Raw genomic sequence first — 111,520 nt, 5'->3', positions numbered from 1 at the left:
GGTCGACGTCGCGGATTTCGAAGTCCATGCCCTTTTCGAACAACACCAGCCGGCAGCGCTGGGAGAACGGGCAAGTAGTGCCGGAATACAGAACCATCATGTTTGCGTTTCCTCAAAAAACTTAAAGGGCCAGCGAGCGGGAAAACCGTCCTGCAGGTCTTCCCTTGCGCCGGCCCCACACCAGTTACGGCGTGACTATTTGATATCTTTCCAGTACGCGGCGTTCAGTCGCCAGGCGAAAAAGCTCAGAACGCCGAGGAACAGCAGGACCCACACGCCAAGCTGGCGACGGGTCTTCTGCGTCGGTTCGGACATCCATGACAGGTACGACACGAGGTCGGCCACAGCAGAATCATAATCTACCGGCGACATCGTCCCCGGCGTGACCTGCTGGTATCCCATGAATTTCTTGACCCTTTCCTTCGTGTGTTCGTCGATTTTGTCTTCGAACTTCGCCGTTCTTTGCCCCTGAAGCTGCCACAGCACGTGAGGCATGCTCACGTTCTCGTACACGATATTGTTCCAGCCGGTCGGCCGTGTGTCATCGCGGTAGAAGCTGCGCAAATACGTATACAGCCAGTCGCGGTTTCTTGCCCGCGCTTCCACCGACAGATCCGGCGGCAGCGCGCCGAACCACGCTTTCGCGTCGTCGGGTCGCATCGCAACCGTCATCGTGTTACCGACTTTATCTGTCGTGAACAGCAGGTTTTTTTCAATTTCCTTCTGCGAAATACCGATATCCTGCAATCGGCTGTACCGCATCAGGTTCGCACTATGGCAATTCAGGCAGTAGTTTACAAACAATTTGGCGCCGTGCTGCAACGAAGCAATATTGTCCGCGTTGTCGGGCGCACGGTCGAGCGGGAATTCGCCTTCCGCACGAACGGACGCTGCGGATAGCGCCAGCACGGTTGCACCGAGCAGCGCGAGCGTCGAAAGCAGTTTTCTCATTTCCGTTTTCTCCTGGCTCGCGGTTAGTGGGGTTTGAACCGCACTCGTTCGGGCGGCTGCTTGAAATGCCCAAGCGGCGTCCAGAACGGCATGCCGAGGAAAAACGCGAAATAGATCAGCGCGCAGATCTGTGCGATCAGCGTCGAGGCTGCCGACGGTGGCTTGGTTCCGAGGAACGCCAGCGTCAGGAAGGCCAAGACGAAGATCCCGTAAAACACCTTGTGGAAAAACGGCCGGTAGCGGATCGATTTCACCGGCGACCGGTCGAGCCACGGCAGGAAGAACAGCGACACCACCGCGCTGCCCATCACCACGACGCCCCAGAACTTGGACTCCGTGAACGCCATCGCGAGGATCACCAGAATCGCGAGCACGGGCAGGCCGAGCTTCCACTTGCCGCGCGCGCGGATCAGCGCGAACAGCCCGAGCAGACCGATCACGATCATCAGCACGATCTTGAACGGGTCGGTGGTGGCGCGCAGCATCGCGTAGAACGCGGTGAAGTACCAGACAGGCGCGATTTCCGGCGGCGTTTGCAGCGGATTGGCCGGGACGAAGTTGTTCGATTCGAGGAAATAGCCGCCCATTTCCGGCGCGAAGAAGATGATCGCCGCGAACACCATCAGGAAGATGCACACGCCCATGAAGTCGTGCACCGAGTAGTACGGGTGGAACGGAATGCCATCCAGCGGAATGCCGTTCGCGTCTTTCTTCGCCTTGATCTCGATGCCGTCCGGGTTGTTCGATCCCACTTCATGCAGCGCGACGATGTGCACGAACACCAGCCCGAGCAGCACCAGCGGAATCGCGATCACGTGAAACGCGAAGAAGCGGTTCAGCGTGACGTCGGACACGACGTAATCGCCGCGAATCCAAAGCGACAGGTCCGGACCGATGAACGGAATCGCCGAAAACAGGTTCACGATCACCTGCGCGCCCCAGTACGACATCTGGCCCCACGGCAGCAGGTAGCCGAAGAACGCCTCGGCCATCAGGCACAGGAAAATCGCACAGCCGAAGATCCACACCAGTTCGCGCGGCTTGCGATACGAGCCGTACAGCAGCCCGCGGAACATATGCAGATACACGACGACGAAGAACATCGACGCGCCCGTGGAGTGCATGTAGCGGATCAGCCAGCCCCACGGCACCTCGCGCATGATGTACTCGACCGATGCGAACGCGAGCATCGAATCGGGCTTGTAGTCCATCGTCAGGAAGATGCCGGTGACGATCTGGTTGACCAGTACCAGCAGCGCCAGCGAGCCGAAGAAGTACCAGAAGTTGAAGTTCTTCGGCGCGTAGTACTCGGAGACGTGAGCTTTCCAGGTCGCCGTCATCGGAAAGCGGCGATCGATCCAGCCCGTGAGTCCCGTTGTTTCTACCTCTTTTTCGGTCGTCGCCATTACGCTTCTCCTTTCTCGTCCTTGCCGATCACGAGCGTGTTGCCGGTGATCATGTAAGGCGGGATGTCGAGGTTTTGCGGCGCAGGTTTGTTCTTGAAGACACGGCCGGCCATGTCATAGGTCGAGCCGTGGCAGGGACAGAGAAAGCCACCCGGCCAGTCATCGGGAAGATTGGGCTGCGCGCCTTCCTGGAAGCGTGGAGTCGGCGTGCAGCCCAGATGGGTGCACACCGCGACGGCAACGAAAAGATTCTTGTGGTCGGCGCGCGAGCGGAACTCGTTCTTGGTGTAGTCCGGCTCGGGCATCGAAAACGGGTTCTTGCTTTCGGGATCGGCGACTTCCTTGTCGGCCTTCTGGACGTCGGCCAACTGCTTGTCAGTGCGATTGATGATCCAGACAGGCTTGCCACGCCATGCGACCGTCATCATGTCGCCTGGCTTGAGGTTGGAGATATCGACTTCGACGGGGGCTCCCGCCGCTTTGGCTTTTTCGGATGGTGCAAATGAACTAACAAAGGGTACGACAGTGGCGACTCCTCCGATGCCACCTGCTACGGTCGTCGCAATCAGCCAGCTACGGCGGCCGCCATCGACGCGTTCATCTTCCTTGTCTCGCATCACACGCCCCACTTCTGAGTTGGATTTTTCCTTCACGTCGGGTCTACCGCCGCTAGTTTGCTCGAATGGAGTCGGCATTTACAAGGGCCGATTGCCAAAAACCGTGCGAAGTCATTGATAAATCAGGGTTTCCCCGCACGGATCGCAAACATTTTTACGGCTTTTATTAAGCATTTCCTCCGTTTTTCAATCCTTTTCTTCGCCTAATCCGGCCGGCATTCAAACTGGATTATGAATATCGATAAAAAGGTGCTCCAGCTCGAACTGCTCGGACAGATGCGCGCCCAGCGCCTGCACGCCGTAACGCTCGGTTGCGTGATGACCGGCCGAGATGAACGCTACACCGCTTTCCGCCGCCGTGTGCACGATCGGCTCCGAGATTTCCCCCGTCAGATAGACGTCCGCCCCGGCGTCGATCGCTGCGTCGAAATAGCCCTGCGCCGCGCCCGTGCACCACGCGACGCGGCGCAAATTCTTGTCGGGGTCGCCGAACACGAGCGGCGTGCGGCCGAGGGTCTGCTCAACCTCCGCGGTGAAGTGCGCGAGCGTGATCGGCATCGGCAGCGTGCTCATCCAGCCAATGTCGTTTTCGCCGAAACGGCCGTCAGCGATCAGACCGAACTTCGCGCCGAGCTGCGCGTTGTTGCCGTACACAGGATGATCGTCGAGTGGCAGATGAAAAGCGAACAGATTCAGGTCATTTGCGAGCAGCGCCTTGAGCCGCTGATATTTGCGGCCGGTGATCTGCGGCGCCTCGTTGCGCCAGAAGTAGCCGTGATGGACCAGCACGGCGTCCGCGCCCCACTCCAGCGCGGCTTCCAGAAAGGCCAGCGACGCCGTCACGCCCGTCGCGATTTTCTCGACCTTGCGCCGCCCTTCGACCTGCAGACCATTGGGGCAATAGTCCTTGAACCGCGAAGTTTCAAGGAGATTGTTCAAGTACAATTCGAGTTCGATCCGATCCATATCACCCTCTAATTTTCAGATGCTCAGACGCTTTTGGCTGTTCTTCGCCCAGGCGGTGACCGTGCTGCTGGCGCTGATGTTCATCATTGCGACCCTCAAACCGCAGTGGCTGCAGCGTCAAGGGCAGTTCGGCAAGCAACTGGCCGAGCCGATCGTCGCGCTCCGAGAGGTGGCACCCGGAATCGGTAGCGGCAGCAATGCCCAGAATTCCTACGCGGACGCGGCGCAAAAGGCGATGCCCGCCGTCGTCAACGTGTTTTCCAGCAAGGACGGCTCGCTTCCGCCCGACCCGCGCGCGAAAGATCCGCTGTTCCGCTACTTCTTCGGCGACAAGAACAAAAAGCAGCAAGAGCAACCCGCGGCCAATCTCGGCTCGGGCGTTATCGTGAGTTCGGAAGGTTACATTCTAACGAACCAGCACGTCGTGGACGGCGCCGATCAGATCGAAATCGCGCTCGCCGACGGACGCACCACGAACGCGAAGGTGATCGGCGTCGATCCCGAGACCGATCTCGCCGTGCTGAAGGTCAACATGACGAATCTGCCGACCATCACGCTCGGCCGCATGGACCAGACGCGCGTCGGCGATGTGGTGCTCGCGATCGGCAATCCGTTCGGCGTCGGGCAGACGGTGACGATGGGTATCGTCAGCGCGCTTGGCCGCAATCACCTCGGCATCAACACGTTCGAAAACTTCATCCAGACCGACGCGCCGATTAATCCCGGCAACTCGGGCGGCGCGCTCGTCGACGTGAACGGTAACCTGCTTGGCATCAACACAGCGATCTACTCGCGCTCGGGCGGATCGCTCGGTATCGGTTTCGCGATTCCTGTTTCGACGGCGCGCAGCGTGCTCGAGAGCATCATCACGACGGGCACCGTGACGCGCGGCTGGATCGGCGTCGAGCCGCAGGACGTGACGCCGGAGATCGCGGAATCGTTCGGGCTGGATCAGAAGTCAGGCGCGATCGTCGCGGGCGTGCTCAAGGGCGGCCCCGCCGACAAGGCGGGGATCAAGCCCGGCGACATTCTGGTGTCGGTCAACGGCCAGGACATCACCGATACCACGCGCCTTCTGAACGTGATCGCGCAGATCAAGCCCGGCACCGACGCGAAGGTGCATCTGGTGCGCAAGAACAAGGAAATGGATCTGAACGTGATGATCGGCAAGCGCCCGCCGCCGCCGAAACAGCCTTCAGACGAAGGCGATGACGACGATGGCGGTTGAGCGATCGGTCAGTCGGCCGGTCGGTTAGCGAAGTCAAACAAAAAGGGCAGTCTCCAACGGAGCACTGCCCTTTTTTGCTTTCTTGACGCGTCTCGGCGTTCGTTCAGCTTGCCGCCCCGCCCTCGTTTTCAGCCCTGGCGACCGGCTTGCTGACGAAGAGCCGCGCCGCGATGATCCCCGCTTCGTACAGCACGATCAGCGGGATCGCGAGAATCAGCTGCGAGAACACGTCCGGCGGTGTCACGACGGCCGAAATGACGAACGCGCCGACAATCACGTACGGCCGGATCTCCTTGAGCTTCTTGATCGTCAGTATGTTCATGCGTACGAGCAACACGACGACGATCGGTACTTCGAACGTCACGCCAAAGGCGAGGAACATCGTCAGCACGAAACTCAGGTAATTGTCGATATCCGTGGTCATCTCCGCGCCGAGCGGCGCGTTGTAATGCGCCATCACGCGGAAAATAGTCGGAAACACGACGAAATACGCGAACGCCATGCCGCACAGAAACAGCGTATAGCTGCTTCCGACGAGCGGACCGACCAGCTTCTTCTCGTGCTGATAGAGCCCGGGCGCAACGAACGCCCAGATCTGGTACAGCACGATCGGCAGGGCGATCACGAAGGCGACGAGCATCGTCACTTTCATCGGCACGAAGAACGAGCCGGTGACGTCGGTGACGATCATCTTGCCGTCCTTCGGCAGATTGTTCATCAGCGGACGCGCGAGCAGCCGGAAGATGTCGGGCGCCCAGTAGACGAGCCCGACGAACACGACAATCACCGAAATGCCCGCGCGGATGATGCGGTCGCGCAGTTCGACGAGATGCGAGATGAAGGTCTCTTCAGTGCCTTCGTTCTGATTTTGGGGGTCGCTCACGCCGGCCCTCGGTAGGAGATTGATGCGCGGGACATCGGACGATCAGAAAAAACGTGTCGGCCGACGCATGCTGACAGGCGTATGCCGTGCGACGCGCGCGGCGCCCGACTGTACGCGCGTGCGCCGCAACGTCGCGCGCTTGTACCAGTTCGGCGTGGCCGTCTGCTTCACGCGCCAGTTCTTGCGTTTGGACGCGGCAGCGTCGGTGCTGCGCCAGGACGTGCCGTCCGTTGTCGCGGCGGAACCGTCGGTCGCGGTCATCAGGCTGTCCGTCTCGCCGCCCGCAATGCTCGGCGACACCGACGTGCCCTGCGTCCACGCTTCGTTCAGTTCCGTTTCGTGCTTGCGCACGTTGTCGTGAATCGTGCTTTCGACGTTATGCGCCGCGGATTCGAACTCGGTCTTCATGCGACGCAATTCGTCGAGCTCGATCTCACGCGTGACTTCGGCCTTCACGTCGTTGACATAGCGCTGCGCGCGGCCGAACAGCGCGCCCGCCGTGCGAGCCACGCGCGGCAGGCGCTCAGGGCCGAGCACGACCAGCGCGACCACGCCGATCAACGCCATCTTGGTTAAACCGAGGTCCAGCATGGATAGGGCTTCCCGTCAGTGCGCGCGTGTCAGCGCAAGCTTCGGCTGGCGCCGGATTAGCGGGAATCGCCGGAATGCGGCGCCTTTTCCTTCGCGTCGACATCAACGGTGTTCGTGCGCGAGAGCTGGTCGCGCTGCTGCCCTTCAGGCGTTTCGCCGTCCTTCATGCCTTCCTTGAAGCCCTTCACCGCGCCGCCCAGATCAGTGCCGATATTGCGCAGCTTCTTCGTGCCGAACACCAGTGCGACGATCAGCAGAACGATCAGCCAATGCCAAATACTCAACGAACCCATAAGAATCTCCTTAACCCCCACCGTCGTGCCTGGCGACGGCAACTATGCGCCTTGCGGCCTGAATCGAAGCACGCTTCACGAACGCACCCCGTCTGCAAAACTACCGCCGACGCCGCTTTATTGCGTCAGCGCCCTCGGTCCCATTATGAACATGTCTGCGAGTCGCTGTCGTTACATCCCTACATAAAGTCACGACGTCGCGATGCCGGGCCCGCCATTGTGCGTAGTCAAAAAGCGGATGCGGCGAATCTTTGCCGATCGGCTCCGTACCGAACGTGCGCCAACGCGCCTGTTTCGCTGCGCGTTTGACCCGCCGTCAGCCCATCCTCAACCACGGGCGCGGTCCCGCCAGCAGATGCGCGTGCAGGTGATAAACCTCCTGCCCACCGCCAGGTCCCGTATTGATGACCGTGCGGAAACCCGTCTGCCCACCCTTGTACGCAACGCCCAGCTGGTCGGCGAGACGTGCAACCAATATCAACATTTTACCAAGCAGGGCCGAATCGCTCTCGGTACAGTTCGACAGCGTCTCGATGTGCTTGCGAGGTATCACGAGCACATGCGTTTCGGCCGCCGGACGGATGTCGCGGAACGCGACGAACTCGTCGTCTTCGTGGACTTTCGTCGACGGGATTTCGCCTGCGGCGATCTTGCAGAAAAGGCAGTTCGGATCGTGGCTCATGGTCTTGGTGGACGGCGAACGCGGCGCGCGCCAGATGCGCTGCTCAGAACCAGCCGCGCGGATTCGTCAGCGGCTTGTTGTCGTACAGATACAGCCAGCCTTTGATGATACGGTACAACGTCCAAATCGCAACAGCCCACAGGATAGGCACGCCGATCAGCACGATGAACAGCGCAACGCCGATCAGATGCCCGATCAGCCCCATCCAGAACGTGCGGATCTGCCACTCGAAATGCGCTTCGTATGGCGTGCCGATAGTCTCTGGCCGCTTGATGTAGTTGATGATGATCGCGATCAGCACCGAGATGCCGCCCGTCAGCCAGTACACGGCGTAGAGCGCGTAGATGATGTGCGTCAGCGTGCGCAGGCTGCGCTGCCGGTCGATTTCGACTGCGCTCTGATACGACGGTGGCGGATAACCGCCGTGCGACTGTTCCATGCTTGCGTCCTCCTGGAGGGTGCGAATGGATACTGTTGCTGTGCCGGTGCTACGTGTCTCGTCGCTTTGTTTCGCCGCGCGCATGCTTGCGCGCGCGGCTATGTCCTGCTCGGGCTCAGTCGCCGTTCTGCTCGCGATCGCGGCTCTTGCGCAATGCCTTTTCCTCGATGCCCGACAAGCCTTCGCGACGCTCGAGTTCGGCGAGCACGTCGGCGGGATTCAGGTCGAAGTGCGACAGCATCACGAGGCAATGAAACCATAGATCGGCTACTTCACCGACGAGCGCCTTGCGCTCCGCGCCGAGGCGCACGTCCTTCGCGGCCAGCACGACTTCCGTGGCTTCCTCACCGATCTTCTTCAGCACCGCGTCGTCGCCCTTGTGGAACAGGCGCGACACATACGAAGCGTCGGGATCGCCGCCCTTGCGGCTGTCGATGACGGCAGCGAGACGCCGAAGCGTATCGTTCGTCGATTGCGTGTTTTGCGTCATTTGTAGATGTGTTCGGGGTCTTTCAGCACGGGATCGACGGCAACCCAGTTACCGGCATCGACCGAGCCTTCGAATTTCTGGAAAAAGCACGAATGCCGGCCCGTGTGGCAGGCGATGCCCGACACCTGCTCGACCTTCAGCAGCACGACGTCTTCGTCGCAATCGAGCCGCACCTCATGCACACGCTGCACGTGGCCCGATTCTTCGCCCTTGAACCACAGGCGCTGGCGCGAGCGGGAAAAATAGACGGCGCGGCCCGTTTCGATCGTCTTCGACAGCGCTTCGCGGTTCATCCACGCGAACATCAGCACGTCGTTGGTCGATGCTTCCTGCGCGATCACGGGCACGAGGCCGTTCGCGTCCCACTTCACCTTGTCGAGCCAGCCGACTTCAGACGGATTCACGTTACAACCTCACCGAAATGCCCTGATCGGCCATGAAGCGCTTGCACTCGCCGACCGTGTGCTCGCCATAGTGGAAGATGCTCGCGGCCAGCACGGCGTCCGCGCGGCCATCCTTGATGCCGTCGGCCAGATGCTGCAACGAACCGACGCCGCCCGACGCGATCACGGGAATGGACACCGCGTCCGACACGGCGCGCGTCAGCGCAATGTCGAAGCCGCTTTTCGTGCCGTCGCGGTCCATGCTGGTCAGCAGGATCTCGCCCGCGCCCAGTTCGGCCATCTTGCGCGCCCATTGGACGGCATCGAGGCCCGTATTCTTGCGGCCGCCATGCGTGAAGACTTCCCAGCGCGGCGTTTCGCCATCGGCCGACACGCGCTTCGCGTCGATCGCGACGACGATGCACTGCGAGCCGTATTTATCGGTCGAATCGCGTACGAGCTGCGGATTCGCCACCGCCGACGAATTCATGCTGACCTTGTCCGCGCCCGCGTTCAGCAGACGCCGCACGTCTTCGACGGCGCGCACGCCGCCGCCGACGGTCAGCGGAATGAACACCTGCGAAGCCACCGCTTCGATGATCGGTAGAATCAGGTCGCGCTGGTCTGACGTGGCGGTGATATCGAGGAACGTGAGTTCGTCCGCGCCCTGCTCGTCGTAGCGGCGCGCGATTTCGACGGGGTCTCCCGCGTCGCGCAACTCGACGAAGTTGACGCCCTTGACCACGCGGCCAGCCGTGACGTCCAGACAGGGAATGATGCGTTTAGCTAAAGCCATGATCTTGCTCTGTTCTTGCCAGTACCGCTGGTGATGCCGCTCGCCGTGCTTCAAAGCGCGGGGAACGGCGCAAGGCCGGCATGCCGGACGCTCTGCGTGCCTGTGAACGATGCCTCAGGCGCGCACGATGCGCAGACGACCCGGCGCTCAGGCGTCGTCCGATTCGCGCAAGCGGTCCGCGTGCGTCTGCGCCGCGGCAAAGTCCAGGTCGCCCGAATAGATCGCGCGGCCGCAGATCACGCCTTCGATGCCTTCGGCTTCCACTTCGCACAGCGCGTCGATATCGCCCATGTTCGACAGGCCGCCGCTCGCGATCACGGGAATCTTCACCGCGCGCGCGAGGCGCACCGTCGCTTCGATATTGATGCCCTGAAGCATGCCGTCGCGGCCGATGTCCGTGTAGATGATCGACTCGCAGCCGTAGTCCTCGAACTTGCGCGCGAGGTCCACCACTTCGTGGCCCGTCAGCTTGCTCCAGCCGTCGGTGGCGACCTTGCCGTCTTTCGCATCGAGGCCGACGATGATATGCCCGCCGAACGCCGTGCACGCTTCGAGCAGGAAGCCAGGGTTCTTCACGGCCGCCGTGCCGATGATCACGTACTCGAGGCCGTCGTCCAGATAGCGTTCGATCGTGTTCAGGTCGCGGATGCCGCCGCCCAGTTGCACGGGAATCTCGCCGCCGACTTCTTCGATGATCGCGCGAATCGCGTCTTCGTTCTTCGGCTTGCCGGCGAATGCGCCGTTCAGGTCGACGAGGTGCAGGCGCCGCGCGCCGCGGTCGACCCAATGTCGGGCCATCACCGCCGGTTCCTCGTGGAAAATCGTCGCCTGGTCCATATCGCCCTGTTTGAGGCGTACACACTGACCGTCTTTCAGGTCGATGGCGGGGATCAGCAGCATAGCAATCGGGTGTTGTCAGGGAGAAAAGTTGAAGATCGGCTGGCGGGAAATCAGGCTGCCGCCCGCGCCAGGCCGTTCCGCTAGTTTAGTACATGTCTTTCGGCGACCTTGCCAACGGTCGTCCGATGCGTGTGCATCGGAGCGAGGCAGCGAGAGCGGACGGAGAACATGGACGGTTAAAGATGCTGACGGCAGGGATCAGGGATTCCAGTCCACGAAGTTGCGATACACGCGCAAGCCCGCGTCGGCGCTCTTTTCCGGGTGGAATTGGGTCGCAAAAATGTTATCCCGCGCCACTGCCGAGGTAAAGGGCACGCCGTACACGGTTTCGCCCGACGTATGCGCGGCGATTTCCGGCACGACGTAATAGCTGTGCACAAAGTAGAAGAACGCGTTGTCGGCGACGCCGTCCCACAACGGGTGCGGCTGCGTCTGACGGACACGGTTCCAGCCCATCTGCGGCACCTTGAAGCGCGAGCCGTCGTCCTGCAGCTGGCCTTCCAGATCGAAGCGCACCACCTTCCCAGGCAACAGGCCCAGGCCCTTCGTATCGCCTTCCGCGCTCCAGTCGAACAGCATCTGCTCGCCGACGCACACGCCCATCAGCGGCTTGCTGCGCGACGCTTCGACGACGGCTTCCTGCAAGCCGGATTCACCGAGCGAGCGCATGCAGTCGGGCATCGCGCCCTGGCCCGGCAGCACCACGCGGTCCGCCGCGCGGATCGCTTCGGGCTTGTCGACGATCGCCACGTCCGCTTCCGGCGCGGCTTTCTTCAACGCCTGGGCGACCGAGCGCAGGTTGCCCATTCCGTAATCCACAATCGCAATCGAAGTTTTCATTTCAAGTTAGGCAGCAACGCCTTCAATCCGTTGACGATGAACTCCACCGCCAGCGCCGACAACATCAAACCCATCAACCGCGTGCCGATGTTGATTCCCGTCCGACCGACCCAGCGGGCAATCGGTTCAGCAAGACTCAGCGATCCGAAACAGAGCGCCGCAATCACAGCGCCGATGCCAATCAGAGTAATCCGCTCGTACCAATGAGGATAGCTGGCCGAATAGACTAGGACAGTACTGATAGAGCCCGGCCCCGTCAGCAGCGGAATCGCCAGCGGCACGACGGCGATGTTGTCCTTCATCTCCGCCTCGTGACGCTCTTCCGGCGTCGAGCGCGCATTGCCGACCTGCGCGTTCAGCATGCTGATCGACATCAGCAGCATGATGATGCCGCCGCCCACTTCGAGCGCGCCGATCGAAATGCCGAAGAAGCGGATGATCTGCTGCCCGAGCAACGTGCTCACCGTAATCACGCAGAACACCGAAATCGACGTGACACGGATCGTGCGGCGCTGTTCAGCGGGCGACAGCTGCGACGTCAGGCTCAGAAAGAACGGTATCGCGCCGACCGGGTTGATCAACGCCAGCAGCGAAATAAACGACTTGATGGTGTCCATCTCCAGCCGGCCGCGCGCCGCGCAACCGGTCCTTTGGGTGGCTTGGGTGGCTATTGCTCGCTCAGAGGCTGCCCTTGGTCGACGGAATCTGCCCCGCCGCGCGCTCGTCCAGTTCGACGGCCATGCGCAACGCGCGGCCGAACGCCTTGAACACCGTTTCCATCTGATGATGCGCGTTCAGGCCGCGCAGGTTGTCGATATGCAGCGTAACGCCGGCATGATTGACGAAGCCGCGGAAAAATTCGATGGAGAGATCGACGTCGAACGTGCCGATACGCGCACGCGTGAACGGTACGTGGAATTCGAGGCCCGGCCGGCCGGAAAAATCGATCACCACGCGCGACAGCGCTTCATCGAGCGGCACGTACGAATGACCGTAGCGGCGAATGCCCTTCTTGTCGCCGACGGCCTTCGCAACAGCCTGGCCCAGCGTGATGCCGACGTCTTCGACGGTATGGTGGTCGTCGATATGCGTATCGCCATGCGACTCGATGTCCAGATCGATCAGCCCGTGGCGGGCAATCTGGTCGAGCATGTGATCGAGGAACGGCACGCCCGTGGCCAGCTTCTGCTGACCGGTGCCGTCCAGGTTGATCTTCACACGGATCTGCGTTTCGCTGGTGTTGCGAACGACTTCCGCAAGGCGCATGGCAATTCCTCGAATCTGACTTTGAAAAAAGTGGGGTTGTGAACGTGCTGACTTCAGTTCAGCACGAGTTTCAGCGCGGCGAGCATTTGAGCGTTTTCTTCCGGCGAACCGACCGTCAAACGCACGCAATTCGCGAGCAATGGATGCATTTTACTCACGTTTTTGATCAAAACCCGCGAAGTAAGAAGGGTTTCGAACGTCGCCGATGCATCGGGCACGCGCACCAGCAGGAAATTGCCCGCGCTCGGGAACACTTCGGCACCCGGCAGCGCGGCGACCAATTGAGCCAGCTTCGTGCGTTCGTCGCGCAGTTGCGCGGCCTGCGCGTCGAGCACGTCGATATGATCGAGCAGGAAATCGGCCGTCGCCTGCGTCAGTACGTTGACGTTGTACGGCGGACGCACCTTGTCGAATTCGTTGATCCATTCCGTGCGGCCCGCCATGTAGCCGAGGCGAATGCCCGCGAGTCCCAGCTTCGACACAGTACGCATCACGACGACATTGTCGAAGTCTCCCGCACGCGGCATCCAGCTTTCTTGCGCGAACGGTTGATACGCTTCGTCGATCACGACGAGGCTTCCGCTCGCCGCGGCGACGATGCGCTCCATGTCGGCCGTATCGAACAGCGTGCCCGTCGGGTTGTTCGGATACGCGAGGTAGATCACGGCAGGCCGGTGTTCAGCGATGGCGGCGAGCATCGCCTCCACGTCGAGCGTGAAGTCGGCGTTCAGCGGCACGCCGACGAACTCCATGCCCGCGAGCTTTGCTGACATCGCGTACATCACGAAGCCCGGCACGGGAGCCAGCACCTTTGCGCCCGGCGTCGCGCACGCCACGGAGATGATGCTGATCAGTTCGTCCGAGCCGTTGCCGAGCAGCACCTCGCAGTTCGCCGGCACGCTCATCACGCGCTTGAGCTTCTCGATAAGCGCCTGCGGACGCGGCGCCGGATAGCGGTTCAGCGCGACGGCCGCCAGATGCTCGCCGAGTTGCGCGGCCAGCGCTTCCGGCAGCGGAAACGGATTCTCCATTGCATCGAGCTTCACGAGGCCCGTCGCATCGGCAACGGGGTAGCTCGTCATCGCGAGCACGTCGCGGCGGATGATGTCTTGAGGTGTCGTCATGGCGTGGGGCGCGCCCGCCTTCTGGCAGGCGACAGCGCAATAGGGGCGGCTCGCGGCCGCCCCGGGTTGAGTTCTCTGTCTTCGTGAAAACGGAGCCGTCTCAAATTCAGCGCGTGTGTTGCCCGCGTGAAAAGCCGGCTCGCCGCAAAAGGTCAGCCTGTGTTCTTCATCCGATACTCGGCGCTGCGTGCATGCGCCTGCAGGCCTTCGCCATACGCAAGCTCAGCGGCAATTTCACCGAGCGTCTGCGCACCGTCCGCGCTCACTTCGATCAGGCTGGAGCGCTTGAAGAAATCATAGACGCCGAGCGGCGACGAGAAACGTGCGGTACGAGACGTAGGCAGCACGTGATTTGGCCCCGCGCAGTAGTCGCCGAGGCTTTCGCTTGTGTAGCGGCCGAGGAAGATCGCGCCCGCATGGCGAATCTGCTGCGCCCACTGCTGTGGCTCCAGCGCGGAAATTTCGAGGTGTTCCGGCGCGATGTCGTTGGCGATCGCGCACGCCTGCTCCATGTCGCGCACCTTGATCAGCGCGCCGCGCCCTTCGAGCGACGCCTGGATCACGTCGCGGCGCGGCATCGTCGGCAATAGTTCGTTGATGGCGTCTTCGACGCGCGCGATGAAACCTTCGTCCGGGCACAGCAAAATAGATTGCGCGAGTTCGTCGTGCTCGGCCTGCGAGAACAGGTCCATCGCGACCCAGCGCGGATCGGTCGTGCCGTCGCATAGCACAAGAATTTCCGACGGACCGGCGATCATGTCGATGCCGACCGTGCCGAACACGCGGCGCTTCGCCGACGCGACATACGCATTGCCGGGGCCGCAGATCTTGTCGACGGCGGGAATGGTCTGCGTGCCGTACGCGAGCGCGCCGACCGCCTGCGCGCCGCCAATCGTGAACACACGATCGACCCCGCCCAGCAGCGCCGCCGCGAGCACGAGCGGGTTCTTCACGCCGTCGGGCGTCGGCACGACCATGACGATTTCGCGCACGCCGGCCACGCGCGCCGGAATCGCGTTCATCAGCACCGACGACGGATATGCCGCCTTACCGCCCGGCACGTAGATACCCGCACGGTCGAGCGGCGTCACCTTCTGACCAAGTACGGTGCCGTCGGCTTCCGTGTACTGCCAGCTATGGCTGCCGCATTCGATCTTCTGCTTCTCGTGATAGCCGCGCACGCGCGCCGCCGCGGCTTCGAGCGCCGCGCGGCGCTTCGGCACCAGGCCTTCGAGCGCCGCTTCCAGCTCCGACATCGGCAGTTCGAGCGCGCCGACATCCTTCGCGTTCAGACGGTCGAAACGGTTCGTATAGTCGAGCACGGCGGCATCGCCACGCGCCTTCACGTCGGCCAGAATCTGCGCGACCGAGCGTTCGATCGCTTCGTCTTCGCTCGCTTCGAACGCGAGCACCGCATGCAGCGACTTCTGGAAATTCTCAGTGCTGGAATCGAGTTTGCGAATCTTGATAGACATGCTGGTATCCGTTTCGGTAAGGCGCGCGAGTCAGACCCGGCTGTGACCTTTGCGTCAGGCCGTTGCGCCGGTGCGTTGCGACGCGCGCTCGAACGCGTTGAGAATGGGCGCCAGCGCCGCGCGCTTCAGCTTCAGCGCCGCCTGGTTCACAACGAGGCGCGACGAGATCTGCATGATCTCTTCGACCTCGACAAGATTGTTGGCGCGCAGCGTGCCGCCCGAGCTGACCAGGTCGACGATCGCGTCGGCCAGGCCCACCAGCGGCGCGAGTTCCATCGATCCATACAGCTTGATCAGATCGACATGCACGCCCTTGGCGGCGAAGTGCTCGCGCGCCACTTCCACATACTTCGTGGCGACGCGCAGACGCGCGCCCTGGCGCACCGCATTCGCGTAGTCGAAACCGGCGGCGACTGCCACCGACATCCGGCAGCGCGCGATATCCAGATCGATCGGCTGATACAAACCGCCGCCGCCGTGCTCGATCAGCACGTCCTTGCCCGCGACGCCGAAATCGGCAGCGCCGTACTCGACGTACGTCGGCACGTCGGTGGCGCGCACGATGATGACGCGCAGGTTCGGATCGGTGGTCGGCAGAATCAGCTTGCGCGACGTTTCCGGGTCTTCCGTCACTTCGATGCCCGCTGCCGCGAGCAACGGCAGCGTTTCATCGAAGATGCGGCCTTTCGACAACGCGAGCGTCAGCGGCTTACCGACCGCCGGCGACGTCGACGTTTGCGGCAATTCGCTCATGCCTGATTACCCTTGATGCGGCGCACCTTCGCGCCGACTGCGGTGAGTTTCGATTCCATCCGGTCGTAGCCGCGATCCAGGTGATAGATGCGGTCGATCAGCGTTTCGCCATCCGCGCACAGGCCCGCGATCACGAGACTCGCCGACGCGCGCAGGTCGGTTGCCATCACCTTCGCGCCCGACAGCTTCTCGACGCCGTTGACGAGCGCCGTCTTGCCGTCGATCGTGATGTTCGCGCCGAGACGGTTCAGTTCCTGCACGTGCATGAAGCGGTTTTCGAAGATCGTTTCGACCACTTGCGACGTGCCTTCAGCCAGCGTGTTGAGCGCCATGAACTGCGCCTGCATGTCGGTCGGGAATGCCGGGTATTCGGACGTGCGGAACGACACGGCCTTCGGACGCTGGTTCATGCGCACGCGCATCCAGTCGTCGCCTTCTTCGATCGTCACGCCTGCTTCGCGCAGCTTGTCCGTCACGGCTTCGAGAATCTGCGGACGCACATGGCGCAACGTGACGTCGCCGCCCGCCGCCGCGACCGCGCACAGGAACGTGCCCGCTTCGATACGATCCGGCACGACCGTGTGCTTGGCGCCGTGCAGCTTGTCGACGCCTTGAATCACGAGACGGTCAGTACCGATGCCGTCGATCTTCGCGCCCATCGCGACCAGCAGATTCGCCAGATCGCCGACTTCCGGCTCGCGCGCGGCGTTTTCGATGACCGTCTCGCCTTCCGCGAGCACGGCCGCCATCAGCAGGTTTTCCGTGCCCGTGACGGTGATCATGTCGGTGATGATGCGCGCGCCCTTCAGACGCTTCGCGCGCGCTTCGATGAAGCCGTGCTCGATGTTGATCTCGGCGCCCATCGCCTGCAGGCCCTTGATGTGCTGATCGACGGGACGTGCGCCGATCGCGCAGCCGCCGGGCAGCGACACCTTCGCTTCGCCGAAGCGCGCGACGAGCGGGCCGAGCACCAGAATCGACGCGCGCATCGTCTTCACGAGTTCGTACGGCGCGACCAGATTGTCGACCTTCGACGCGTCGAGCATCACGCGGCCGTCGCTGCTTTCCGTGCGCACGCCCATCTGGCCGAGCAGCTTGAGCGTCGTGCGCACGTCCTGCAGATCGGGCACGTTGTCGAGATGAACGGGCTCCGCGCTCAACAAGCCTGCGCAAAGGATCGGCAGCGCCGCGTTCTTCGCACCCGAAACAACGATCTCACCAGCGAGCTTCTGCCCGCCTTCAATCACGAGTTTGTCCATGCCTGTTTGTTCCTGATCTGCCCGTCCGCCTGCGGGCGTCTTGTTGTGGGCGGTTGCTGCGGCGCCGTTTGCGGCGTCGCGATTCTCTTGTGTAAGTCGCACTAATGTTCCAGCTAATTTGCAGCTACGTCTAAAGCTTATTGTGCAGCTTGTTTTTCCGCTCTTGCAGCCAGGTTATTGAGCGCCGTCCTCCGACAGACAGCAGGTTTTTCCGCGCAATGTCTATACGCGAGTCAGGCGCTTTGCCATTCGGTGGGCGTCAGCGTTTTCATGCTGAGCGCGTGGATCTCTTCGCGCATCCGGTCGCCGAGCGCCGCATACACGAGTTGATGCCGTTGAATCAGACGCTTGCCTTCGAAATTCGGCGACACGATGGTCGCGAAGAAATGTTGGCCGTCGCCTTCCACTTCGAGATGCTCGCAAGGAAGGCCCGCCGCGATGTAATTCTTGACCTGTTCGGGAGTGGGTAGCATGAGTGCTCCTGTTAATGGTCCAGTCAGTGACGCAGCTTGAAGCCGGACGCGAGCATGCGCATCGCCAGCACGGCCAGCACGACGAAGAAACCGCTGACGATCGCCAGGCTCCACATCGGATTGATATCCGACATACCGAAGAAGCCATAACGAAAGCCGTCGATCATGTAGAAAAATGGATTCAGCCGCGAGATTTCGCGCCACACGGGCGGCAGCGTATGCGTCGAGTAGAACACGCCCGACAGAAACGTGAGCGGCATGATCAGAAAATTCTGGAACGCGGCGAGCTGGTCGAACTTCTCGGCCCAGATGCCCGCGATCAAACCGAGCGTGCCGAGAATCGCCGAACCGAGCACCGCGAACGCGATGATATAAAGCGGCGCGCTGAAGCTCATCGGGATGAACCAGACCGTGACGATGAACACGCCCAGCCCGACGCTCAACCCGCGCACGACGGCCGCGAGCACATACGCGCCATACATCTCCCAGTGCGACAGCGGCGGCAGCAGCACGAACACGAGATTGCCCGTGATCTTCGACTGAATCAGCGACGACGAACTGTTCGCGAACGCATTCTGCAGCACGCTCATCATCACGAGGCCCGGTACGAGGAAGCTCGTGTACAGCACGCCCGGATAGACCTGCACGTGATCGCGCAGCGCGTGGCCGAAGATCGTCAGGTACAGCAATGCGGTGATAACCGGTGCGAGCACTGTCTGGAACGCGACCTTCCAGAAGCGCAGCAATTCCTTGTAGAACAGAGTACGGAAACCGTTCATGCCAACCCCTCGACCACTTCCGGCCCGTTCATCACCTGCATGAACACGTCTTCGAGGTCGGCCTTGCGGACCTCGATTTCATCGAACGTGCAACCGGCCGTGCGGCATTGCGCGAGGATGCGTTCCACGTCGTCGTAGCTCGACAGACGCAGCAGATGCTGACGTCCGTTGACATTGGTAGGATCGACTTCGAGCACCCGCAATTCGGCGGGCAGCACGCCTTGCGCGAAACGGATGAACAGTTGCGTGCCCGCGAAACGTTCGAGCAGCGTGCTGGTGCGCTCCAATGCGACGACTTCACCGCGCCGTAGCATCGCAATGCGGTCGCACAGCGATTCGGCTTCTTCCAGATAGTGCGTGGTTAGCACGATCGTGTGCCCTTCGCGATTCAGGCGCGAGATGAATTTCCACAGCGTCTGGCGCAATTCGACGTCGACGCCCGCCGTCGGCTCGTCGAGCACGATCACGGGCGGCCGGTGGACGAGCGCCTGCGCGACCAGCACGCGACGCTTCATCCCGCCCGACAGCGCACGCATGTTCGCGTCCGCTTTTTCGGTGAGATCGAGATTGGCCATCACTTCGTCGATCCAGTCGTCGTTCTTGCGCAGGCCGAAGTAGCCCGACTGGATGCGCAGCGTCTCGCGCACGGTGAAGAACGGATCGAACACGAGTTCCTGCGGCACGACGCCGAGCGCGCGGCGCGCGAGACGGAAGTCGTCGACGACGTGGTGGCCGTGAACCGTGATGCTGCCTTCATCGGCGCGGGCGAGGCCGGCGAGGATGCTGATGAGCGTCGTCTTGCCGGCGCCGTTCGGACCGAGCAGCCCGAAGAATTCGCCTTGTTCGACGGTGAAGCTGACGCCTTTGAGCGCTTGCAGATCCTTGTAGCGCTTCCTGACGTTACGAATTTCAATCGCTGACATGACTGTGCGCCGTCAAAGTGGACAGCGCCTGATAGATCGCCCGGCAAGGGCGCGAATGCATGGGGGAACGAAATTGGGGCCGGGTGCAATAGACCGCTTGCGCTGCTGCTGCAACCTCTACGGCCGTTTCCGCGATGCGGGATGGAATGGCCAGGCGCCAAAAAACGTTTGATTATAGGGCAAAAGTCGAACCGCCCGACTTGCCTTGGGAGAACGTGAGCCAGCGCAAAGGGTGAAACGCGGCGCGAAGCTCACTGACGCGTGAGCGTCAATGTCGTACGGTGATGAGGGTATCGACGCCGTAGGCTTGCGCGAGACTGGACAGCCCCGCAGGGAGGTTGACGACGACGAGCGGCGTGCCGCGCGCGCTCGCCGCGCGTTGCCATGCGAGCAGCACGGCCAGCGCCGACGAATCGAATTGCGTGAGTGCCGCACAGTCGACCGCCGTCGCGCCGCTGCCGATGCGCGCGAGACCCGCCGCGAGCGCGGCATTCGCGCTCGCGTGGGTCAGGGTGCTGCCAGTTTCGAACGCGTTGACGGGCGTGCTCACCGGCGCGCTGACAAAGTTGTTCACGACTGTTTGCCGTTTGCGAGTTGCTGGTTGCGTGCCGTCAGGAACTGGATCAGACCGTCGACACCGCTCTTCTGGATCTGCTCGTTGAACTGCTGCTGGTACGCCTGGATCAGCCATGCGCCGAGCACGTTCAGGTCATACACGCGCCAGCCTTGCGGCGTCTTGTACAGACGGTAGTCTAGTTCGACGGGCGAGCCGTTGTTCATCACGACCGAGCGGACCACCACGTCGGTGTCTTCCGGGCTCGCGCGGAACGGCTTGTACTGGATTTCCTGGTCCTTCACCTGAGCCAGCGCGCCAGAATACGTACGGATCAGCAGCGTCTTGAACTGCTCGACGACTGCGTTCTGCTGCTCCGGCGTCGCCGTGCGCCAGTTGCGGCCCATCGCGAGTTGCGTCGTGCGGCGGAAGTCCGTGTACGGAAGAATCTTCTCGTTCACGAGCTTCGTGACGGCACCGATGTTACCGCTCTGGATCGTCTTGTCGGCGCGCACGGCGTCGATCACCTGCTGCGTGACGGTCTTGACCAACACGTCAGGATTGCTGCTATCGACGGCTTGCGCCGACGCCGCGCCACTGAATGCAAAGAGAGCTGCAATAAACGGGATAAAGAAGAAGAATTTTTTCATTTCCAGTCCTGCAAAAAAAATAAGCTTGGTTTGGAGGCGACGATATCACGCGAGTTCAGCCGCCATCCACGCCCAAACTGCGAGAAACGTATCCGAGTGTTACGACAGACGGATACGCCGCTCGCATTTGTTATGCCTCAGCGCAGCTTCAGCGACGGGTAGCCGAAGTGCGCCGGCGGCACGATCTGGCCACCGGGGACGGTCGGCGGCGCATCGGTGCCCGACGCCGGCTGAGCGGCACCCGCTGCATCGTTCGAAGACGCACCCGAAGCCGCCTCCGGCGCCGAAGCCGGCGTGGGTGCGGGCGCAGTTGCCGCGCCGCCGTCGACGTCCTCGTATTTCGGCAGCGGTGCTTCGCTGCCGTAGTCCGGCAGCCCCGCCGACGCATTGCCGCCCGTCAGCAGATAGCGGCGGCGCTGCAGATACGCGTTACGCACGAACGAGTATTTGTCGAGCGCAGCGCCTTCGAGCACGTCGCTTGCGTTCAGCAGGTTCGCGCGCGTGTTGACCACGTTCAGACCGTAGAGCGCCCAGCTCACGCTGTCCGGCTGCACGTACGTGAGCGGATTGATGAAGTAGTTGCCCACCATGCCCACGCCGTCGCGCACCGTGCTCGGCCCGAACAGCGGCAGCACCAGATACGGACCAGGCGGCACGCCATAGTGACCGAGCGTCAGGCCGAGGTCGTTGTCGTGCTTCGGCAGCTTCGCGAGCGTCGCGACGTCGAACAGGCCGCCGACACCGAAGATCGTGTTGATCACGATACGCATGATGTCCGATACGCCATCGGCGATCTTCAGCTGCAGCAGGTTGTTCGCCGCGATGTACACGTCGCCGATGTTCGAGAAGAAGTTGGTGACGCTGTCACGCACCGGTTGCGGCGTGACAAACACGTAGCCCTTCGCGACCGGCTTCAACGCGTACTTGTCGAGCGTGTCGTTGAACGTGAAGACCGTACGGTTGAAGCCCTCGATCGGATCTTCCTTCGTCGGATTCTGAACGGTTGCGCAACCCGCCAGCACTGCCACCGCCAGCGTGATCCCCGCGACACGTAAGCGTGTCGTGTTCATTGTTATTCTCCTTATTGGCCGGATGCACCCGAAGCGGCTGCAGCCGAAGCTGCAGGAGCCGGGTCTGCCAGCGCAGGCGCCGCAGCAGATGCACCGGGTTTGGCAGCGCCCGAATCCGCTGCCTTGCTATACAGGAACTGCCCGATCAGATTCTCCAGGACGATAGCCGATTGGGTCATCGTGATCGTGTCGCCGGCTTTCAGCATTTCGCTGTCGCCACCCGGCTCAAGACCGATGTACTGCTCACCCAACAGGCCCGACGTCAGAATCTTCGCGGACGTGTCTTTCGGAAACTGATATTGCTTGTCGAGATCGAGCGTCACGAGCGCCTGATACGAATTGCTGTCGAAGCCGATCGATTCGACGCGGCCCACCGTCACGCCCGCGCTCTTCACGGGCGCGCGGACCTTGAGGCCACCGATATTGTCGAACTTCAGCTTGACCGGGTACGTCGCCTGAAACGACAGCGAGCTCATGTTGCCCGCCTTCAGCGCGAGGAACAGCAACGCGATGAAGCCGAGCACCACGAACAGACCTACCCAGAAATCGAGAGCAGTTTTTTTCATCGTCATCCCAAAGAGAATCTATGCCGCTGCGGCGCAAGCGCTGCGCGGCGCACCGCGCGAAGGTTGGCTCGCCACCGCCTAGCTGAACATCAGCGCGGTCAGCAGGAAATCGAGACCGAGCACGGCCAGCGACGCGTAGACGACTGTCTTGGTCGTCGCGCGCGACACGCCTTCCGGCGTGGGCTTCGCTTCGTAGCCCTGGTAGAGCGCGATGAACGTCACCGCGAAGCCGAACACGATGCTCTTGATCACACCGTTGCCGACGTCGCGATACGCATCGACACCGCCCTGCATCTGCGACCAGAACGCGCCGGCGTCGACGCCGATCATCAGCACGCCCACCACGTAGCCGCCGAGCACGCCCACCGCGCTGAAAATCGCCGCGAGAATCGGCATCGAGATGATGCCCGCCCACAGGCGCGGCGCGACGACCACTTTCAGAGGATCGACGGCCATCATTTCCATCGCCGTCAGTTGCTCGCCCGCCTTCATCAGGCCGATTTCGGCCGTGAGCGACGTGCCCGCGCGCCCGGCGAACAGCAGCGCCGTCACCACAGGCCCGAGTTCGCGCACCAGCGACAGCGCGACCAGCAGGCCGAGCGCCTGTTCGGAGCCGTAGCGGTTGAGCGTGTAGTAACCCTGCAACCCGAGCACGAAGCCGACGAACAGCCCCGACACTGCGATGATCACCAGCGAATAGTTACCGACGAAGTGGATCTGCTTCGTGACAAGACGCGGACGGCGCAGCAGCGGAAAGAATTCGAGCACGAGACGCACGAACATGCGCGTCGCATAACCCGTCTGCCCGAGCCCGCAGATGACGGAACGGCCGATGAAGCTGATCATGCGCGGCCTCCGCCGATGCCAAAATCCGCCGCGAGCGGCGTGCTGCTCGGATAGTGAAATTTGAACGGACCGTCGGGCGTGCCGTCGATGAACTGGCGCACCGTCGGGTCCGTCGATGCGCGCAGTTCCGCCGGCGTGCCTTCGGCGAGGACGCCGCCATTGGCGAGGAAGTAGACGTAATCGGCGATCGCGAACGACTCAGGCACGTCGTGCGTGACGAGGATCGACGTTGCGCCGAGCGCCGTGTTGAGCGCACGAATCAGGTTGGCCGTGATGCCGAGCGAAATAGGGTCGAGACCGGCGAACGGCTCGTCGTACATCATCAGTTCGGGATCGAGCGCGATGGCGCGGGCGAGCGCCACGCGGCGGGCCATGCCGCCCGAAATCTCCGACGGCGCGAGGTCGCGTGCGCCGCGCAACCCGACCGCGTTGAGCTTCATCAACACGAGGTCGCGGATCAGTTCTTCGGGGAGATCGGTGTGCTCGCGCAGGGCGAAGGCGACGTTTTCGAACACCGACATGTCGGTGAAAAGCGCGCCGAACTGGAACAGCATGCCCATCTTGCGACGCAGCTCGTACAGGTCTTCACGCGTCTGCGTGCCGATGTCCTGCCCGTGGAACAGCACCTGGCCGCGCTGCGAGCGCACGAGGCCGCCGATCAGCCGCAGCACGGTCGTCTTGCCGCACCCCGAGCCGCCCATGACCGCGACCACCTGGCCGCGTTTGAAGCGCAGATTCAGGTTCGACAGGACGAGCCGCTCGCCGTAGCCGAAGTCGACGTCGCGCAGTTCAAGGAGGGTCTCGGAAGAGGAAGGCACGTAACTGACAGTCCTTTTACACGGAAGGCCGAATTATAGGGCCTTCGTGCAAACCCTGCCTTGACGACGCTAAGGATTTAACTTTTCTAAACTTTTTGTTGCAAAAACGCCTTTTGTAACGCCACAGCGGCTGACGCGGGATCGTTTGCTTCCGTGATCGCGCGCACGACGGCCGCGCTTTTCACACCCGTAGCGAGCACTTGCGGCAGCACATCGCCGCTAATCCCGCCGATTGCGACGAGCGGCACGACGCCTTCCAGCAATTTCACGTAGCGCGCGAGCCTTGCCAGACCTTGCGGCGCGGTCGGCATCACTTTCGTCGTGGTCGGGAACACGGCGCCAAGCGCAATGTAGCTCGGACGGAAGTGCAGCGCCGTCAGCATTTCGTAGTAACCGTGCGTCGACAGGCCGAGGCGCACGCCTGCCTTCGACAAAGCGTGCAGATCCGCCGTATGCACGTCTTCCTGGCCGAGGTGGACGCCGTAAGCGCCCGCGTCGATGGCCGCCTGCCAGTGATCGTTGATGAAAACGCACGCGTCATGCTCGCGGCCCGCGGCGACCGAGCGCGCGATTTCCCGCTTCAGCTCGTCCGGCTCCGCCGCCTTGCGACGCAGCTGCAACGTCTTCACGCCGAAGCCGGCTACGCGCTTGACCCATTCCGCCGTCGGCAGCACGGCATAGATGCCAAGTGCATCCGGACATGCGGCAAAAGCTTGCGCAGGCGCGTCCGGCAAACCGGCGACGCGCGGGAAGCGCGAGATGTCACACGGCCACGCATCGTCGGATTTCGTCTCGTCGCCGTCGCGCCACGCGAGCGCGAGCACCAGCGCATCGTGCGGATCGAACCCGCAATCGAGAAACGCGGCAAGCGCGGCAATCCAGTCTTCCGCGAGATGGCCTTCCAGCTGATGACGCACGCCGCCCAGATGCAGCACCGCGCTGCCCGCCGCCGCCTCGATCACGCCCGCGCCCTGCGTCTGCCAGCGCGCGATCTGCTCGACATGCTGCTCGCTGCTTTGCTTCAGGTCGGTGAAGACGATCAGATCGCCGCCATTCGCGTCGTCAGGCGCTGTCAGGCAGATGCGCCAGTTGACGTGCGTCGGCGGCCAGTCGCCGAGGCGCGCGCGGATGCGTTCGGCCGCTTCCGTGAGTTCGTCGGCGGGTGGCCAGAACAGGTCGCGGCCCGCGAGTTTCAGAGTCTCCGTCATGCAGCAGCGCTCCCATCCTGATGCCAGAACGGCATGCCGACGACGGGCGTGCTCGCATGGGCAGTTTCACGTTCGGCCATCGGGCCGGCCAGATAAGCCTCGCGGCCGGCTTCGACGCCCATTGCAAAGGCGCGTGCCATCGTCTCCGGGTGCGTGGCCTGCGAGACGGCCGTGTTCAGCAGCACGCCGTCGAAGCCCCACTCCATCACCTGGCACGCATGCGACGGCACGCCGAGGCCCGCGTCGACGATCAGCGGCACATCGGGCAAACGCTCGCGCAGCACGCGCAAGCCGTACGGATTCACGACGCCCTTGCCCGTGCCGATGGGCGCGCCCCACGGCATCAGCGCTTCGCAGCCAGCGTCGAGCAGACGCCTGCCGATCACGAGGTCTTCCGTGCAATACGGCAGCACCTTGAAGCCGTCCTTCACCAGTTGCGCAGCCGCTTCGATCAGCCCGACCGGGTCAGGCTGCAGCGTGTAGTCATCGCCGATCAGTTCGAGCTTGATCCAGTCGGTGTCGAAGACTTCGCGCGCCATGTGCGCCGTCGTGACCGCCTCGCTCACCGTCTGGCAGCCGGCCGTGTTCGGCAGGAGCGGCACGCCGTGACGCTTGAGCAGATCGAAGAAGCCAGCTTCCGCGCCGCCCTCGCTCATCTGCCGGCGCAGCGCGACCGTCACCATGCCCGGCTTCGACGCCGCGATCGAATCCGACAGCGACTGCAGCGACGGATAGCGCGACGTGCCCAGCAGCACGCGGCTCTGGAAAGTTTCGCCGTAAAGCGTGAGCGCGTCGGCGGGTGCGTTCGCGTGTGAGTTCATGTGTGATTCCTTGTCAGTGGCTTGCGTCGCGTGGGCTGGCTTTAGCTATAACTTCGGCCTCAGCCGCCCGCGACGGGATGCACGACGTCGAGCTTGTCGCCCGCATGCAACGCGCGCGCCGCATGCTGCCCACGCGCGACGAAATTGCCGTTCAGCGCGACGGCGAACGGCGGCCGCGCGCCGTACGCGCTGAGCGCGTCGGCGACAGTCGCGCCTTCGGGCAGCGACAGCGGCTTCTGGTTGATCTGGATGTCCATGTCTATGAGTTCAAACATTGAGAGTGACAGCGGGCTCGCGGTCGAGCCGGAACAGCTCGCTCCAGCGCGCGTTGCGCTGCCAGTCGGCGAAACCGTCGGAATCGGCGACGCGGCCATCGAGCAGCGCCGACGCGAGCCGCACCGCTTCGCCCGCGACTTCCGGCACGATCATGTAGCCGTGCCGGTACAGCCCGTTCACGCGCAGCGTGCTCGCGCCGTCCCACAGCAGCACGGGACGGTGGTCGGGCAGCGTCGGCCGGCATTGCGAGTTCAGTTCGAGAATGCGCGCCTCGCCGAAACCGGGGTGCACCGAAAACGCCGCGCTCAGTAATTCGAGCGCCGAGCGCACGCTGACGGGCGACATATCCTCGCCCTCCACTTCCGTCGCGCCGATCACGTATAGATCGTCCTGCTTCGGCGCGATATAGAGTGGATAGCGCGGATGCAACAGGCGCACCGGACGTGTCAGATCGATGCCGGGCGCGTGCACGCGCGCGACCTCGCCGCGAATGCCGCGCAGCGTCGGCATCACGGGCTTCGCGCCCAGCCCGCGGCAATCGATCGTGATCTTCGCGGGCGGCAACGCGCTGTCGCTGACGGACGTATTCCAGTGCGTCTCGACGCCGCGTTGTGCCAGCCCCGCAGCCAGCGCCGACAGCACCTGGCGGTTATCGAGCTGGCCTTCGTGCGGCAGCAGCCAGCCTTGCGTGAAGCGGCCGGCGAGCGCGGGCTCGGCCGCGCCGACCTGCGCGCCTGCTAGCGCGACGAGTCCGCCGTCGAGCAGTTCAGCGGGCGCGTTGGCGCGCAGCCGACGCTCGAAGAGCGGCGCCTCGGCGCGATCGCTGTGATGCCAGACGATCAGCGAGCCGTTGCGCTGGAAAAACACCGGCTCGGGCAATTGCGCGAGCAAGGTCGGCCACGTTTCCAGCGACGCCGCGCCCAGCCGCGTAATCAGCAGTTCGGCGCTGGCGGCCTCGGCCAGCGGCGCGAGCATCGCGGCGGCGACCCACGCGGCCGCCTGCGTGCCGGCCGCGTCACCGCGCTCATAAAGCGCAACGCGATGCCCCTCGCCCGCGAGTTGCCAGGCGACGAGACGCCCGCACAGCCCGCCGCCGATCACGGCGAAATCCGGTTGAGCAGAAGTCCTCATCGTGTGGCTCCGAAGCAAGCCTCGCGCGTCCCAAACCGCGCGCCCACGACAAAACGACGGGCGAAACCCGCAGCAATAAAGCGAATAGGTGAAGAATGAGCGGTCATCTAATCCTTTCCGTACGGCAAAGTGCGCACGTACCCAAGGACGAAACCGGCGGGCAAGGCCAGCCGGGTATGGGCGCTCACAAAAAACGGGAACGCCGCCCCGGCGGAAGGAGAACTTCCAGGAAATACTTCCCGAAAACTTCCCGCGCCGGTATTACCCGGATCGGGTGCGAAGGGTTTCTCTCAGCCTCGCTGCAGCGACTGCCAGCGCACGAAGCACCCCTGTTTCGTCCGGACCATTAGACCATAAAAGCTGCGCGCGCCGCAAACCCGGGCAGACCTCAATCGGCCGCGGCTGATTTTGGCGAGGTTCCCTGTTGCTCTGGCACAATGGCACGCGTCAATGCGGACGGAACGCCGCGCCACTGCAAGGCCTTTGTCGGGTTTGCGAGGCCGCGCCGAGGCACGGTGAAACGTCCGCTTAAGTTCAGATTAAGTCGGTGCCGGAACAATCGCAGCCGGGCCACCCACTCGACGGGATGCGACAGCAGCACCATGCCGCTGCGCAATGCATCTCGCCGCCGCCCGGCCGACCGTATGAAAGGATGCTTATGATCGACAACTCGAAAAATCCGGCGGACATCACCGCGTGGGGCCTCATCAAGCCCTACTGGGTGTCCGAGGATCGATGGAAAGCGCGGGGTCTGCTCGCGCTCGTCATCGCGATGAATATGACGATGGTCGCGGCCAACGTCTGGTTCAACACCTGGCAGCGCACGTTCTTCGACGCGATCCAGCAGTACAACTATCCCGTTTTCAAATATTCGCTGCTGCAGTTCACGGTCATTGCGCTCGCGCTGATCCTGCTCGGCTCGTACCGGACCTACTTCCGGCAGATGCTCGAATTCCGCTGGCGGCAGTGGCTCACCAACCGCTATCTGAACGAATGGCTGGGCGACCGCGCGTACTACCGGATCGAGCGCGACAGTCTCGCCGACAACCCCGACCAGCGGGTTTCCGCCGACCTGCAAGGGCTGGCCAGCGCCTCGCTGAATCTGTCGCTCGGCCTGCTGTCGACCACGGTCACACTGTTCTCGTTCATCGTGATCCTGTGGAACCTGTCGGGCGCGTTCGCGTTCCACATGTTCGGCACGGAGTTTTCGATTCCGGGTTACATGGTGTGGGCGGCGTTGGTCTACGCGGCAGTCGGCTCGTGGGTCACGCACAAGGTCAACCATCCGCTGGTGTCGATCAACTACCAGCAACAGCGTGTGGAAGCCGACTTCCGTTTCTCGCTGATCCGCATCCGCGAAAACGCCGATCAGATCGCGCTGTATCAGGGCGAGCGTTCGGAAGAGCAGCAGCTCAAGGGTGTGTTCTCACACATCCGCGAAAACTGGCGCCTCATCATGCGCTTCACGCGACGCTTCAACATCGTCGTCATCAGTTACTCGCAGCTGGCTATCGTCTTTCCGTACATCGCGGCTGCGCCCAAGTACTTTTCGAAGAGCATTTCGTTCGGCATGTACCAGCAGGTGACGGGCGCGTTCGGCACGGTCAGCGATTCGTTCTCCTGGTTCATCAACAATTACGATTCGCTCGCCGAGTGGCGCGCCACCGTCAACCGTCTGCGGGAATTCAATCGCGTGATGCGTTCGCAGCATCTGCATGAGTCGGTCGTCGAAGGCACCGCGCACGGCGGCATCAACGTGCACATCACGGATGCCGATTCGATCGAAGTGACGAATCTTCGTCTGCAGCGTCCCAACGGTGAGCCGATGGCGAACGTCGGCTCGTTCACCATCGCCCCGAAAACGCGCTGGCTGGTGCGCGGGCCTTCGGGCGCGGGTAAGAGCACGTTGATGCGCACGCTCGCGGGCCTGTGGCCGTTCGGCGAAGGCACGATCGAAAAGCCCACGGATGCAAAGCTGCTGTTCATCCCGCAGCGCAGCTATCTGCCCATCGGCACGCTGAAGGCGGCGCTCTGCTATCCGTCGGAGGCTTCCGCCTATTCGGACGAAGCGTGCCGCGAAGTACTCACCGTGTGCCGCTTGCCGGAACTCGCGGACCGCCTGGGCGAATCGACGCATTGGGAACGCTCGCTGTCGCCGGGCGAGCAGCAGCGTCTTGCCGCAGCACGCGCGTTGCTGCAACAGCCCGACTTCCTGTTCCTCGACGAAGCGACGAGCGCGCTCGATCCCGAGAACGAAAGCATCATCTACAACGCGCTGATCGAGCGTCTGCCGAACGCGGCGATCGTCAGCGTCGCGCATCGCAAGACGCTCGAAGCGTTCCACGAGCACACGCTGTTCATCGAGCGCGCGGTCGAGCGCGAGGCCGCATGAGCGACGCGCCGTTCGAGCGCGTCGTGCTGGTGACGGGCGCGGGCTCCGGCATCGGTGCCGCGCTCGCCCGGCGCATCGCGGCGCCGCGTGTCGCGCTGATGCTGCATGCGCGCGGCGCGGACGAGGCTTCGCGAGTGCGGCTCGATCAGGTCGCGGCAACCTGCGCGGCGAACGGTGCGACGTGCGCGACGGTGCTCGCCGATCTCGCCGAACGTGGCGCGTCCGAACATGCCGTCCATCAGACGCTCGCGCGTTTTGGCGCGCTCGACCAGATCGTCGCCAACGCAGGACACGCGCAGCGTCAGACCATCGGCACGCTCGATTTCGATGCGCTCGCGGAGTCGTTCGCGGCGATGCCCGCTGCGTTCGGCGCGCTCGTCAAACGGGCGGCGCCTGCGCTCGAAACATCGAAACGAGGACGCGTCGTGGCCGTGAGTTCGTTCGTCGCGCATCGCTATCGCGCGGACTCGGCGTTTGCGGGCACGGCTGCCGCGAAAGCTGCGCTCGAATCGCTGGCAAAAACGGCGGCCGCCGAACTGGCGCCGCACGGCGTCACGGTGAATTGCGTCGCGCCGGGTTATACGCGCAAGGATCGCGGGCCGAGTGCGGAGAATGCGCTCGCGTGGGCGCGCGCGGCGGAGGCGACGCCGCTCGGGCACGTCGCCGAACCCGACGACATTGCCGCGCTGATCGCCTTTCTGCTTTCCGACTCTGCACGTCACATCACGGGTCAGGTGATTCACGTCGACGGCGGGTTGACGCTCGGCTAGGCGTCGCGCGAGCCTTACGCGCTCCCAGTCGGCGCAACATCCTGAAAGACTCTCGAACAGTTCGAAAGCACTTCCGAAGCGCATGCGCTGTTCCGTGCTTTGCGCGCGGGCCTTTCCAGCGACGATTGCATCGTGGGCCAAACGCTCCCCTGGCGCAGCCCGCGACGCAAACTCAACGTCACTGGAAATACCTGCCATGTCTTTCGACCGCCGCCTCCCCTCGCTTTCCCGTTTGTCTCTTCGTATCGCGCAGTCCGGCCGCGACGCCGCGCTGACGGCCACGGCCGTGCTGCTGTTCGCGACGGCAGCGAATGCCGCGCAGACCGCGCCTGTGAAGCAGGCCGAACCCGCCGACGTCTGCCCCGCGCTGTCGCACATCGTGTCGTCCGCCGACTTCAAGAAGCTGCGCGACGAGCCTGCTGCGTCGCTGCCGGGCGTCGACCCGATCGATGACTGCCGTGCCAACGCGCATTCGTACGACTGCCGCTGGCGCGCGCACTGGGAAGCCGACGGCTTCGTCAACGATCCGCTCGAAGAAATCGGCGCGGATATCGCTGCGTGCTTCCCGAACGTCGTGCACGACATCAACACGCCGACGCGCCAGCACTTCATCGTGAAGACGGCCGACCGCCGCGTGAGCGTCACGGCGAGCGTGCAAGGCCAGAATGAACTGCGTCTGCGCATTGCGCGCTGAGCGTTCTTGACACGACCTGACGTCACCTCAATCAACCCGCTCGCGAGCGCACCGTGATCGCCTCTTCATTCGCGCATGTTTTGCGGTTCTTGCTCGCGGCGTTTTGTTTGATGTCGCTGGGCGGGTGCGCGTGGACGCTGATTACGGCCGCCGATGCGACGGGGTCCGTGATTCAGGCGGGCTATGCGATCGCTTCGAACTATTCGTCGCCGACCTTTATCAACGGACGGCGCGCGAAGATCAGCACGGTTTGCATCGAGGTTAACCAGCTGGTTTCTGCGGGCGACTTCGTGCCTGCGTTGCAGCTTGCGCTCGATAAGCGCGGGATTCGATCTGATGTGTATAACCCGGGGACGTCGCCGGCTGGGTGCGAGGCGCGGCTCGTGTATAACGCGTCTGTCGACTATGGGCGCCGCTCGTTCAGCGACGAACCGATGCAGTATCTTTCCATGATCGATCTCACGCTGATTCAGCATGGGCGGATTCTTGTTACCGCGCGGTATCAGACGGGTGGGCTTGGGGTCGATCGGTATTCGAGTGCTTCGGTGAAGCTGGATGGGTTGATCGATAAGATGGTTGTGAATCAGATCGCTGATTTGCAGGTTGAGACTATTCAGACTTCTGCCATCGGGAAGTGATGCTCTGCGGGGCGTTGCCGGTTGGGTGTTGTTTTTGGCTTTGCTGCGCTGGCGTCCGGTGTGTTTGTCTTTTTTGTGTGCTGGCGGCGCCGGTCGGTATGCTTGTCTTTGCGCTGGCATCCGCGTGGTGACTTACCCGTTGATGCGTCGCCGGTCGGTGTGTTTGCTCTTGCGTTGGCATCCGCGTTATGCCTTCGTGCTTCAAGCGTCGCCCCTGTGCGGGGCGGCACCTACTTTTCTTTGCCGCCGCAAAGAAAAGTAGGCAAAAGAAAGCGGCTAACACCGCCAGCTCTTGTGTTTGCCTGAGGGCCCCCAACCGGTCCCACGCTTCACACGGCAACATCCTTGTTTGCGTGTGTTGCCAACGCGTTCTCCGTGCGCCTCACCCGCTTCACGCTCCCGCGTTGCGGCGTGCCGTGCCAGATATTCCGCTGCCGCCCAGGTGGCAAACTGTGTGTAGGCCGTAGCACTCCACTCGCCTCACTTCGGACCGATAGCGCAGGTGTTCCACCCTGTAAGAGCGCCAAGCTATACGACGCGACAACCTACACACAGTTTGCCACCTGGGCGGCACATACCGTTCGCTGCCGTGAGCCCATGTACGGGTGTTTGAAGCGGGTGAGGCGCTCATTCGAAGCGTTGGCAACTCGCGTGAACAGAAATGCTGCCGTGTGCAGCGTAGGACCGGTTAGGGGCCCTCAGGCAAACACAAGAACTGGCGGTGTTAGCCGCTTTCTTTTGCCTACTTTTCTTTGCGGCGGCAAAGAAAAGTAGGTGCCGCCCCGCACAGGGGCAACGCATGAAGTACGAAGACAAATCGCGGATGCCAACGCAAGAGCAAATCGCGGATGCCACCGCAAAGGCAGACACACCGACCGGGCACCGCCAGCACACAAAAAGCAAAACCCGGATGCCCGCGCAACAGCAAAAACCCCACCCAGCGTCGCAGACAAAAAAACCAAAACCTCTTACGCATGAAAGATTTCGAAAGCACCCCCAGCTTCCGCGCGAAGCGCACCCCAACTACTATCGCCAGGATGAACTCATCCATTATGGTCGTCGACGACGACCCGGTCGTCCGCGACATCGTGCGCGACTATCTGCAAGGCCGTGGCTTCACAGTATCCGTGCTAGAGAACGGCATGGCGCTGCAACAGGCGCTGCAGCACGAACGTCCCGCGCTCGTCGTGCTCGACATCATGATGCCCGAGCTGGACGGCATCAGCGCGTTGCGCGCGCTACGTCTCGCAGGCGACAACATCCCCGTGATCCTGCTGACCGCGCGCGCGGATGTGATCGATCGCGTGATCGGTCTCGAACTGGGCGCAGACGACTATCTCGGCAAACCATTCGATCCGAGCGAACTCGTCGCACGCATCCGCAGCGTGCTGCGCCGGCGCGAAAGCGCAGCGCCGAGCGCGCCCGAAAATCGCGCGCCGTATCGCTTCGGTCGCTTCGAAGTGAATTTCCCCGCGCGCGAACTGCGTCGCGACGGCGAACGCATCGCCCTGCGCTCCAGCGAATTCGCGATGCTAAAAGTGTTCGTCTCGCACGCGATGACCGTGCTCACGCGCGCGCAACTGCTCGAAAAACTGCACGGCGGCACCGATACGCACCGCAATCGCAGCCTCGATGTGTCGATCTGGCGCCTGCGCCGACTGATCGAAGTCGATCCGTCCGAGCCGCGCTACGTGCAGACCGTATGGGGCAAAGGCTATGTGTTCGTGCCGGATGGCGAGATCGGCGCAGCGGAACGTTACGACGCGCCCGTCGCAAATCTCTGACGCTCTGCAGCGCCGCGCTTCACGCGCACATCGGCAAGCGCCAACAGCCCGCGCGCCAACGCAAGCAGGAACGCGCGAGCGCGCCGCCCGCGCAAAGCATCAGAACGTCAACACGCTCATGAACATGCGCTGCAGCCAGCCAAGCGTCGTCGAATCGGCAAGCATGCCTTGCCCCGCCTGCTCGATGCGCGCGTTCGCCACCTTGCTCGACGCGACGTAGTTCCCCGACTCGATATCCTTCGGGTTCACGATGCCCGACAGACGCAGCCGGTCACGGTTGCCGCCCATCGAAATCAGCTTCTCGCCCGACACCACCAGGTTGCCCGTCGGCATCGTGCCGATCACCGTGACGGCGAGCGTGCCCGTCATGCCGCTCGTGTCGGCAATCGATCCCTGTCCCTTGAACGTCGTGCTCGCCGAGCCGATGTTGAACAGCCGCGCCAGACGCGCCGCCGTACCCGTCGATTTGTCAGCGGCTTCGGCCGTGATGTCGCTCGCGCGGCTCGCCTGCGCATTCGTGCTGTTCGAGCCGGTGTACGACTCGGACAGACGGATCGTCAGCACGTCGCCGATATGCTGCGCACGCGGCGTCTCGTACAGCAGAATCCCCGTGCCCGCCTGAAAGATCGCGCCCTGCGTGTTCACGTTGAGCGGCGCGGTCGACAGCGGCGGCAGCATCGGTGTGTCGACGATCGAATCTTTCGTGGCGCCGCAACCGGCGAGCGCGTAGAAGACGGCGGCGCTCGTCAGCACGGCGGCGGTGCGTGGCATGTGCATGGCGTTCATGGTGTGTCGTGCCCCTGCGTGTGATTAAGCAACGAAGCCAATCGAAATCTCCGGTCAACCCGCGTCGGGACTGCTCGCCTGCCATTGCCGCACGACCGACTTCATATACGCGTCCGGGTCCTTCAACAGGTAGATGAGCGTCGCGTTATGCGTCGCGGGCAACAGGCACAACGTGATCGAACTCACGTCGTTTTCCCAGATGTAGACGGGCAGCTGGCCAGCCGTCGGCGAACTCACCTGTGTCGCCGTACGTGGCGCGCCGTAGCGGTCCTCGAACGCGTCGCGCAGATCGTCGGCCGTGATCTCGTCGATCACGAACGAAATCTCGTACAGACGGAAGCCACTCTGCCCATCGACGCGCACGAAGCGCAGCACATGCTCGTCAGCAGGCGTGCCGTCCACGACGGCACGCGATACTTCCCAGCCGTCCGCCGCGCGATGCGCCCACTGGCACGCGATCGTCAGGCTCTGCGACGTCTTCAACCGCATGCCGAGCGAACCCGCGACGTTGTCCGTCTCGCAGACAGGTACGCTGCCGAGCGGCGTCGCGCGCACCCGCGAGACGGCGCGAAATTCGTCGAGCGTGATGCCGAGCGGAATGCCGCGAAACGCGAACGGTTTGTCGACGGTGCGCTTTTTCGCGCCGATCGCCGACATGCGCAGCGCGGCCGCCTGTTGCGGCGGCAACATGTTCTGCGCACTCGCCGCGAACGGCATCAGCGCACAGGACATGGCCACAGCGCATGCGGTCAGCACGCGCCCGATCGAAGTGAGTTGCATGGCTCGCCTCGCGTAACTGATGGCAGCAGCTCAGTCGATGGCTGCGGCACAGGCGTCGAACGGCGTCGCGGCCACATGGCCGACGACGGGCAGAATCTTCAGCGTCGCCGAGGTCAGCCGGCACGGCAGCGCCGCGACTGCGCAACCGTCGAGCGGCAGCACCGCCGCGCCCACGGCCGACCACATCGCGAGACGCGCAGCAGCGCGTCTTACGCGCGTGTAAAAGCATGATTTCGGCACGGCGAACTCCGGCACGTCAGGCCGTCGTGTTGACGTGATTGCCGACCATGCCGACGGGCGACGCGGACGTTTGCGTGGCGCCCGCCTTGTCGCCCGTCGCCGTCGAGGCGGCCGTCGTGGACGTGCTGCGCGCGGACGGCTTTTCAGCAGCGGAGGGTCGGGCGATGCTTTGCAGTTGCGTGGTGAAGTGGTTGTTCTGAACAGTCATGGCAAACCTCGTGAAGTGCGAGAGTCTTCGGGATCGCCGTGCGCCCGTTCGCGAAAGCATCGCTGAGTCCGGCGCACACGGCGGCGTGTGGCGTAGCGAATGATCCCGTCTGCCTCGTTGTCACGATGGCTCAAGCAACGCACGTATTTCTGAGGTACTTACGACCGCTTGCGAATGCACGCGAAATCTTTCCAAACCCGCAAAAAGCAGAGGTTTTCGCTCAACATCCGGAAGGCGCGCGCGACAGAAATATTGCGGACTGCAACGCGCGCGGCAGGTCGCGCCGCCCCGCCCGGCAAGGAAGGCTCGAGAAGCCGCGCGCCGCGCGCACGCTGCATGAGAGTTTGAGTAAGTGTTGGTAAGGAAAGCTTCAACCGCCGACCAGCCTTGCCGGACTAGAATTTCGGTATGAATCCACAGGTCCTCATCGTCGACGACGATCCCGTCGTGCGCGATCTGCTTTGCCGCTTCCTGCAATCGAATGGCTACGATGCATCCGTGCTGCATGACGGCACGCATCTGCAACGCCGTCTCGAACGGGAGCGGCCTTCCGTCGTCGTGCTCGACATCATGATGCCGAACACCGACGGCCTGCGCGCGCTCACCGCGTTGCGCGCCGCCGGCGACGACATTCCCGTGATCTTCGTGACGGCGCGCGGCACGGTGGCCGATCGCATCATCGGGCTGTCGCTGGGCGCCGACGACTATCTGACGAAGCCATTCGATCCACGCGAACTGCTCGCGCGCATCCAGACGGTGCTGCGCCGTCGCGGCCCGGCGACGACGAGCGCGCCGGAAGCGCGCAAGCGTTATCGCTTCGGTCCGTTCGAACTCGACTTCGCAACGCGCACGCTGTCACGCGACGAGACGCGCGTCACGCTGCGCGACAGCGAATTCGCGCTGTTGAAGATCTTCGTCAACAATCCGTACAAGGTGCTGTCGCGCGTGCTGATTCACGATCTCGTGCATCGCGACGACCTGCCGTTCCGCGACCGCAGTCTCGATGTGCCTATCTGGCGTCTGCGCCGCGTGATCGAAAACGATCCGTCGAATCCGTGCTACGTGCAGACGGTACGCGGCAAGGGCTACGTGTTCGTCCCCGACGCGGACCCCAATGGCGCGCCCTTCGCCGCCGATCCCGCGTGATGCTCGCGTGACCCGCATCAGGAATCCGCTGAATACGCTGTTCGGCAGGATGGCGTTGCTGTCGTCGGCGGTGCTGTTTGCGATTCAGGCTGGCTGGTTCGTGCTGGTCGTGATGCAGCCGCCGCATCACGAGGTGGATGGCTACGCGCGCGGCATTCTGCTCGCGCTGCAGGCCGCGAACGGTGAGCCCGTCAACGGCGCCGACGTCGCGCCGGCGCTACGCGTGCATCTCGTGCCGACATGGAACATGCCGGCCACCGTCCATCTCGAACCGCCCACGCGCAGGCCGTTCGTCGAGCTCACGCGCCATTTGCGCGCGAGCCTGCCCGCCGGCACCGAGATCGCCGTCGACGACACGCATATGCCGCGTCTGTGGGTGCGCTTTCCGCGCAAGTCGATGTGGGTCGTGATTCCCGTCGATGTTCCACCGCGCCCGCGCTTCGTGATCGAATCCGTTTCGATGCTGCTCGCCGCGCTGCTGCTGTCGCTGCTCGCGGTCTGGCAGATGCAGCGCCCGCTCACGCGCGTCGCGCATGCGGCGCGCGCGTTCGGCGCAGGCAGCCGGCCCGAGCCCGTCTCCGAACAGGGACCGCGCGAACTGCGCGATCTGATCGGCTCTTTCAACGACATGATGCGGCGCCTGAACGAAGCGGGCGACGATCAGGCCGTGATGCTCGCTGGCGTCGCGCACGATCTGAAAGCGCCGCTCACGCGTCTGAAGCTGCGCGCGAGCGTGCTCGCCGACGAGCACGAGCGCGCGGGCCTGATCCGCGACGTCGATTCGCTGACGAACATCGTGCAGCAGTTTCTGGAGTTCGCGGGACAGTCGGCGGAATCGGGACCGATGACGGAAGTGGACGGTTTCCTGCGCGAGCAGTTTTCTTCCACGGACGGCAGTGAAGACGATGAAGCTGATGAAGCTGATGAAGCCGACGATAGCGACAACGCCGAAGCGCCGCTTTTCAGGCTTGATCTGCAGGCCGGTTCGCGTTTCACGCTGCCGCGCACGCTGCTCGACCGGCTGGTCACCAATCTCGTCGACAACGCGTTCGAGCATGGCGCGCCGCCCGTCGAAATCGCGACGTCGCGCGACGAACTGCAGTGGTTCATCGACGTCCGCGATCATGGGCCGGGTATCCCTGAGGACCGCATCGCCGCCGCGATGAAGCCGTTCGTGCGGCTCGATGCGGCGCGCGGCGGCGAAGGGCATTGCGGACTGGGCCTCGCGATCGTCGTGCGCCTTGCGCATCATCGCGGCGGCAAGTGCACGGTGGAGAATCACCCGGATGGCGGACTGCATGTGCGCGTCGCGCTGCCTGTCGCCGTGCCGGAAGCTTGAGGCGATTCCAAGCCGCGAATAGCGGCTAACGCACGTTGGAAACATTACTCACGTTACGTACGCGCGGTTTGCGCTTACCTTGCCTTACGGTTGCGCCATTTCACCGCGCTGCGGACCTATAGTGCAATCCGGCGTCCTCGGCGCCTCCCTGTTCGGTCCGTCCCGCTGCCACCTGGGACGGGCCGTTTTTTCTTTGCGCGACGGAAAAATCAGAGAAGAAGGCGGTCGCGCAACGTATCGACCGTCGATTGCGCGAGGCCGAGCCCGCGCGTGAGATAGCCTGACATCGTGCCGTAGCTGGATTGCACCTGATCGAAGGACGCCTGCAAATAGCTGGTCTGCACGCTCGCAAGCGGCTTTTCCGCATTCGCGGCCGGATCGCCGCTCTCCTGGCGGCGCGCCTCGACGCGCGCCGAAATCGAATTCGCCATATACGTGTTCGACAGCAGATAGTCCTGCATGATGATGTCGAACGGCACGTTGGCGATGCTCAGCAAGAGCGCCGCGGCCCAGCCCGCGCGATCCTTGCCCGCGCTCGAATGAATCAGCTGTGGGCCCGCCGTGCTGGCGAGTTGCGAAAGCAACGAGCCGAATGCCGCGCGCTGCACGGCATCCGTCACGTAGAGCCGCTGTGCGCGTTCCATCGACGACACCGCGCTCGCCTCGCTACCCTGCATGGGTGTGATGACGTCCTCGCGTCCTGTGACGTTGATCTTCACGTATGCCGCGTTGGCGGGCAGCGCGTCGGATGCGCGATCGATCTCGCCGGGCGTACGCAGATCGTAGACAGCCGCGATGCCGAGCGAATCGAGCACGGCTGCATCGGCGGCGTTTTGCGTCAGTGCATTCGATCTGTAGAACGCGTTGCGCCGCACGACGCGGCCGTCGACGGTCGGATAGCCGGCCGCCGTCCCACCCACATCACGAAAGTTTTCCAGCGACGCGAGACGCGGCGTCGGCGCCTGATCCGAGCCCGCGTTGTTGCCGCCGCACGCCGTCAGCAACGTGCTACTCATGCCGGAGAGCAGCAGCGCACCCGCCGTGCTCTTCAGGAAGCGGCGGCGCGACGCGAGTTGCGCTCGCGCGCGCGATGGCGCCAGCGCAATCGGCAAGGCGTAGAGATCATGCGCAGCGGCGAGTGAAATGTCCGCTTTCGCAGAGGAAGTCATTGTTGTGTCTACAAGGTGCGGCGCGAATGCCGCGCGCAGATGCGAAAGACGCACGCGGGTCACGTGCAGGTTTGACGAACCGATCGACAGTGTAGTTAACCGTATGGGTCGATCACTTACGGCGTCGACGTGCAGTGTAATGGACGAAAACAGCTCGAGGGTTACACAGTAGCAATCAGTAAGGAATCGCAATGTGGGCGCCTCGCCCGCCGTTCCTGCCATGTGAGACGCGGGCTGAAATACGGGCGCGCTTTTTTTGCCGCGCATTGGCCTCAATCGAGGCGGACCGTAGAATACAAGCCACCTGCGGCACGCCGGACGAACATCAGAATCACAACAGCAACCCACGTACACGGGATCACAGGAGAGGGGATGGCGTCATTTCAGTGGTTTACCGAGTTGTCGACGCGCGAAAGGCGCACGCTCTACGCGGGCTTCGGCGGCTATGCCGTCGACGCGTTCGACTTCATGATCTACTCGTTCCTGATTCCGACGCTGATCGCGACGTGGGGCATGTCGAAAAGCGAAGCGGGGATGATCGCGACCAGTTCGCTGATCTCGTCGGCGATAGGCGGCTGGATGGCGGGCGTACTCGCCGACCGCTACGGCCGCATCCGCGTGCTGCAATGGACGATCGCGACCTTCGCGCTGTTCACCTGCCTGTCCGGCTTCACTCACAACTTCTGGCAACTGCTGACGACGCGCACGCTGCAAGGCATCGGCTTCGGCGGCGAATGGTCGGTGGTGACGATCATGATGGCGGAGACGATCCGCTCGCCGCAGCATCGCGCGAAAGCCGTCGGCACCGTGCAGAGCAGCTGGTCGTTCGGCTGGGGAGCGGCGGCGATTCTCTACTGGGCGTTCTTTGCGTTGCTGCCCGAAGAATATGCGTGGCGCGCGTGCTTCTGGATCGGCATCGTGCCCGCGCTGTGGATCATCTATATCCGCCGCAACGTCAGCGATCCCGACATCTATATCGCGACGCGCAGCGCGCGCGACAGCGGTTTCGACACCTCCCACTTCCTGCAGATTTTCTCCGCAACGCACCTGAAAACGACGATTCTCGGCAGCGCGCTATGCAGCGGCATGCTAGGCGGCTACTACGCGATCACGACCTGGCTGCCCACTTATCTGAAGACCGTGCGCCATCTGTCCGTGTTCAACACGAGCGGCTATCTGGTCGTGCTGATCGTCGGTTCGTTCATCGGGTATATCGTCGGCGCGATTCTTTCGGACCGGATCGGACGGCGCGCGTCGTTCATCCTGTTCGCGATCGGCTCGTTCCTGCTGGGCATGGTCTACACGATGCTGCCCATCACCGATGGCGCGATGCTGCTGCTCGGTTTTCCGCTCGGCATCGTCGTGCAGGGAATATTCGCGGGCGTTGGTGCGTATCTATCTGAGCTGTATCCGAATGCGATCCGCGGCTCGGGCCAGGGTTTCTGCTATAACCTCGGGCGCGGTGTCGGCTCGTTCTTTCCGATTCTGGTCGGCACGCTGTCGCAGACGATGACGCTCGTGAAGGCGATCGGCATCGTCGCGGGTTCGGGCTATCTGCTCGTCGTCGTGGCGGCGCTGGCGCTGCCTGAAACGAAGGGCAAATCGCTTGCCGCCGAAAGCGCGGAATCGGCGGAACACGTGTAATACCACCCATGCAAACGATCGTTCTCGGTGGCGGCATCATCGGTGTCGCCACCGCTTTCTACCTGCGCGAGCGCGGCTGCGACGTCACCGTGATCGAGCGCGAATCCGACGTCGCGCTCGCGACGAGCTTCGGCAATGCGGGCGTGATCGCGCCCGGCTACGTGACGCCGTGGGCCGCGCCTGGCATGCCGGCCAAGATCCTGAAGTATCTGTTCAAGCCCGCGTCGCCGCTGATCTTCCGGCCGACGTTCGATCTGGCGCAATGGCGCTGGATCGCGCGCTGGCTGCGCGAATGCGATCTCGCGCGCTTTCGCGTCAACAAGCAGCGGATGCAGCGCATCGCGTACTACAGCCGCGAATGCCTGCGCGAGTTTCGCGGGCATCATCCGTTCGAGTACGGACGCAGCCAGGGCTATCTGCAACTCTTTCGCACGGCGTTCGACGTCGAACTCGCGCAGCCCGCGCTTGCCGTGCTGCGCGACGCGGGCATCAAGCATCGCGAAGTGAGCGCGGCCGAATGCGCCGAGATCGAGCCGGGACTGCGCTGGGCGCGTCAGGCGCCGTTGAGCGGCCTCTATCTACCCGACGACGAAGCGGGTGACTGCGCACGCTTCACGCGCGAATTGCGCGCGATCTGCGAGGCGAACGGCGTGCGCTTTCGCTTCGATACGCGTGTGACGGCGCTCGACGTGCGTGGCCGCGCGGTGCATGGTGTGCATGTCGAGAGCGCGGCGGGCAGCGAGACGCTGGTGGCGAATGCCATTGTTGTGGCGGCGGGCGTCGATAGCGCGGATCTGCTTGCGCCGCATGGCGTGAAAGTGCCGCTGTATCCCGTGAAGGGCTACTCGGCGACGCTACAGATCGTCGACGATGAAAAGTCGCCGCGTGCCGCATTGATGGACGAATCGTTGAAGACGGCGATAACGCGGTTCGGGCCCAATCTGCGCGTCGCGGGTACGGCCGAGCTTGGCAACCGGCAGACGACCTTGCGCGAGCAGGCGCTACAGACGCTGATGAAAGTGCTCGACGACTGGTTCCCACATGCGACGGCGCCCTCTTCCGCACAGTTCTGGGTTGGACGCCGTCCGATGACGCCCGATGGCGCGCCGTTGCTTGGGCCGTCCGGCATTGAAAGGTTGTGGATCAATCTTGGACATGGCTCGACGGGCTGGGCGATGTCGCTGGGGTCGGGGCGGGTGGTCGCGGATCTGATTACGCGGCGCGAGCCGGAAATCGATCTGGATGGGTTGACGTTGGAGCGGTATCGCGGGTCGTGATTTTTGTTTGGTCTGCTGCGTTTGGTCTGCCTTGCGCGTCACGCGTAGACGACGGGCACGCTCGCCAGTGATCGATATCGCGCGCCTGTGCGAGCTAGCGTGCTCGAATAGAGCGTCAACGAGTCGAAGCGCGCGATCAGTTCGTCTTGCAAGTCCGTTGCGGGGCCGACGGCCGCCGCGTCCTGGCGGTAGCGCGCGAGCGTTACATGCGGCCGGAATGTACGGGCATCGACGGGCAGGCCGAGCGCGATCATCGACGAGCGCACGCGCCAGTCCAGTGCGATGAATTCATCGGACATGGCGAGTGTCGCCACCGTCAGGCGCGGGTGTGAGGCGCGTGGCCAATGTTCGATTTTTGTTATCGGCGTGAGCTTGAGCGGCACTGTCTCGTGCGTTAGTGATTCGATCAGCGGTGCGGCTTTTTCTTGTGGCAGTACGCCGATGAACGTTACCGTCAGGTGCAATTGTTCGTAGGGGACGCGGCGCGCAGTCGTGGGGATGTCGATGGACGATAGCGCGTCGCGGGTCGCCGTGTCGGGGACTAGCGCTATGAAGCAACGCTGGTAGTCATGCTGATCGGTCAGTTCGCTATTCGGGTCTGAGGCGGACCCGGCGCTTTCTTTTTGGTCTGGCTGCGGATCGGTGCGTTGCATCGTAGCTCTCCTGGCGCGTTCCCGCTCAGTCACACTTTATGCCTGTTCGATCGTGGTGTGGTTTGGTTTTCGTTTTTCGCTTTCGCTGGCATTCGGGTGGCGACTTCGCGGCGCGGGCGGATTAGTGTTTGCCTTTGCTGCGCGGGCATCTGCCTCTTGCTTTTTGTGTGCTGGCGGCGCCGGTCGGTGTGTCTGCCTTTGCGCTGGCATCCGCGTATTGCCTTCGTACTTCAAGCGTCGCCCCTGTGCGGGGCGGCACCTACTTTTCTTTGCCGCCGCAAAGAAAAGTAGGCAAAAGAAAGCGGCTCACACCGCCAGTTCTAGTTCTTGCCTGAGGGCCCCCAACCGGTCCCACACTTCACACGGCAGCATTTCTGTTCACGCGAGTTGCCAACGCTTCGAATGAGCGCCTCACCCGCTTCAAACACCCGTACATGGGCTCACGGCAGCGAACGGTATGTGCCGCCCAGGTGGCAAACTGTGTGTAGGTTGTCGCGTCGTATAGCTTGGCGCTCTTACAGGGTGGAACACCTGCGCTATCGGTCCGAAGTGAGGCGAGTGGAGTGCTACGGCCTACACACAGTTTGCCACCTGGGCGGCGGTGGACTATCTGGCAAGGCATGCTGAAACGCGGGAGCGTGAAGCGGGTGAGGCGCACTGCAAGAGCGCTGGCAACGAACTTGAATCGAGAAGTTGTCGCCTGAAGTAAGGGACCGGTTGGGGTCCCTCAGGCAGGAAGAAATGTTGGCGGTGTGAGCCGCTTTCTTTTGCCTACTTTTCTTTGCGGCGGCAAAGAAAAGTAGGTGCCGCCCCGCACAGGGGCGACGCTTGAAGCACGAAGGCAAATCGCGGATGCCAGCGCAAAGGTAGACACCCCGACCGGCGCCGCCAGCACACAAAAACCAAGAGACAGATGCCCGCGCAGCAAAGCGCAAAAACCAAACCGCCCGCGCCGCGAAGGCGCCAAACCAAAAGCGCCCTCGCATGCGCAAACAACTCAGCGTCGCAGACAAACCAAAACCAAAACCCTTACCTCGGCAATTCAGAATGCCCCATCAGATAAGCATCAACTGACCGCGCACACTGCCGCCCTTCGCGAATAGCCCACACTACGAGAGACTGTCCACGCCGCATATCACCCGCGGTGAACACCTTCTCGACCGACGTGTAATAAGCCTTATCGCCTTCGGTGGAAGCACGCACATTCCCACGCGCATCCTTATCGACGCCGAAGGCCTCAAGCACAGGCGAAACGGGCTGCGTAAAGCCCATCGCCAGCAACACGAGATCGGCTTTCATTTCGAATTCGGAATCGGGCACTTCGACCATCTTGCCTTCCTTCCATTCGACACGCGCCGCGATCAGCTTCTCGACCTTGCCGTTCTTGCCTTCAAAGCGCTTCGTAGCAACAGCCCAATCGCGCTCGCAGCCTTCCTCATGCGACGACGACGTACGCAGCTTGACCGGCCAGTACGGCCACACGAGCGGCTTGTTTTCCTCTTCGGGCGGCTGCGGCAGCAGTTCGAACTGCGTGACGCCCTTCGCGCCATGACGGTTCGACGTGCCGACGCAATCCGAACCCGTATCGCCGCCGCCGATCACGACGACATGCTTGCCCTTCGCGAGCAGCTGATCCGCAACCTTGTCGCCCGCATTGACCTTGTTCTGCTGCGGCAAAAACTCCATCGCGTAATGAATGCCCGCAAGCTCACGCCCCGGCACAGGCAAATCACGCGGCGTCTCGGAGCCGCCCGTCAGAATCACGGCATCGAACTGATCCTTCAGTTCCTCAGGCGTGATGGTTTCCTTCGCGGTGTTGCCGATGTGCACCGGAAGCGGGTCCTTGCCCACGAACACGTTCGCGCGGAACGTCACGCCTTCCGCTTCCATCTGGCGCATGCGGCGGTCGATCAGCCACTTCTCCAGCTTGAAGTCAGGGATGCCGTAACGCAGCAGGCCACCGACGCGATCGTTCTTCTCGAACACCGTCACGTCATGACCGACGCGCGCGAGTTGCTGCGCAGCCGCCATACCCGCCGGGCCCGAACCGACGACGGCGATCTTCTTGCCAGTCTTGTGCTTCGGCGGTTGCGGCGCGACCCAGCCTTCCGTCCACGCCTTGTCGATGATCGCGTGCTCGATCGACTTGATGCCGACCGGGTCGTCGTTGATGCCGAGCGTGCACGCCGCTTCGCACGGCGCCGGGCAGATGCGGCCCGTGAACTCGGGGAAGTTGTTCGTCGAATGCAAAACTTCGATCGCGTTCTTCCAGTCCTGGCGGAACACCAGGTCGTTGAAGTCCGGGATGATGTTGTTCACCGGGCAGCCGTTGTTGCAGAACGGGATGCCGCAGTCCATGCAACGCGCGCCCTGAATCTTGGCTTCGTCGTCGGTCAATGCTGCGACGAATTCCTTGTAGTGCTTCACACGCGTGAGGGGTGCTTCGTACGCCTCGTGGCGGCGCTCGAACTCGAGAAAACCGGTTGCCTTGCCCATATGGTTCTCTATGTCTATCTAATCGGTGAGGGGATCGGCGCCCGCCGCATGCGCTTTCACGCGCGCGCGGCAGGTGCGCTTCGTTATGTCGTCTGGTTGGGTCGGGAAACGATCAGGCCGCGAGTACTTCCTTGGCTGCCTTCTTCGCGCCCATTTCGCCCAGCGCGCGCTTGTATTCGGTCGGGAACACCTTCACGAACTGACGGCGCGACGCGTCCCAGTTTTCGAGCAGCGCCTTTGCACGCGGCGAACCCGTGAACTGGAAGTGACGTTCGATGAGCCCCTTGAGCAGCGCTTCGTCGGTCTGGCCGATGTGCCACAGCGCCTTGTCGACCGTGCGTTCCTGTTCGGCCTGTTGCAGCACCGGTTCGAGCGCGACCATCGACTTGTTGCACTTCGCCGCGAACGAACCGTCCACGTCGTACACGTAGGCGAGACCGCCCGACATGCCCGCCGCAAAGTTACGGCCGGTCTCGCCGAGCACGACGACCGTGCCGCCCGTCATGTATTCGCAACCGTGGTCGCCCGTGCCTTCGACAACCGCCGTCGCGCCCGAGTTACGCACGCAGAAGCGCTCGCCCGCAACGCCACGGAAGAACGATTCGCCTTCGATCGCGCCGTACATCACCGTGTTGCCGCAGATGATGTTTTCTTCGGACTTGCCGCGGAAATCGTTCGTGGGCCGGATGATGATGCGGCCGCCCGACAGACCCTTGCCGACGTAGTCGTTGCCGTCGCCGACCAGATCCAGCGTGATGCCCTTCGCGAGAAACGCGCCGAAGCTCTGGCCCGCCGTGCCCTTCAACTGGATGTGAATCGCGTCGTCGGGCAGACCGTCGTGGCCGTACTTCTTCGCGATCGTGCCGGACAGCATCGCGCCGACCGTACGGTTCACGTTGCGCACCGGCTGGATGAACGACACATGCTCACCCTTCTCGATGGCAGCCTTCGCCTTCTCGATCAGCACGTGATCGAGCGCGCGGTCGAGGCCGTGATCCTGCGAATCGACGTGCATGCGCGCAACGCTCGCGGGGACGCTCGGCTGGTAGAACACGCGCGAGAAGTCCAGACCCTTCGCCTTCCAGTGCTCGATGCCCTTCTTCATATCGAGGAATTCGCTGTGGCCGATCAGGTCGTTGAACTTGCGTACACCCAGTTGCGCCATGATTTCGCGCACTTCCTCTGCGATGAAGAAGAAGAAGTTCACGACGTGTTCCGGCTGGCCCTGGAATTTCGCGCGCAGCACGGGGTCTTGCGTCGCGACGCCGACCGGGCACGTGTTCAGATGGCACTTGCGCATCATGATGCAGCCTTCGACGACCAGCGGCGCCGTCGCGAAACCGAATTCGTCCGCGCCGAGCAGCGCGCCGATCACGACGTCGCGGCCCGTCTTCATCTGACCGTCGGCCTGCACGCGGATACGGCCGCGCAACTGGTTCAGCACCAGCGTCTGCTGCGTTTCCGCAAGGCCGAGTTCCCACGGCGTGCCGGCGTGCTTCACCGACGACAGCGGCGATGCGCCCGTGCCGCCATCGTGGCCGGCGATCACGACGTGATCGGCCTTCGCCTTCGCGACACCCGCAGCGACCGTACCGACGCCCACTTCCGACACCAGCTTCACCGAGATGCTCGCCGCCGAATTCGCGTTCTTCAGATCGTGAATGAGCTGCGCGAGATCTTCGATCGAATAGATGTCGTGGTGCGGCGGCGGCGAGATCAGGCCGACGCCCGGCACCGAGTAACGCAGCTTGCCGATGTACTCGGACACCTTGTGACCCGGCAACTGACCGCCTTCGCCCGGCTTCGCGCCCTGCGCCATCTTGATCTGGATCTGGTCCGCGGAAGCAAGATATTCCGCCGTCACGCCGAAACGGCCCGACGCGACCTGCTTGATCTTCGAGCGCAGCGAATCGCCTTCCTTCAGCGGGATGTCGGTCACGACTTCATCGCCGAGGATGGACTTCATCGTGTCGCCATTCTTGATGGGAATGCCGCGCAGTTCGTTGCGATAGCGGTTCTCGTCTTCGCCGCCTTCACCCGTGTTCGACTTGCCGCCGATACGGTTCATCGCGACCGCGAGCGTGGCGTGCGCTTCCGTCGAGATCGAGCCGAGCGACATCGCGCCCGTTGCAAAGCGCTTGACGATGTCCTTCGCCGATTCGACTTCGTCGAGCGGAATCGCCTTCGACGGATCGACCTTGAATTCGAACAGCCCGCGGAACGTCATGTGACGCTTCGTCTGATCGTTGATCAGATGCGCGTATTCCTTGTACGTCTGATACGAGTTGCTGCGCGCCGAGTGTTGCAGCTTCGCGATCGCATCGGGCGTCCACATGTGGTCTTCGCCGCGCACGCGGTACGCGTATTCGCCGCCCGCGTCGAGCATGTTAGCGAGAACCGGGTTGTCGCCGAACGCGTCGCGGTGCAGACGGATCGCTTCTTCAGCCACTTCGAACAGGCCAATGCCGCCGACCTTCGACGCCGTGCCCTTGAAGTACTTGCTCACGAGATCTTCAGCGAGACCGATTGCCTCGAAAATCTGCGCGCCCGTGTACGACATGTACGTCGAAATACCCATCTTCGACATGACCTTGTACAGGCCCTTGCCGACTGCCTTCGTGAAGTTGTAGACGGCCTTTTCCGCCGACAGATCGCCCTTCATGCCCACTGCCATCTGCGCGAGCGTTTCCATCGCGAGGTACGGGTGAACGGCTTCCGCGCCAAAGCCCGCGAGCAGCGCGAAGTGGTGCGTCTCACGCGCCGAGCCCGTTTCGACGACGAGGCCCGTGCTCGTGCGCAGACCTTGCTGCACGAGGTGCGAGTGAATCGCCGACGTGGCCAGCAGCGCCGGGATCGCGACGTTGTCGCGGTCGGTCTTGCGGTCCGACACGATCAGCATGTTGTAACCGGACTTCACGGCGTCGACGGCTTCCGCGCATAGCGACGCGAGGCGCGCTTCGATGCCTTCCTTGCCCCACGCGACCGGGTAGCAGATGTTCAGTTCGTACGAGCTGAACTTGCCGCCCGTGTACTGATCGATCGCGCGGATCTTCGCGATGTCCTTGAAGTCGAGCACCGGCTGCGACACTTCGAGACGCATCGGCGGGTTGATGTTGTTCGTGTCGAGCAGGTTCGGCTTCGGGCCGACGAACGACACCAGCGACATCACCATGTTTTCACGGATCGGGTCGATGGGCGGGTTCGTGACCTGCGCGAACAGCTGCTTGAAGTAGTGATAGAGCGTCTTGTTCTTGTTGGACATGACGGCCAGCGGCGAGTCGTTGCCCATCGAGCCAACGGCTTCTTCGCCTGCCTGCGCCATCGGCGCCATCAGGAACTTGAGGTCTTCCTGCGTGTAGCCGAATGCCTGCTGGCGATCGAGCAGCGCAGCCGCTTCACGGCGTTCCGTAACGACGTCTTCCGCGTTCGGCTCGATTTCGTCGAGCTTGATGCGCACGGCATCGATCCAGCTCTTGTACGGCTTGGCGTTCGCGAGGTTGTCCTTCAGTTCCTTGTCGTCGATGATGCGGCCGTGCTCCATGTCGATCAGGAACATCTTGCCCGGCTGCAGACGCCACTTCTTGACGATCTTCGATTCGGGAATGAGCAGCGTGCCCGCTTCCGACGCCATGATGACGAGGTCGTCGTCGGTGACGATATAGCGCGCCGGACGCAGACCGTTACGGTCGAGCGTCGCGCCGATCTGGCGACCGTCGGTGAACGCGATCGCAGCGGGGCCGTCCCACGGCTCCATCATCGCAGCGTGGTATTCGTAGAACGCGCGGCGGTTGTCGTCCATCAGCGTGTGCTGTTCCCATGCTTCGGGAATCATCATCATCACCGCGTGGACGAGCGGGTAGCCGGCCATCACGAGCAGTTCGAGACAGTTGTCGAACGATGCCGTGTCCGATTGGCCCGGATAGATCAGCGGCCACAGCTTCGGCAGGTCGTCGCCGAGCACGTGCGAGGCGATCGCGCCCGTACGCGCGTTCAGCCAGTTGACGTTGCCCTTCACCGTGTTGATTTCGCCGTTGTGGGCGATCATCCGGTACGGGTGAGCCAGCTCCCACGCGGGGAACGTGTTGGTCGAGAAGCGCTGGTGCACGAGCGCCAACGCCGACACGACGCGCTCGTCCTGCAGGTCGCGGTAGTACACGCCGACCTGACCCGCCAGCAGCAGCCCCTTGTAGACGACCGTGCGCGCCGACATCGACGGCACGAAGTATTCCTTGCCGTGCTTCAGCTTGAGCGCCTGGATGCGGTGGCTCGCCGTCTTGCGGATCACGTACAGCTTCCGCTCCAGCGCGTCCGTCACCATGATGTCCTTGCCGCGTCCGATGAAAATCTGGCGGATCAGCGGCTCGCTCGCCTTCACAGTCGGCGAGATCGGCATAGTGTGGTCGGCGGGCACGTCGCGCCAGCCGAGCACGACCTGGCCTTCGGCCTTCACCGTGCGCTCCAGTTCCTGTTCGCAAGCGAGACGCGATGCGTGTTCCTTCGGCAGGAAGATCATGCCCACGCCGTATTCGCCCTCGGGGGGCAGCGTCACGCCCTGCTTGGCCATTTCCTCGCGGTAGAACGAGTCCGGAATCTGGATCAGGATGCCCGCGCCGTCACCCATCAGCGGATCGGCGCCGACGGCGCCCCGGTGATCGAGGTTCTCGAGAATCTTCAGGCCCTGCTGGATGATTTCGTGGCTTTTCTTGCCCTTGATATGCGCAACGAAGCCGACGCCGCATGCGTCGTGCTCGTTTGCCGGGTCATATAGACCTTGCGCGGCGGGAACCGTGGAAAGCGGCTGCTGATGGTCGTTCATGGGGACACCGTCTGTCAGGGGCCGTGGGGCCGTTGAACCATTTTGTTTTAGCCCGCGGTGCGGACTTCGACCGCGCGGGCGGCCGTGGACGCGCGATATTGCAGTTGCACATCGGGACGCCGGAAATCGGAATATACGCGACGAATCAAAGGAATAGCAAACAAAATGTGATGGTCGGACCCCTATTATCAATGTGGTGCATTTTTCGCCCAGTTAATTGGTGCCATATCAAAACGGGGCAAAAGAAAACGGCATGCGTGGATGCCGTTCGCTTTCTACTTTCGCCAGCAAGCCATTGAGCACAAAGGCCTTATTGCGTTTGTGGCGTCTCCCGGACCTTGCGCGGCCTGCCCCTGGGCAAGGGCGAGACGCGCCGGTTTGCGGCCCGCGCCGCCCACTCCCGATACGAGTCGCTACCGAGCACCCAGCCCTTTAACGTGGCCTGCTGGAGCTGGCTGGCTTCGCGTTCGTCGAGCGGCTGCTCGCACAATTCGCGGTATGCGCGCTGCCGTTCGAACGGCGTATTTCCGAGCGACCAGTACAAACGATGATCGGTGATCAAACTGTCTAAGGTCAGGCCGATGTGATGCCGATAACTGGACCATCGGTAGTCTTCCGGTGCGCTCGCCAGCTGGTTGCGCACCGGCGACATTTCGACCACGCGGCTCGCGAGCAGGAAGTACTTCTCGCCTTCGATCACCGTCGCGCGATAGCGGCCTTCCCACAAAGTGCCGCGCCGCGAGTAACGGCGATTGAAGTGCGCGACGTAACGCCGGCCGACGGCCTGCATCGCCTTGGGCAGGCTCGATTCGTCGGTGGGCGTGACGAGCAGCTGCACCGCGCCGGGCATCAGCGCGTATGCATGAACGGACAGATGGTGATCGCGTGAAGCCGCCTTCAGGCAATCGATGAACAGTTCGTAATCCTGGTCGTCCACGAATGCGGGCTGCTGGTCGAGTCCGCGCAGGATCACGTGTTGCGGCTGGTCAGGGACATAAAGACGTGCAAGCCGTGCCATGCTGGATTATCCAAAGTCGCGTTGGTACATACCCGAAGGTCCGAAAAACTGCGTCGGCGCGGCCTCACGCGCCAAGCGGGTCTGCCGGAAAGCGGCATAAAGCCTAGGCAGAACGCTCTAGCCGGCGCGTATGGTTTGTTTGAAACGTTGTGGTCATAATTGGCGGGCCTTTTTTGGAGGAGCACAAATGAAATTAAAACAGGCCTTGGGGGTCGCGGCACTCGCTTGCATAACAACCACAGCGCACGCGCAATCGGCCGGCAGTTTCTTCGTTACAACAGGATGGTTCCATCTCGCGCCTCAGTCCAGTAGTGACCCGTTGAGAGAGACAAACGTCAACGGTACGCCCGTCAACATCACCGTGCCCAACACGGGCGCCGAACTCGGCAGCGGCGACACCGTCGGTTTCACCGGCGGCTATTTCGTCACCGACCATATCGCCACGGAATTCGTGATCGGCGTGCCACCGCAATTCGACCTGAAGGGCACGGGCGCATTCCAGCAATATGGCAAGCTCGGCTCAGCGAAACAGTGGAGCCCGACGCTGCTGTTCAAGTACTACTTCAACCAGCCGCAAGCGAAGTTCCGTCCGTATCTGGGCCTGGGCGTGAGCCGCGTCTCGTTCACCGATGAGCACATCACGAACGGCGCCTTCGAGCGCAACGTACTTCATGGTCCGACCACAGTCACGACGGATAGTTCGTGGGAGCCCGTGTTTAATGCCGGCTTCACGTACGCGTTCACCGACCACTGGTTCGCGGGCTTCTCGATCTCGTATCTGCCGCTCTCGACTACCGCCAAGCTGAACACCCAGGCGCAGACGCCGATCGGTACCGTCAACGTGCAATCGGAAACGAAGATTCGTCTGAACCCGATCGTCACGTACGTGAACCTCGGTTACCGGTTCTAACACAACAGCGTAGACGAGATTTTCGGGCTTGAACAACGCCGATGTGCAAAAGCGCGTCGGCGTTGTTCCATGCGTTCACGATACCTGTATGTGCACGCCTTCGTCTTCGACGTATCCCGACATCATTCCTGCCATACACGCCGCCCGGCGCGAGTCAGCCATTGTAAATTTGACTGAAACGTGCACGCCAGCGGTGCAATTTCTGCCGCATGCGACATGCATTGGTCCAGTGGGAACGTCGGTGCGAATCATGCCGCAGGGCGGGCATCGAAGTTGCGTCAGAGGAAACTTCCCGCGCTGTGTTGCGGGGATATTCAACTACCCTCATCGACGGAGCGACCATGACTGCACTTCCTAACACGCGAGATGCCCTGGGCGAATCCTGGACCACGGCTGGCCGTCGTGCGCGGCGCATTGCGCGCCACAGTCGACACGCGGCTGAAGATATTGCAAGCGAACTGCGCACATTGATGACCGAACTCGAGAACACGCTCGGAGACGGCACGCAAGCCGACGCCACGGTGCTGCGCACGCAGATGCGCAAGCGTCTCGACGAAGCGCGCACACGTCTGAACGACACACGCGATGCGATGCGCGAGCGCGCCGAAGCGGCATTGCACGGTGCCGACGATTACATCCATGAAAATCCGTGGCGGACGCTCGCCATTGTTGGTGGCGTTGCGCTGATCGCAGGCGCCTTGATTGCGCGAGGCGGTTCACGCTGACGCACGCGGCGTCGGGCTGGGCAAGCGGCCAGCCCACGGCGGCTGGACCTCGGATCGCTGTGTAAGACGGGCGCGGCGCGTGTTTGCGCGCCGCTTCCTTTGTTATCTCGGGCCGAGCGTCGGACGTTCGTGCGCGGTTGCGCCGTTGCGCAGACTGTTGACCTCGCGGGTTGAGCGGTTTAGAGGTGGGATCTACCGCGCATCACCGCATCAATCGCCATCGACGATAAACAGCCGCTGGTATTCCTTCGACGCGTAGCGGTCCGTCATGCCCGCGATGTAATGCGCGATGAGACGTGGCTGCTTCGCTGCGTCTGTCGTTTGGTAAGCGGGCGGCAGCAGGCGAGGATCGTTGATGAACGCGTCGAACAAACCGGCGATCACGCGCTGGGCCTTGTTCGCCATGCGCATCACGCGATAGTGGCGGTACAGGTTCTTGAACAGAAACCGCTTGAGTTCCGTCGCTTGGGCAGCGACAGCGTCGCTGTGCGCGACCAGCGGCGGTGCGCGGCGCACGTCGTCCAGCGACGCGGGCGCATGCCGCGCAATATTGCGCGTGGTCGTGTCGATCAGATCGACGATCAGCGTGTTGATGATTCGCCGCACGATCTCGTGAATCAGCCGGCGTCCCTCGATCTGCGGATAGTCGCGCCGCGCTGCGTCGTAATGCGTGTGCCATAGCTCGACTTCGGCGAGCTGATCGATCGTGAGCAATCCCGAGCGCAGACCGTCGTCCACGTCGTGATTGTTGTATGCGATTTCGTCGGCGAGATTGGCGATCTGCGCTTCGATCGACGGTTGCCGCCCTTGCAAAAAACGCTCGCCCAGTTCGCCGAGACGCCGCGCGTTTTCGCGCGAGCAATGCTTGAGGATGCCTTCGCGCGTTTCGAAGCACAGATTCAGGCCGTCGAATGCGCCGTAATGCTCTTCTAGATCGTCGACGACGGCGAGACTTTGCAGATTGTGCTCGAAGCCGCCGTAGTCGCGCATGCATTCATTGAGCGCGTCCTGCCCTGCATGGCCGAACGGCGTGTGCCCGAGATCGTGCGCCAGCGAAATCGCTTCGACGAGATCTTCGTTCACGCGCAAATTGCGCGCGACAGAACGCGCGATCTGCGCGACTTCGAGACTGTGCGTGAGCCGTGTACGGAACAGATCGCCCTCGTGATTCACGAAGACCTGTGTCTTGTACTCGAGCCTTCGGAAAGCGGTCGAATGGACGATGCGGTCGCGATCGCGTTGAAACTCGGTGCGCGCGCTCGGCGGCGCTTCGTGATGGCGCCGGCCGCGCGATTGCGAAGAATGCGCGGCATACGGCGCGAGATGCGCTTCGAGCGCGGCGATGGTGGGCAGCGACACGACGCCTGTAGTGGGCGTCACAGAAGCGGCGTCGAGTGATTCGCTCAGATGGTCGCTGCGTATTTCACTCACCGATATCTCCGAATCAGATGCGACGGCCGCTGTGCGCTGTGTCAGGCCGCTTCGCTTCGCGTCAGGTGCCGACGCTGGCGTCGAGGGTTTCGAGCACCGCCTCGTCGGGGGCGCGGGTGATCAGTGTGTCGCCGAAACGCTTCAGCAGGATGAACTTGATTTCGCCCGCTTCCGCCTTCTTGTCGACGCGCATCAGATCGACGTAACGCGCCGCGCCGAGCGTAGGCGCCTGCGTAGGCAGATGCGCCGCCTCGATGACGGCAACGAGCCGCTTGCGCGCGGCTTCGTCCAGATGGCCGAGTCGCACGGACAGGTCAGCCGCCATCACCATCCCGCAGCCCACCGCTTCGCCGTGCAGCCACTCGCCATAGCCGAGCCCCGCTTCGATCGCGTGACCGAACGTGTGGCCAAAGTTGAGGATGGCGCGCAGACCGCCTTCGCGCTCGTCCTTGGCCACCACGGAAGCCTTGATCTCACACGAACGTTTGACCGCTTCGGCGAGCGCATGCGGCTCGCAGCGGTTGAGCGCTTCGATGTTCGCTTCGATCCAGTCGAAAAACGTTGCGTCGGCAATCGCGCCCGTCTTGATGACTTCCGCAATCCCCGCCGCCAGTTCGCGCGGCGGCAGTGTGCGCAGCGCGCCGATATCGGCGATCACCGCTTGCGGCTGGTAGAACGCACCGATCATGTTCTTGCCGAGCGGATGGTTGATGCCCGTCTTGCCGCCCACCGACGAATCGACCTGCGACAACAGCGTGGTCGGCACCTGGATGAACGGCACGCCGCGCATGTAGCAGGCGGCTGCGAAACCCGTCATGTCGCCGATCACGCCGCCGCCGAGCGCGATCAGCGTGGTCTTGCGATCGGCCCGCGCGCCAAGCAGCGCGTCGAAGATCAGATTCAGCGTTTCCCAATTCTTGTGCGCCTCGCCGTCGGGCAACACGACCGTCGTCACGTCTTTGCCGAGCGGCGCGAGCGCCTTGCGCAAGGTTTCGCCGTACAAGGGATCGACCGTCGTGTTGGTGACGATCGTCACCGACGCGCCGCGAATATGCGGCGCGAACAGCTCGCTTTTGCCGATCAGATCGGCGCCGATATGAATGGGATAGGCGCGTTCGCCCAGTTCGACGTTGACGGTAATCATGGAAGTCATCTCGTCATTATGACGCAGTAGGCCTGGCGACGCCCGCCATCTCGAGCTGCATCAGCACCATGTTGACGAGCCCGTTGACGGACGGACGGCCCGTTTCGATCACGAAATCGGCGCATTCGCGGTAGAGCGGATCACGCACTTCATAGAGCGCTTCGAGGCGCCCTTTCGGGTCCTCGGTCTGCAGAAGCGGCCGGTTCTTGTCGCGGCGCGTGCGCAGCCAGAGATCGTGCGGATTGGCGCGCAGATAGACGACGATGCCGTGTGCGCGCAGCGCGTCGCGGTTTTCCGGGCGCAAGACCGCGCCGCCGCCCGTGGCGAGCACGATGCTTTCGCGCCCGGTGAGCTCGGCGATCACTTGCGCCTCGCGATCGCGAAAGCCCGCTTCGCCTTCGAGTTCGAAGATCACCGGGATGCGCGCGCCCGTGCGCGCCTCGACTTCATGATCGGAGTCGAAGAACGGGCGATCCAGCCGGCGCGCCACGGCCCGGCCCACGGTGGTCTTGCCTGCCCCCATGAGCCCTACAAAAAAAACGTTGGCGTGTGCGTCCCGCGGTTGCAACTTATCCTCTGGCTAATCCGGTGTAGTTCGTGCGGCAGCTTACTGGCAAAGCGCCTGCCTTGTCGAGCCTGATGGCCGGCGCGGCTGCCGCCGATCATGCTTTCGGCCCGCGCCCATGGCGCTTTCCCGACGATCCGTCAATTTGTCTGCACAACCCTCGGCGTGATGAAAACGACGAGTTCGCTGGTCAGATCGCGGTGGGCGCGATGCCGAAAAAGCGCGCCCAAAAGCGGTATTTTGCCCAGGAGCGGCACGCGCGTCACATCATCGCGGTCATCCGACTCGTAGATTCCGCCAATCGACACCGTCCCGCCGTCTTCCACCTCGACGCGCGTCTGCACATGTTTGGTGTTGATGGCGGGCCCCGACGCCGTCTGCTCGCCGACGCTGTCCTTCGCGACGTCCAGATCCAGCACGACCCGGCCGTCCGGCGTGATTTGCGGTTCGACCTCCAGTTTGAGGCTGGCGCGGCGAAACTGCACGCCCGACACGCCTTGACCCACTTTCGCCTGATACGGCAGTTCGGTGCCCTGCTCGACGATCGCCTTCATCCGGTCCGCCGTCACCACGCGCGGACTGGACACGATCCTCCCGAGCCCTCCCGCTTCGAGTGCGCTCAGCTCGATGTTCACCAGGCGCGTCGCCTGCGCGGCGAACAGCGTGAAGCCCGCCGTGGCCGCGTCGAAGCCGGAGATCGGCCGCGCCGACAGATCGAAGATCGCGCCGTCCTTGCCGCCGACGACGCCTGTCGCCTTGCCGTCCTCGTTCGTGGCGAGCATCGACAGCTTCACGCCGAGATTGCGCGAAAAACCCTTCTCCGCTTCGACGATGCGCGCCTCGATCAGCACCTGACGCGTCGGCCGGTCGAGCGATGCGATCAGTTTCGCGATCTGCGCGAGGCGCGCGTCGAGATCGGTGACGAACAGCAGATTGGTGCGCGGGTCGGCCATCGCTGCACCGCGTTTGGACAACACGCGCTGATTGCCCGATGCCGTTAGCAGCTTGCGCAGCTCTTCGGCGTGCGCGTAGTGCAGTTCGAAGGTGCGGCTCGCGAGCGGCTCGAGTTCGGCGGCACGGGCGTGCGCCTCGAAGCACTGACGCTCGCGCGCCGCCAGTTCGGACAGCGGCGCGACCCAAATTACGTTGCTGCGCTGTTCCATCGCTAGGCCATTGACGTCGAGCAGCGTATCGAACGCGGCGCGCCACGGTACGTTGTCCAGATGTAGCGTGACCGCGCCGCGCGCCTTGTCGCTGGCGACGATATTCAGGCCGGTGAACTTCGCGAACGCGCCGAGCACGGCACCCAGTTCGGCGTGCTGGAAATGCAGCGTGATCGGCATGTCGGCGGGAAACGACGGCGAAGCGTTCGTGCTCAGCCGCGCGGCGGGCGGGAGCGGGACGGGCGGGCCTTCGAGCGCATCCGTGCGCGCTTCGCCCTGGCGTCGCGGTTCGGCTTCGTTGCGTGCGGTGGAAGACGGTTGCGCCGCATCCGCCGATGCGTCCGCATCGCGCCCCGGCGCGGCGGCTTCGTCGGTTGCATCCGGTGTGAACGGATTGGCGACGTCCGTCGTAACCACGCGCGGCAACGGCGGCATGCCGGCGGGCGTAAGCGCGTCGTCGAACGGCATGTCGGCGGGAAGCGGCGGCAACGATGCGCGCGCCGCCATGGCGACGAAAGCAGCACACACGAGCATCGAACGCATGACGTTGAGCCGCATCATTCGGCGGCCTCCGCGAGCGTCAGCGAATACACGCTGCCATCGCGCTTTGCAAGCGTGAGGGCGCGTGCGTCGACATGCGCAACCCGCTCGTCGCCCCACCGCTGTCCTGGTTCGAGCGTCTCTGCGTTGTCGCCCGCTTCGATCAGCGCGAGACCGCGCAGGCGGTCGGCCAGAAGCCCGACCAGCCGCATCGATGACGAAGCGCTTTCCTGTGCAGACGCAAACGCCGCAGGTTGAAACGGATCGTAGAACACGATCTCTTCGTCGGGATCAAACGCGTCAGGATCATCACGCACCGTTCGACGCGCGGCATTCCGCACGGGATGAACCGCGCTGAACGAATGCAGCGTCGCGTTGATTGACAGGGCCTCGCCCTGACGCTTGAGCGTCACTTCTTCGGGCACGACGAGGACCGGCAAACCCGCAAGCCCTTCCCAAAAATCGACGACATGGTCGAAGTCGGCTTGAGCCGTTATATGCAACGGACGCATGGCGTCGAGTCCGCTGCCCGTGACGACGCCCGGCTCGATTACGAGCAACGTCACGTCGTTGCGTGCCGCGAGCTGCGAAATCACGCGTATGTCGTCGGCCGAGGTCCAGTTCAAAGGCATCGGCGCGTCGCTCGCCGCCTGACGCAATCCAGGCAACTGCGCGACGGCCGCTTCGGCTTCGCCCAGCTTGCGTTGCGCAGCCGATAACATTTCGCGGCTCGCCTGCACGCCGCTCATATCCGTGGCGAGCCATGCATTCGCGCCGAGCACGAAAGCAGCGACAGCGATGCACAATGCGACGGCCCAGCGTCGTCGCACGCTCCATGCCTCGAGTGGCACGCGCAGACGCTCGACGAGCGTGTGTCCGAACCGCTCGCGCGTCGCCGGCATGCCGATGCGGCCAGCAATAGTCGTATTCATTGCTTCCCTCTCGTGTTCTGATGAACCGCTGCCGGCGCCCGGGGTTTTTCAGGCGGGCCGTCCCATTTCAGATGTGCTTTGATTTCGAACGCAGTCGATGCCTCCGTCGCGCCCGTCGCGCGATGCACGTCGCTCAAGTCCGAATCCTTCACGCCTTTCAACGCGGCGAGGCGGTTCAGCCACGCCGCCGACGCTGCATGATCGGGAGACGCGGCAAGCAGTTCCGTATCGCGCCCGCGTTGACGCAACTGCCTGACGACGACAGCCTCGGACGACTCCCGGCTCAACGCGTCGAGCAGATCGAGAAAGTGCATGAGCGGTTCGGAAAGCGTCGCGGCGCGCTCGTTCCTCAGGCGCTCGTCGCGTGCCTCACCGACAAGCCGTGTGTGCTCGGCAAGCGGCGGCGCGAGCACAGCAAGGCGTTGCCCGATCACGGCGCGCTCTCTGTCGATACGCGCCCGTTCGAACGTCTGCCACGTCATCAGCAACGCCACAGCGGCGCAACCACACAGCGCCGCACTCGTCCATTCGACATAGCGGCGCCGACGCGCGAGCCGCGCATCGCGCTGCCGGTGCGGCAACAGATTGAAACCGTGGGCGAAGGTCATTGCGTAATGCCCCGCAATGCAAGACCGAACGCAACCGCGAACGAAGGCTCATGCAACAGATCCGAGTCGGGGATCACGTTGCCGTCGCTGAGCGAAGAACAGTCGAACGGCAACACGGAACAGCCCAGCACATCGCCGATATCGGCAAGCGAAAAGCACACGCCTTCAAGCAATTCGATTTCGCCGCCCACGAGCGCGCACACGTTCAGGTTGTTTTCCGCGAGATCACGCAACGCGTCGGCGACGCACGAATATTCGGGCGATGGATAACGGATTTCTTCCGCGATTGTTTCCCCTTCGACGCGCCAGCCGTACACGCCATCGCTGCCGATCCAGATCGCCGCATACGGTTCGTGCAGTTCGAGTTCGAAGGTCGCCGCGTGACGCAGCGCGCGCAACGCCGCATGCGGCTCGACGTCGACGGTTGTCAGCGTCACGCCCGCCATCGCTGCGCTTTCGATGCGCGCTTCGAGATGCTCGCGCGCCGTCGCGGCAATCGACACCGTGCGAAGATGCGGCGGCGACTCGTCGACATACCAGTCGACGGCGAGCGCATGACGCTCGATGCCCGCGACGCGCTCGGCTTCCATCAGCACCGTAGGCTCGATTGACGCAGCCGAACCATGCGGGCCGCTCGCGTGGTTAACGGGCAGATGCGCCGTGAACGTCGCGGAACCCGGAATCGCCATTGCGCAACGCAGTGCCGCCGACATGCATTGCTGGGGCACATGGCAGAATGCCTCGGACAACGCGCGCGCCACCGCTTGCCGGTCCACGATCTCCGCGCCTGCCATCGCGCCCGGCGCGAGTGGCTCCAAAGCAATGCATTCGATGCGCACGGGTCCCATCTTTCGCGCGCTGCAACTGAGCGCAACGATCCTCACCGCTTGCGCGCCGACATCGATGCCGACTGCCTGACGCCGCATCGCCATTCGTAACGAGTGTTTCAACGCCATTCCTTCCTCCCTCAGATACCAACGGAAACTGAAGGCCCGCGGCTTCCAGAGAACGCGGGCAACGGAAGGCATTCTGCGCAGCGCGACACACAAGCGAAATTCAGCCGAATGGCTAATGGTCGGGTAACTGATATCCGGCGACAATCAAAGGCACTACAGTGTTCTCATAGCCGTGCAATTGCGTCGGCCGTAAGCACGCCGAAAGCTACCGGGTCGGGCGGCTATAATCGCGGGACCGTTTTCTGGTGTTCATATGCAATCCACGACTCCTACGTCTCCGCCTCCAGCACCGCAGAAGCGCAAGCGTCCGCTCTGGCTGAAGATCATCCTTGGCTTCGTCGGGCTGATCTTCGCCGGGATCCTCTGCGTCTTGCTCGTGCTGGGTTACGCGCTGGTCGTCGCCACGCCCAATCTGCCTTCGCTCGAAGCGTTGACCGACTATCGTCCGAAGGTGCCGCTGCGCATCTACACGGCAGATCACGTGCTGATCGGCGAATTCGGCGAAGAGCGGCGCGACATCGTGCACATGCGCGAGGTGCCGGACAATCTCAAGAAGGCCGTGCTCGCCATCGAAGACGCGCGCTTTTACGATCACGGCGGCGTCGATCTGATGGGTATCGCACGCGCCGGCGTGGTCGCGCTCACGAACGGCCACGCAACGCAGGGCGCGAGCACGATCACGATGCAGGTTGCGCGCAACTTCTTCCTGTCGAGCGAGAAGACCTACACGCGCAAGATCTACGAGATGCTGCTCGCGTACAAGATCGAATCGAAGCTGAGCAAAGATCAGATTCTCGAGGTGTACATGAATCAGATCTATCTCGGCCAGCGTGCGTACGGCTTCGCGAGCGCGGCGCGCGTGTACTTCGGCAAGGACCTGAAAGACCTGTCGCTGGCCGAATGCGCGATGCTCGCCGGTCTGCCGAAGGCGCCGTCCGCGTATAACCCGGTGGTGAATCCGAAGCGCGCGAAGGTGCGTCAGGAATACATCCTTCAGCGCATGCTGGAGTTGGGCTATATCACGCAGGAGCAGTACGACACGGCGAGCCGCCAGCCGCTCATCGTCAAGGGCGCGGGCAAGGAGTTCAGCGTGCACGCGGAGTACGTCGCGGAAATGGTGCGGCAGATGATGTACGCGCAGTACCGCGAAGAGGCGTACACGCGCGGCCTGAACGTCGTGACGACCATCGATTCCGCCGATCAGGACGCTGCGTACCGGGCGCTGCGCAAAGGCTTGATGGACTATGAACGGCGTCACGGCTATCGCGGTCCTGAAGCGTTCATCGACCTGCCCGCCGACGCGGACGAACGCGAGCAGGCCATCGACGACGCATTGCTCGAGCATCCCGACAACGGCGAGATCATCGCGGCCGTGGTGACGTCGGCCAGTCCGAAGCAGGTGCAGGCGACGCTGATCGATGGCAACGCCGTGACGATCCAGGGCGACGGGCTGCGCTACGCGACATTCGCGCTGAGCGCACGCGCGCAGCCGAACCAGCGCGTGCGGCCGGGCGCGATCATCCGTATCGTGAAGAACGACGACGGCAACTGGTCGATCACGCAATTGCCGCAGATCGAAGGCGCGTTCGTATCCGTCGTGCCGCAGGACGGCGCGATCCGCGCGCTGGTTGGCGGTTTCGACTTCAACAAGAACAAGTTCAATCATGTGACGCAGGCATGGCGTCAGCCGGGTTCGAGCTTCAAGCCGTTCATCTATTCGGCGTCGCTCGAAAAGGGCTTGGGACCGGCAACCGTCATCAACGACGCGCCGCTCTTCTTCAGCGCAGCTGAAACAGGCGGCCAGGCGTGGGAGCCGAAAAACTACGGTGGCGGCTTCGATGGCCCGATGTCGATGCGCACCGCGCTGCAGAAGTCGAAGAACCTCGTGTCGATTCGCATCCTCAACCACATCGGCACGAAGTACGCGCAGCAGTACATCACGCGCTTCGGTTTCGATGCGGAGCGTCACCCCGCGTATCTGCCGATGGCGCTCGGTGCAGGCCTCGTCACGCCGCTGCAGATGGCGGCTGGCTACTCGGTGTTCGCGAATGGCGGCTATCGCGTGAATTCGTATCTGATCGCCGAAGTCACCGATCAGCGCGGCGTGGTGGTCGCGCATGCGGACCCACTCGTCGCGGGCAGCAACGCGCCGCACGCAATCGAGCCGCGCAACGCGTACGTGATGAATAGCCTGCTGACGAGCGTCGCACAGCGCGGCACGGGCGCGAAGTCGAACGTCCTGAAGCGCACGGACCTCGCGGGCAAGACGGGCACCACCAACGATTCGCGCGACGCGTGGTTCGCCGGTTATCAGCACACGCTTTGCGCGATCGCGTGGATGGGTTACGACAGCCCACGCAGTCTCGGCGACAAGGAAACGGGCGGCGGGCTCGCGCTGCCCGTGTGGATCGACTACATGGGACGCGCGCTCAAGGGCGTGCCCGAGTACAAGATGCCGATGCCGGAAGACGTCGTATCGATCAGCGACGAGTTGTACTTCGACGACTTCACGCCGGGCAACGGCTTCGTGTCGACGGTCGGGGTGACGCTGCCGCCTCCCGAAGCGAGCGGCGCGGCAAGCGGCGCGCCAGCCCAGGTCGGCGCGCAGGAGAAGGAGGACATCATGAACCTGTTCAAAGGTCACTAAGTCCGGATTGCCGGTGAAAAAAAGCCGCTGCGTGTCGAACGCGGCGGCTTTTTCATTTTCGGCAAACGTGCATCGGCTTCACACGCGCCGACACGAAACGCTCAGGGCGCGATCTGGACGTCTTCGCCTGCCTGCTGCGTCGCGTATTCGGAAAGCGCCGCGTAAAACTCGGTGCCGTTGCGCGTATCGCGCCACGCGCCGTCGACAAAACGGAAGTGATATCCGCCCGACTTTGCGGCGATCCAGATCTCCTGCATCGGCGGCTGAAGATTCACGATGATCTTCGTGCCGTTCTCGAATTCGAGCGTCAGCACGTTGCCGCTGCGCTCGAATTCGACGTCGGCGTCCGTATCGTCGAGCGAGCGTTCGATGGCTGCCAGCACAGCCTCGGCGCGGGTCAGGTATTCACTGTCGGACATGCTAAACTCCAGCGATTAATTATTCAGGGACAGTCATGCGAGTCGTTTTCCGGACGAGCGCCACGGCCACGATTCTAGCGACTCTGGCTATTGTCGCAGGTGTCGCGCTCAGCGGTTGCGGACAACGCGGTTCGCTGTATCTGCCTACCGTTCCGCCGCTTCCGGCCAAGCCGACCGAACAGACCCAGCCGCCCTCGTCCGACGAAGTGAAACCCGGCGCCGAATCCGCTCAAGGTTCCGTTCCGGATACGTCGGGCACGCCGTTGTCCCTGTCGCCCGATTCCGAACTGCGCACTGCGCCGACGTCGAACGCGCCCGCCCAACCGGCGTCCGGCGCGTCCGAAGCTCAATAAGACTGCCGTATGACTCAATCCGCTTTTGCCTACGTCGACGGCGTGCTGCACGCTGAAGGCGTGTCCGCCGTGTCGCTTGCCGAGCAGTTCGGCACGCCGCTCTATGTCTACTCGCGCGCTGCGCTAACCGAGGCGTGGCATGCCTACGCCGACGCATGCGCCGGCCGGCACGCAACCGTGCACGTCGCTGTCAAGGCGAATAGCAACCTCGGCGTGCTCAACCTGTTCGCGCGCATGGGTGCGGGCTTCGACATCGTGTCGAGCGGCGAGCTGGCGCGCGTGCTCGCGGCAGGCGGCAAAGCGGAAAACACCGTGTTCTCGGGCGTCGGTAAGAGCGTCGCGGAAATGCGCGAAGGGCTCGCGGCGGGCGTGAAGTGCTTCAACGTCGAATCGATTCCCGAACTCGACCGCCTCAACGCGGTTGCGGGCGAAATGGGCAAGAAGGCGCCCGTGTCGCTGCGCGTGAATCCTGACGTCGATGCAAAGACGCATCCGTATATTTCGACGGGCCTCAAGTCGAACAAGTTTGGCGTTGCATTCGACGAAGCGCGTGCCACGTATCGCGCCGCCGCTGCGATGAAGCACCTCGACGTGGTCGGCATCGACTGCCATATCGGTTCGCAGATCACGGAAGTCGCGCCCTATCTCGACGCCGTCGACAAACTGCTCGAACTCGTCGAGCAGATCGAAGCGGACGGTGTGAAGATCAAGCATATCGATGTGGGCGGCGGACTCGGTATCACCTACGACGACGAAACGCCGCCGGATATCGGCGATTTCGTGCGCACGTTGCTCGACCGGATCGAAGCGCGCGGGCATGGCCATCGCGAGGTGTATTTCGAGCCGGGCCGCTCGCTCGTCGGCAATGCGGGCATGCTGCTCACGCGCGTCGAGTTTCTGAAGCCGGGTGTCGAGAAGAACTTTGCGATCGTCGACGCGGCAATGAACGACCTCGCGCGCCCCGCGATGTACGAGGCTTATCACGCAATCGAACCCGTCGTGCAGCGCGCCGGCGACAAGCATGTTTATGACGTCGTCGGTCCCGTGTGTGAAAGCGGCGATTGGCTCGGACGCGAACGCAAGCTCGCCGTCGAGCCGGGCGATCTTCTCGCGATCCGTTCCGCGGGCGCCTACGGTTTCGCAATGAGCTCGAACTACAACACGCGTGCGCGCGCAGCCGAAGTAATGGTCGACGGCGACAAGGCGTATGTCGTGCGCAAGCGCGAAGAAGTGAAAGACCTGTTCGCGGGCGAGACGGTTCTGCCGGAATAACATCCGCGCGTTTCGGACGCTCAAAGCAAAAAGGCGATGCGCTCACAACGCATCGCCTTTTTTGTCGCCTGTCGATTCGCGCTCGTCAGGTTTTTGCGCGTTGCCTGATCCTGTCGCGCGCCCAAACCAGCACGCGCCAGCCGAGCAACGCGATCACGATCGCGCCGTAAATCTTCGGCAAGATCAGATCGTGCTTGCCAGCCTTCATCCACCAGAAATGCAGGATCGCGAGCGCTGCGATCGGGTAGATGGCGCGATGCAGGGTCTGCCAGCGTCGACCGAGTTTGCGCACCATCGCTTTCGGCGACGTGATGGCAAGCGGTAACAGCAGCACGAACGCCGCAAAGCCGACCGTGATGAACGGCCGCTTGCCGATGTCCTTCACGATCGCGGCGATATCGAACCACTTGTCGAACCAGAAGTACGTCGTGAAATGCAGCGCGGCGTAGAAGAACGCGAAGAGGCCGAGCATCCGGCGAAAGCGCAGCAATGCGTTCCAGCCCGTCAACTTGCGCAGCGGCGTCACCGCGAGCGTGATGCAGATGAAGACCAGCGTCCACAAGCCCGTCGAGCGCGTGATGAACTCGATGGGGTTTGCGCCCAGCCCGCCCGTGAAGCCGAGCAGCACAAGCCGCGCAAGCGGATACAGCGCCGCGACGAATACCGCGATCTTCGCGGGCACGATCCAGCGGCTGGCGCCTGCGCTCGTGACGGCTTTTCGCGTCGAACGCACGGTGTTCGTGGCGTTGCTGGCGGTCGCGGTTTGGGTCGTATCGGTTGCCATGCGCGCCGCCATCAAAAGTTCTTCTTCAGGTCCATGCCCTGATACATCGACGCGACCAGATCGCCGTAGCCGTTGTACATCAGCGTGTTCCGCTTGGGCGTGAAGATGCCGTCACCGATGCGCCGTTCGGTCGCCTGGCTCCAGCGCGGATGGTCGACGTTCGGATTCACGTTCGAATAGAAACCGTACTCGCTCGGCGCGTAGGTGTTCCAACTGGTCGGCGGCTGCTTGTCGACGAAGCGGATTTTCACCAGCGACTTCGCGCTCTTGAAGCCGTACTTCCACGGCACGATGATGCGCACGGGCGCGCCGTTCTGATTCGGCAGCACCTGGCCGTAGACGCCCATCGTCAGCAGCGTCAGCGGATTCATCGCTTCGTCCATCCGCAGACCTTCCGAATAGGGCCATTCGAGAATCGGCTCGGACAATCCAGGCATCTGCGACGGATCGGCAAGCGTGATGAACTGTACGTATTTCGCGTTCGCCGTCGGTTGCGCGCGCTTGATGACTTCCGACAGCGGAATGCCGATCCACGGAATCACCATCGACCAGCCTTCGACGCAACGCAACCGGTACACGCGCTCTTCGAGCGGCGCGAGCTTCAGCAATTCGTCTATGTCGTAGACCTTCGCGTTCTTCACCTCGCCTTCGACGCTCACCTTCCACGGACGCGGCCGCAACGTCCCGGCGTTATGCGCGGGGTCGCTCTTGTCGGTGCCGAACTCGTAGAAGTTGTTGTACGTGGTGATGTCTTTGTAAGCCGTGACCTTGTCGGTGACGACGAACTTCGGATTGGTCTTCGCGCCGAGCTTCAGCGCCTTCGGATCGGGGGACGAATATTCCGCGTACGCCTCACCGTGCACGCCGATCAGGCTGCCGAGCGCCACCGCGCCCGCCGCCTGCAGGATGCGCCGGCGATTCTCGAACACGCGCTGCGGCGTGATTTCGCTGCGCGCGATGTCGTCGCCGTACAGCTGGCCTCGGTCGCTTCGCTTGATCCACATGCTGAAAACTCCTTGCCGGGCGCGTTGGCCCGATCGGTATCCATTCGACTCGCGCGTTGGAGTCGCCGTTCTTCATTCTCGGTTCTTCGTTCTGTTAACACACGCGGCGAGCGATTCTTCCATACCGGCATAAAAAAACCGCCGGTGCAGCGCACACGGCGGTTTCTGGTCGTTCCTACCCGGCAAAACTGAAACTTACAGCTTGCCGTAGCTATGCAGCCCCGACAGGAACATATTGACGCCGAGGAACGCGAAGCTCGTCACCAGCAGGCCCGTCAGCGCCCACCATGCGGCGACGGCACCGCGCAGGCCTTTCATCAGACGCATGTGCAGCCACGCTGCGTAGTTCAGCCAGACGATCAGCGCCCAGGTTTCCTTCGGGTCCCAGCTCCAGTAGCCGCCCCACGCTTCGGCGGCCCACAGCGCGCCGAGAATCGTCGCGATCGTGAAGAACGCGAAGCCGACGGCGATCGATTTGTACATGACGTCGTCGAGCACGTCGAGTGTAGGCAGGCGGTCGGCCAGCACGCCGTGCTCCTTCATCAGATACGCGACACCAACCATCGCCGACAGCGCGAAGCTGCCATAACCGATGAAGTTCGCGGGTACGTGAATCTTCATCCACCAGCTTTGCAGCGCGGGGACGAGCGGCTGGATCTGCTGCGCGTCGCGCGCAATTGAGTACCACATCAGGAAACCGACGGCCGCGCTGATCACCAGCAGCACGAACGCACCGAGCGAGCGCGTGTTGTAGTGCTGCTCGTAGTACAGGTAGAACAGCGCCGTAATCAGGCTGAACAGCACGAACACTTCGTAGAGGTTCGAGATCGGAATATGGCCGACGTCCGAGCCGATCAGATACGACTCGTACCAGCGCACCATCAGGCCGACGAAGCCCATCAGCACCGCCACCCACGTCATCTTCGAGCCGATCGCCGCGCCCGTCGGCGAACGCGACAGCATGCCGATCCAGTAGAACAGCGTGGCCAGCACGAACAGCGCGCTCATCCACAGGATGGCCGACTGGCTCGACAGGAAATACTTGAGGAAGAACGCGTGGTCGGCGCGGGCGAGATCGCCGCCGTAAATCTGGATAGCCGACAGCGACAGCACGGCGATGCACGCCATCAGCAGACGCACTGGTTTCCAGCGCCAGCCGAGCACGACGAAAACAGGCACCGTGCACACCAGCACCAGCTTGTCGTAGTAATTCATGTAGTCGTGGTAGCGCGACAGCGCAAACCCGGCGCCCGCGACCATCGCGAGCGCGAACAGCCAGTCGAACAGGCCGAGGCGCTTCAGGAATGGACGATCGTCCAGCAGCGCCTCGCCAGTCAGATGCGGGGTCGAGTGAGCCGCCGTATCGGCACGCGGCTTGGCGCGCGAGGATGAGGAAACTTGAGTCAGGTCCATGATCTTACCGGGTCGAATCGGATGAATCTGCGGACGCTTCGCTCGTTGCACGGGCGGCGCCCTTCGCCTCGTGGGCGGAATCGGCATCGACAGGCTTGCCGCCCAGCGCGACGCCGACGGCATCGCGGGTTTGGGCGAATTCCTTCTCGAAATCGAACGTTCTGCGCGCTGTCGACATCGCCATCACGACGTTCACGCCATTGCCGCCGTGCTCCGCGTCCTTGAGCCAGAACCACAGCCGCCGTTCGCGGACATAGAACATCGAAAAGATGCCCAACACGAGTAGCAGGCTGCCAAGATACACGACTTTTTTGCCCGGCGCGCGCGTCAACTGAAATACCGAAGCTTGCACCTGCTTGAAGGAGTCAAGCTGCAAATAGACGGGTGAACCGTACAGAAAGCTGTCGGAAATCGCGTTGATCGAACTCTGCACGAAGCGGCTCGTGGTCGGATCGGCCGTTGCCGGGCCTTCTCCCGCCTGCTTGCGCGCGAGTTGCCATACGTCCCACATCGAACCTTCGAGCATGCGAAGCAAAAGTCCTGCCGCCTTCTCCTGCTCTGCCTTGGGGACAGAGTGATCGATGAACGCGGCGACCGCCTGGAAACCGCCAATCTTCTGACCATTGACTGCCTTGCCCAGACTCGGATCGTCGCCCGCGAACAGCGTCAGCACGCGCGATGCGCTCTCTTCCAGATGCTGCTGCAATTCCGCGTTCGACTGGACCGAGCGCTGCGCGAAATCGCGCGCCGCCTGTGCGCGGATGGCGGGATCCTGGAGCGCCGCGCGCATCCGCATCCATTCGTTGACCGTGCCGCCCGCGTCGGCGGGAATGCGCAGATAGCGGAATGCATCGTCAGGATTCGCGCGCATGCCCGCGAGGAACACGCGCTCGCCGCTTACGTCGACGGGCAGCATGTAGTTGTTGTACTCGCGCGCCTGGCCGTCTTTATCGCGCACCTTGTACTGCACCGACGGGCCGACGTTATGCAGATCGACCGGTTTCGACGTCTTTGCGCCAGAGCCGAGGCGTTCGTCGAAGGCTTCCTTTAGCGACTGATGTGCGGCGACGCCGCGTGCATCGTTCTGGCCGTTGCCGTTCGAGATGTTCTCGACGTTGATCGCACGGAAATCGGCAAATTCGACCGTCTGGCCATCCGCGCCGGGCATCGACGCGCTCAACACCTTCGAGCCGCCAATCTCGCCGCTGAACGGCTCGTTCTTGACGTTGCTGCCCGTCATCGGCCAGGCCGTCGTCTGCATCTGCGAGCCGCCGTCCTGGAAGCTCGACTGATAGATCGACACGCCGTCGTATTCGAACGGCTTGTTCACCTCGACGCGTGCTGGGACGCGCGCGCCCGTCTTGTGGTCGATCACGACGATGTCGCTTGCAAAGAGCTTCGGCATGCCCGTCGAGTAGTAATCGACGATGAACTTGTTCAGTTCGATCGAGAACGGCAGATCCTGGATCAGCGAGCCGTCCTGCTGGTTCAGGATCGCCGTCGATACATGCTGGCCTTCCGGCACCCACGCGTAGCCGCGGAACGTCGGGTTGCCTTGCGACAGGCGATGCTCGGGCGGGATCTCGTTGATGACAGTGTTGCTGCGGATCGGCGTCTTGTCGAACAGCCACATCTGCAGCTTGATGGGCAGATTGCTGTCGAGCAGCCCGCCGATGCAGATGATCACGATCGCAATGTGGGCAGAGATGTAGCCGAGCTTGGTCAGCGCGCCGCGCTTCGCGGCGATCAGCGTCGCGCCTTCCGATTCGCGCGTCACGTACTTGTAGCCGAGCTTCGCCGACAGCTTGCCGAGCGTGGATGCGGCTTGCGCGCGCGTCGCGTTCGGCACCTCGAACTCGCCCTTGTGATGGAACGCGCGCAGGCTGCCTTCGCGGACCTTGTCCTTCCAGCTTTTCATATCGGCGATCATCTTCGGCGCGTTGCGGATCACGCACAGCGAGACCGACACGAGCAGAAAGCCGAGGATCAGCATGAACCACCACGCGCTGTACACGTTGTACAGGCTCAGCGAGCGGAAGATGTCGGCCCAGAACGGCCCGAACTGGTTGACGTAGTTCGGATACGGATCGTCCTGCGTGAGCACGGTGCCGATGATGCTCGCAATCGACAGGATCACGAGCAATGCGATCGCAAAGCGCATAGAACTCAGCAATTCGACGGACGTGCGCAGGAAGCGCTGCCGCGACTTCAACTCCAAACCCGACGTGGTGACGCTCATTCAAACTCCGACTGAACAGCAAAAAAGGGTGAAGGGACATCGCTGCTTGCGATTCCCTCACCCTTTTCTTGTTTTTTGCCGGCCATGTTCCAGCCGGCTTCGCTTTCGTACGGACTCTTAATGCAAGCCCGCGATGTAATCGGCCACCGCCTTGATCTCGCTATCCGACAAACGCGATGCGACGGCGTGCATTGCTTCGTTGTTGTTGCGCGCGCCCGGGCCCTGCGTGAACGCGGCCAACTGTGCCACGGTGTAATCCGCCCATTGCCCCGACAGGCGCGGATACTGTGACGGAATTCCCTGCCCCGTCGGCCCGTGACAGCTGGCGCACGCGGGAACGCCCTTGTCGGCGATACCAGCGCGATAAATCTTCTGCCCGAGGGGCACGGTGTCCTTGTTGTGCGCGTAACCCGGCTTCGGAGCCTGCGACGCGAAGTACGCCGACACGTTGACCATGTCCTGATCGGTCAGCGCCGCCGCCATACCCGCCATGATCGCATTGTTGCGCGCGGGCTGCTTCGCACCTGGCTGGGTTTTGAAATCTTTGAGCTGCTTGACGAGATACTCGGGGTGTTGGCCGGCGAGCTTCGGATACGCGCCGCCCGCACTGTTGCCATCCGCGCCGTGACATGAGGCGCACACCTGCGCTGCGATTGCCTGCCCCCGATTCAAATCCGGCTTTGCCTGATCTGCTGCTCTTGCCTGTACCGCCAAACCTGAAAGACCTGCTGCTGTGTGAAGTACCACCAGAAACTTGCCCAGTCGATTCATTCGCACACCCTGTTTCGTCTTGTGGGAATTAGAGGTTCTGCAAAATACGACAGCGACCGATCAGCCGCCGAGGCCCGCGCGGCGGCCTCTCAGGTTTTCAGTAAACCATCGTATTGTACAATAACTCGCTAATCGATCTGGCGCCAGTCGGGCCTCTCCGGCCTTTACGGCGGGGCTGCATCGCCCTGCAGGGCAATTCATCACGTCCGCCGATGTGCGCAGGACGTCCGCTCGACGTCCATTCACCCCTCCATCTGGTCTCCTCCATGTCTTTTCTGCTCCACCAAGCGCGCTTTTTTACGACCGTCAATCACTTGCGCGATCTGCCGCCTACGCCGCAACCCGAGGTCGCTTTCGCGGGGCGGTCGAATGCGGGAAAGTCGACGGCCATCAACCTCCTCTGCAACCAGAAGCGGCTCGCGTTTGCCAGTAAAACGCCTGGGCGCACGCAGCACATCAACTACTTTTCGGTGGGACCGGCGGACGAACCTGTCGCGCATCTCGTCGATCTGCCCGGCTATGGCTATGCCGAAGTGCCCGGCGCGGCGAAGGCTCATTGGGAGCAGTTGCTGTCGAGCTATCTGCAAACGCGGTCGCAGCTGCGCGGCATGATCCTGATGATGGATTCGCGCCGGCCGCTCACGGAACTGGACCGCCGGATGATCGAGTGGTTCGCGCCGACGGGCAAGCCGATTCATACATTGCTCACCAAGTGCGACAAATTGACTCGTCAAGAGAGCATCAACGCGTTGCGGGCGACGAAGAAAGGGCTGGATGAATATCGCGCGGCGGGTTTTCAGGGCGAACTGTCCGCCCAGCTTTTTTCCGCGCTCAAGCGGGTCGGCCTCGACGAAGCGCACGAACTGATCGAAGGCTGGATTGCGCCCGGCATGGCGGGCGATTCCGACGAACCGGCTTCGGCTGAATAAGGCCAGAAGGGCCGCCGCGACACGTGGGCGGCGGTTTTCGTTCGCCCAGAAAAAAACCCGCCGCTAGAAAACGGCGGGTTAAACAGCCTAATCGAAAAACGACAGGCACCCGCTCAGGGAGGAGAAGCGGGGAGGTCAGCGCTAGGCGCCTTGCTCGATCGGTATGATATACCATTGTCTCGAAAAGTTTCTGGCACGGTGCCGCCAGCATTTTTGACTTTTGCAGATATCCCCACATGAGCTTCTATCCGCATCACCGCCCTCGCCGCATGCGCCGGGACGACTTTTCGCGCCGCCTGATGCGCGAGAACATCCTCACCACCAATGATCTGATTTACCCCGTCTTCGTAGTCGAAGGCACGAATGTCCGTCAGGCCGTTCCGTCGATGCCTGGCGTCGAGCGTGTGTCCGTCGATCTGCTGATGGGCGTCGCCGAGCAGTGTCTCGAACTGGGCGTGCCCGTGCTGTCGCTGTTCCCGGTGATCGAGCCGTCGCTGAAGACGCCCGACGGCCGCGAGGCAACCAATGAAGCCGGCCTGATTCCGCGCGCGGTGCGCGAGTTGAAGAAACGCTTCCCCGAACTCGGCGTGTTGACGGACGTCGCGCTCGATCCGTACACGAGCCACGGCCAGGACGGCGTGCTCGACGAAAACGGCTACGTGATCAATGACGAAACGGTCGAGATTCTCGTCGAGCAGGCACAGACGCAGGCGCAGGCGGGCGTCGACATCGTCGCTCCGTCCGACATGATGGACGGCCGGATCGGTTCGATTCGCGAGATGCTGGAAAGTGAGGGCCACATTCACACGCGGATCATGGCTTATTCGGCGAAGTTCGCGTCGGCGTTCTACGGCCCGTTCCGCGATGCCGTCGGTTCCGCGGCGAATCTCGGCAAGGGCAACAAGATGACGTATCAGCTCGATCCCGCCAACTCGGACGAGGCGCTGCGCGAAGTGCGCGCCGACATCGAAGAAGGCGCGGACATGGTGATGGTCAAGCCGGGCATGCCTTATCTGGATATCTTGCGTCGCGTGAAGGACGAGTTCCGCTTTCCGACTTATGTGTACCAGGTGAGCGGCGAATACGCGATGCTGAAGGCCGCCGCGCAAAACGGCTGGCTCGATCACGACAAGGTGGTGATGGAATCGCTGCTCGCGTTCAAGCGCGCAGGCGCGGATGGCGTGCTGACCTACTTCGCGCTGGACGCTGCGCGCTTGCTGCGGGCGCAGAAGTAAGGTTGCGATGCCTGCCGCGTCGCGGTTTCGCGGTAGGTATCGACTGAAAGCGGAGATTGCCCTTACGGCGGTCTCCGCTTTTTTCATTTTCAAGCTGATGCGGACGGTGTTGGTTATGCGTGCGTGACGTTTGACGCTCAGGTCTGAGGTGCCGTCATCGCCCGGTCGAGACTTCTCAGGAATTTGTCCGCCGATTCGTATCCGACGACGCGCAGCACTTCTCTCCCGCCGCGGTCGAAAAAGATGATTCCCGGCGGCCCGAACAGGTTGAAGCGCTTGAGCAAAACCTGATCGTCTGCATTATTGGCCGTCACATCCGCGCGCAGCAGATTCATTTGCTTGAGCTTCGCCTGGACGCGTGGGTCGCTGAAGGTGAACTTCTCCATTTCCTTGCAGCTGACGCACCAGTCCGCGTAAAAATCGAGCATGGCGGGCTGAGCAGCCGTTTTGACGGCTTCGTCGAGCTGACCTGATGAGCGCACTGGCGCGAAGGTCAGATCGGCCTGTTGGCCCTGCACGGACGGCGCATTCAATGTCCGACCAGCGATCACGGCGAGCGGCTTCAGCGGGTCCGTCGATCCTGCTGCCAGCCCAACCAGTAATGCCGCGGCCCAGATCGCCAATGCTGCGCCGATTCCGCGTCCAACACCGCGCCAGATCGAGCCTGCGCCCGCGTGCGGAGAAAATAACCCCAGGCCGGCAGCAGCGACCAGTAGCCACAATGCGGCCAATAGCATTTGCGCAATCGGGCCTAAAACCGGCCACACGATCCAGAGCGCAGCCGCGAGCAGCACGATGCCGAAGAAAACCTTGACGCTGTCCATCCAGGCACCCGCGCGCGGCAACAACGTGCCTGCACCGAGCCCGATGATGAGCAGCGGTACGCCAAGCCCGATACCCATCGAAAACAGTGCCGCACCGCCCAGCACGGCATTGCCGGTGTGCGCGATGAACGCCAATACCGCGAACAGCGGTGCCGTCATGCACGCACCGACTACCAGAGCAGAAAGTGCTCCCATCACCGCGACGGCCGCGAACTTGCCTCCCGAGCGCTTCTCGGACGCCGGTGAAACCCCATTCTGTAAGTGCTGGGGCAACACGATATCGACTCCCGCGATGAGCGTGAGTGCAAAGAGGGACAGCAACACGCCAAACGCGCCGAGCACCCACGGGTTCTGCAGCCAGGCGCCAAGGCTTTGCCCAACGAGCGCGGCCGCGATGCCAAGCACCGTGTACACGAGCGCCATCCCGACAACATAAGCCAGCGACAGCGCGAAACCGCGCGACCGCGTGACCCGAGGCCCCTCGCCGATGATGATTGCCGACAGAATCGGGATCATCGGATACGAACAGGGAAGCAGACTCAGCACGATGCCGGCGACGAAATACAAACCGACGATCGCGAAAAAGCCGCCGCCTTGCAGCAGTGACTGCGCATAGTCTGCGCTGGTCGCGCGCTCGTACCACGAGGTGCCGCTTTGAGTGTCCTGAGCCGGCACCGTGTTCGTATTACCCGCAACGGCCGCGTGCAACGCCGCTCCCGTCACGTGGTAGACGCGCTCCATTGGCGGATAGCAGATGCCCGCGTCGGCGCAGCCTTGCGATGTAACGGCAAGATCGAAGGGACCGCTCGCCTGCGTTACGGGGACGCGGACGGTCAATTCTCCGCGATAGGTTTCGACATTTTTCGCGAAGGTTTGATCGAACTTCACATGCCCCGCGGGTAATTGCGCGTCACCGATCGTGGCTGTACCGTTGCGCGTCGCGAAGGCGAATCGCTCCCGGTACATGTAGTAGCCGTCGGCGATCTTGTAGTGAACCAGCACTTCGCCTGGCTGCTCGGATGCGCTGAATCTGAAAGCGACCGCGGGATCGAGAAAGTCGTCCGCCGCACGAACGACGCTCGCCGTAGTCAGCGATAGCAGCAGTACGCCTGCGACAAAGGTGAGAAAGCGCGCGACATTCCGCCAGCGCCGGGACAAGCCGTTAAACATGGATTGGGCGTTGCGTTTCGGCATTCACCCATTGGCCATACGCGGCCGACGCAGTGACTTGCCAGGAAAGGATTTCGGGCGTGTCGTACGGATGCTGAGCCTGGATGAACCGTTCGAGCTCAAGCGTTCGGACGACGCTCGTCTTGAACAGCAACTGGATCTCTTCCGCCGATTCGATCTTGCCCTGCCAGTGGTAGCTCGACTGGACGCTGCCAAGCTGCGACACACACGCAGCGAGACGTGCTGAAAGTGCGTCCTGAGCCAATTTTTGCGCCGTTGCGAGGTCCGGCACGGTCGTCAATACCAAACTCACATTCACGTTCACCGACCGCTCCAGCGCTTTCCAAAACAGGGTGACGCTATCGTATCACCTTGTCCTGATAGCTCGCTGGCGCTCGAATGGCATAGGCAGAACGCACGCTAGAAACAAAAAAGCCAGGCTCACGCCTGGCTTTTTTAGTCGCTGTCAGAAGGCTTATTCAGCTTCTGCAACGTTTTCGACTTCCTCGACTTCCGGACGGTCGAGCAATTCGACCAGCGCCATCGGTGCGTTGTCGCCAACGCGGAAACCGAACTTCAGGATGCGCAGGTAGCCACCCGGACGGTTCGCGAAGCGCGGGCCCAGCACGTCGAACAGCTTCGTGACCGAGTCACGATCGCGCAGGCGATTAAATGCCAAGCGACGGTTTGCCAGCGACGGCTTCTTGCCGAGCGTGATCAGCGGCTCGACGACTTTACGGAGTTCCTTCGCCTTCGGCAGCGTCGTCTTGATGACTTCGTGCTCGATCAGCGAGTTGGACATGTTACGGAGCATTGCCAGACGGTGGCTGCTCGTGCGGTTCAGTTTCCGCAAACCATGACGGTGACGCATTTCAATTTCCTTGAATCAAAGTTTTGGTCCAGCTCTTCTATCGCTTTCCTTGTGTACGGCGTGGAAAGCACGGGCCGGTAGTGAAAAAGGCAGGACGCGGATTTTAAAGGAAAATCCGCGTCCTTACCAGTCGATACTGCTTGACTTATTTGTCGAGACCAGCCGGCGGCCAGTTTTCGAGCTTCATGCCGAGCGTCAGGCCACGCGAAGCGAGCACTTCCTTGATCTCGTTCAGCGACTTGCGACCCAGGTTCGGCGTCTTCAGCAGCTCGTTTTCCGTGCGTTGGATCAGATCGCCGATGTAATAGATGTTCTCGGCCTTCAGGCAGTTCGCGGAACGAACCGTCAGTTCGAGATCATCAACCGGACGCAGCAGGATCGGATCGATCTGCGGCGCCCGCGACGGTGCTTCTGCCGCTGCTTCCGTGCCTTCCAGCGCTGCGAACACCGACAGCTGATCGACCAGAATACGCGCCGATTGACGGATCGCTTCTTCCGGCGAAATCACGCCGTTGGTTTCGATGTTCATCACGAGCTTGTCGAGGTCAGTACGCTGTTCGACACGCGCGCTTTCCACGGCGTAGCTCACACGGCGAACCGGCGAGAACGACGCATCCAGCACGATACGGCCGATGATCTTGGCCGATTCTTCGCCGTAACGACGCACGTTGCCCGGGACATAGCCACGGCCCTTTTCGACCTTGATCTGCACGTCGAGTTTACCGCCCTTCGACAGATGCGCAATTACGTGATCCGGGTTGATCACTTCGCAGTCGTGTGCGAGTTCGATGTCGCCAGCCGTGACAACGCCTTCGCCTTCCTTGCGCAGCGTAACCGTCACTTCGTCACGGTTATGCAGCTTGAACACCACGCCCTTCAGGTTCAACAACAGGTTGACCACGTCCTCCTGCACACCATCGAGCGTCGAGTATTCGTGCACGACGCCTGCGATCGTCACTTCGGTCGGCGCGTAGCCCACCATCGACGACAGCAACACACGCCGAAGCGCGTTACCCAAGGTGTGGCCATAACCCCGTTCAAACGGTTCCATGACCACTTTCGCGTGGCTTTCGCCAAGCGATTCAACAGCGATGATCTTGGGCTTCAACAAACTGGTTTGCATAGGTTTTCCTTTTCAATACCCTCGGCTCGTTACACCGATAAGGCTGACCGGTAACAACCTGAAAATAAACAGCCGAGGTGCCCCCTTGCCTAACGCAATCGGGGAACCTCGGCCGTCAATCCGATTAGCGCGAATACAATTCGACGATCAGGCTTTCGTTGATGTCGCCAGCGATGTCGCTGCGTTCCGGCATTTGCTTGAACGTGCCTTCGAACTTCTTCGAATCGACAGCAACCCACTGCGGCAGACCGCCCTGTTCGGCGAGCGACAGCGCTTCGAGAATACGAGCCTGCTTCTTCGACTGTTCGCGCACGGCAACCACGTCGCCAGCCTTGACTTGCAGCGACGGGATGTTCGCGACGACGCCGTTCACCGTGATCGACTTGTGGCTCACGAGCTGACGCGCTTCAGCGCGCGTCGAACCGAAGCCCATGCGATACACGACGTTGTCCAGACGCGACTCGAGCAGCTTCAGCAGGTTTTCACCCGTGTTGCCCTTCCGACGGTCGGCTTCAGCGAAGTAACGGCGGAACTGGCGCTCGAGCACGCCGTAGATACGCTTCACTTTTTGCTTTTCGCGCAGCTGCGTGCCGTAGTCGGACGTACGTGCGCCCGAGGTACGGCCATGTTGACCAGGCTTGCTGTCAAGCTTGCACTTGTCAGCGAGCGAACGACGGGCGCTCTTCAGGAAGAGATCGGTGCCTTCACGGCGAGACAGCTTGGCTTTAGGGCCGATATAGCGTGCCACTTTGCATTCCTTCTATGATTGATCACGTGAACTCTCATTCACGCTAGTCCGAACCCTTTGGGTCGAACGGTGGGCTTAGTCAATTCAATAACGCAAGCAGCCTGCTACCGCCGTTAGCGGCAACAGGCGCAAGCGGAGCAAGCGTCTTAGATACGACGACGCTTCGGCGGACGGCAGCCGTTGTGCGGAACCGGCGTCACGTCGGAGATCGCGGTGATCTTGATGCCAAGACCATGCAGCGCGCGCACCGCGGATTCACGGCCAGGGCCAGGGCCCTTGATCCGCACTTCGAGGTTCTTCACGCCGTATTCCATCGCCACGCGACCAGCCGATTCAGCTGCGACCTGAGCTGCAAACGGGGTCGACTTACGCGAACCCTTGAAGCCCTGGCCACCCGACGTCGCCCAAGCCAATGCATTGCCTTGACGATCGGTGATCGTGATGATGGTGTTGTTGAACGACGCGTGAACGTGAACCACGCCCTCGGCGACGTTCTTCTTGACCTTCTTGCGAACGCGTTGCGCCGCGGAGTTGTTCGAAGCCTTAGCCATTACGTTTTCCTGTAACTGTCAGTCCCGCTTACTTCTTCAGCGATTGCGCTGCACGACGCGGACCCTTGCGCGTACGGGCATTCGTACGCGTGCGCTGGCCACGCAGGGGCAGGCCCTTACGATGACGCACGCCACGATAGCAGCCGAGATCCATCAGGCGCTTAATGTTCATCGTCGTTTCACGGCGTAGATCGCCTTCAACGATGAACTTGCCGACCTCTTCACGCAGCTTTTCGAGGTCTGCGTCGTTCAGGTCCTTGACCTTCTTCGAAAATGCCACACCAGCTGCGACGCAAATGTCGCGCGAGCGCGTGCGGCCGATACCGTAAATTGCCGTCAAGCCGATTTCGGTATGCTGGTGGTTCGGGATGTTAACCCCTGCGATACGAGCCATTGTTTTTCCTCAAACAAAAAGCGCAAACAAAAGCGCGGCGTTCAGCCTTGACGCTGCTTGTGGCGCGGATCAGAGCTGCAAATCACGCGAACGACGCCCTTGCGCTTGATGATCTTGCAATTGCGGCAAATGCGCTTAACCGATGCCATCACTTTCATGATATTACCCTTTTTTCAAATCACTTCGCCCGGAACACGATCCGCGCACGCGACAGATCGTAAGGCGTCAATTCAACCGTCACCTTGTCGCCCGGAAGGATACGGATGTAGTGCATCCGCATCTTGCCGGATATGTGTCCCAATACGACATGGCCGTTCTCCAGCTTCACCCGAAAGGTAGCGTTGGGGAGGTTTTCGATAACCTCGCCCTGCATCTGGATTACATCGTCTTTGGCCATAAGTCCTTTCAACGCATCGGGACGCCGCCGCCCTTGAAGTTAGCCTTCTTCAGCAGCGACTCATACTGTTGCGACATAACGTACGACTGCACCTGCGCCATGAAATCCATTGTGACGACGACAATGATCAGCAGCGACGTTCCACCAAAATAAAACGGCACATTCCAGCGCAGCACCAGAAACTCGGGCAGTAAGCAAACGAACACGATGTAGATCGCACCGGCCAGCGTCAGACGCGTCAGGATGCGGTCGATATAGCGCGCCGTCTGATCACCAGGACGAATACCCGGGACGAATGCACCACTCTTCTTCAGGTTGTCGGCCGTCTCTCTGCTGTTGAACACCAGCGCGGTGTAGAAGAAGCAGAAGAACACGATCGCCAACGCGTACAGCAACACGTACACCGGCTGACCGGGCTTGAGCGCCTCGGCCAAGTTGTGCAGCGTGTCCGAGAACCACCCGGTCCGCGAACCCGAACTGAACCAGTTCAGGATGGTTGCCGGGAACAGGATGATCGACGATGCGAAGATCGGCGGAATCACGCCCGACATGTTCAGCTTCAACGGTAGGTGCGACGACTGTCCGCCATAAATCTTGTTGCCGACTTGCCGCTTCGCGTAGTTCACAAGAATCTTGCGCTGGCCGCGTTCAATGAACACCACCAGAAACGTCACTGCAGCAATCAGCGCGACCACGATAATCGCCGAGATGATGCTCATCGACCCGGTGCGAACCAGTTCGAATAGCCCACCGATCGCATTCGGGAAACCCGCTGCGATACCGCCGAAAATAATGATCGAAATGCCGTTACCCAGACCGCGTTCCGTGATTTGCTCACCGAGCCACATCAGGAACATCGTGCCGGTCACGAGCGTCACAACCGTCGTCAGCCGGAAGACCATGCCAGGATCGATCACCAATGCCGGCTGGTTCTCCAGCGCAACAGCGATACCGAAAGCCTGGAATGTGGCAAGAAGCACCGTGAAGACACGCGTGTACTGCGTAATCTTCCGTTGACCCGCCTGTCCTTCCTTCTTCAGCGCTTCGAGCTGTGGCGAGACGATCGCCAGCAACTGCATGATGATCGACGCTGAGATATACGGCATGATCCCAAGCGCGAAAATCGTGAACCGCGAAAGTGCGCCACCCGAGAACATGTTGAACATGCCAAGGATGCCGCCCGACTGGCTCTGAAACAACTTTGCCAGCTGGTCCGGGTCGATACCCGGCACCGGAATATGCGCGCCAATACGGTAGACGACCAGCGCCAGCAGCAGGAACACTGCACGCCGACGCAGATCGCCGAACTTCGCCGCGCTCCGACCGGGTTTTGCGAGACTCGGGCTGTTAGCCAAGTACCTTCTCCGATGCAAATGCTAGTGACGGCAATCGACTTGCACGTTACTCGGCGAACGAACCGCCGGCTGCTTCGATCGCGGCGCGCGCGCCCTTCGTCGCAGACAGACCCTTCACAACGATCTTGCGCTTCAACTCGCCCGTCGCAATGATCTTGGCGCTGGTCATCAGCTCGCCGATCAAACCGGCTTGCTTCAGTGCCAGCAAATCGATGTCGTCGACCGGCAGCTTTTCCAGATCGCCGAGGCGTACTTCACCGACGAATTCCTTCGTCAGCGAGGTAAAGCCACGCTTCGGCAGACGGCGTTGCAGCGGCATTTGACCGCCTTCGAAGCCGACCTTGTGGAAGCCACCCGAACGCGACTTCTGACCCTTATGACCACGGCCAGCGGTCTTGCCGAGACCGGAGCCGATGCCGCGACCAACGCGACGCTTTGCATGCTTCGCGCCTTCAGCCGGCTTCAGGTTATTCAATTCCATTATCAACTCCTTGAGTGCCCGAACGGCCGCTTAGCCGATGACCTTAACGAGGTACGAGACCTTGTTGATCATGCCGCGCACAGCCGGCGTGTCCTGCAGCTCGCTAACCGAGTTCAGGCGACGCAGGCCAAGACCGCGCACCGTGGCGCGGTGCGATTCGCGGGTCCCAATCAGGCTCTTGACGAGCTGAACCTTGACAGTTTTATCAGACATGGTGACCACCTTAGCCCAGAATGTCTTCGACGGACTTACCACGCTTCGCCGCGATGTCAGCCGGCGTCGACTGCTTGCGCAGACCATCCAGCGTCGCACGAACGAGGTTGTACGGGTTCGTCGAACCGTGGCTCTTGGCCACAACGTTTTGCACGCCCATCACGTCGAACACAGCGCGCATCGGGCCGCCAGCGATAACGCCGGTACCATCCTTCGCCGGAGCGAGGAGAACCGTCGATGCGCCGTGCTTACCGTGCACTTCGTGTTGCAGCGTACCGTTCTTGAGCGGTACCTTGAACATGTTGCGGCGGGCTTGTTCCATTGCCTTTTGAACAGCGACCGGAACTTCCTTGGCCTTGCCCTTGCCCATGCCGACGCGGCCATCACCGTCGCCAACCACGGTCAGTGCGGCGAAGCCGAGAATACGGCCACCCTTCACGACCTTGGTCACGCGGTTGACCGAAATCATCTTTTCGCGAAGGCCGTCGTCGCGTTCGTCAGCCTGAACTTTCGCTTGCATCTTTGCCATGACGAATTCCTTCCTTAGAACTTGAGCCCGGCTTCACGCGCAGCATCAGCCAGCGCCTTCACGCGGCCGTGGTAGCGGAAACCCGAGCGGTCAAAGGCGACGGATTCGATGCCGGCAGCCTTAGCCTTTTCTGCAATGCGCTTGCCGATCAGGGTCGCAGCAGCAACGTTGCCACCCTTGCCCGACTGGTCGGCCAGTTGCGCACGCACTTCGGCTTCGAGCGTCGATGCGCTGGCGAGCACCTTAGTGCCGCACGGCGAGAACACTTGCGCATAGATGTGCGTGTTCGTGCGATGCACGGCCAGACGCGCGACTTGCAGCTCAGCGATCTTGACACGCGTCTGACGAGCGCGGCGCAGGCGTGATTGAGTCTTATCCATGATTGCGCACCCTTACTTCTTCTTCGTTTCTTTGAGGATCACAACCTCGTTGGCATAGCGCACGCCCTTGCCCTTATAGGGCTCCGGCGGACGATAGCCGCGCACTTCTGCAGCGACCTGGCCAACTTGTTGCTTATTGATCCCCTTGATCACGATTTCGGTTTGCGACGGGGTTTCAGCCTTGACGCCTTCCGGCATCTGGTGCACCACCGGGTGCGAGAAACCCAGCGACAGGTTCAGCTTGTCGCCTTGCGCTTGCGCACGATAACCGACGCCAACCAGCGTCAGCTTGCGCTCGAAACCCTTGGTCACGCCTTGCACCATGTTCGCGACCAGCGCGCGCATCGTGCCCGACATCGCATTTGCTTCGCGGCTTTCGTCAACAGGCTCGAACTTCAGCGTGCCGTTGTCGTTCACCACTTTTACGAGGCGATTCCCGTTTTGCGAGATCGTACCTAGCGGGCCCTTGACGGTAATGCGCTCGTCGCTCAGGGCCACTTCGGCGCCTTGCAGCGCGATCGGGCTTTTACCTACTCGAGACATGTTTCTTCTCCCTTCGGTTTTAAGCGACGTAGCAGATGACTTCGCCGCCGACGCCTGTAGCGCGCGCCTTGCGGTCCGTCATCACACCCTTCGGCGTCGAAACGATCGCAACGCCGAGGCCATTCATGACCTGCGGGATATCGTTGCGGCCGCGGTACACACGCAGACCAGGCTTCGAGACGCGTTCGAGGCGCTCAATAACCGGACGGCCAGCGTAGTACTTCAACGCGATGTTCAATTCCGACTTCGCACCTTCAGCCTTAACTGCGAAATCGTCGATATAGCCTTCATCCTTCAGGACTTGCGCGATCGCAACCTTGACTTTCGACGAGGGCATCGTCACCGAAACCTTCTCAACCATCTGCGCGTTGCGGATGCGAGTCAGCATATCGGCGATAGGATCACTCATGCTCATTTACGTTTCTCCTATTACCAGCTCGCCTTGGTCAGGCCAGGGATCTCGCCGCGGAACGCGATTTCACGAATCTTGTTACGCGCCAGCCCGAATTTACGGAACGTGCCACGCGGACGACCAGTGATTGCGCAACGATTGCGCTTGCGGGTCGGGTTCGAATTGCGCGGCAGTTGTTGCAGCTCGAGACGAGCCGCATAACGCTCTTCTTCCGACTTGCTTTGGTCGTCGATGATTGCCTTCAGCTCGGCACGCTTAGGTGCGAACTTGGCAGCCAGGCGCGCACGCTTCTTTTCACGTTCGATCAGTGCCAGTTTAGCCACGGTAACCTCAGTTTCTGAACGGGAACTTGAAGCTGGCGAGCAGTGCCTTTGCTTCATCGTCAGTCTTCGCAGTCGTTGTGATGCTGATATTCAGCCCACGCAACGCGTCGATCTTGTCGTAGTCGATTTCGGGGAAAATGATCTGCTCTTTCACACCGATGTTGTAGTTGCCACGACCGTCGAATGCACGGCCCGACACGCCACGGAAGTCACGCACCCGCGGGAGCGCAACCGTCACGAAACGGTCGAGAAATTCGTACATTGCCTGGCCACGCAGCGTGACCATCGCGCCGATCGGGTAACCCTGACGGATCTTGAAGCCTGCGATTGCCTTGCGTGCCTTCGTGATGACCGGCTTCTGGCCCGCGATCTTCGTCAGATCGCCAACGGCGTTCTCGATGATCTTCTTGTCAGCGACGGCTTCGCCAAGACCCATGTTCAGGGTGATCTTGGTGATGCGCGGCACTTCCATCACGGACTTGTAACCGAACTTCTCGATCAGGCCGGGAACAACCTTCTCTTTATAAAATTCTTGCAAACGTGCCATTTTTTACTCCGCAGCGTCAGGCGCTCAGCACAGCACCGGTCGACTTCAGGAAACGAACCTTCTTGTCTCCCTCGACCTTGATGCCGACACGCGACGGCTTGCCATTCGCGTCGACCAGCGCGACGTTCGAAATATGCAACGGCATTGCCTTCGCTTCTACACCGCCCGTCGTACCCTTCATCGGGTTCGGCTTCACATGCTTCTTGGCGATATTGAGGCCTTCGACGGTCACACGGTCATCGGCAACAGCCAGCACAACACCGCGCTTGCCCTTGTCTTTACCGGTAACTACGACGACTTCATCACCTTTGCGAATCTTGTTCATCTCGGCTCCTTACAGCACTTCCGGCGCGAGCGAAACGATCTTCATGAAACGTTCGCTGCGCAGCTCACGCGTAACCGGCCCAAAGATACGGGTGCCGATAGGCTCGAGCTTGGTATTCAAAAGCACGGCTGCGTTGCCGTCGAACTTGATCAGCGAGCCGTCTTGACGACGCACGCCCTTGGCGGTGCGAACCACCACGGCGTTGTAGATTTCGCCTTTCTTCACGCGCCCGCGCGGCGTTGCTTCTTTGACGGTCACCTTGATGATGTCGCCAATGTTGGCATAACGACGCTTCGAGCCGCCGAGCACCTTGATGCACATGACTTCACGCGCACCCGTGTTGTCGGCCACTTCGAGCCGAGTTTCGGTCTGGATCATGGTTTATCTTTCCCAACTTAATCCGGTCACACCACCATGGCGCACCCGGTCAGTCTTGGTCCCGTCAGCCAATCGGCTGCTTGGGTATGAACAGCAGCGACGGCAAACGACACCCGCCATCGCAATCTGGTGATTCTGTCGACGTGGACTGACGCCCAAATCGCTTCCCCCACCTACGACTTCGCCCGCGATGGGGCTCCCACAAAGAGGGAAGACCGAGATTATAACAAATAATCTCGGTCTTGCAAGCGAAATCTACTGCGATTTCAACTACTTCTTACAGCTCAGCCGCTTTAGATGATTCGAGCAGCTTCAATCAGACGCGACACAGCCCAAGCCTTCGTCTTCGACACCGGACGAGTTTCCTGGATTTCAACGAGATCGCCCTCGTTGTACGTGTTCGCTTCATCATGAGCGTGGTACTTCTTCGAACGTACGACGTACTTGCCGTAGATCGGGTGCTTCACGCGGTGCTCGACCAGCACGGTTACCGTCTTGTCCATCTTGTTGCTGACGACCTTGCCGACCAGCGTCCGCTTGAGCGAGGTTTTTACGCTATCGTTCATTTCTGGTTCGCCTTCTCAGTCAGGACGGTCCGCACACGTGCGATGTCGCGACGAACCTTCTTCAGCTGGCTCGTGTTCGTGAGCTGCTGGGTCGCGAGTTGCATGCGCAGGCCGAATTGCGCCTTCAACAGGTCCGACAGCTCCTTGTTGAGCGCGGCCTGATCTTTCTGGTGAAGTTCGGATGCCTTCATCATTCACTCCTTAGGCGCCGAGCTGGCGAACCATGAACGTCGTCTTCAGCGGCAGCTTGGCTGCAGCCAGACGGAACGCTTCACGTGCCAGTTCTTCGGTCACACCGTCCATTTCGTACAGCATCTTGCCCGGTTGAATCTCAGCGACGTAGTACTCAGGGTTACCTTTACCGTTACCCATACGTACTTCAGCCGGCTTCTGCGAGATCGGCTTGTCCGGGAAAATGCGAATCCAGATGCGGCCGCCGCGCTTGATGTGACGCGTCATTGCACGACGCGCTGCTTCAATCTGACGTGCGGTCAGGCGGCCGCGACCGATAGCCTTCAGACCGTATTCACCGAACGACACCGCGTTACCACGCGTTGCGACGCCCGTGTTACGACCCTTCTGCTCTTTGCGATACTTCCTGCGTTTCGGTTGCAGCATCGTTATTCTCCAGTCTTACCGTCGCCAGCACCGCCTCGGCGCGGAGCACCACGGCGAGCACCTGCCGGTGCACCTTCACCATCGCGACGCGGGCGTCGATCGCCCGGACGTGCGTTGCGGCGCGGACGCTTTTCTTCGGCGACTTCTTCAACCACCGGAGCGTCGTTGCGGCCGAGCGTGTCGCCCTTGTAGACCCATACCTTCACGCCGATGATGCCGTACGTCGTCTTCGCTTCCGAGGTTGCGTAGTCGATGTCCGCACGCAGCGTGTGCAGGGGCACGCGACCTTCGCGATACCACTCCGTACGAGCGATTTCGATACCGTTCAGACGGCCCGCGCTCATGATCTTGATGCCTTGAGCACCCAGACGCATCGCGTTTTGCATCGCACGCTTCATCGCACGGCGGAACATGATCCGGCGTTCGAGCTGTTGCGTGATCGAATCGGCGATCAGCTGCGCATCCGTTTCCGGCTTGCGGATTTCTTCGATGTTCACGTGAACCGGAACGCCCATGCGCTTTTGCAGCTCGGCCTTCAGCAGTTCAATGTCTTCACCCTTCTTGCCGATCACGACACCCGGACGCGAGCTGAAAATCGTGATACGCGCGTTCTTTGCAGGACGCTCGATCACAACGCGGCCGACGGACGCGTTCTTCAGCTTCTTCTTCAGGTATTCACGAACACCGATGTCTTCCTGCAACATCGCCGCGAAATTGTTGTTGTTCGCGTACCAACGCGAAGCCCAATTGCGGCTGACGGCCAAACGGAAGCCAGTCGGATGAATTTTCTGTCCCATCGTATGGCTCCTTAATTCCCGACCGTCACAGTGATGTGACAGGATTGCTTCTCGATGCGGTTACCGCGACCCTTTGCGCGTGCGGTGAAACGCTTCAGCGAAGCAGCCTTGTCGACGTAGATGCTCGTGATCTTGAGCTCGTCGATATCGGCGCCTTCGTTGTGTTCCGCATTCGCGATCGCAGACAGCACGACCTTCTTAACGATACCCGCCGCCTTCTTCGGCGAGAACGTCAGAACGTTCAGCGCCTTGTCGACCGGCAAACCACGAATCTGGTCAGCCACAAGGCGCGTTTTCTGCGCCGAGATGCGGGCACCGCGATGAATTGCTTTCACTTCCATCTTGATTGCCCCTTATTTCTTGGCCTTCTTGTCGGCCGCGTGACCCTTGAACGTACGGGTCAGTGCGAACTCGCCAAGCTTGTGGCCGACCATGTTTTCCGTGACGTACACCGGAACGTGTTGACGGCCGTTATGAACGGCGATCGTCAGACCGATGAAGTCCGGCAGGATCGTCGAACGACGCGACCAGGTCTTGATTGGCTTCTTGTCGCGCGATGCTGCAGCCGCCTCAACTTTCTTCAGCAAATGGGCGTCGCAGAACGGACCTTTTTTAATAGAACGTGCCATTGCCTACTCCTTAACGCTTGTGACGGCGCTGGACGATCATGCTCGTCGTGCGCTTGTTGCTACGGGTGCGATAACCCTTCGTCGGCGTGCCCCACGGGCTCACCGGATCGCGACCTGCAGCCGTCTTGCCTTCACCACCACCGTGCGGGTGATCGACCGGGTTCATTGCAACGCCACGCACCGTCGGGCGGATACCGCGCCAGCGGTTCGCGCCAGCCTTACCGATTTGACGGAGGCTGTGCTCTTCGTTGCCTACTTCACCGATCGTCGCGCGGCACTCGATGTGAACGCGGCGGATTTCGCCCGAGCGCAGACGAACCTGCGCGTAGGTGCCTTCACGAGCCAACAGCATCGCCGACGTACCAGCCGAACGCGCCATTTGCGCGCCCTTGCCCGGCAGCATTTCGATGCAGTGAATCGTCGTACCAACCGGAATGTTGCGGATCGGCAGCGTGTTGCCTGCGCGGATCGGAGCTTCCGAACCCGACATCAGTTGCTGGCCAACCGTCACGCCCTTCGGAGCGATGATGTAGCTACGTTCGCCATCTGCGTACACGACCAGCGCGATGTTCGCGCTACGGTTCGGATCGTACTCGAGGCGTTCGACCTTCGCGGGAATGCCATCCTTCGTGCGACGGAAGTCGACGATACGATAGTGCTGCTTGTGACCACCACCCTTATGACGCGTGGTGATACGACCGTTGTTGTTACGGCCGGCGGTCTTGCTCTGCGTGTCGAGCAGCGGTGCGTACGGCTTGCCCTTATGCAGATCCTTGTTGACCACCTTGACCATCGCGCGGCGGCCCGGCGAAGTCGGCTTAACTTTCACGATTGCCATGATTACTTGGCCTCCGCTTCAAAGTTGATTTCCTGGCCGGGCTTCAGGCAGACGTACGCCTTCTTCACGTCCTTGCGCTTACCCATGAAACGGCCAAAGCGCTTTGCTTTGCCCTTCTGGACCAGCACGTTGACGGAATTGACTTCCACCTTGAACAGCAGCTCGACAGCAGCCTTCACTTCCTGCTTCGTAGCGTCCGGCGCAACTTCGAACACGACTTGCTCGTTCTTGTCAGCCACCAGCGTCGCCTTTTCGGAGATCACCGGCGCGAGCAGAACTTGCATCAAACGATGATCGTTTTTGCGAACTTCGCTCATGACAGCAACTCCTCGATCTGGGCGACCGCAGCCTTCGTGATCAGCACTTTCTTGAAGTAGATCAGCGACAGGGGGTCGGCGTAACGCGGCTCGACAACGGCCACGTGGGCCAGATTGCGCGACGCGAGGTACAGGTTTTCGTCAACCGTGTCGGTGATGACCAGCACGGAGTCGAGACCCATCGCCTTGAACTTTTCGGCCAGCAGCTTCGTCTTCGGCGCTTCGAGCGTCAGCTCGTCGACAACCGCGATGCGGCCTTCGCGGGCCAGCTGCGAGAAGATCGAGCAGAGACCTGCGCGATGCATCTTCTTGTTGACCTTGTGCGAGAAATTTTCTTCCGGCGAATTCGGGAAGATGCGACCGCCGCCACGCCACAACGGGCTCGACGACATACCGGCACGAGCACGGCCCGTACCCTTCTGTCGCCACGGCTTCTTCGTGGTGTGCTTGACCTGCTCACGGTCCTTCTGAGCGCGGTTGCCGCTACGTGCGTTCGCCTGATAAGCGACGACGATCTGGTGGATCAGGGCTTCGTTGTAGTCACGGCCGAACACGACGTCCGACGCGTTGACTGCTGCGCCTTCCTGACCGTTGGCATTCAGGAGCTTAAGTTCCATTATTTCGCTCCTTTCACGGCACGCGCCTTCACAGCCGGCGTCACGAAAACCTTGCCGCCCTTCGCACCCGGAACAGCACCCTTGACCAGCAGCAGCTTGCGATCTGCGTCGATACGTGCGATTTCGAGGTTCTGCACGGTGACCGTCTCGTCACCCATATGACCCGTCATGCGCTTACCCGGGAAAACACGACCCGGATCCTGCGCCATACCGATCGAACCCGGCACGTTGTGCGAACGCGAGTTACCGTGCGATGCACGGCCCGAAGCGAAGTTGTAGCGCTTGATGGTACCGGCGTAGCCCTTACCGATCGAGGTGCCTTGCACATCGACCTTCTGGCCCACTTCGAAGAGATCCACACCGATCACTGCGCCATTCGACAGCTCGGCAGCCTTGACGGCGTCGATCTGGAATTCCTTGAGGATTTCACCGGCTTGAACACCGGCTTTGGCGAGATGACCTGCGAACGGCTTCGTCACGCGCGATGCACGGCGCGTACCGAAGGCAACCTGAACGGCCGTGTAGCCGTCGGTTTCAACAGTCTTGATCTGCGTCACGCGGTTGTCGGACACGTCCAGCACGGTGACGGGAATCGAATCCCCTTCAGCCGTGAAGATACGGGTCATGCCAACCTTGCGACCTACGAGTCCAAGGCTCATCGTTTTCTCCATTCCCGACTGCGATTGGTCGGGGCTAATTTACAAAATGCCGAGCGTTTCAGAGACGAATTGCAACGGCTTTTTTACGCAAATGCGCGAAAAGCCTTGCATTATAGCGAGGCTTTTCGTTTTCTGCAAGCAATCAAAGACTTAGCGGCATCCGCGAATCTGGATGCCGTCCGAGACCTTTACTGCAGCTTGATTTCGACGTCCACGCCAGCCGGCAGGTCCAGCTTCATCAGCGCGTCAACGGTCTTGTCCGTCGGATCGACGATGTCCATCAGGCGTTGGTGCGTGCGGATTTCGAGCTGGTCGCGCGACGTCTTGTTGACGTGCGGCGAACGCAGGATGTCGAAACGCTGAATGCGGGTCGGCAGGGGCACCGGACCGCGAACGATTGCGCCCGTCCGCTTTGCTGTGTCGACGATTTCAGCAGCCGATTGATCGATCAGACGGTAGTCGAATGCCTTCAGGCGAATGCGGATTTTCTGGTTCTGCATGACGAATTCCTTGGAAAGAGCGAGGCGATATTGCACCGCCGATTAGAAAAAGAGCGTAGGTCCGGGCGCCCGCTGAGCGCGAGTGCCCAGACCCGGGCACTGCATATTGCTACAGCAATCCGCGATTTTACTCGAGGATCTTGGCAACGACACCTGCGCCGACAGTACGGCCACCTTCGCGGATCGCGAAGCGCAGACCTTCTTCCATCGCGATCGGGTTGATCAGCTTCACCGTGATCGACACGTTGTCGCCCGGCATGACCATTTCCTTGTCCTTCGGCAACTCGATCGAACCCGTCACGTCCGTCGTACGGAAGTAGAACTGCGGACGATAGTTGTTGAAGAACGGCGTATGACGACCGCCTTCGTCCTTGCTCAGCACGTACACTTCAGCCGTGAAGTGCGTGTGCGGGTTGATCGAACCCGGCTTGGCCAGCACCTGGCCACGCTCCACATCTTCACGCTTCGTGCCGCGCAGCAGGATACCGACGTTGTCGCCTGCCTGACCCTGGTCGAGCAGCTTGCGGAACATTTCCACGCCGGTGCAGGTCGTCTTCACCGTCGGCTTGATACCGACAATTTCGATTTCCTCGCCGACCTTGACGACGCCGCGTTCAACGCGACCCGTCACCACCGTGCCGCGACCCGAGATCGAGAACACGTCTTCCACCGGCATCAGGAACGCACCGTCAACTGCGCGCTCCGGCGTCGGGATGTACGTATCCAGTGCGTCGGCCAGGTTCATGATCGCCACTTCGCCCAGCTCGCCCGTGTCGCCTTCCAGCGCCAGCTTGGCCGAACCCTTGATGATCGGCGTGTCGTCGCCCGGGAAGTCGTACTTCGACAGCAGCTCGCGCACCTCCATTTCCACCAGCTCGAGCAGCTCGGCGTCGTCCACCATGTCGCACTTGTTCAGGAACACGATGATGTACGGCACACCGACCTGACGCGCCAGCAGGATGTGCTCACGCGTTTGCGGCATCGGGCCGTCTGCTGCCGAGCACACCAGGATTGCGCCGTCCATCTGCGCTGCGCCCGTGATCATGTTCTTCACATAGTCAGCGTGGCCCGGGCAGTCGACGTGCGCGTAGTGGCGGTTAGCCGTTTCGTACTCGACGTGCGCCGTGTTGATCGTGATGCCACGTGCCTTTTCTTCCGGCGCCGCGTCGATCTGGTCATAGGCCTTCGCTTCGCCGCCAAACTTCTTGGTCAGCACCGTCGTGATCGCTGCCGTCAGCGTGGTCTTGCCGTGGTCAACGTGACCGATCGTGCCGACGTTCACGTGCGGCTTGGTCCGTTCGAATTTACCTTTAGCCATGGTTCTCTTCTTTCAAAAAGTTGTTCGATGATTGACTTCGCGAGGTCTTACTTCGACTTCGCGTTGATGATCGCTTCCGACACGTTACGCGGCGCTTCGGAATAGTGCTTGAATTCCATCGTGTACGTTGCACGACCTTGGCTCAACGAGCGCAGGGACGTCGAGTAGCCGAACATTTCCGACAGCGGCACTTCAGCGCGAACGATCTTGCCGCCGCCAATCATGTCTTCCATACCCTGAACAATACCGCGACGGCCCGACAGGTCGCCCATCACGTTGCCCATGTAGTCTTCCGGCGTTTCGACTTCGACAGCCATCATCGGTTCGAGGATGACCGGTTGAGCCTTGCGCATTGCTTCCTTGAACGCCATCGAGCCGGCCATGCGGAACGCATTTTCGTTCGAGTCAACGTCGTGGTACGAGCCAAACGTCAGGTGAACCTTGACGTCGACGACCGGGAAGCCTGCCAGCACGCCTGCCTTCAGCGTTTCCTGGATACCCTTGTCGACCGCGGGGATGTATTCGCGCGGAATCACACCACCCTTGATCTCGTCGAGGAACTCGTAGCCCTTGCCTTGCTCATTCGGCTCGAGCGTGATGACCGCGTGGCCGTATTGGCCGCGACCACCCGACTGCTTGACGAACTTGCCGTCAACGTCTTCCGCCTTGCCGCGAATCGTTTCGCGGTAAGCAACCTGCGGCTTGCCGACGGTAGCTTCAACGCCGAATTCGCGCTTCATACGGTCAACCAGAATTTCCAGGTGGAGCTCGCCCATGCCCGAAATAATGGTTTGACCCGATTCTTCGTCCGTTTGAACGCGGAACGACGGATCTTCCTGAGCCAGACGATTCAGCGCCAGACCCATCTTTTCCTGGTCAGGCTTCGTCTTCGGCTCAACAGCCTGCGAAATCACCGGCTCCGGGAAAATCATGCGTTCGAGCACGATCGGGCTTTGCGGATCGCACAGCGTGTCGCCGGTCGTTGCGTCTTTCAGTCCGACTGCAGCAGCGATGTCGCCTGCGCGCACTTCCTTGATTTCTTCGCGCTGGTTCGCGTGCATCTGCAGAATACGACCGAGACGTTCCTTCTTGTCTTTGGTCGCGTTCAGCACGGTGTCGCCCGAATTCACGACGCCCGAGTACACACGGAAGAAGATCAGCTGGCCGACGAACGGGTCCGTCATGATCTTGAATGCCAGTGCCGAGAACTTTTCGTCGTCGGCAGCGCGGCGCTCACCCTTTTCGCCGTTTTCCAGTTCGCCCGTAACCGGCGGAATGTCGACAGGCGACGGCAGGAAGTCCAGAACGGCGTCCAGCATACGTTGTACGCCCTTGTTCTTGAACGCGGTGCCGCACAGCATCGGCTGAATTTCGCAAGCGATCGTACGGTCGCGCAGACCCTTGATGATTTCCGCCTCCGACAGCTCGCCGTCTTCGAGGTACTTGTTCATCAATTCTTCGCTCGACTCAGCCGCGGCTTCGATCATCTTTTCGCGCCATTCGTTGCACGAATCGACCAGTTCAGCCGGGATGTCTTCGTACGAGAACTTCGTACCTTGGGACGCTTCGTCCCAAATGATCGCCTTCATCTTCATCAGATCGACGACGCCCGTGAAGTTCTCTTCCGCGCCGATCGGCACGACGACGGGAACCGGGTTCGCCTTCAGACGCAGCTTGAGCTGGTCGTAGACCTTGAAGAAGTTCGCGCCGGTGCGGTCCATCTTGTTGATGAACGCGAGACGGGGAACCTTGTACTTGTTCGCCTGGCGCCACACCGTTTCCGACTGCGGCTGCACGCCGCCCACAGCGCAGTAGACCATGCACGCACCGTCGAGCACGCGCATCGAGCGCTCGACTTCAATCGTGAAGTCGACGTGGCCCGGGGTGTCGATGATGTTGATACGGTGCTCGGCGCGGTCGCCTGCCATGCCTTTCCAGAACGCCGTGGTAGCAGCGGACGTGATGGTAATACCACGTTCCTGTTCCTGCTCCATCCAGTCCATGGTGGCGGCGCCGTCGTGCACTTCACCGATCTTGTGGTTCACGCCGGTATAGAACAGGATGCGCTCGGTCGTCGTCGTTTTGCCGGCGTCGATGTGAGCGCTAATACCGATGTTGCGGTAGCGCTCGATAGGTGTCTTGCGAGCCACTTTAATCCTCTATTGGGATGACACGATGGAAACCAGTCCATCGCGCTCTAACACAAACGGGCGAGGCGCTTTGTAAGCGCACCCGCCCGGAATTTCTTTCCGCTTTACTGCCAGCCCGGGGACGGGATGCTTAGAAACGGAAATGCGAGAACGCCTTATTGGCTTCTGCCATCCGGTGAACTTCGTCGCGCTTCTTCATCGCGCCGCCACGGCCTTCAGCCGCTTCGGAGAGTTCACCAGCCAGACGCAGAGCCATCGACTTCTCGCTGCGCTTCTTCGCGGCTTCACGCAACCAACGCATCGCCAATGCCATACGACGCGACGGACGCACTTCGACCGGAACCTGATAGTTCGCACCACCAACGCGACGGCTCTTCACTTCGACCACCGGCTTCACGTTGTTGAGCGCTACCGTGAACACTTCCAGCGGGTCCTTGCCACCCTTGGTCTGGATCTGTTCGAAAGCGCCGTACACGATGCGCTCGGCAACCGACTTCTTACCGGAGAGCATCAGCACGTTCATGAATTTTGCAACATCAACGTTACCGAACTTCGGATCCGGCAACACTTCCCGCTTGGGAACTTCGCGACGACGCGGCATGTTTCTTCCTTTAACTTTTCAGTTGGAGCGGCGCTTTCATGCACCCACCCCGCGGCCACCAACTAACCCGATTCATCCATAACGACTTACCAGCCTGGTCGGGTGACCACTTACTCGACAGCACCGGCTCTCCGGCACCACCGCTAAACCGCTCTTGCGAGCGACCTGTTACTGCTGACCGGCTGCTTACTTGCCAGCCTTGGCACGCTTCGCACCGTACTTCGAGCGAGCTTGCTTACGATCCTTGACGCCCTGGGTATCCAGCGAGCCACGAACCATGTGGTAACGCACACCCGGCAAGTCCTTCACACGGCCGCCGCGGATCAGCACGACCGAGTGTTCCTGCAGGTTGTGGCCTTCACCACCGATGTACGAAATGACTTCGAAGCCGTTCGTCAGACGAACCTTGGCGACCTTACGGAGCGCCGAGTTAGGCTTCTTAGGTGTCGTGGTGTACACACGGGTGCACACGCCGCGACGCTGGGGGCAGTCCTGCAAGGCCGGGCTCTTGCTCTTCGTCGTTTCCGACGTGCGGCCTTTGCGAACCAGTTGATTGATGGTTGGCATTGTTTATTCCTGAAATTGAACAAAATCGACGCGTTCGTTTCTGGGCAAAGCAGAAAATGACGCGTTTCTGACTACTGCTGACTTCCAGCCTTGACGTGTCGGCGACGAGCTTGCATCGCACGCAATCCCGCCAAGAACCGGAACCTAGCATCATATTCCGAAAATCCCAAACGAGTCAACAGGTTGCGTCGATTCGAAAGGGTTGGCGGGCTGTTCGAACTCAATCCGCGGCGACGACTTCGAGCAGCTCGTCGCCGAAACGGTCGAGCTTGCGCGCGCCCATGCCGGGAATGTGGCGCAAATCTTCGAGCGATTCCGGGGAATTACGCGCGATTTCGGCCAGCGTGGCGTCGTGGAAAATGACGTACGCCGGTACGCCATCGCTCTTCGCGGTTTCGGTGCGCCAAGCGCGCAGGCGGTCCCAACGCGCTCGCTCGCGTGAATTCATGCCCGCTGTCGGATCGGCCCGTTCGCTTGTGCGTCCCGAAGATTGACGCGTGCGCACCGGCTTCACATAGCGACGCATCGTCACTTGTTGCTCGCCTTTTAGCACGGGCTTACTGGCTTCAGTCAGCACGAGGGCGCCGAAACCGTCGTGATCGACGGTGAGAAATCCGAATGCGACCAACTGGCGAAACACCGCACGCCATTCATGCTCGGACAACGCCGCGCCGATTCCGAAGGTGCTCAGCTTCTCGTGGCCACGCTGCAGAATCTTCTCAGTACGATTGCCGCGAAGAATGTCGATCAGATGTCCTGCGCCGAAATTGAAGCCGCTAGCGCGCTGCGCACGAAACGCGCATGACAGCGCCATCTGCGATTCACGCGTCGCATCCCACGACGCCGGCGGCTCGAGACATGTATCGCAGTTGCCGCACGGCTTGCCCTCTTCGCCGAAGTAAGCGAGCAGCCGCACGCGCCGGCACGTCGCGGCTTCACACAAACCGAGCAACGCGTCGAGCTTGCCGGTTTGCACGCGCTTATGCGCGTCGTCGGCTTCGGATTCGTCGATCATCTTGCGCTGCTGCACGACGTCGCCGAGACCGTACGTCATCCAGGCGTTCGCCGGCAAACCATCACGGCCGGCACGCCCCGTCTCCTGGTAATAGCCTTCGACGCTCTTCGGCAAATCCAGATGCGCGACAAAGCGCACATCCGGCTTGTCGATGCCCATGCCGAACGCAATCGTCGCGCACATCACGACGCCTTCCTCGCGCTGAAACATCTCCTGATGCCGCTGACGCACTTCGAATTCCATGCCCGCGTGATATGGCAGCGCGCGCACTCCCTGCCCTTTCAGCCACTCGGCCGTTTCCTCGACCTTGCGGCGCGACAGGCAATACACGACGCCCGCGTCAGTCGTGCCGTCCGTGCGCGTGTGTTCCGCGCGGATGAAGTCGAGCAGTTGCGAACGCGCGTTGTCCTTCTCGACGATCCGATAGCGGATGTTCGGTCGATCGAAGCTCGACACGAACACACGCGCGTCGTCGAGCGCCAGGCGATGGATGATTTCGTCGCGTGTGATCGCGTCGGCGGTGGCGGTCAGCGCGATACGCGGTACCGAAGGGAACCGCTCGTGCAACACCGAAAGCTGGATGTACTCGGGCCTGAAATCGTGGCCCCATTGCGACACGCAATGCGCTTCGTCGATGGCGAACAAGCCGATGCGCGCGCGTTCGATCAGATCGAGAAAGCGCGGCGTCATCAGCCGTTCAGGGGCGACATACAGCAGATCGATTTCGCCCTCACGCAACGCGCGCTCCGTCGCGGCTGCATCGGCGCCCGACAGCGTTGAGTTCAGATACGCCGCGCGCACACCGACTTCCCTCAGCGCCGCCACCTGATCTTGCATCAACGCGATCAGCGGCGACACGACGATCCCTGCGCCCAACCCAGCTTCGCGGCGCACCAGTGAAGGAATCTGATAGCACAGCGATTTGCCGCCGCCAGTCGGCATCAGCACCAGACAGTCGCCGCCTGAAGAAACGTGTTCGACGATTTCGCCCTGCTGCCCTCGAAACGCGGGATAACCGAAAACTTCGTTGAGGATCTGGAGCGAACGGGACATGAAGGAGAGAGAAAAGTGCGCGGAGCGGGTGACACGAATTTTACCAACGCAATCGCACTTCGCCCGAGCTTTGTCGTGTAACTGGCCGTCCGGCAGAGTCCGAAAGGCATAGGCAGAAACGCAGATCCAAAAGGCAAAAAAAAACCGCCCGGTCGAAACCGGGCGGTTCAGGCAACGTCGGCCAACTTCACAGGCATGGCGGCTTGCGCCGCCTGCCGGCTTACTCGTTGGTGTGCGGCGTTTGCTCGGCAGCCGGGGTTTCCGGCGTACCGAACTCGAAGGCCTCTTCTGCAGCGATCTGGTCGAAACGCTCGCGATCCGCCATTTCCTTGGTCTTGCGCGCCTTGTGGAACGCGAGACCCGTACCGGCCGGAATCAGACGACCGACGATCACGTTTTCCTTCAGGCCACGCAGATCGTCGCGCTTGCCCATGATCGCCGCTTCCGTCAGCACGCGGGTCGTTTCCTGGAACGATGCCGCGGAGATGAACGAATCGGTCGACAGCGACGCCTTCGTGATACCCAGCAGGATGTTCTCGTACGTTGCCGGACGCTTGTCTTCCGCGACCATGCGATCGTTTTCGTCCAGCATGTCCGAACGCTCGACCTGCTCACCCGGGATGAAGCGCGTATCGCCGTTGTCGCTGATCTGCACGCGACGCAGCATCTGACGCACGATCACTTCAATGTGCTTGTCGTTGATCTTCACGCCCTGCAGACGGTACACGTCCTGCACTTCGTCCACGATGTAGCGCGACAGCGCTTCGATACCCTGCAGACGCAGGATGTCGTGCGGATCCGCCGGCCCGTCCACGATCATTTCGCCCTTGTTGACGACTTGACCATCGTGCACCAGAACCTGCTTTTCCTTCGCGATCAGGAACTCGTGCTGATTGCCTTCGAGGTCCGTGATAACGAGACGCTGCTTGCCCTTCGTGTCCTTACCGAACGACGTCGTACCCGTGACTTCCGCCAGGATACCTGCGTCCTTCGGCGAACGTGCTTCGAACAGTTCCGCCACACGCGGCAGCCCACCCGTAATGTCACGCGTCTTCTGCGCTTCAGTCGGGATACGTGCGAGCACTTCACCCACCTGAACCTGCTGACCATCCTTCACGGTGATCAGTGCGCCGACCTGGAAGCCGATCTGAACCGAGTGCTCCGAGTTCGGGATCTTCACTTCTTCGCCGTTCGCGTCGAGCAGCTTCACCTGCGGACGCACGCTCTTCGAAGCCTGCGAGCCGCGGCGCTTCACGTCGATCACGACGAGTGTCGAAAGACCCGTCACGTCGTCGATCTGCTTTGCGACCGTCACGCCTTCTTCGACGTTTTCGAACTTCACCGTACCGCCCCACTCGGTGATGATCGGACGCGTCAGCGGATCCCACGTGGCCAGTTGCGTGCCCGCCTTGATCTGCGCGCCGTCGAGTTGCAGCAGCGTCGCGCCATACGGCACCTTGTGACGCTCGCGCTCGCGGCCGTGATCGTCGGTGATCATCGCTTCGCCCGAACGCGAGATGACGATCTGCTCGCCCTTCGCATTCGTCACGTAACGCATCGTCGACGTGAAACGCACCGTACCGTTCGACTTCGCTTCGACCGACGACGCCACTGCCGCACGCGATGCCGCACCACCGATGTGGAACGTACGCATCGTCAGCTGCGTGCCCGGCTCACCGATCGACTGCGCAGCGATCACGCCGACTGCTTCACCGACGTTGACCGACGAGCCGCGGCCCAGGTCGCGACCGTAGCAGGCTGCGCACAGACCGTAGCGCGTTTCGCAAGTCAGCGGCGTACGCACACGCACTTCGTCGATGCCGAGGCGTTCGATTTCTTCGACCGCGTCTTCGTCGAGCAACGTGCCCGTTTCGTACAGCGTTTCCTGCGATTCCGGATTGACGACGTCAGCCACCGTCACGCGACCGAGGATACGGTCACGCAGCGCTTCGACGACTTCACCGCCTTCAACCAACGCCTTCATGGCGACGCCGTTGGACGTACCGCAATCGTCCTCGACCACCACCAGATCCTGCGTCACGTCGACGAGACGACGCGTCAGGTAACCCGAGTTTGCCGTCTTCAGTGCCGTATCAGCCAGACCCTTACGTGCGCCGTGGGTCGAGATGAAGTACTGCAACACGTTCAGGCCTTCACGGAAGTTCGCCGTAATCGGCGTCTCGATGATCGAGCCGTCCGGCTTCGCCATCAGGCCACGCATACCGGCCAGCTGACGAATCTGAACCGCGGAACCACGAGCACCCGAGTCCGCCATCATGTAAATCGAGTTGAACGATTCCTGACGCGTTTCGTTGCCGTCGCGATCCGTGACCGGTTCCGTCGACAGCTGTTCCATCATCGCCTTGCCGACCGCTTCCGACGTCGCCGACCAGATGTCGACCACGTTGTTGTAGCGTTCTTGCGAGGTGACGAGACCCGACATGTACTGACGGTCGTATTCCTTCACCTTCTTCGCGGCGTCGCCGACGATGGTTTCCTTCTGCGGCGGCACGAGCATGTCGTCGACGCAGATCGAGATACCAGCGCGCGTTGCCAGACGGAAACCCGACTGCATCAACTGGTCGGCGAAAATCACGGTTTCACGCAGACCGCACTTGCGGAATGCGGTGTTGATCAGACGCGAGATTTCCTTCTTCTTCAGCGGCTTGTTCAGCACCGAGAACGGCAGGCCCGGCGGCAGAATTTCCGACAGGATCGAACGGCCGACGGTCGTCGCGTACAGCGTGATCTTCGGCACGAACGCCGGTGCACCTTCCGACTTGTCTTCGTTATGGACCATTTCGGTGATCCGCACGTTGACGCGCGAGGCGAGCTCGACTTCCTTGTTCTCGTAGGCACGCAGCGCTTCCGAGACGCCCGTGAACGTCAGGCCTTCGCCCTTGGCGTTCACTGCTTCACGAGTCGCGTAGTACAAACCGAGCACGATATCCTGCGACGGCACGATCGACGGATCGCCGTTAGCCGGGAACAGCACGTTGTTCGACGCCAGCATCAGCGTACGCGCTTCCATCTGCGCTTCGAGCGACAGCGGAACGTGAACAGCCATCTGGTCACCGTCGAAGTCGGCGTTGAACGCTGCGCAAACGAGCGGGTGCAGCTGGATTGCCTTACCTTCGATCAGCACCGGTTCGAAAGCCTGAATGCCAAGACGGTGCAGCGTCGGCGCGCGGTTCAGCATGACCGGATGCTCGCGGATCACCTCTTCGAGGATGTCCCACACCACCGGCGTCTGGTTCTCGACTTCCTTCTTCGCAGCCTTGATGGTGGTAGCAACACCCATCACTTCCAGCTTGTTGAAGATGAATGGCTTGAACAGTTCGAGCGCCATCAGCTTCGGCAGACCGCACTGGTGCAGCTTCAGCGTCGGGCCGACCACGATGACCGAACGGCCCGAGTAGTCGACGCGCTTGCCCAGCAGGTTCTGACGGAAACGACCGCCCTTACCCTTGATCATGTCGGCGAGCGACTTCAGCGGACGCTTGTTCGCGCCCGTCATCGCCTTACCGCGACGGCCGTTGTCGAGCAGCGAATCGACGGCTTCCTGCAGCATCCGCTTTTCGTTGCGGACGATGATTTCAGGCGCCTTCAGTTCGAGCAGACGCTTCAACCGGTTGTTACGGTTGATCACGCGGCGATACAGATCGTTCAGGTCCGAAGTCGCGAAACGACCGCCGTCCAGCGGAACCAGCGGACGCAGTTCCGGCGGCAGCACCGGCAGCACCTCGAGAATCATCCACTCGGGCTTGATGCCCGAACGCTGGAAGGCCTCGAGCACCTTCAGACGCTTCGCGTACTTCTTGATCTTCGCTTCCGAACCCGTGTTCTTCAGCTCCGAGCGCAGCGTTTCGACCTGCTCGTCGATGTTGATCGCGCGCAGCAGTTCGCGCACGCCTTCCGCGCCCATTTCAGCGCGGAATTCGTCACCGTACTCTTCGACCTTATTGTAGTAATCCTCTTCCGTCATGATCTGACGCGCCTTCAGCGGCGTCATGCCCGGATCGATCACCACATATGCTTCGAAGTACAGCACGCGCTCGATGTCGCGCAGCGTCATGTCGAGCACCATGCCCAGACGCGACGGCAGCGACTTCAGGAACCAGATGTGCGCGACAGGCGAGGCCAGTTCGATGTGGCCCATGCGTTCGCGACGCACCTTCGCGAGCGTCACTTCGACGCCGCACTTCTCGCAGATCACGCCACGGTGCTTCAGGCGCTTGTACTTGCCGCAAAGGCATTCGTAGTCCTTGATCGGACCGAAAATCTTCGCGCAGAACAGACCATCCCGCTCCGGCTTGAAGGTGCGGTAGTTGATCGTTTCCGGCTTCTTGACTTCACCGAACGACCACGAACGGATCTTGTCCGGCGAGGCCAGACCGATCTTGATCGCGTCAAAAACTTCTTCCTGTTGGACTTGCTTGAATAGATCGAGCAGAGCTTTCATTGCTTTCTCTCCGTAGTCCGATTAGTTGCGGTCGAGGTCGATGTCGATACCGAGCGAGCGGATTTCCTTCACCAGCACGTTGAAGGATTCCGGCATGCCCGCGTCGATCACGTGATCGCCCTTCACCAGGTTCTCGTAAACCTTGGTCCGGCCCGTCACGTCGTCCGACTTGACCGTCAACATTTCCTGCAGCACATACGATGCGCCGTAGGCTTCGAGCGCCCACACTTCCATTTCACCGAAGCGCTGACCACCGAACTGCGCCTTACCACCCAGCGGCTGCTGCGTGACCAGCGAGTACGGACCCGTCGAACGCGCGTGCATCTTGTCGTCGACCAAGTGGTGCAGCTTCAGGTAGTGCATGTAGCCAACCGTCACCGTCCGTTCGAACATTTCGCCCGTGCGGCCGTCGTACAGACGCACCTGGTTCTTCGACGGCGTCATGCCGAGGTTCTTCGCGATGTCGTCCGGGTAGGCCAGATCCAGCATGCTGGACATTTCCTCTTCCGTTGCACCGTCGAACACCGGCGTTGCGAACGGCACGCCTTCGCGCAGGTTCCTCGCGAGTTCGAAAATCTCGTCGTCGGAGAAGCTTTCCAGCTCTTCCGCGCGGCCCGACTCGTTGTAGATCTTGGTCAGGAACTTGCGGAGTTCTTCGATCTTCGCCTGACGCTGCAGCATTTCGCCGATACGCCAGCCCAGACCCTTCGCGGCCCAACCCAGATGCACTTCGAGAACCTGACCCACGTTCATCCGCGACGGAACGCCCAGCGGGTTCAGCACGACGTCAGCCGGACGGCCATCGGCCATGTACGGCATGTCTTCGATCGGAACGATCTTCGACACGACACCCTTGTTACCGTGACGGCCTGCCATCTTGTCGCCAGGCTGCAGACGACGCTTCACAGCCAGGTAGACCTTGACCATCTTCAGCACGCCCGGCGGCAGTTCGTCGCCTTGCGTCAGCTTCTTGCGCTTCTCTTCGAATGCGAGGTCGAACTGGTGACGCTTCTGTTCGATCGAATCCTTGATGGCTTCGAGCTGGGCCGCTGCTTCTTCGTCCGCGAGGCGGATGTCGAACCAGTGGTAGTGATCCAGATCTTCGAGGTAAGCCTGTTCGATCTTCGTGCCCTTCGCGAGCTTCTTCGGACCGCCGTTCGCGACCTTGCCATCGAGCATACGCGCGAGACGCTGGAACGCATCGCCTTCCACGATACGCAGCTGGTCGTTCAGGTCGAGACGATAACGCTTCAGTTCGTCGTCGATGATCTGTTGCGCGCGCTTGTCGCGCTGGATGCCTTCACGCGTGAACACCTGCACGTCGATCACGGTGCCGCTCATGCCCGACGGCACGCGCAGCGACGTGTCCTTCACGTCCGACGCCTTTTCACCGAAAATTGCGCGCAGCAGCTTTTCTTCCGGCGTCAGCTGGGTTTCGCCCTTCGGCGTGACCTTGCCGACCAGCACGTCGCCTGCTTCGACTTCCGCGCCGATGTACACGATGCCCGACTCATCGAGACGGCCAAGCTGCACTTCCGCGAGGTTCGAAATGTCGCGCGTGATTTCTTCCGGTCCGAGCTTCGTGTCGCGAGCCACGACATTCAGTTCTTCGATGTGAATCGACGTATAACGGTCGTCCGCAACGACCTTCTCCGAGATCAGGATCGAGTCTTCGAAGTTGTAGCCGTTCCACGGCATGAACGCGACCAGCATGTTCTGGCCAAGCGCCAGTTCACCCAGGTCCGTCGAAGCGCCGTCAGCCAGCACGTCGCCACGCGCAACCTTGTCGCCAACCTTCGCGATCGGACGCTGGTTGATGTTCGTGTTCTGGTTCGAACGCGTGTACTTGATCAGGTTGTAGATGTCGACACCGACGTCGCCAGCCACCGCTTCATCGTCGTTCACGCGAATCACGATACGGCCTGCGTCGACGTAATCGACCACACCGCCGCGCAGAGCCTGCACGGTCGTGCCCGAGTCGACTGCCACCGTGCGCTCGATACCCGTACCGACGACCGGCTTTTCCGGACGCAGACACGGCACAGCCTGACGCTGCATGTTCGAACCCATCAATGCGCGGTTCGCGTCATCGTGCTCGAGGAATGGAATCAGCGATGCTGCCACCGACACGATCTGCGACGGCGCCACGTCCATGTACTGGATGCGGTCCGGCGTGACCATCAGCGTTTCGCCCGCTTCACGCGACGACACGAGTTCGTCGGTCAGCGTGCCGTCTTCAGCCACAGCCGCATTCGCCTGAGCGATTACGTAACGGCCTTCTTCGATGGCCGACAGATAGTCGATCTGGTCCGTGACCTTGCTGTCCGTCACCTTGCGATACGGCGTTTCGAGGAAGCCGTATTCGTTCAGGTGCGCGTACAGAGCCAGCGAGTTGATCAGGCCGATGTTCGGACCTTCCGGCGTTTCAATCGGGCACACGCGGCCATAGTGGGTCGGGTGCACGTCGCGGACTTCAAAGCCAGCGCGCTCACGCGTCAGACCGCCCGGGCCAAGTGCCGACACGCGGCGCTTGTGGGTGATTTCCGACAGCGGGTTGGTCTGGTCCATGAACTGCGACAGCTGCGACGAACCGAAGAACTCGCGAATCGCCGACGAAATCGGCTTCGAGTTGATCAGGTCGTGCGGCATCAGGTTTTCGCTTTCGGCCTGGCCGAGGCGTTCCTTCACTGCACGTTCGACACGTACGAGACCCGCGCGGAACTGGTTCTCCGCCAGTTCGCCGACGCAACGCACACGACGATTGCCCAAGTGGTCGATGTCGTCCACTTCGCCCTTGCCGTTACGCAGTTCGACCAGGATCTTGATCGTCGCGAGGATGTCGTCGTCCTGCAGCGTCATCGGGCCGACGATCTCGTCACGGCCGACACGGCGGTTGAACTTCATACGACCCACCTTCGACAGGTCGTACGCTTCTTCGCTGTAGAACAGACGGTTGAACAGCGCCTCGACGGCTTCTTCCGTCGGCGGTTCGCCCGGACGCATCATCCGGTAGATCGCGATACGCGCGGCCATCTTGTCGGCCGTTTCGTCGATACGCAGCGTCGACGAGATGTACGGACCTTGATCCAGATCGTTCGTGTAGAGCGTCTGGATGTCCTTGATCTTCGCTTCGCGCAGCTTGTCGAGCACGCTTTCGGTGACTTCGTCGTTCGCGTTTGCGATCACTTCGCCCGTGTCGCCATCAACGACGTTCTTCGCGAGCACGCGGCCGAGCAAATAATCTTCGGGGACCGAAATGTATTTGGTCTTCGCGTTTTCGAGGTCGCGGATGTGCTTCGCGTTGATACGCTTGTCCTTCTGGACGATGACCTTGCCGTCGCGATCCGTAATGTCGAAACGCGCGACTTCACCACGCAGACGCTCCGGCACGAACTCCATCTGCGCGCCTTCCGGCATCAGCGTGAAGTTATCGAACACGAAGAAGTTCGCGAGGATCTGTTCCGGCGTCAGGCCAATTGCCTTCAGCAGGATCGTGACGGGCATCTTGCGACGACGGTCGACGCGGAAGTACAGCACGTCCTTCGGGTCGAATTCGAAGTCGAGCCACGAGCCACGGTAAGGGATGATCCGTGCCGAGAACAGCAGCTTGCCGGAGCTGTGCGTCTTGCCCTTGTCGTGTTCGAAGAACACGCCAGGCGAACGGTGCAACTGCGACACGATCACACGTTCCGTGCCGTTGATGACGAACGAGCCAGTCGGCGTCATGAGCGGAATTTCGCCCATGTACACTTCCTGCTCCTTCACTTCCTTGACGACGGGCTTGCTCGGCGATTCCTTGTCGAGCAGCACCAGACGCACCTTGGCACGCAGCGCCGAGCAGTAAGTCAGACCGCGCTGCTGGCATTCCTTGATGTTGAATGCCGGCGGCGACAGCATGTAGCTGACGAACTCTAGACGAGCGAAGCCGTTGTGCGAAACAATGGGGAAAACTGAGGTAAACGCAGCTTGCAGACCTTCCGGTTTGCGCTGCACTGTGGGCACTTCTGCTTGCAGAAACGTGCTGAATGATTCAAGCTGGGTAGCCAGCAGGAAAGGTACTTGGTGAACGATGGGGCGCTTCGCGAAACTCTTGCGAATACGCTTCTTCTCGGTGAAGGAATATTGCATACGATCTCCGAATCACGGCGGGCATTGTTGTCGAGGCGGGATACCTTGATGTGACAACCCGAGTGTTCACCGACTGAGACCCGTTGGCCGTCCGATGGCTTGAACGAGCCTGAAAGCTTGGTGGTTGGCCGCTACCAACCGCTGGCTGACGGCAGCGGATGCCTGTGTTGCCCGCTACCCGACCAAACTTGCCTTCTGCAGTCGCTTCAGAAGACAAAGAGAAGCGCCAGTCGAACTTGCCGAACGGCGATTTTCTTTGGCTTCTGGGAGCACGTTTTTGCCGAAACTTGAGAGCAAAAACGTCGTTCCCACAAAGCACAAAAAGGCCGGCGGTGGAAAACCGCCAGCCTTCGCACAGCGCGCCGAAACTTACTTGATTTCAGCCTTCGCGCCGGCTTCTTCCAGCTTCTTCTTGGCTTCTTCAGCAGCAGCCTTCGGTACCGCTTCCTTAACAGGCTTCGGTGCACCGTCGACCAGGTCCTTCGCTTCCTTCAGGCCCAGGCCCGTCAGTTCACGAACTGCCTTAATAACGGAAACCTTGTTCGCGCCGACTTCCGTCAGGTTGACCGTGAATTCCGTTTGCTCTTCAACAGCAGCTGCAGCGCCGCCGCCTGCCGGGCCTGCCACTGCGACTGCAGCTGCCGACACGCCAAACTTCTCTTCGAACGCCTTGACCAGTTCGTTCAGTTCCAGAACCGACATCGAGCTTACGGCTTCGAGGATGTCTTCTTTTGCGATTGCCATTTGAAATACTCCTAAATTGAATTCGGATACAGCCAGCGATCAATTACGCTCGACTGAAGTGCGTCGATGCACTGCTTACGCAGTTTCGCTTTCCTTCTTTTCTGCCAGCGCGGCCAGAGCACGCGCGAAGCCAGAAACAGGAGCTTGCATAACGAACAACAGCTTGGAGAGCAGTTCCTCGCGGCTCGGGATGTTGGCCAGCGCTTGCACGCCCGCCTTGTCCATCACCTTGCCTTCGTAGGAACCGGCCTTGATGACCAACTTGTCATTGCTCTTGCCGAAGTCATTAACGACCTTCGCAGCAGCAATTGCATCTTCCGAGATGCCGTAGATCAGCGGACCAGTCATCTGCTCAGCCAGCGAAGCAAACGGGGTACCTTCGACAGCGCGACGCGCCAGCGTGTTCTTCAACACGCGCAGATACACCTGTTGCTCGCGCGCTTTCGCGCGCAGCTTGGTCAGATCGCCAACCGTGATCCCACGATACTCAGCCAGAACCACCGTCTGAGCTTTCGCGACTTGCGCGGAAACCTCAGCTACGACGGCCTGCTTACTTTCTTTGTTAAGTGGCACGGTTAACCTCCAGATTCGATGCACTTGGCACATGCCTCGCACATCGCGTTCAACAACGGCGTCCGACCAGTCAGGAGTACTTCGACCGCTCGAGATCCACATGGCTGTGGGGATCGAACGGCTTCATCACTTCAAAACTTTTTCGGGTTCGCCATCTGCGTTGGCTTGAATTAAGGAAGCACCCAACTGCTGCGCCTCCACCAACGGTCTTTGACAACCGGCCGCCAAGTTGAGACTGCAACCTCGCGACCGCCCAAAGCCCTTAAAACGCTCCAGCCCTTCGACCGAAGCGGTTAAAACTTTACTGTGCTGCCAGCGTTGCCTGATCGACGCGCACGCCAACACCCATGGTGCTCGACAGTGCAATCTTGCGCAGGTACACGCCCTTGCTCGTTGCCGGCTTCGCCTTTTGCAGCGCTTCGACCAGCGCGCTCAGGTTCGAACGCAGAGCCGTCGGCTCGAACGATGCCCGACCGATGGTTGCGTGGATGATACCGGCCTTGTCAACACGGAACTGAACCTGACCGGCCTTTGCGTTCTTGACTGCCGTCGCGACGTCCGGCGTGACCGTGCCGACCTTCGGGTTCGGCATCAGGCCGCGCGGGCCGAGGATCTGGCCCAGCGTACCGACGACTCGCATCGTGTCCGGCGAAGCGATCACGACGTCGAAATTCAGGTTACCGGCCTTGACTTGCTCGGCCAGGTCTTCCATACCGACGATTTCAGCGCCAGCTGCACGAGCCTGCTCAGCCTTTTCACCTTGGGCGAACACAGCAACACGAACCGACTTACCGGTACCAGCCGGCAGAACGACCGAACCACGAACAACCTGGTCCGACTTCTTCGCGTCGATGCCGAGCTGCACTGCGACGTCGATCGACTCGTCGAACTTCGCGCTTGCGCATTCCTTTACGAGCGACAGAGCCTCATCGATCGCGTACAGCTTTTGACGATCAACCTTGTTTGCAAATGCTTGCAGACGCTTCGAAAGCTTAGCCATTTACACGCCCTCCACGGTGATGCCCATCGAGCGGGCGCTACCAGCGATCGTACGAACCGCTGCGTCCAGATCAGCTGCCGTAAGATCCGGCATCTTGGTCTTGGCGATTTCTTCAGCTTGAGCGCGCGTGATCTTGCCGACCTTGTCGGTGTGCGGCTTGCTCGAACCCTTGTCGAGCTTCGCAGCCTTCTTGATCAGGACCGTAGCCGGCGGCGTCTTCAGAACGAACGTAAAGCTCTTGTCTGCGAACGCGGTGATGACGACCGGAATCGGTAGACCCGGCTCCATCGCTTGAGTCTGCGCGTTGAACGCCTTGCAGAACTCCATGATGTTCAGGCCGCGCTGACCCAGTGCCGGACCAACCGGCGGCGACGGATTGGCTTTACCTGCAGGAATCTGCAGCTTGATAAAGCCGATGATTTTCTTTGCCATGTTGAAAAACCTCTTTGGAACGCGAGTGCGTTCGGTGAGTAGTAACGCGCCCTCGTCAAGCTTCGACTACCGACGCTCCTCAACGGCCATTACGCGGACCGTAAGCGCGAAAGACGGACCGCGCCGCCTGGCGCGATCCGCGAAACCTGACTTACAGCTTTTCGACCTGACCGAATTCCAATTCGACCGGCGTCGCACGACCGAAAATCGTCACAGATACACGGACACGCGACTTTTCGTAGTTCACTTCCTCGACGCTGCCGTTGAAGTCGGTAAATGGACCGTCTTTTACGCGAACCATCTCGCCCACTTCGAACAGGGTTTTCGGGCGCGGCTTCTCGACGCCTTCCTGCATCTGCGACATGATCTTCTCGACTTCCCGCGGGGAAATCGGGCTGGGACGATTGCGCGCACCGCCCACGAAACCGGTCACCTTTGCCGTGTTTTTCACGAGGTGCCACGTCTCGTCTGTCATCTCCATTTCAACGAGCACATAGCCCGGAAAGAAACGGCGCTCAGTCACCGACTTGTGGCCGCCCTTCACCTCGACGACTTCTTCCGTCGGGACGAGGATCTGGCCAAACTTGTCCTGCATGCCAGCACGCTCAATGCGCTCCTGAAGCGCACGTTGCACGCTCTTCTCCATACCGGAGTAGGCGTGCACCACGTACCAACGTTTTCCGCTCGGGGATGCCGGAATATCACTCATATCATTTCCAACCCAGAATCGCCGAGAAAATTGTCCACTCGATGGATTTATCACAAATCCAGAGGAACACCGCCATGATCAGTACAAACCCGAAAACCACCAGAGTCGTTTGGCTTGCTTCCTTGCGGGTCGGCCAGACAACCTTACGGACTTCTTTGTACGAATCTTTGGCGAACGCGATAAAACCTTTGCCGGGCGCTGAGAGAAGACCGACTGCGACGCCTGCGATCAGTCCGACAGCCAGAGCTGCTCCGCGGACGTACCACTCTTGGCCATTCAGCCAGAAGAACCCCACGAACCCGGCCAAGACCAACAATACGCCGGCGACGAGCATCAGCTTGTCGCTGGAAGTATTAACAGTTTCGACGGAAGGATTCGCCATAACACCTTAACGAGCGCCACATGTGACGCGAGAGTTGGCAGGGGCAGAGGGAATCGAACCCCCAACCTTCGGTTTTGGAGACCGACGCTCTGCCAGTTGAGCTATACCCCTAAACCATTGGGGTCGGCGGCATCGCCAACCCCGAAACAACCGATCAACGAGAACTAGCTGGCTTACTCGAGGATCTTGGCAACGACACCTGCGCCGACAGTACGGCCACCTTCGCGGATCGCGAAGCGCAGACCTTCTTCCATCGCGATCGGGTTGATCAGCTTCACCGTGATCGACACGTTGTCGCCCGGCATGACCATTTCCTTGTCCTTCGGCAACTCGATCGAACCCGTCACGTCCGTCGTACGGAAGTAGAACTGCGGACGATAGTTGTTGAAGAACGGCGTATGACGACCGCCTTCGTCCTTGCTCAGCACGTACACTTCAGCCGTGAAGTGCGTGTGCGGGTTGATCGAACCCGGCTTGGCCAGCACCTGGCCACGCTCCACATCTTCACGCTTCGTGCCGCGCAGCAGGATACCGACGTTGTCGCCTGCCTGACCCTGGTCGAGCAGCTTGCGGAACATTTCCACGCCGGTGCAGGTCGTCTTCACCGTCGGCTTGATACCGACAATTTCGATTTCCTCGCCGACCTTGACGACGCCGCGTTCAACGCGACCCGTCACCACCGTGCCGCGACCCGAGATCGAGAACACGTCTTCCACCGGCATCAGGAACGCACCGTCAACTGCGCGCTCCGGCGTCGGGATGTACGTATCCAGTGCGTCGGCCAGGTTCATGATCGCCACTTCGCCCAGCTCGCCCGTGTCGCCTTCCAGCGCCAGCTTGGCCGAACCCTTGATGATCGGCGTGTCGTCGCCCGGGAAGTCGTACTTCGACAGCAGCTCGCGCACCTCCATTTCCACCAGCTCGAGCAGCTCGGCGTCGTCCACCATGTCGCACTTGTTCAGGAACACGATGATGTACGGCACACCGACCTGACGCGCCAGCAGGATGTGCTCACGCGTTTGCGGCATCGGGCCGTCTGCTGCCGAGCACACCAGGATTGCGCCGTCCATCTGCGCTGCGCCCGTGATCATGTTCTTCACATAGTCAGCGTGGCCCGGGCAGTCGACGTGCGCGTAGTGGCGGTTAGCCGTTTCGTACTCGACGTGCGCCGTGTTGATCGTGATGCCACGTGCCTTTTCTTCCGGCGCCGCGTCGATCTGGTCATAGGCCTTCGCTTCGCCGCCAAACTTCTTGGTCAGCACCGTCGTGATCGCTGCCGTCAGCGTGGTCTTGCCGTGGTCAACGTGACCGATCGTGCCGACGTTCACGTGCGGCTTGGTCCGCTCAAACTTACCTTTGGCCATTTTCGACTCCTAAGAGGATTTTTCCGTACGTTGCGCCCGGCGCAAACAATCACTTGGTACTAGCTGGTGCCCATGGGCAGGATCGAACTGCCGACCTCTCCCTTACCAAGGGAGTGCTCTACCACTGAGCCACATGGGCGCTACTTCTACTTTTGCTTGCTGGAGCGGGTGAAGGGAATCGAACCCTCGTCGTAAGCTTGGAAGGCTTCTGCTCTACCATTGAGCTACACCCGCAAGGATCCCTCGATTCCCGACAACTGCGTTACAGCACTTTGAAATCTGGTGGAGGAGGTTGGATTCGAACCAACGTAGGCGTAAGCCAACAGATTTACAGTCTGCCCCCTTTAGCCACTCGGGCACCCCTCCGCAGAGAACTGATGATTATGGGGGAGCGATTACATCTTGTCAAGTGGCTCTTGACCGCTCGAAACCCATAAGCTCTCACTTATAGTAGAGAGCAAACGACAAGACCCCGCTTTTGAGGGCGGGGTCTTGTCTTGGGTAAGGAGCCTGACGATTACCTACTTTCACACGGGCAATCCGCACTATCATCGGCGTGGAGTCGTTTCAC

General features: G+C 61.5%; 118 protein-coding genes, 4 tRNA genes and 1 riboswitch (1 of these 123 cut by a window edge). Of the genes, 17 read left to right on the top strand and 105 right to left on the bottom strand.

Annotated elements, in window-relative coordinates:
- The 5 genes from SB822_RS29685 to SB822_RS29665 form a co-directional block, all read right to left on the bottom strand.
- Positions 1-100, bottom strand: the beginning of a protein-coding gene (locus SB822_RS29685; protein WP_006052302.1) for a glutathione S-transferase N-terminal domain-containing protein. Its footprint begins 512 nt before the window's first position; only the first 100 of its 612 coding nucleotides appear in the window; its start codon is at positions 98-100; its stop codon lies off the left edge, out of view.
- Positions 101-195: 95 nt separating this feature from the next.
- Positions 196-951, bottom strand: a complete 756-nt coding sequence (locus tag SB822_RS29680) for a cytochrome c1 (RefSeq protein WP_410856233.1) — start codon at positions 949-951, stop codon at positions 196-198.
- 23 nt (positions 952-974) lie between these two features.
- Positions 975-2,357 carry a cytochrome b gene (locus SB822_RS29675; protein ID WP_410856232.1) on the bottom strand — a complete coding sequence of 461 codons (1,383 nt, stop codon included), beginning with the start codon at positions 2,355-2,357 and terminating at the stop codon, positions 975-977.
- Positions 2,357-2,974 (bottom strand): ubiquinol-cytochrome c reductase iron-sulfur subunit, encoded by a 618-nt coding sequence (petA, locus tag SB822_RS29670; protein ID WP_009771328.1) that lies wholly within the window; start codon positions 2,972-2,974, stop codon positions 2,357-2,359. Before petA ends, SB822_RS29675 begins: the two co-directional genes overlap by 1 nt.
- A 219-nt stretch (positions 2,975-3,193) precedes the next feature.
- Positions 3,194-3,940: a Nif3-like dinuclear metal center hexameric protein gene (locus SB822_RS29665; RefSeq protein ID WP_007731817.1), complete on the bottom strand. Its 747-nt coding sequence runs from the start codon at positions 3,938-3,940 to the stop codon at positions 3,194-3,196.
- A 19-nt stretch (positions 3,941-3,959) separates the two neighbouring features.
- Between SB822_RS29665 and SB822_RS29660 the strand changes: the two genes are divergently transcribed.
- Positions 3,960-5,168: a Do family serine endopeptidase gene (locus SB822_RS29660; RefSeq protein ID WP_007731819.1), complete on the top strand. Its 1,209-nt coding sequence runs from the start codon at positions 3,960-3,962 to the stop codon at positions 5,166-5,168.
- A gap of 103 nt (positions 5,169-5,271) precedes the next feature.
- Here the strand turns inward: SB822_RS29660 and tatC are convergent, their stop codons facing one another.
- The 29 genes from tatC to SB822_RS29515 form a co-directional block, all read right to left on the bottom strand.
- Entirely contained in the window at positions 5,272-6,051 is a 780-nt protein-coding gene (gene tatC / locus SB822_RS29655; RefSeq protein ID WP_007731831.1) for a twin-arginine translocase subunit TatC, read from the bottom strand.
- Between the two features lie 42 nt (positions 6,052-6,093).
- Complete coding sequence (gene tatB, locus SB822_RS29650; RefSeq protein WP_007731833.1) at positions 6,094-6,642, bottom strand: Sec-independent protein translocase protein TatB; 549 nt, start codon at positions 6,640-6,642, stop codon at positions 6,094-6,096.
- Positions 6,643-6,698: 56 nt separating this feature from the next.
- On the bottom strand, positions 6,699-6,935 hold the full coding sequence (gene tatA, locus SB822_RS29645) for a Sec-independent protein translocase subunit TatA (RefSeq protein ID WP_007731834.1): 237 nt from the start codon (positions 6,933-6,935) through the stop codon (positions 6,699-6,701).
- 316 nt (positions 6,936-7,251) lie between these two features.
- Positions 7,252-7,617, bottom strand: coding sequence for a histidine triad nucleotide-binding protein (locus tag SB822_RS29640; RefSeq protein ID WP_007731835.1), 366 nt, complete (start codon positions 7,615-7,617; stop codon positions 7,252-7,254).
- Between the two features lie 43 nt (positions 7,618-7,660).
- Positions 7,661-8,056 carry a DUF4870 family protein gene (locus tag SB822_RS29635; RefSeq protein ID WP_007731836.1) on the bottom strand — a complete coding sequence of 132 codons (396 nt, stop codon included), beginning with the start codon at positions 8,054-8,056 and terminating at the stop codon, positions 7,661-7,663.
- Between the two features lie 115 nt (positions 8,057-8,171).
- On the bottom strand, positions 8,172-8,546 hold the full coding sequence (locus SB822_RS29630) for a phosphoribosyl-ATP diphosphatase (RefSeq protein ID WP_007731837.1): 375 nt from the start codon (positions 8,544-8,546) through the stop codon (positions 8,172-8,174).
- On the bottom strand, positions 8,543-8,950 hold the full coding sequence (gene hisI, locus SB822_RS29625) for a phosphoribosyl-AMP cyclohydrolase (RefSeq protein WP_007731838.1): 408 nt from the start codon (positions 8,948-8,950) through the stop codon (positions 8,543-8,545). The genes SB822_RS29630 and hisI overlap by 4 nt, the downstream gene beginning before the upstream one ends.
- A 1-nt stretch (position 8,951) precedes the next feature.
- Complete coding sequence (hisF, locus tag SB822_RS29620) at positions 8,952-9,725, bottom strand: imidazole glycerol phosphate synthase subunit HisF (protein WP_007731839.1); 774 nt, start codon at positions 9,723-9,725, stop codon at positions 8,952-8,954.
- 147 nt (positions 9,726-9,872) lie between these two features.
- The gene (hisA, locus tag SB822_RS29615) at positions 9,873-10,625 is read right to left on the bottom strand and encodes a 1-(5-phosphoribosyl)-5-[(5-phosphoribosylamino)methylideneamino]imidazole-4-carboxamide isomerase (protein ID WP_007731840.1); all 753 of its coding nucleotides are present in this window, start codon (positions 10,623-10,625) and stop codon (positions 9,873-9,875) included.
- Positions 10,626-10,823: 198 nt separating this feature from the next.
- Positions 10,824-11,465: an imidazole glycerol phosphate synthase subunit HisH gene (gene hisH / locus SB822_RS29610; protein WP_007731841.1), complete on the bottom strand. Its 642-nt coding sequence runs from the start codon at positions 11,463-11,465 to the stop codon at positions 10,824-10,826.
- Positions 11,462-12,082: a MarC family protein gene (locus SB822_RS29605; RefSeq protein WP_009771323.1), complete on the bottom strand. Its 621-nt coding sequence runs from the start codon at positions 12,080-12,082 to the stop codon at positions 11,462-11,464. Before SB822_RS29605 ends, hisH begins: the two co-directional genes overlap by 4 nt.
- 61 nt (positions 12,083-12,143) lie before the next feature.
- The gene (gene hisB, locus SB822_RS29600; RefSeq protein ID WP_007731843.1) at positions 12,144-12,731 is read right to left on the bottom strand and encodes an imidazoleglycerol-phosphate dehydratase HisB; all 588 of its coding nucleotides are present in this window, start codon (positions 12,729-12,731) and stop codon (positions 12,144-12,146) included.
- Between the two features lie 53 nt (positions 12,732-12,784).
- Entirely contained in the window at positions 12,785-13,855 is a 1,071-nt protein-coding gene (hisC, locus tag SB822_RS29595) for a histidinol-phosphate transaminase (protein WP_007731844.1), read from the bottom strand.
- Positions 13,856-14,007: 152 nt separating this feature from the next.
- Positions 14,008-15,330, bottom strand: a complete 1,323-nt coding sequence (hisD, locus tag SB822_RS29590; protein ID WP_007731845.1) for a histidinol dehydrogenase — start codon at positions 15,328-15,330, stop codon at positions 14,008-14,010.
- Between the two features lie 54 nt (positions 15,331-15,384).
- Positions 15,385-16,083: an ATP phosphoribosyltransferase gene (gene hisG / locus SB822_RS29585; protein WP_007731846.1), complete on the bottom strand. Its 699-nt coding sequence runs from the start codon at positions 16,081-16,083 to the stop codon at positions 15,385-15,387.
- Positions 16,080-17,342, bottom strand: a complete 1,263-nt coding sequence (murA, locus tag SB822_RS29580) for a UDP-N-acetylglucosamine 1-carboxyvinyltransferase (protein WP_007731847.1) — start codon at positions 17,340-17,342, stop codon at positions 16,080-16,082. Before murA ends, hisG begins: the two co-directional genes overlap by 4 nt.
- A 233-nt stretch (positions 17,343-17,575) precedes the next feature.
- Positions 17,576-17,815: a BolA family protein gene (locus tag SB822_RS29575; RefSeq protein ID WP_007731848.1), complete on the bottom strand. Its 240-nt coding sequence runs from the start codon at positions 17,813-17,815 to the stop codon at positions 17,576-17,578.
- Between the two features lie 23 nt (positions 17,816-17,838).
- Positions 17,839-18,594, bottom strand: a complete 756-nt coding sequence (locus SB822_RS29570) for an ABC transporter permease (RefSeq protein ID WP_086909681.1) — start codon at positions 18,592-18,594, stop codon at positions 17,839-17,841.
- A complete protein-coding gene (locus tag SB822_RS29565) occupies positions 18,591-19,517 on the bottom strand; it encodes an ABC transporter ATP-binding protein (protein ID WP_007731850.1) in 927 nt (308 codons plus the stop codon). Before SB822_RS29565 ends, SB822_RS29570 begins: the two co-directional genes overlap by 4 nt.
- A gap of 268 nt (positions 19,518-19,785) precedes the next feature.
- Positions 19,786-20,091 carry a lipid asymmetry maintenance protein MlaB gene (locus SB822_RS29560; RefSeq protein ID WP_007731851.1) on the bottom strand — a complete coding sequence of 102 codons (306 nt, stop codon included), beginning with the start codon at positions 20,089-20,091 and terminating at the stop codon, positions 19,786-19,788.
- Positions 20,088-20,720, bottom strand: coding sequence for a phospholipid-binding protein MlaC (locus tag SB822_RS29555; RefSeq protein ID WP_007731852.1), 633 nt, complete (start codon positions 20,718-20,720; stop codon positions 20,088-20,090). The genes SB822_RS29560 and SB822_RS29555 overlap by 4 nt, the downstream gene beginning before the upstream one ends.
- Positions 20,721-20,857: 137 nt before the next feature.
- Positions 20,858-21,790 (bottom strand): VacJ family lipoprotein, encoded by a 933-nt coding sequence (locus SB822_RS29550; RefSeq protein ID WP_007731853.1) that lies wholly within the window; start codon positions 21,788-21,790, stop codon positions 20,858-20,860.
- Between the two features lie 11 nt (positions 21,791-21,801).
- Positions 21,802-22,356, bottom strand: a complete 555-nt coding sequence (gene mlaD / locus SB822_RS29545) for an outer membrane lipid asymmetry maintenance protein MlaD (protein WP_007731854.1) — start codon at positions 22,354-22,356, stop codon at positions 21,802-21,804.
- 78 nt (positions 22,357-22,434) lie between these two features.
- Positions 22,435-23,202 carry a lipid asymmetry maintenance ABC transporter permease subunit MlaE gene (gene mlaE / locus SB822_RS29540; RefSeq protein WP_007731856.1) on the bottom strand — a complete coding sequence of 256 codons (768 nt, stop codon included), beginning with the start codon at positions 23,200-23,202 and terminating at the stop codon, positions 22,435-22,437.
- A complete protein-coding gene (locus SB822_RS29535) occupies positions 23,199-24,020 on the bottom strand; it encodes an ABC transporter ATP-binding protein (protein WP_007731857.1) in 822 nt (273 codons plus the stop codon). Before SB822_RS29535 ends, mlaE begins: the two co-directional genes overlap by 4 nt.
- A gap of 86 nt (positions 24,021-24,106) precedes the next feature.
- Entirely contained in the window at positions 24,107-25,228 is a 1,122-nt protein-coding gene (thiE, locus tag SB822_RS29530) for a thiamine phosphate synthase (RefSeq protein ID WP_007731858.1), read from the bottom strand.
- Complete coding sequence (locus tag SB822_RS29525; protein WP_035988932.1) at positions 25,225-26,049, bottom strand: thiazole synthase; 825 nt, start codon at positions 26,047-26,049, stop codon at positions 25,225-25,227. Before SB822_RS29525 ends, thiE begins: the two co-directional genes overlap by 4 nt.
- Before the next feature lie 59 nt (positions 26,050-26,108).
- On the bottom strand, positions 26,109-26,306 hold the full coding sequence (gene thiS / locus SB822_RS29520) for a sulfur carrier protein ThiS (RefSeq protein ID WP_035538717.1): 198 nt from the start codon (positions 26,304-26,306) through the stop codon (positions 26,109-26,111).
- Positions 26,307-26,316: 10 nt separating this feature from the next.
- Positions 26,317-27,456 carry an FAD-dependent oxidoreductase gene (locus SB822_RS29515; RefSeq protein ID WP_410856231.1) on the bottom strand — a complete coding sequence of 380 codons (1,140 nt, stop codon included), beginning with the start codon at positions 27,454-27,456 and terminating at the stop codon, positions 26,317-26,319.
- Between the two features lie 230 nt (positions 27,457-27,686).
- Positions 27,687-27,797, bottom strand: a riboswitch (TPP riboswitch).
- Positions 27,798-28,114: 317 nt separating this feature from the next.
- Here SB822_RS29515 and SB822_RS29510 point away from each other — a divergent pair.
- The 5 genes from SB822_RS29510 to SB822_RS29490 all read left to right on the top strand — a co-directional run bounded on the left by SB822_RS29510 (position 28,115) and on the right by SB822_RS29490 (position 33,734).
- Positions 28,115-29,848, top strand: coding sequence for an ABC transporter ATP-binding protein/permease (locus tag SB822_RS29510; protein ID WP_410856230.1), 1,734 nt, complete (start codon positions 28,115-28,117; stop codon positions 29,846-29,848).
- A complete protein-coding gene (locus tag SB822_RS29505; RefSeq protein ID WP_410856229.1) occupies positions 29,845-30,618 on the top strand; it encodes an SDR family NAD(P)-dependent oxidoreductase in 774 nt (257 codons plus the stop codon). The genes SB822_RS29510 and SB822_RS29505 overlap by 4 nt, the downstream gene beginning before the upstream one ends.
- A 196-nt stretch (positions 30,619-30,814) precedes the next feature.
- The gene (locus tag SB822_RS29500; protein ID WP_009771310.1) at positions 30,815-31,312 is read left to right on the top strand and encodes a hypothetical protein; all 498 of its coding nucleotides are present in this window, start codon (positions 30,815-30,817) and stop codon (positions 31,310-31,312) included.
- 110 nt (positions 31,313-31,422) lie between these two features.
- Complete coding sequence (locus tag SB822_RS29495; protein ID WP_410856246.1) at positions 31,423-31,950, top strand: hypothetical protein; 528 nt, start codon at positions 31,423-31,425, stop codon at positions 31,948-31,950.
- Positions 31,951-32,987: 1,037 nt separating this feature from the next.
- Positions 32,988-33,734: a response regulator gene (locus SB822_RS29490; RefSeq protein WP_009771308.1), complete on the top strand. Its 747-nt coding sequence runs from the start codon at positions 32,988-32,990 to the stop codon at positions 33,732-33,734.
- 99 nt (positions 33,735-33,833) lie between these two features.
- Here SB822_RS29490 and SB822_RS29485 read toward each other — a convergent pair whose 3' ends face one another.
- From SB822_RS29485 to SB822_RS29470, 4 genes are read right to left on the bottom strand one after another with little or no spacing between them, the layout of a single operon-like run.
- The gene (locus SB822_RS29485; RefSeq protein ID WP_410856228.1) at positions 33,834-34,520 is read right to left on the bottom strand and encodes a flagellar basal body L-ring protein FlgH; all 687 of its coding nucleotides are present in this window, start codon (positions 34,518-34,520) and stop codon (positions 33,834-33,836) included.
- A gap of 54 nt (positions 34,521-34,574) precedes the next feature.
- On the bottom strand, positions 34,575-35,300 hold the full coding sequence (locus SB822_RS29480) for a hypothetical protein (protein WP_007739200.1): 726 nt from the start codon (positions 35,298-35,300) through the stop codon (positions 34,575-34,577).
- A gap of 30 nt (positions 35,301-35,330) precedes the next feature.
- Positions 35,331-35,540, bottom strand: coding sequence for a DUF6726 family protein (locus SB822_RS29475; protein ID WP_410856227.1), 210 nt, complete (start codon positions 35,538-35,540; stop codon positions 35,331-35,333).
- Between the two features lie 16 nt (positions 35,541-35,556).
- Positions 35,557-35,748, bottom strand: a complete 192-nt coding sequence (locus SB822_RS29470) for a hypothetical protein (RefSeq protein WP_086914446.1) — start codon at positions 35,746-35,748, stop codon at positions 35,557-35,559.
- A gap of 408 nt (positions 35,749-36,156) precedes the next feature.
- On the opposite strand from SB822_RS29470, the gene SB822_RS29465 reads away from it, so the two are divergent.
- Positions 36,157-36,894, top strand: coding sequence for a response regulator (locus SB822_RS29465; RefSeq protein WP_007739205.1), 738 nt, complete (start codon positions 36,157-36,159; stop codon positions 36,892-36,894).
- 16 nt (positions 36,895-36,910) lie between these two features.
- Complete coding sequence (locus SB822_RS29460; protein ID WP_410856245.1) at positions 36,911-38,233, top strand: ATP-binding protein; 1,323 nt, start codon at positions 36,911-36,913, stop codon at positions 38,231-38,233.
- Between the two features lie 209 nt (positions 38,234-38,442).
- Here SB822_RS29460 and SB822_RS29455 read toward each other — a convergent pair whose 3' ends face one another.
- Complete coding sequence (locus tag SB822_RS29455; RefSeq protein WP_410856226.1) at positions 38,443-39,402, bottom strand: tyrosine-protein phosphatase; 960 nt, start codon at positions 39,400-39,402, stop codon at positions 38,443-38,445.
- Between the two features lie 372 nt (positions 39,403-39,774).
- Between SB822_RS29455 and SB822_RS29450 the strand changes: the two genes are divergently transcribed.
- Both SB822_RS29450 and SB822_RS29445 read left to right on the top strand, forming a co-directional pair.
- Positions 39,775-41,046 carry an MFS transporter gene (locus tag SB822_RS29450; protein WP_410856225.1) on the top strand — a complete coding sequence of 424 codons (1,272 nt, stop codon included), beginning with the start codon at positions 39,775-39,777 and terminating at the stop codon, positions 41,044-41,046.
- 8 nt (positions 41,047-41,054) lie between these two features.
- Positions 41,055-42,323 carry a D-amino acid dehydrogenase gene (locus SB822_RS29445; protein WP_410856224.1) on the top strand — a complete coding sequence of 423 codons (1,269 nt, stop codon included), beginning with the start codon at positions 41,055-41,057 and terminating at the stop codon, positions 42,321-42,323.
- 38 nt (positions 42,324-42,361) lie between these two features.
- Here the strand turns inward: SB822_RS29445 and thpR are convergent, their stop codons facing one another.
- From thpR to SB822_RS29425, 4 genes are all read right to left on the bottom strand, one after another.
- Positions 42,362-42,976, bottom strand: a complete 615-nt coding sequence (thpR, locus tag SB822_RS29440) for an RNA 2',3'-cyclic phosphodiesterase (RefSeq protein ID WP_007739210.1) — start codon at positions 42,974-42,976, stop codon at positions 42,362-42,364.
- Between the two features lie 1,029 nt (positions 42,977-44,005).
- A complete protein-coding gene (locus SB822_RS29435; protein ID WP_007585303.1) occupies positions 44,006-45,472 on the bottom strand; it encodes a glutamate synthase subunit beta in 1,467 nt (488 codons plus the stop codon).
- Between the two features lie 112 nt (positions 45,473-45,584).
- Positions 45,585-50,288 (bottom strand): glutamate synthase-related protein, encoded by a 4,704-nt coding sequence (locus SB822_RS29430; RefSeq protein WP_007585302.1) that lies wholly within the window; start codon positions 50,286-50,288, stop codon positions 45,585-45,587.
- Between the two features lie 310 nt (positions 50,289-50,598).
- On the bottom strand, positions 50,599-51,306 hold the full coding sequence (locus tag SB822_RS29425; RefSeq protein WP_007585301.1) for a transposase: 708 nt from the start codon (positions 51,304-51,306) through the stop codon (positions 50,599-50,601).
- 187 nt (positions 51,307-51,493) lie between these two features.
- Here SB822_RS29425 and SB822_RS29420 point away from each other — a divergent pair, with 187 nt between their 5' ends.
- A complete protein-coding gene (locus SB822_RS29420) occupies positions 51,494-52,216 on the top strand; it encodes an OmpW/AlkL family protein (RefSeq protein ID WP_007730737.1) in 723 nt (240 codons plus the stop codon).
- Between the two features lie 341 nt (positions 52,217-52,557).
- Positions 52,558-52,941 carry a YqjD family protein gene (locus SB822_RS29415; protein ID WP_007585299.1) on the top strand — a complete coding sequence of 128 codons (384 nt, stop codon included), beginning with the start codon at positions 52,558-52,560 and terminating at the stop codon, positions 52,939-52,941.
- A gap of 210 nt (positions 52,942-53,151) precedes the next feature.
- Here SB822_RS29415 and SB822_RS29410 read toward each other — a convergent pair whose 3' ends face one another.
- The 7 genes from SB822_RS29410 to pilM all read right to left on the bottom strand — a co-directional run bounded on the left by SB822_RS29410 (position 53,152) and on the right by pilM (position 60,280).
- Positions 53,152-54,348, bottom strand: a complete 1,197-nt coding sequence (locus SB822_RS29410) for a deoxyguanosinetriphosphate triphosphohydrolase (RefSeq protein WP_410856244.1) — start codon at positions 54,346-54,348, stop codon at positions 53,152-53,154.
- Positions 54,349-54,433: 85 nt separating this feature from the next.
- A complete protein-coding gene (gene aroB / locus SB822_RS29405; protein ID WP_410856223.1) occupies positions 54,434-55,525 on the bottom strand; it encodes a 3-dehydroquinate synthase in 1,092 nt (363 codons plus the stop codon).
- A gap of 7 nt (positions 55,526-55,532) precedes the next feature.
- Complete coding sequence (locus SB822_RS29400) at positions 55,533-56,084, bottom strand: shikimate kinase (RefSeq protein ID WP_007585296.1); 552 nt, start codon at positions 56,082-56,084, stop codon at positions 55,533-55,535.
- A gap of 137 nt (positions 56,085-56,221) precedes the next feature.
- Complete coding sequence (locus tag SB822_RS29395) at positions 56,222-57,805, bottom strand: type IV pilus secretin PilQ (protein WP_410856222.1); 1,584 nt, start codon at positions 57,803-57,805, stop codon at positions 56,222-56,224.
- A complete protein-coding gene (locus SB822_RS29390) occupies positions 57,802-58,716 on the bottom strand; it encodes a hypothetical protein (protein ID WP_410856221.1) in 915 nt (304 codons plus the stop codon). The genes SB822_RS29395 and SB822_RS29390 overlap by 4 nt, the downstream gene beginning before the upstream one ends.
- Positions 58,713-59,324, bottom strand: a complete 612-nt coding sequence (locus tag SB822_RS29385; RefSeq protein WP_410856220.1) for a fimbrial assembly protein — start codon at positions 59,322-59,324, stop codon at positions 58,713-58,715. The genes SB822_RS29390 and SB822_RS29385 overlap by 4 nt, the downstream gene beginning before the upstream one ends.
- The gene (gene pilM / locus SB822_RS29380; RefSeq protein ID WP_086909311.1) at positions 59,321-60,280 is read right to left on the bottom strand and encodes a type IV pilus biogenesis protein PilM; all 960 of its coding nucleotides are present in this window, start codon (positions 60,278-60,280) and stop codon (positions 59,321-59,323) included. The genes SB822_RS29385 and pilM overlap by 4 nt, the downstream gene beginning before the upstream one ends.
- Before the next feature lie 253 nt (positions 60,281-60,533).
- Between pilM and SB822_RS29375 the strand changes: the two genes are divergently transcribed.
- Positions 60,534-62,927, top strand: coding sequence for a penicillin-binding protein 1A (locus SB822_RS29375; RefSeq protein WP_410856219.1), 2,394 nt, complete (start codon positions 60,534-60,536; stop codon positions 62,925-62,927).
- A 101-nt stretch (positions 62,928-63,028) separates the two neighbouring features.
- On the opposite strand, the gene cyaY is transcribed toward SB822_RS29375, so the two are convergent.
- Positions 63,029-63,346 (bottom strand): iron donor protein CyaY, encoded by a 318-nt coding sequence (gene cyaY / locus SB822_RS29370; RefSeq protein ID WP_007585288.1) that lies wholly within the window; start codon positions 63,344-63,346, stop codon positions 63,029-63,031.
- 35 nt (positions 63,347-63,381) lie between these two features.
- Here cyaY and lptM point away from each other — a divergent pair, with 35 nt between their 5' ends.
- Both lptM and lysA read left to right on the top strand, forming a co-directional pair.
- A complete protein-coding gene (gene lptM, locus SB822_RS29365) occupies positions 63,382-63,699 on the top strand; it encodes an LPS translocon maturation chaperone LptM (protein ID WP_007585287.1) in 318 nt (105 codons plus the stop codon).
- A 9-nt stretch (positions 63,700-63,708) separates the two neighbouring features.
- Positions 63,709-64,971, top strand: coding sequence for a diaminopimelate decarboxylase (gene lysA / locus SB822_RS29360; protein ID WP_090836686.1), 1,263 nt, complete (start codon positions 63,709-63,711; stop codon positions 64,969-64,971).
- A gap of 85 nt (positions 64,972-65,056) precedes the next feature.
- Here the strand turns inward: lysA and msrQ are convergent, their stop codons facing one another.
- From msrQ to SB822_RS29335, 5 genes are all read right to left on the bottom strand, one after another.
- A complete protein-coding gene (msrQ, locus tag SB822_RS29355) occupies positions 65,057-65,755 on the bottom strand; it encodes a protein-methionine-sulfoxide reductase heme-binding subunit MsrQ (protein ID WP_407671736.1) in 699 nt (232 codons plus the stop codon).
- Between the two features lie 11 nt (positions 65,756-65,766).
- The gene (msrP, locus tag SB822_RS29350) at positions 65,767-66,759 is read right to left on the bottom strand and encodes a protein-methionine-sulfoxide reductase catalytic subunit MsrP (RefSeq protein ID WP_007585284.1); all 993 of its coding nucleotides are present in this window, start codon (positions 66,757-66,759) and stop codon (positions 65,767-65,769) included.
- 195 nt (positions 66,760-66,954) lie between these two features.
- Complete coding sequence (gene ccsB, locus SB822_RS29345; protein ID WP_086909317.1) at positions 66,955-68,172, bottom strand: c-type cytochrome biogenesis protein CcsB; 1,218 nt, start codon at positions 68,170-68,172, stop codon at positions 66,955-66,957.
- Between the two features lie 4 nt (positions 68,173-68,176).
- Entirely contained in the window at positions 68,177-70,411 is a 2,235-nt protein-coding gene (locus SB822_RS29340; RefSeq protein ID WP_090836685.1) for a cytochrome c biogenesis protein ResB, read from the bottom strand.
- A gap of 117 nt (positions 70,412-70,528) precedes the next feature.
- Complete coding sequence (locus tag SB822_RS29335; RefSeq protein ID WP_007730716.1) at positions 70,529-71,182, bottom strand: c-type cytochrome; 654 nt, start codon at positions 71,180-71,182, stop codon at positions 70,529-70,531.
- Positions 71,183-71,448: 266 nt separating this feature from the next.
- Here SB822_RS29335 and yihA point away from each other — a divergent pair, with 266 nt between their 5' ends.
- Positions 71,449-72,111, top strand: a complete 663-nt coding sequence (gene yihA / locus SB822_RS29330; RefSeq protein WP_090836682.1) for a ribosome biogenesis GTP-binding protein YihA/YsxC — start codon at positions 71,449-71,451, stop codon at positions 72,109-72,111.
- 236 nt (positions 72,112-72,347) lie between these two features.
- Positions 72,348-73,346: a porphobilinogen synthase gene (gene hemB, locus SB822_RS29325; protein WP_090836679.1), complete on the top strand. Its 999-nt coding sequence runs from the start codon at positions 72,348-72,350 to the stop codon at positions 73,344-73,346.
- Positions 73,347-73,483: 137 nt separating this feature from the next.
- On the opposite strand, the gene dsbD is transcribed toward hemB, so the two are convergent.
- The 49 genes from dsbD to SB822_RS29080 form a co-directional block, all read right to left on the bottom strand.
- Positions 73,484-75,340 (bottom strand): protein-disulfide reductase DsbD, encoded by a 1,857-nt coding sequence (gene dsbD / locus SB822_RS29320; RefSeq protein WP_086909319.1) that lies wholly within the window; start codon positions 75,338-75,340, stop codon positions 73,484-73,486.
- Positions 75,333-75,665, bottom strand: a complete 333-nt coding sequence (gene cutA / locus SB822_RS29315; protein WP_079483660.1) for a divalent-cation tolerance protein CutA — start codon at positions 75,663-75,665, stop codon at positions 75,333-75,335. The genes dsbD and cutA overlap by 8 nt, the downstream gene beginning before the upstream one ends.
- 150 nt (positions 75,666-75,815) lie before the next feature.
- Entirely contained in the window at positions 75,816-76,211 is a 396-nt protein-coding gene (gene rplQ / locus SB822_RS29310) for a 50S ribosomal protein L17 (RefSeq protein WP_007730705.1), read from the bottom strand.
- A gap of 145 nt (positions 76,212-76,356) precedes the next feature.
- Positions 76,357-77,334 carry a DNA-directed RNA polymerase subunit alpha gene (locus SB822_RS29305; RefSeq protein ID WP_007730697.1) on the bottom strand — a complete coding sequence of 326 codons (978 nt, stop codon included), beginning with the start codon at positions 77,332-77,334 and terminating at the stop codon, positions 76,357-76,359.
- Positions 77,335-77,458: 124 nt separating this feature from the next.
- The gene (gene rpsD / locus SB822_RS29300; protein ID WP_007730694.1) at positions 77,459-78,082 is read right to left on the bottom strand and encodes a 30S ribosomal protein S4; all 624 of its coding nucleotides are present in this window, start codon (positions 78,080-78,082) and stop codon (positions 77,459-77,461) included.
- Positions 78,083-78,228: 146 nt separating this feature from the next.
- On the bottom strand, positions 78,229-78,633 hold the full coding sequence (gene rpsK / locus SB822_RS29295) for a 30S ribosomal protein S11 (RefSeq protein ID WP_006052224.1): 405 nt from the start codon (positions 78,631-78,633) through the stop codon (positions 78,229-78,231).
- A gap of 28 nt (positions 78,634-78,661) precedes the next feature.
- Positions 78,662-79,027, bottom strand: coding sequence for a 30S ribosomal protein S13 (gene rpsM, locus SB822_RS29290; protein WP_006052223.1), 366 nt, complete (start codon positions 79,025-79,027; stop codon positions 78,662-78,664).
- Between the two features lie 41 nt (positions 79,028-79,068).
- Complete coding sequence (rpmJ, locus tag SB822_RS29285; protein WP_004199844.1) at positions 79,069-79,185, bottom strand: 50S ribosomal protein L36; 117 nt, start codon at positions 79,183-79,185, stop codon at positions 79,069-79,071.
- 20 nt (positions 79,186-79,205) lie between these two features.
- Complete coding sequence (gene infA, locus SB822_RS29280; RefSeq protein ID WP_004521905.1) at positions 79,206-79,424, bottom strand: translation initiation factor IF-1; 219 nt, start codon at positions 79,422-79,424, stop codon at positions 79,206-79,208.
- Positions 79,425-79,432: 8 nt separating this feature from the next.
- Complete coding sequence (secY, locus tag SB822_RS29275; RefSeq protein ID WP_009770931.1) at positions 79,433-80,779, bottom strand: preprotein translocase subunit SecY; 1,347 nt, start codon at positions 80,777-80,779, stop codon at positions 79,433-79,435.
- A 46-nt stretch (positions 80,780-80,825) separates the two neighbouring features.
- Positions 80,826-81,260: a 50S ribosomal protein L15 gene (gene rplO / locus SB822_RS29270; protein WP_007730611.1), complete on the bottom strand. Its 435-nt coding sequence runs from the start codon at positions 81,258-81,260 to the stop codon at positions 80,826-80,828.
- Positions 81,261-81,290: 30 nt separating this feature from the next.
- Positions 81,291-81,473, bottom strand: a complete 183-nt coding sequence (gene rpmD, locus SB822_RS29265) for a 50S ribosomal protein L30 (RefSeq protein WP_007730608.1) — start codon at positions 81,471-81,473, stop codon at positions 81,291-81,293.
- 10 nt (positions 81,474-81,483) lie between these two features.
- The gene (gene rpsE, locus SB822_RS29260; protein WP_007730604.1) at positions 81,484-82,002 is read right to left on the bottom strand and encodes a 30S ribosomal protein S5; all 519 of its coding nucleotides are present in this window, start codon (positions 82,000-82,002) and stop codon (positions 81,484-81,486) included.
- Positions 82,003-82,016: 14 nt separating this feature from the next.
- Positions 82,017-82,382 carry a 50S ribosomal protein L18 gene (gene rplR, locus SB822_RS29255; RefSeq protein WP_007730600.1) on the bottom strand — a complete coding sequence of 122 codons (366 nt, stop codon included), beginning with the start codon at positions 82,380-82,382 and terminating at the stop codon, positions 82,017-82,019.
- Positions 82,383-82,394: 12 nt separating this feature from the next.
- Positions 82,395-82,925: a 50S ribosomal protein L6 gene (rplF, locus tag SB822_RS29250; protein WP_007730598.1), complete on the bottom strand. Its 531-nt coding sequence runs from the start codon at positions 82,923-82,925 to the stop codon at positions 82,395-82,397.
- Positions 82,926-82,944: 19 nt separating this feature from the next.
- On the bottom strand, positions 82,945-83,340 hold the full coding sequence (rpsH, locus tag SB822_RS29245; protein WP_007730595.1) for a 30S ribosomal protein S8: 396 nt from the start codon (positions 83,338-83,340) through the stop codon (positions 82,945-82,947).
- Between the two features lie 14 nt (positions 83,341-83,354).
- On the bottom strand, positions 83,355-83,660 hold the full coding sequence (rpsN, locus tag SB822_RS29240; protein ID WP_007730586.1) for a 30S ribosomal protein S14: 306 nt from the start codon (positions 83,658-83,660) through the stop codon (positions 83,355-83,357).
- Positions 83,661-83,667: 7 nt separating this feature from the next.
- Positions 83,668-84,207: a 50S ribosomal protein L5 gene (gene rplE / locus SB822_RS29235; protein WP_006052214.1), complete on the bottom strand. Its 540-nt coding sequence runs from the start codon at positions 84,205-84,207 to the stop codon at positions 83,668-83,670.
- Between the two features lie 16 nt (positions 84,208-84,223).
- The gene (gene rplX, locus SB822_RS29230; protein ID WP_009770932.1) at positions 84,224-84,532 is read right to left on the bottom strand and encodes a 50S ribosomal protein L24; all 309 of its coding nucleotides are present in this window, start codon (positions 84,530-84,532) and stop codon (positions 84,224-84,226) included.
- 9 nt (positions 84,533-84,541) lie between these two features.
- The gene (gene rplN / locus SB822_RS29225) at positions 84,542-84,910 is read right to left on the bottom strand and encodes a 50S ribosomal protein L14 (protein WP_007730565.1); all 369 of its coding nucleotides are present in this window, start codon (positions 84,908-84,910) and stop codon (positions 84,542-84,544) included.
- Between the two features lie 293 nt (positions 84,911-85,203).
- Complete coding sequence (gene rpsQ, locus SB822_RS29220; RefSeq protein ID WP_007730563.1) at positions 85,204-85,476, bottom strand: 30S ribosomal protein S17; 273 nt, start codon at positions 85,474-85,476, stop codon at positions 85,204-85,206.
- Complete coding sequence (gene rpmC / locus SB822_RS29215) at positions 85,473-85,667, bottom strand: 50S ribosomal protein L29 (RefSeq protein ID WP_007180130.1); 195 nt, start codon at positions 85,665-85,667, stop codon at positions 85,473-85,475. The genes rpsQ and rpmC overlap by 4 nt, the downstream gene beginning before the upstream one ends.
- A gap of 10 nt (positions 85,668-85,677) precedes the next feature.
- Complete coding sequence (gene rplP / locus SB822_RS29210) at positions 85,678-86,094, bottom strand: 50S ribosomal protein L16 (protein ID WP_007730545.1); 417 nt, start codon at positions 86,092-86,094, stop codon at positions 85,678-85,680.
- 2 nt (positions 86,095-86,096) lie between these two features.
- Entirely contained in the window at positions 86,097-86,891 is a 795-nt protein-coding gene (gene rpsC / locus SB822_RS29205; protein ID WP_007730536.1) for a 30S ribosomal protein S3, read from the bottom strand.
- A gap of 11 nt (positions 86,892-86,902) precedes the next feature.
- On the bottom strand, positions 86,903-87,232 hold the full coding sequence (rplV, locus tag SB822_RS29200) for a 50S ribosomal protein L22 (protein ID WP_007730533.1): 330 nt from the start codon (positions 87,230-87,232) through the stop codon (positions 86,903-86,905).
- Positions 87,233-87,244: 12 nt separating this feature from the next.
- Positions 87,245-87,520: a 30S ribosomal protein S19 gene (gene rpsS, locus SB822_RS29195; protein WP_006998484.1), complete on the bottom strand. Its 276-nt coding sequence runs from the start codon at positions 87,518-87,520 to the stop codon at positions 87,245-87,247.
- Between the two features lie 10 nt (positions 87,521-87,530).
- Positions 87,531-88,358, bottom strand: a complete 828-nt coding sequence (rplB, locus tag SB822_RS29190; protein ID WP_007730527.1) for a 50S ribosomal protein L2 — start codon at positions 88,356-88,358, stop codon at positions 87,531-87,533.
- Positions 88,359-88,360: 2 nt separating this feature from the next.
- Positions 88,361-88,675, bottom strand: coding sequence for a 50S ribosomal protein L23 (gene rplW / locus SB822_RS29185; protein ID WP_007730525.1), 315 nt, complete (start codon positions 88,673-88,675; stop codon positions 88,361-88,363).
- Positions 88,672-89,292 carry a 50S ribosomal protein L4 gene (rplD, locus tag SB822_RS29180; protein ID WP_007730523.1) on the bottom strand — a complete coding sequence of 207 codons (621 nt, stop codon included), beginning with the start codon at positions 89,290-89,292 and terminating at the stop codon, positions 88,672-88,674. Before rplD ends, rplW begins: the two co-directional genes overlap by 4 nt.
- A complete protein-coding gene (rplC, locus tag SB822_RS29175; RefSeq protein ID WP_410856218.1) occupies positions 89,292-89,951 on the bottom strand; it encodes a 50S ribosomal protein L3 in 660 nt (219 codons plus the stop codon). Before rplC ends, rplD begins: the two co-directional genes overlap by 1 nt.
- A gap of 188 nt (positions 89,952-90,139) precedes the next feature.
- On the bottom strand, positions 90,140-90,451 hold the full coding sequence (rpsJ, locus tag SB822_RS29170) for a 30S ribosomal protein S10 (RefSeq protein ID WP_006998489.1): 312 nt from the start codon (positions 90,449-90,451) through the stop codon (positions 90,140-90,142).
- A gap of 127 nt (positions 90,452-90,578) precedes the next feature.
- Positions 90,579-91,769 carry an elongation factor Tu gene (gene tuf / locus SB822_RS29165; RefSeq protein ID WP_063497539.1) on the bottom strand — a complete coding sequence of 397 codons (1,191 nt, stop codon included), beginning with the start codon at positions 91,767-91,769 and terminating at the stop codon, positions 90,579-90,581.
- Positions 91,770-91,816: 47 nt separating this feature from the next.
- Entirely contained in the window at positions 91,817-93,919 is a 2,103-nt protein-coding gene (gene fusA / locus SB822_RS29160) for an elongation factor G (protein WP_007733823.1), read from the bottom strand.
- A gap of 130 nt (positions 93,920-94,049) precedes the next feature.
- A complete protein-coding gene (rpsG, locus tag SB822_RS29155) occupies positions 94,050-94,520 on the bottom strand; it encodes a 30S ribosomal protein S7 (RefSeq protein ID WP_006053291.1) in 471 nt (156 codons plus the stop codon).
- A gap of 186 nt (positions 94,521-94,706) precedes the next feature.
- Complete coding sequence (gene rpsL / locus SB822_RS29150) at positions 94,707-95,087, bottom strand: 30S ribosomal protein S12 (protein ID WP_006053290.1); 381 nt, start codon at positions 95,085-95,087, stop codon at positions 94,707-94,709.
- A gap of 220 nt (positions 95,088-95,307) precedes the next feature.
- Positions 95,308-97,155, bottom strand: coding sequence for a DNA helicase RecQ (recQ, locus tag SB822_RS29145; protein ID WP_007578357.1), 1,848 nt, complete (start codon positions 97,153-97,155; stop codon positions 95,308-95,310).
- Positions 97,156-97,375: 220 nt separating this feature from the next.
- Entirely contained in the window at positions 97,376-101,617 is a 4,242-nt protein-coding gene (gene rpoC / locus SB822_RS29140; protein WP_007578358.1) for a DNA-directed RNA polymerase subunit beta', read from the bottom strand.
- A gap of 21 nt (positions 101,618-101,638) precedes the next feature.
- The gene (gene rpoB, locus SB822_RS29135) at positions 101,639-105,745 is read right to left on the bottom strand and encodes a DNA-directed RNA polymerase subunit beta (RefSeq protein ID WP_079483662.1); all 4,107 of its coding nucleotides are present in this window, start codon (positions 105,743-105,745) and stop codon (positions 101,639-101,641) included.
- 369 nt (positions 105,746-106,114) lie between these two features.
- Positions 106,115-106,489 (bottom strand): 50S ribosomal protein L7/L12, encoded by a 375-nt coding sequence (gene rplL, locus SB822_RS29130; RefSeq protein ID WP_007578360.1) that lies wholly within the window; start codon positions 106,487-106,489, stop codon positions 106,115-106,117.
- 75 nt (positions 106,490-106,564) lie between these two features.
- Positions 106,565-107,095 carry a 50S ribosomal protein L10 gene (rplJ, locus tag SB822_RS29125; RefSeq protein ID WP_176133888.1) on the bottom strand — a complete coding sequence of 177 codons (531 nt, stop codon included), beginning with the start codon at positions 107,093-107,095 and terminating at the stop codon, positions 106,565-106,567.
- Positions 107,096-107,363: 268 nt separating this feature from the next.
- The gene (gene rplA, locus SB822_RS29120) at positions 107,364-108,062 is read right to left on the bottom strand and encodes a 50S ribosomal protein L1 (protein ID WP_007578362.1); all 699 of its coding nucleotides are present in this window, start codon (positions 108,060-108,062) and stop codon (positions 107,364-107,366) included.
- The gene (gene rplK / locus SB822_RS29115) at positions 108,063-108,494 is read right to left on the bottom strand and encodes a 50S ribosomal protein L11 (RefSeq protein WP_007578363.1); all 432 of its coding nucleotides are present in this window, start codon (positions 108,492-108,494) and stop codon (positions 108,063-108,065) included.
- 151 nt (positions 108,495-108,645) lie between these two features.
- A complete protein-coding gene (nusG, locus tag SB822_RS29110) occupies positions 108,646-109,203 on the bottom strand; it encodes a transcription termination/antitermination protein NusG (RefSeq protein ID WP_007578364.1) in 558 nt (185 codons plus the stop codon).
- Position 109,204: 1 nt separating this feature from the next.
- Positions 109,205-109,585, bottom strand: coding sequence for a preprotein translocase subunit SecE (secE, locus tag SB822_RS29105; RefSeq protein WP_007578365.1), 381 nt, complete (start codon positions 109,583-109,585; stop codon positions 109,205-109,207).
- A gap of 35 nt (positions 109,586-109,620) precedes the next feature.
- Positions 109,621-109,696 (bottom strand) — tRNA-Trp (locus SB822_RS29100).
- 62 nt (positions 109,697-109,758) lie between these two features.
- Positions 109,759-110,949 carry an elongation factor Tu gene (gene tuf / locus SB822_RS29095; RefSeq protein WP_063497539.1) on the bottom strand — a complete coding sequence of 397 codons (1,191 nt, stop codon included), beginning with the start codon at positions 110,947-110,949 and terminating at the stop codon, positions 109,759-109,761.
- A gap of 64 nt (positions 110,950-111,013) precedes the next feature.
- Positions 111,014-111,088, bottom strand: a tRNA-Thr gene (locus tag SB822_RS29090).
- A 21-nt stretch (positions 111,089-111,109) separates the two neighbouring features.
- Positions 111,110-111,183 (bottom strand) — tRNA-Gly (locus SB822_RS29085).
- 46 nt (positions 111,184-111,229) lie between these two features.
- A tRNA-Tyr gene (locus SB822_RS29080) sits at positions 111,230-111,315 on the bottom strand.
- Between the last annotated feature and the right edge of the window lie 205 nt (positions 111,316-111,520).

Origin of the sequence: Paraburkholderia sp. SIMBA_054, from assembly GCF_046534875.1 — a bacterium.
Lineage (GTDB): Bacteria > Pseudomonadota > Gammaproteobacteria > Burkholderiales > Burkholderiaceae > Paraburkholderia > Paraburkholderia hospita.
This window is presented reverse-complemented; position numbering and strand designations above follow the sequence as displayed.

What these genes read in the sequence shown, in the direction of transcription:
- SB822_RS29680 (WP_410856233.1), bottom strand. Translation starts at nt 951, where the DNA reads ATGAGAAAACTGCTTTCGACGCTCGCGCTGCTCGGTGCAACCGTGCTG.
- SB822_RS29675 (WP_410856232.1), bottom strand. Translation starts at nt 2,357, where the DNA reads ATGGCGACGACCGAAAAAGAGGTAGAAACAACGGGACTCACGGGCTGG.
- petA (WP_009771328.1), bottom strand. Translation starts at nt 2,974, where the DNA reads ATGCGAGACAAGGAAGATGAACGCGTCGATGGCGGCCGCCGTAGCTGG.
- SB822_RS29665 (WP_007731817.1), bottom strand. Translation starts at nt 3,940, where the DNA reads ATGGATCGGATCGAACTCGAATTGTACTTGAACAATCTCCTTGAAACT.
- SB822_RS29660 (WP_007731819.1), top strand. Translation starts at nt 3,960, where the DNA reads ATGCTCAGACGCTTTTGGCTGTTCTTCGCCCAGGCGGTGACCGTGCTG.
- tatB (WP_007731833.1), bottom strand. Translation starts at nt 6,642, where the DNA reads ATGCTGGACCTCGGTTTAACCAAGATGGCGTTGATCGGCGTGGTCGCG.
- tatA (WP_007731834.1), bottom strand. Translation starts at nt 6,935, where the DNA reads ATGGGTTCGTTGAGTATTTGGCATTGGCTGATCGTTCTGCTGATCGTC.
- SB822_RS29640 (WP_007731835.1), bottom strand. Translation starts at nt 7,617, where the DNA reads ATGAGCCACGATCCGAACTGCCTTTTCTGCAAGATCGCCGCAGGCGAA.
- SB822_RS29635 (WP_007731836.1), bottom strand. Translation starts at nt 8,056, where the DNA reads ATGGAACAGTCGCACGGCGGTTATCCGCCACCGTCGTATCAGAGCGCA.
- SB822_RS29630 (WP_007731837.1), bottom strand. Translation starts at nt 8,546, where the DNA reads ATGACGCAAAACACGCAATCGACGAACGATACGCTTCGGCGTCTCGCT.
- hisF (WP_007731839.1), bottom strand. Translation starts at nt 9,725, where the DNA reads ATGGCTTTAGCTAAACGCATCATTCCCTGTCTGGACGTCACGGCTGGC.
- hisA (WP_007731840.1), bottom strand. Translation starts at nt 10,625, where the DNA reads ATGCTGCTGATCCCCGCCATCGACCTGAAAGACGGTCAGTGTGTACGC.
- hisH (WP_007731841.1), bottom strand. Translation starts at nt 11,465, where the DNA reads ATGAAAACTTCGATTGCGATTGTGGATTACGGAATGGGCAACCTGCGC.
- SB822_RS29605 (WP_009771323.1), bottom strand. Translation starts at nt 12,082, where the DNA reads ATGGACACCATCAAGTCGTTTATTTCGCTGCTGGCGTTGATCAACCCG.
- hisB (WP_007731843.1), bottom strand. Translation starts at nt 12,731, where the DNA reads ATGCGCCTTGCGGAAGTCGTTCGCAACACCAGCGAAACGCAGATCCGT.
- hisC (WP_007731844.1), bottom strand. Translation starts at nt 13,855, where the DNA reads ATGACGACACCTCAAGACATCATCCGCCGCGACGTGCTCGCGATGACG.
- hisD (WP_007731845.1), bottom strand. Translation starts at nt 15,330, where the DNA reads ATGTCTATCAAGATTCGCAAACTCGATTCCAGCACTGAGAATTTCCAG.
- hisG (WP_007731846.1), bottom strand. Translation starts at nt 16,083, where the DNA reads ATGAGCGAATTGCCGCAAACGTCGACGTCGCCGGCGGTCGGTAAGCCG.
- murA (WP_007731847.1), bottom strand. Translation starts at nt 17,342, where the DNA reads ATGGACAAACTCGTGATTGAAGGCGGGCAGAAGCTCGCTGGTGAGATC.
- SB822_RS29575 (WP_007731848.1), bottom strand. Translation starts at nt 17,815, where the DNA reads ATGCTACCCACTCCCGAACAGGTCAAGAATTACATCGCGGCGGGCCTT.
- SB822_RS29570 (WP_086909681.1), bottom strand. Translation starts at nt 18,594, where the DNA reads ATGAACGGTTTCCGTACTCTGTTCTACAAGGAATTGCTGCGCTTCTGG.
- SB822_RS29565 (WP_007731850.1), bottom strand. Translation starts at nt 19,517, where the DNA reads ATGTCAGCGATTGAAATTCGTAACGTCAGGAAGCGCTACAAGGATCTG.
- SB822_RS29555 (WP_007731852.1), bottom strand. Translation starts at nt 20,720, where the DNA reads ATGAAAAAATTCTTCTTCTTTATCCCGTTTATTGCAGCTCTCTTTGCA.
- SB822_RS29550 (WP_007731853.1), bottom strand. Translation starts at nt 21,790, where the DNA reads ATGAACACGACACGCTTACGTGTCGCGGGGATCACGCTGGCGGTGGCA.
- mlaD (WP_007731854.1), bottom strand. Translation starts at nt 22,356, where the DNA reads ATGAAAAAAACTGCTCTCGATTTCTGGGTAGGTCTGTTCGTGGTGCTC.
- mlaE (WP_007731856.1), bottom strand. Translation starts at nt 23,202, where the DNA reads ATGATCAGCTTCATCGGCCGTTCCGTCATCTGCGGGCTCGGGCAGACG.
- thiE (WP_007731858.1), bottom strand. Translation starts at nt 25,228, where the DNA reads ATGACGGAGACTCTGAAACTCGCGGGCCGCGACCTGTTCTGGCCACCC.
- SB822_RS29525 (WP_035988932.1), bottom strand. Translation starts at nt 26,049, where the DNA reads ATGAACTCACACGCGAACGCACCCGCCGACGCGCTCACGCTTTACGGC.
- thiS (WP_035538717.1), bottom strand. Translation starts at nt 26,306, where the DNA reads ATGGACATCCAGATCAACCAGAAGCCGCTGTCGCTGCCCGAAGGCGCG.
- SB822_RS29515 (WP_410856231.1), bottom strand. Translation starts at nt 27,456, where the DNA reads ATGAGGACTTCTGCTCAACCGGATTTCGCCGTGATCGGCGGCGGGCTG.
- SB822_RS29510 (WP_410856230.1), top strand. Translation starts at nt 28,115, where the DNA reads ATGATCGACAACTCGAAAAATCCGGCGGACATCACCGCGTGGGGCCTC.
- SB822_RS29505 (WP_410856229.1), top strand. Translation starts at nt 29,845, where the DNA reads ATGAGCGACGCGCCGTTCGAGCGCGTCGTGCTGGTGACGGGCGCGGGC.
- SB822_RS29500 (WP_009771310.1), top strand. Translation starts at nt 30,815, where the DNA reads ATGTCTTTCGACCGCCGCCTCCCCTCGCTTTCCCGTTTGTCTCTTCGT.
- SB822_RS29495 (WP_410856246.1), top strand. Translation starts at nt 31,423, where the DNA reads ATGTCGCTGGGCGGGTGCGCGTGGACGCTGATTACGGCCGCCGATGCG.
- SB822_RS29490 (WP_009771308.1), top strand. Translation starts at nt 32,988, where the DNA reads ATGAACTCATCCATTATGGTCGTCGACGACGACCCGGTCGTCCGCGAC.
- SB822_RS29485 (WP_410856228.1), bottom strand. Translation starts at nt 34,520, where the DNA reads ATGAACGCCATGCACATGCCACGCACCGCCGCCGTGCTGACGAGCGCC.
- SB822_RS29480 (WP_007739200.1), bottom strand. Translation starts at nt 35,300, where the DNA reads ATGCAACTCACTTCGATCGGGCGCGTGCTGACCGCATGCGCTGTGGCC.
- SB822_RS29470 (WP_086914446.1), bottom strand. Translation starts at nt 35,748, where the DNA reads ATGACTGTTCAGAACAACCACTTCACCACGCAACTGCAAAGCATCGCC.
- SB822_RS29465 (WP_007739205.1), top strand. Translation starts at nt 36,157, where the DNA reads ATGAATCCACAGGTCCTCATCGTCGACGACGATCCCGTCGTGCGCGAT.
- SB822_RS29455 (WP_410856226.1), bottom strand. Translation starts at nt 39,402, where the DNA reads ATGACTTCCTCTGCGAAAGCGGACATTTCACTCGCCGCTGCGCATGAT.
- SB822_RS29450 (WP_410856225.1), top strand. Translation starts at nt 39,775, where the DNA reads ATGGCGTCATTTCAGTGGTTTACCGAGTTGTCGACGCGCGAAAGGCGC.
- SB822_RS29445 (WP_410856224.1), top strand. Translation starts at nt 41,055, where the DNA reads ATGCAAACGATCGTTCTCGGTGGCGGCATCATCGGTGTCGCCACCGCT.
- thpR (WP_007739210.1), bottom strand. Translation starts at nt 42,976, where the DNA reads ATGCAACGCACCGATCCGCAGCCAGACCAAAAAGAAAGCGCCGGGTCC.
- SB822_RS29435 (WP_007585303.1), bottom strand. Translation starts at nt 45,472, where the DNA reads ATGGGCAAGGCAACCGGTTTTCTCGAGTTCGAGCGCCGCCACGAGGCG.
- SB822_RS29430 (WP_007585302.1), bottom strand. Translation starts at nt 50,288, where the DNA reads ATGAACGACCATCAGCAGCCGCTTTCCACGGTTCCCGCCGCGCAAGGT.
- SB822_RS29425 (WP_007585301.1), bottom strand. Translation starts at nt 51,306, where the DNA reads ATGGCACGGCTTGCACGTCTTTATGTCCCTGACCAGCCGCAACACGTG.
- SB822_RS29420 (WP_007730737.1), top strand. Translation starts at nt 51,494, where the DNA reads ATGAAATTAAAACAGGCCTTGGGGGTCGCGGCACTCGCTTGCATAACA.
- SB822_RS29415 (WP_007585299.1), top strand. Translation starts at nt 52,558, where the DNA reads ATGACTGCACTTCCTAACACGCGAGATGCCCTGGGCGAATCCTGGACC.
- aroB (WP_410856223.1), bottom strand. Translation starts at nt 55,525, where the DNA reads ATGACTTCCATGATTACCGTCAACGTCGAACTGGGCGAACGCGCCTAT.
- SB822_RS29395 (WP_410856222.1), bottom strand. Translation starts at nt 57,805, where the DNA reads ATGATGCGGCTCAACGTCATGCGTTCGATGCTCGTGTGTGCTGCTTTC.
- SB822_RS29390 (WP_410856221.1), bottom strand. Translation starts at nt 58,716, where the DNA reads ATGAATACGACTATTGCTGGCCGCATCGGCATGCCGGCGACGCGCGAG.
- SB822_RS29385 (WP_410856220.1), bottom strand. Translation starts at nt 59,324, where the DNA reads ATGACCTTCGCCCACGGTTTCAATCTGTTGCCGCACCGGCAGCGCGAT.
- pilM (WP_086909311.1), bottom strand. Translation starts at nt 60,280, where the DNA reads ATGGCGTTGAAACACTCGTTACGAATGGCGATGCGGCGTCAGGCAGTC.
- SB822_RS29375 (WP_410856219.1), top strand. Translation starts at nt 60,534, where the DNA reads ATGCAATCCACGACTCCTACGTCTCCGCCTCCAGCACCGCAGAAGCGC.
- cyaY (WP_007585288.1), bottom strand. Translation starts at nt 63,346, where the DNA reads ATGTCCGACAGTGAATACCTGACCCGCGCCGAGGCTGTGCTGGCAGCC.
- lptM (WP_007585287.1), top strand. Translation starts at nt 63,382, where the DNA reads ATGCGAGTCGTTTTCCGGACGAGCGCCACGGCCACGATTCTAGCGACT.
- lysA (WP_090836686.1), top strand. Translation starts at nt 63,709, where the DNA reads ATGACTCAATCCGCTTTTGCCTACGTCGACGGCGTGCTGCACGCTGAA.
- msrQ (WP_407671736.1), bottom strand. Translation starts at nt 65,755, where the DNA reads ATGGCAACCGATACGACCCAAACCGCGACCGCCAGCAACGCCACGAAC.
- msrP (WP_007585284.1), bottom strand. Translation starts at nt 66,759, where the DNA reads ATGTGGATCAAGCGAAGCGACCGAGGCCAGCTGTACGGCGACGACATC.
- ccsB (WP_086909317.1), bottom strand. Translation starts at nt 68,172, where the DNA reads ATGGACCTGACTCAAGTTTCCTCATCCTCGCGCGCCAAGCCGCGTGCC.
- SB822_RS29340 (WP_090836685.1), bottom strand. Translation starts at nt 70,411, where the DNA reads ATGAGCGTCACCACGTCGGGTTTGGAGTTGAAGTCGCGGCAGCGCTTC.
- SB822_RS29335 (WP_007730716.1), bottom strand. Translation starts at nt 71,182, where the DNA reads ATGAATCGACTGGGCAAGTTTCTGGTGGTACTTCACACAGCAGCAGGT.
- yihA (WP_090836682.1), top strand. Translation starts at nt 71,449, where the DNA reads ATGTCTTTTCTGCTCCACCAAGCGCGCTTTTTTACGACCGTCAATCAC.
- hemB (WP_090836679.1), top strand. Translation starts at nt 72,348, where the DNA reads ATGAGCTTCTATCCGCATCACCGCCCTCGCCGCATGCGCCGGGACGAC.
- dsbD (WP_086909319.1), bottom strand. Translation starts at nt 75,340, where the DNA reads ATGTTTAACGGCTTGTCCCGGCGCTGGCGGAATGTCGCGCGCTTTCTC.
- rplQ (WP_007730705.1), bottom strand. Translation starts at nt 76,211, where the DNA reads ATGCGTCACCGTCATGGTTTGCGGAAACTGAACCGCACGAGCAGCCAC.
- SB822_RS29305 (WP_007730697.1), bottom strand. Translation starts at nt 77,334, where the DNA reads ATGCAAACCAGTTTGTTGAAGCCCAAGATCATCGCTGTTGAATCGCTT.
- rpsK (WP_006052224.1), bottom strand. Translation starts at nt 78,633, where the DNA reads ATGGCTAAGGCTTCGAACAACTCCGCGGCGCAACGCGTTCGCAAGAAG.
- rpsM (WP_006052223.1), bottom strand. Translation starts at nt 79,027, where the DNA reads ATGGCTCGTATCGCAGGGGTTAACATCCCGAACCACCAGCATACCGAA.
- rpmJ (WP_004199844.1), bottom strand. Translation starts at nt 79,185, where the DNA reads ATGAAAGTGATGGCATCGGTTAAGCGCATTTGCCGCAATTGCAAGATC.
- infA (WP_004521905.1), bottom strand. Translation starts at nt 79,424, where the DNA reads ATGGCCAAAGACGATGTAATCCAGATGCAGGGCGAGGTTATCGAAAAC.
- rplO (WP_007730611.1), bottom strand. Translation starts at nt 81,260, where the DNA reads ATGGAATTGAATAACCTGAAGCCGGCTGAAGGCGCGAAGCATGCAAAG.
- rpmD (WP_007730608.1), bottom strand. Translation starts at nt 81,473, where the DNA reads ATGTCTGATAAAACTGTCAAGGTTCAGCTCGTCAAGAGCCTGATTGGG.
- rpsE (WP_007730604.1), bottom strand. Translation starts at nt 82,002, where the DNA reads ATGGCAAAGATGCAAGCGAAAGTTCAGGCTGACGAACGCGACGACGGC.
- rplR (WP_007730600.1), bottom strand. Translation starts at nt 82,382, where the DNA reads ATGGATAAGACTCAATCACGCCTGCGCCGCGCTCGTCAGACGCGTGTC.
- rplF (WP_007730598.1), bottom strand. Translation starts at nt 82,925, where the DNA reads ATGTCTCGAGTAGGTAAAAGCCCGATCGCGCTGCAAGGCGCCGAAGTG.
- rpsH (WP_007730595.1), bottom strand. Translation starts at nt 83,340, where the DNA reads ATGAGCATGAGTGATCCTATCGCCGATATGCTGACTCGCATCCGCAAC.
- rplE (WP_006052214.1), bottom strand. Translation starts at nt 84,207, where the DNA reads ATGGCACGTTTGCAAGAATTTTATAAAGAGAAGGTTGTTCCCGGCCTG.
- rplX (WP_009770932.1), bottom strand. Translation starts at nt 84,532, where the DNA reads ATGAACAAGATTCGCAAAGGTGATGAAGTCGTCGTAGTTACCGGTAAA.
- rplN (WP_007730565.1), bottom strand. Translation starts at nt 84,910, where the DNA reads ATGATCCAGACCGAAACTCGGCTCGAAGTGGCCGACAACACGGGTGCG.
- rpsQ (WP_007730563.1), bottom strand. Translation starts at nt 85,476, where the DNA reads ATGAACGATAGCGTAAAAACCTCGCTCAAGCGGACGCTGGTCGGCAAG.
- rpmC (WP_007180130.1), bottom strand. Translation starts at nt 85,667, where the DNA reads ATGAAGGCATCCGAACTTCACCAGAAAGATCAGGCCGCGCTCAACAAG.
- rplP (WP_007730545.1), bottom strand. Translation starts at nt 86,094, where the DNA reads ATGCTGCAACCGAAACGCAGGAAGTATCGCAAAGAGCAGAAGGGTCGT.
- rpsC (WP_007730536.1), bottom strand. Translation starts at nt 86,891, where the DNA reads ATGGGACAGAAAATTCATCCGACTGGCTTCCGTTTGGCCGTCAGCCGC.
- rplV (WP_007730533.1), bottom strand. Translation starts at nt 87,232, where the DNA reads ATGGAAGTGAAAGCAATTCATCGCGGTGCCCGCATCTCGGCGCAGAAA.
- rpsS (WP_006998484.1), bottom strand. Translation starts at nt 87,520, where the DNA reads ATGGCACGTTCTATTAAAAAAGGTCCGTTCTGCGACGCCCATTTGCTG.
- rplB (WP_007730527.1), bottom strand. Translation starts at nt 88,358, where the DNA reads ATGGCAATCGTGAAAGTTAAGCCGACTTCGCCGGGCCGCCGCGCGATG.
- rplW (WP_007730525.1), bottom strand. Translation starts at nt 88,675, where the DNA reads ATGAGCGAAGTTCGCAAAAACGATCATCGTTTGATGCAAGTTCTGCTC.
- rplD (WP_007730523.1), bottom strand. Translation starts at nt 89,292, where the DNA reads ATGGAACTTAAGCTCCTGAATGCCAACGGTCAGGAAGGCGCAGCAGTC.
- rplC (WP_410856218.1), bottom strand. Translation starts at nt 89,951, where the DNA reads ATGAGCCTTGGACTCGTAGGTCGCAAGGTTGGCATGACCCGTATCTTC.
- rpsJ (WP_006998489.1), bottom strand. Translation starts at nt 90,451, where the DNA reads ATGCAGAACCAGAAAATCCGCATTCGCCTGAAGGCATTCGACTACCGT.
- tuf (WP_063497539.1), bottom strand. Translation starts at nt 91,769, where the DNA reads ATGGCTAAAGGTAAATTCGAACGGACCAAGCCGCACGTGAACGTCGGC.
- rpsG (WP_006053291.1), bottom strand. Translation starts at nt 94,520, where the DNA reads ATGCCGCGTCGTCGCGAAGTTCCCAAGCGGGAAGTGTTGCCGGATCCG.
- rpsL (WP_006053290.1), bottom strand. Translation starts at nt 95,087, where the DNA reads ATGCCAACCATCAATCAACTGGTTCGCAAAGGCCGCACGTCGGAAACG.
- recQ (WP_007578357.1), bottom strand. Translation starts at nt 97,155, where the DNA reads ATGTCCCGTTCGCTCCAGATCCTCAACGAAGTTTTCGGTTATCCCGCG.
- rpoC (WP_007578358.1), bottom strand. Translation starts at nt 101,617, where the DNA reads ATGAAAGCTCTGCTCGATCTATTCAAGCAAGTCCAACAGGAAGAAGTT.
- rpoB (WP_079483662.1), bottom strand. Translation starts at nt 105,745, where the DNA reads ATGCAATATTCCTTCACCGAGAAGAAGCGTATTCGCAAGAGTTTCGCG.
- rplL (WP_007578360.1), bottom strand. Translation starts at nt 106,489, where the DNA reads ATGGCAATCGCAAAAGAAGACATCCTCGAAGCCGTAAGCTCGATGTCG.
- rplJ (WP_176133888.1), bottom strand. Translation starts at nt 107,095, where the DNA reads ATGTGCCAAGTGCATCGAATCTGGAGGTTAACCGTGCCACTTAACAAA.
- rplA (WP_007578362.1), bottom strand. Translation starts at nt 108,062, where the DNA reads ATGGCTAAGCTTTCGAAGCGTCTGCAAGCATTTGCAAACAAGGTTGAT.
- rplK (WP_007578363.1), bottom strand. Translation starts at nt 108,494, where the DNA reads ATGGCAAAGAAAATCATCGGCTTTATCAAGCTGCAGATTCCTGCAGGT.
- nusG (WP_007578364.1), bottom strand. Translation starts at nt 109,203, where the DNA reads ATGAGTGATATTCCGGCATCCCCGAGCGGAAAACGTTGGTACGTGGTG.
- secE (WP_007578365.1), bottom strand. Translation starts at nt 109,585, where the DNA reads ATGGCGAATCCTTCCGTCGAAACTGTTAATACTTCCAGCGACAAGCTG.
- tuf (WP_063497539.1), bottom strand. Translation starts at nt 110,949, where the DNA reads ATGGCCAAAGGTAAGTTTGAGCGGACCAAGCCGCACGTGAACGTCGGC.